The sequence below is a fragment of the Neisseria sp. HMSC061H08 genome (assembly GCF_001836795.1).
Classification (GTDB): domain Bacteria; phylum Pseudomonadota; class Gammaproteobacteria; order Burkholderiales; family Neisseriaceae; genus Neisseria; species Neisseria subflava_A.
In genome coordinates this window covers 336,740-449,563 of record NZ_KV830556.1, presented here as the reverse complement: position 1 = coordinate 449,563, position 112,824 = coordinate 336,740, and the positions used below count along the sequence as shown (strand labels likewise).

Genomic DNA, 112,824 nt, shown 5'->3' with positions numbered 1-112,824 from the left:
CCCCGGCGGTTATTCCGCTGCATTTGCTGCTGCTGACGAAGGCTTGAAAGTTGCCATCGTCGAGCGTTACAAAACTTTGGGCGGCGTTTGCTTGAACGTCGGCTGTATCCCTTCCAAAGCCTTGTTGCACAACGCTGCCGTAATCGATGAAGTACGTCACTTGGCTGCCAACGGTATCAAATACCCTGAGCCTGAACTCGATATCGATATGCTGCGCGCTTACAAAGACGGCGTGGTTTCCCGCCTGACTACCGGCTTGGCAGGTATGGCCAAAGGCCGTAAAGTGGACATTATCCAAGGCGACGGTCAATTCTTGGATCCGCACCACTTGGAAGTGTCGCTGACCACCGGCGACGTGTACGAGCAAGCGACTCCTACCGGCGAGAAAAAAATCGTTGCCTTCAAAAACTGTATCATTGCAGCAGGCAGCCGCGTAACCAAACTGCCTTTCATTCCTGAAGATCCGCGCATCATCGATTCCAGCGGCGCTTTGGCTCTGAAAGAAGTACCGGGCAAACTGTTGATCATCGGTGGCGGTATTATCGGCCTTGAAATGGGTACGGTTTACAGCACGCTGGGTTCTCGCCTGGATGTTGTTGAAATGATGGACGGCCTGATGCAAGGCGCAGACCGCGACTTGGTTAAAGTATGGCAAAAACAAAACGAATACCGTTTTGACAACATCATGATCAACACCAAAACTGTTGCTGTCGAACCTAAAGAAGACGGCGTTTACGTTACCTTTGAAGGTGCAAATGCACCTAAAGAGCCACAACGTTACGATGCCGTATTGGTTGCCGCAGGTCGTGCGCCTAACGGCAAACTCATCAGCGCTGAAAAAGCAGGCGTTGCCGTAACTGACCGCGGCTTCATCGAAGTGGACAAACAAATGCGCACCAACGTGCCGCACATCTACGCTATCGGCGACATCGTTGGTCAACCGATGTTGGCGCATAAAGCCGTTCACGAAGGCCACGTTGCCGCTGAGAACTGCGCCGGACACAAAGCCTACTTCGACGCACGCGTTATTCCGGGCGTTGCTTACACTTCTCCTGAAGTGGCATGGGTGGGCGAAACCGAGTTGTCTGCCAAAGCTTCCGGCCGCAAAATCACCAAAGCCAACTTCCCATGGGCTGCTTCCGGCCGTGCGATTGCCAACGGTTGCGACAATGGTTTCACTAAGCTGATTTTTGATGCCGAAACCGGTCGCATCATCGGCGGCGGTATCGTTGGTCCTAACGGCGGCGATATGATCGGCGAAGTCTGCTTGGCCATCGAAATGGGCTGCGATGCAACCGACATCGGCAAAACCATCCACCCACACCCAACCTTGGGCGAATCCATCGGTATGGCTGCGGAAGTAGCATTGGGTGTATGTACCGACCTGCCGGCTCAGAAAAAGAAATAAGTTCACTCAAATAAAGTTTGAACGAACTTAATGGAACAAAGGCCGTCTGAATGTTTCAGACGGCCTTTTCTCAAATAAGGAGATTTAATATGAAAAAAATCGAAGCCATTATCAAACCCTTCAAACTCGACGATGTACGCGAAGTCTTGACCGAAATCGGCATTACCGGCATGACCGTCAGCGAAGTCAAAGGCTTCGGCCGCCAAAAAGGCCATACAGAAATTTATCGCGGCGCAGAATACGCAGTTGATTTCCTGCCCAAAGTGAAAATCGAATTGGTATTGGCTGACGACAAAGTCGATCAGGCTGTTGATGCCATTTTGGAAACCGCACATTCCGGCAAAATCGGTGACGGTAAAATCTTCATTTATCCAGTTGAAGAAGCTATCCGCATCCGAACCGGCGAACGTTCGGATGCCGCGCTTTAATAGAAATCACAAGATACAGAATACAAATGCCGTCTGAAAAAAGTCATGACTTGTTTTAATCAGGACTTATTTTTCAGACGGCATTATTTAAATAACCTCCCAATTTTCTAAAGTCTATCCAAGTAACCCTATTACCCACAAGCATGGATGAATTCAAGGCAATGCTTCACCTGAACTTCATGAACGACTTTACCGTATCAAATAACTCTTTTCAAAGTAATACTTACCCAATCAAAACCTCAACGCCCTCCTTTTAAAATCAAATCCCTCGTATTTTTTTCCTATTCTTATTATTGTCTAACTTTTCAGACGACCCCTTTATCCAAACTCCGTTATAATGACGGCTTTACAATTAATTTATCCAAAGACAGTCTTATCATGAAACACATCCACATTATCGGTATCGGCGGCACATTTATGGGCGGCGTAGCAGCTATTGCCAAAGAAGCAGGTTTTAAAGTCAGCGGTTGCGACGCCAAAATGTATCCACCGATGAGCACCCAGCTTGAAGCCTTGGGCATAGACGTACACGAAGGCTTTGATGCCGCTCAATTGAATAAATTTAAAGCCGATATTTACGTTATCGGTAATGTTGCCAAACGCGGCATGGATGTGATCGAAGCCATTTTGAACAAAGGCCTGCCTTATACTTCCGGCCCACAATGGCTGGCTGAAAACGTATTACACCAGCACTGGGTGCTCGGCGTAGCTGGAACACACGGCAAAACGACCACAGCCTCCATGCTGGCATGGGTCTTGGAATATGCCGGCCTTGCGCCAGGCTTCCTCATCGGCGGCATACCGGAAAACTTCAGTGTTTCTGCCCGCCTGCCGCAAACGCCGCGCCAAGACCCTAATTCAAAATCCCCATTCTTCGTTATCGAAGCCGACGAATACGATACCGCCTTTTTTGACAAACGCTCCAAATTCGTACATTACCGTCCGCGTACCGCCATTTTGAACAATCTGGAATTCGACCACGCCGACATTTTTGCTGATTTGGGCGCCATTCAAACCCAATTCCATCATTTGGTACGCACCGTGCCGTCTGAAGGCCTCATCGTCTGCAACGGACAGCAACAAAGCCTGCAAGACACTTTGGACAAAGGCTGCTGGACGCCTGTAGAAAAATTCGGCACCGAACAAGGCTGGCAAGTTGGCACTGTTCATGCCGACGGCTCGTTTGACGTATGCCATCATGGCGAAACGGTCGGACACGTCGCTTGGGAACTGATGGGCGAACACAACCGCATGAACGCCCTCGCCGTTATCGCTGCCGCGCGTCATGCCGGCGTCGATATTCAGACGGCCTGCGAAGCCTTGAGCGCGTTTAAAAACGTCAAACGTCGTATGGAAATCAAAGGCACGGTAAACGGCATCACCGTTTACGACGACTTCGCCCACCACCCGACCGCCATTGAAACCACCATCGAAGGCCTGCGCCAACGTGTCGGAAATGCTCGCATCCTCGCCGTCCTCGAGCCGCGTTCCAACACCATGAAACTTGGCACCATGAAAGCCGCCCTGCCCGCAAGCCTCAAAGGTGCCGACCAAGTGTTCTGCTACGCCGGTGGCGTGGACTGGAACGTCGCCGAAGCCCTCGCGCCTTTAGGCAGCAAGCTGCATGTCGGTAAAGACTTCGATGCCTTTGTTGCCGAAATCGTGAAAAATGCCGAAACAGGCGACCATATTTTGGTCATGAGCAACGGCGGTTTCGGCGGAATACATGGAAAGCTGCTGGAAGCGTTGAAATAAGGGTTTGTTGAAAGTTTTGAATGATTGAGGCCGTCTGAAAACCGGAATTTGGTTTTCAGACGGCCTTTTTGTTGTGAAGTAATGAGATGGGAAAAAAAAAAACGATATTTCCGGCGAATCAGGTTTGGCTATAAACCAAGTTGGGTTTGCCATTTGCCTTTATTTAGTTTTTTTAGGCGGTTTGGTATTTTGGCTTTCTATTGCCTTTCGGTACAGGTCAAACAGGAAGGCGACGCGTTCTGCCTCGTCGTCGGTGTTTTTACCTTTTTTGTAGCCGTAGGCTTTATCGACGGCTTTGTCGAGGGCGGCGTGTGCTTTGACGAGGTCGGGATAGCCTGCGTCGGGCGCATAAAGTTCGGCGAGCGTAGGGGGAGGCAGATCGTCAGCAAGCGCATCGGCGCGATATTTCTCGCGAATGTCGAAGATGGCTTGGGCGGCAGCTTCGATGGCAGAACGGAGGGGATTGTTTTCAGACGGCCTTGGCGTTTCGCCTTTTTTGCCCGAAGCTTCCTGACAGGCAGTTTCGTCATCATCAGGTTTACAGCAGCTTTCTGGGAAGGGAAAGTTGTTGTACACGACTGTATTAGAGTAGCGGTAACGACTTTCCAGGCGGCCTGCAACGGTACGCATAAAGGCATTGTGCATGGTTGAGCAGAGGATGCCGAAGTGGTAGAGGGTGGCGTTTGGAAGCATAAACGATGAATCGCTGATGATGATTTGATGCGACAGATAACCGATGGGGACGAAACGGCGGCTTTCAGAAGATACGCGTGGAATAATCAGAAAATTGCCGTCTGAAGGCTGGCGGATTTCGTCGAAGAGCCACGAGGTAGCCGCTTTTTTCTGCGTGGCGGCTTTTCTGCTGGCTTCGCGCATGGCTTTGACCGCCAGAATACGGGCTTGGACTTTGGGCATCTGTTTCAGGTCGTGATTGCGTTTGACGTCGGATACGCCGTGAAACCACAGGCACCAACGGGTTTTGCCGTTGATAAATTCCTCGGCGCCGATAAAGGGGCGGATGTATTGTTCCGCTAATGGTTCGGCGGCAATCAAAGCTTCTTTTTCATCAGTGGAAAGGATAAGGTTGCCACCGTCGGTCGGTTGATTGCCTTTGCACATTTCATTTTCCCTGCTGATTTGGGTTTTGCGCTTGGTAATAATCAAATCGGGCGCATCAATCAGATAAGGATTGATGTTGGCTACGGCGTGTTTTTGGGGTTCGCCTTTGATGTCGGGATAGTCGTAGAGGTATTTGGGCAGAGCGGAATTTTCTGAAGCGTTTGCGCCACAGTTTTCAGACAGCATTTGCGGCTTTTGGCGGAAGCCGACGATGATGCAATGGACGGCGGCTTTGCCTGCGGCTTGGCTCGTCCATTGGAAGGTACGGTGGGCAAAGTTGATTTCGATGCCTTGGTTCAAAAGGCTGCCCCAAAGGATTTCGACCTGCTGGCCTTGGCAGATGGAATTGGTGGAGACAAATGCCGTCTGAACTTGGGGATTCTGCGCCATGATGCCGGCGGCTTTGACATACCAGTTGCAGACGTAATCCAACAGGCCGTAGCCTTTGATATGGCCGCAGATGCTTTCGAGGTCGTTTTTCTGCTCTTTGGTTTGGTAGGTCGAGCCGATAAAGGGCGGATTGCCGAAGATGTAATCCGCCGCCTGCCAAGGTGTGCTGAGGCTGTTGGCGTGGATGATTTCGGCGGCGTCTTCGAGCGGCAGCGTATGGCAGGCAACTTCGCCGTCGAAGCGGATTTGCGTGCGGATGTTGCATTGGTGGTTTTTGAGCCACATGGCAGTACGGGCGATAAGAACGGCAAATTCGTCTATTTCGATGCCGTGGAATTGTTTCAGACGGCATTGGACGGACGGGCTGTCAAACAGGCCGCCTGCTTTGTCTTTGAGGGCTTCGGCGATGATGTCGTCTTCAAGGGCGCGGATGCGGTCGTAGGCAACGATAAGGAAATTGCCGCAGCCGCAGGCCGGGTCGAGGAATTGCAGGTTTTGGATTTTTTGGTAGAAGGCGGCGAGTTTTTTGGCTTTGTCGCGTTTGAGGGCTTTGACGGCTTCAAATTCGGCGCGCAGGTTTTCTAAAAAAAGGCCGTTGATGACTTTGTCGATGTTGGCGGCTTCGGTGTAGTGTGCGCCTGCTTCGCGCCGCTCTTGCGCGTCCATGACGGATTGGAAGAGCGTGCCGAAGATTTCTGGACTGATGTTGCGCCAGTCGAAATTGCCGCAGTCGATTAAGGCGCGGTGCTGCTTGGCAGTGAAGTCGAAAGTGCGCAGGCGTTCTTTGAAAAGGCCGCCGTTGACGTATTCGAAACCTTGAAATTTTTCGCTTTGGGTCTTGCTGCGCTTTTGGTCGGGTGTGTTGAGAAATTCAAAGAGTTGATTGAGCTTGTCGCCGAGCGTATCGGCCTCTTTGCAGCTTTCTAAAAAGTCTTGAAAGAGGTAGTTGCGCTGGAAAACGGCGCTGTCGTCGGCAAAAAAGAGGAAAAGCAGGCGCGTGATGAAGAGCCTGAGTTCGTGTTCTTCGTAAATGCCCTCTTCCTGCAAGGCATCGTGCAGTCTGCCAATGGCCGTCGCCGCTTGAATGTTGGCTTCTTCTTGAATTTGGCGGACTTTGGCTTCGATGCCGAACATAAAGTCAAAAACGCCGCGCGTAATGTATTCTGGCAATGCTTCCAACGGGAACTGCCATTGGTTTTCTACGCCTTCTTTAGGCTCGCGACGATAAAGGTGGAAATGGGCAAAATCGCTGACGGCGTAATATTCAGGTAAGGCAGACGGCTTGGTGCGCTCGATTTCCTGCAAATAACGCTCCGCCTGTTCTTTGGCTTTGGCTAGGTTTTTGTTGGCGGATTTGTGTTCTGCCAGGAAGATGCCTTCCCAAAAGACATCGACAAATTGGGTGTTGTTGCTCGGGTCTTTAACGGCATATTCGAAGTGGACGACGTTTTTGCGGTCAATGCCGAAAATCGCAAAAAATTCATTCCAAAAGGTGTCTTTTTCACGGCGTTCGTCGGTTTGGTTTTTATAGTGGTCGGCGAAATTTTGTGCGGCGCTTTGGAGTTGGAGCAAGGTTTTCATGACTTTATGGAATGAATGTATTGTGTAAATGGATGGGGCGTTATTATAACGGTTTGCGTTAAAAAGGTCGTCTGAAACCTCTTTTCAGACGACCTTTCTTCTTTCTGGTTATCAATATTTAACCGCAACCGCCACATTTACCGCAGCCACTGCTGCAGTCGCGTTTTTTCGGTTTGAACACGAATTTTCGCAAGAGGAAGAATACGCAGGCGAGCATAATCAAGCCGACGATAATATATTGAGTCATGACGATAGTATCCTTGAAGAAATTTGATAAACCACGAATGCGGCAAAATAAGCCATCAGGAACAAATAGCCTGTAATCATAAGCATATTTTTCGTGGATTTGGTTTCGCGTTTAATCACGGCCAAAGTCGCGGCACACATCGGAGCATACACATACCAAGCCAAGAAGGCAAAGGCAGTCGGCAGGCCCCAGTTGTTGTGTACGATGGGAATCAGTGCGTTTTGTACCGCATCTTCAGACGACGCGCTGACGGCATAAACGGTACCCAAAGCGGCAACGACCACTTCACGTGCGGCGATACCCGGAATCATGGCAATACACATTTCCCACGTAAAGCCCAAAGGTGCAAACAATGGCTGAATTGCGTGGCCAAGTGTACCCGCCAAACTATAATCGATGGCTGCCCCGGTTGCGCCTTCAGGCGGTTGCGGCCAGCTTACCAAGCCCCACAAGACCACGGCCAACGCAAAAATGATGGTACCCGCGCGTTTCAGGAAGGCTTTTACCCTATCCCACAAGCTGGTCATGATGTGTTTGAAGTTAGGCGTACGGAAAGTCGGCAATTCCATCAAAAGTGGGAATTGTTGCACATTGCCTTTCATCCGCGCCAAGCGTTTCATGATATACGCTGCCAATGCGGCCGACAGAATGCCTACGATATAAAGAATAAACAATGTCAGGCCTTGCAGGTTGAAAATCCCACCCACTGTACGGTCAGGAATAACAGCGGCGATAATCAGCGCGTACACGGGCAGCCGCGCGGAGCAGGTCAGCAGCGGGGCGACGGCGATGGTAACAAGGCGTTCGCGCGGGTCGTTAATGGTACGCGCCGACATCACGGCAGGAACGGCACAGGCAAAGCTGGACAAAAGGGGAATAAACGAACGGCCGGACAAACCGCTTTTTGCCATGATGTTATCCAGCAGGAAGGCTGCACGCGGCAGATAGCCCGAGTCTTCTAAAAGCAGGATGAAGGCGAACAAAATCGTAATCTGAGGCAGGAACACCAACACGCTGCCCAAACCGGCAATGACGCCGTTGACCAGCAAATCGTTGAGGATGCCCGGTTCCATGTTCGCGCCTATCCATTCTCCCAGTGCGGTAAAACCACCTTCAATGGCGTCCATAATCGGTGCCGCCCAAGTGTATACCGCTTGGAACACCATAAACAGGATCACCAGCAGCATAATCATGCCCCAGACGGGGTGCAGCACGATGTCGTCGAGTTTTTTGTGCCATGCGGGCAGCGTCATCTGGGTGCGTACCACTTGTGCCAAAATCGATTCGACTTCTTGATAAAGTTTGTCGCTATCCAGCGCATCGAGCGTGCGTTCGGCAGAGGCGGGGTTTGCGGGAAAAGAGCGTTTGCGCGGCAGCTTCGCCACGGCTTCGCGTACAGCCTGTACGCCCGACGCGCTCACTGCAACTGTTTCCAAAACAGGTGCATCCAACAACTCGCTCAGTTTGGCCGCGTCGATATTCAAGCCCCTTTTGCGGGCCACGTCGCTCAAATTCAGCGACACCACCATAGGCAGTCCCAGCGTTTTCAGTTCCAAAATCATGCGCAGGGTCATACGCAGGTTGGTCGCGTCGGCAACGGCAATAATGGCATCGGGCGGAATGCCCATCTTGCCTACCATTACATCTTTCGCCACCGCTTCGTCGGGGCTGGTCGTGCGTAGGCTGTATGTGCCCGGCAGGTCGATAATGCGGACGGCCTCGTCGTCGAGGAAGGCGCCCTCGCGCTTATCGACAGTTACGCCCGGATAATTGGCAACCTTGGCATGTGAGCCGGTCAAACCGTTGAACAAAACGGTTTTGCCGCAGTTTGGCGCGCCAATCAAGGCAAAATAGCTTAGTTCCATCATTTTTCCTTATTCTTTCAGACGGCCTTAAACGGCCTCAACGATACGACACATAATCTTCCCGGCCTCTTCCAACCGCAGGGAAAATTGGGATTGATTGCCCAAGCGTACTGCAAACGGGCCTCTCCCAAAACCACCCACTGCAATCACTTGCAACGGCATTCCGCTGGAAAAACCCAAATCCGAAAGACGACGGGTTACCAAGGTATCCAAATCACCAAAAACAGGGTTGGGAGCAATGGAATCAATATGTACGACTGCGCCTTTTTTAAGGCTTGATAAAGGAATGGTAGACATAAGCCTCTCTTTTCATTTGTTTTAAAATCAGATTATTGAAAAAATGTGAGAAGTATGACGAGTGCGTGGCACATTTGAAAGGTTGGTTATGAGTGGCTATTTGCCCCTTCTTTCGATAAGTGCGGTTTGTTTTGAGTATTGTTATTTTCTTTGCTAATGATAAATCTTATTAATGTAAAAATCAAATGTAACAAGATAAACTAAAAAGGCTGAAATCCTTTTATCATTAGGATTTCAGCCTTTTTATACACTCAACAAACCAAAGGCCGTCTGAAAACTTTCAGACGGCCTTCAAAATAAAAAACCGAATCAAATCGGTTTTTTATTCCCATTCAGGGAAAGACTCTAAATTACAGAGCGTCTTTCAATGCTTTACCGGCACGGAATTTAGGAGTTTTAGCAGCAGCAATAGTCAAAGGCTCGCCAGTTTTTGGGTTGCGGCCTTGACGTTCAGCGCGTTCGCCGACGTAGAAAGTACCGAAACCGACCAGAGTAACAGTGTCGCCGTTTTTCAACGCGTTGGTCACGGCATTAGTAGTAGCATCCAAAGCTTTTTGCGCAGCAGATTTGGAAATGCCGGCTTCTTGAGCAATTGCTTCGATCAATTCAGACTTGTTCACAATTAGTCCCTTCCTATCGTAAAAAATGATGAAATGCCCGAATACTCGGGGCTTAAGCACTTTTAAAGCACATACGCACTTTATAGCAATTCTGAAATTATCATGTCAAGTAAAAGATGTGGAATTGCCCTATTTTTGTGGCATTCAGGGCAAAACCACATTTTTTGCAACATCAGACGGCCAACTTAATGCTTGGTTGCTTTTGTTCTTGACTTCGTCTTAGAAGTTTGCGGAGTTTCGTCAACCGCCAATTCAGCCGCCCATTGCTCAGGCTGAGCTTCCAAACCCAAAGCCAACACTTCATCAATCCATTTGACCGGATGAATGGTCAGACCGGTTTTAACATTTTCAGGGATTTCTTCCAAATCTTTGACGTTGTCTTTTGGAATCAATACATGCTTGATCCCGCCACGCAAAGCAGCCAGCAGTTTTTCCTTCAAACCGCCAATCGGCAAGACTTCGCCACGCAAAGTGATTTCGCCGGTCATCGCCACGTCTGCACGCACCGGAATTTTGGTAAAGGCAGAAACCATCGCCAAAGTCATGGCGATACCTGCACTCGGACCGTCTTTCGGCGTCGCACCTTCAGGTACATGGACGTGAATGTCTTTCTTCTCGTAAAAATCAGGAGCCAGACCCACTGATTCAGCACGTGAACGGACAACCGACCATGCGGCCGATACCGATTCTTTCATGACATCGCCCAGTTGGCCGGTACATTGAATCGTACCTTTGCCCGGCAAGGCAACCGCCTCAACGGTCAACAACTCGCCACCGACTTCGGTCCAAGCCAGACCGGTTACCTGACCGATGCGATTTTCGCTTTCGGCCACACCATAGTCGAAACGGCGCACGCCCAGATAGTCATGCAGATTTTTCTCAGTAACTTTAATCGCTTTAGGCTTGGCCTTGCTTACTGTTTTGGATTTGGACGCTTTTTTCTTGTCCTCATTCAAAGTAACCTGCATCACTACTTTGCGGCAGATTTTGGCAATTTCGCGATCCAACGAGCGGACACCGGCCTCGCGGGTGTAGTAACGGATAATATCGCGCACTGCACTCTCATCAACCACCAACTCGCCCTCTTTCACACCATTGCGCTTCATTTGTTTCGGCACAAGGTATTGCATGGCGATATTGATTTTTTCGTCTTCCGTATAACCGGACAGACGGATGATTTCCATACGGTCAAGCAGCGGAGTCGGGATATTTAAGCTGTTTGAAGTGGCAATAAACATCACATCGCTCAAATCATAATCGACTTCGGCATAGTGGTCGGCGAACTTGTTGTTTTGCTCAGGATCCAGCACTTCAAGCAATGCACTGGCCGGATCACCGCGGAAATCGCTGCCCATCTTGTCGATTTCATCCAGCAGGAACAATGGATTTTTCACACCCGCTTTCGCCATGTTTTGCAGGATTTTGCCCGGCATAGAGCCGATATAGGTACGGCGGTGGCCTCGGATTTCGCTTTCATCACGCACGCCGCCCAAGGCCATACGCACATATTGGCGACCTGTGGCTTTGGCAATCGACTCACCCAAGGAAGTTTTACCCACCCCCGGAGGACCAACCAGACACAAAATCGGGCCTTTGAGCTTGTCCATACGTTTTTGAACAGCCAAATATTCCAAAATGCGCTCTTTGACTTTTTCCAAACCATAGTGGTCGGCATTCAAAATCAAATCAGCCTTGGCAATATCTTTGCTGACACGGGATTTTTTCTTCCACGGCAGCTCAAGCAAAGTATCGATATAGTTGCGCACGACAGTAGATTCCGCAGACATCGGCGGCATCATTTTCAGTTTTTTCAATTCAGACAGACATTTTTCTTCAGCCTCTTTGCTCATGCCTGCTTCTTTGATTTTGTTTTCCAGCGCATCCAGCTCGTCGCGCTCGTCCTCTTCGCCCAACTCTTTCTGAATCGCTTTCACTTGCTCATTCAAGTAATACTCGCGTTGGGATTTTTCCATTTGACGTTTCACGCGACCACGGATGCGTTTCTCAACCTGCATGATGTCGAGTTCGGCTTCCAACTGCGCCAGTAGAAATTCCAAACGGTCAACAATACCGGCAGTCTCCAGCACATATTGACGCTGCTCCAATTTCAGCTGCAAATGCGCGGCAATAGTATCGGCAAGACGGCTGTTGTCATCGATACTGCTGATGGTGCTGATAACTTCGGCAGGAATTTTTTTGTTCAACTTCGCATATTGCTCAAATTGAGTCAGCAGAGTACGGCGCAAGGCCTCAATTTCAGGATTGTCTTTGTCGCTATTCTCATCAATCGCCTCAACATGAGACAAAAACAATCCGCCTGTTTCATCAACCGTCAACGCACGCGCACGACGAATACCTTCTACCAATACTTTAACGGTACCGTCAGGCAGCTTCAAAACCTGCAAAACTTGGGCGACTGTACCGGTCTGGTGCAAATCTTCAGCTTTAGGGTCTTCTGTATTAGGGTCAAGCTGGGCCAACAGGAAAACCGGATCATCATTGGCCATTGCCGCCTCAAGGGCCGCAATCGATTTAGGACGACCGACGAACAGCGGCAATACCATATGCGGATACACCACGACATCGCGTAAAGGCAAGGTAGCCAGCGCACTGTATTCCTCAAAATATTTGTCTTTTATCGGCATAGTTAGAAATCTCAATCATTGTTAAATCAGAATGTAGCTCAAAATTGGGCTGAAGCGCTGCATTTCAAGACTTGAAAAACAGCTTATCCGCACCTATTTTCGAAAACATCATTTTTAATAGCCCGATATGGACGTTTACGATAAAATATATCGGATTTCGGGCCGTCTGAAAACTTTTCAGACGGCCCGAGCAAACCAAACAAGGCAGTAAACCATGACAGACTCAACTGAAAAAAAATCACTGATTGAATTCCCCTGCACTTTCCCCTTGAAAGTTATGGGCGCAGTTCATCCCGAATTTGAATCCGCCATTTTGGAAACCGTGCGCAAACACGCTCCCGATACCGAGCCGCACCACATTACTACGCGCCCAAGCAGCAAAGGCAACTACACCAGCGCAACCGTCAAAGTAAATGTCGATAACCAAGAGCAGCTCGACAATATCTACCGCGACCTGACTTCACACGAATTGGTAAAAGTGGTGCTGTAATGAAAATCGTGCACAAAGGCTTGGTCGATTACCTGCCGACTTTCGAAGCCATGAAGGCATTTAATGCCTCGCGTGACGAAAACACCGAAGACGAATTATGGGTGGTCGAGCATCCGCCCGTATTTACCCAAGGCTTGGCCGGAAAACCCGAACACCTCCTCATTCGCGACGATATTCCCGTTGTCCAAATTGACAGAGGCGGTCAAATTACCTATCACGGCCCCGGTCAACTGGTTGTCTATACGATGATCAATTTCAAACGCCGTAAAACCAGCGTCCGCCATATCGTTTCCGCACTTGAAAACAGCATCATCGCCACCTTGGCAGAATACGGCATCGAAGCAGCCGCAGATCCCAAACGTCCCGGCGTTTACGTCGGCGAGCGTAAAATCGCTTCCCTGGGCCTGCGTATCAAAGACGGCTCCGTTTACCACGGCTTGGCGCTTAATGTGAACATGGATTTAAGTCCGTTTACCCATATCAACCCCTGCGGTTATGCCGGTATGGAAATGACCCAAATTGCCGACTATGTCTCTCCGGCACCCAGTTTGGCAGAAGTTGCAGACAAACTGACCAAGCATTTACAAAAAGAGCTGGCATAAGGCCGTCTGAAAATATTCAGCCCCAACGCCATCTTTTAACTGCCCCTCTGAACCCACAAGCCCTTAGGTCATAAAGACTACGATAAGCTTTTCAGACGGCCTTTATAACGACAGAAAGAACACATCACCATGAGTGAAGAAGTAAAAAACGACCCCAAACGCGGCATCAAACTAAAAGGCGCAGACAAAACTGCACGCATTCCGATTAAAGTTGTTCCATTGGAACAAAAATTGAAAAAGCCCGAATGGATCCGCGCCAAATTACCGGGCAAGAAATTCTTTGAAATCAAAAATATTCTTCGCGAACAAAAAATGCATACCGTGTGCGAAGAAGCATCTTGTCCAAATATCAGCGAATGCTTTACCAAGGGTACGGCCACATTCATGATCATGGGCGATATTTGTACCCGCCGCTGCCCGTTCTGCGATGTTGGCCATGGCCGCCCCAATATGTTGGATCCTGACGAGCCTAAACACTTGGCCGAATCCGTCAAGTCCATGAACCTGCGCTATGTCGTGATTACTTCCGTCGACCGTGATGACCTGCGTGATGGCGGTGCCCAACATTTCGCCGACTGCATTAAAGCCATCCGCGAAACCAGCCCAAATACCAAAATTGAAATCCTTGTTCCCGATTTCCGCGGCCGTCTGGACATCGCACTGGAAATCTTGGCAGAAACACCACCCGACGTGATGAACCACAACTTGGAAACCCATCCAAGCCTGTATAAAAAAGCCCGTCCGGGTGCCAACTACCAACACTCCCTCGAGCTTCTGCGCCGCTACAAAGAAATGATGCCCCATATTCCGACCAAGTCTGGCATCATGGTTGGCTTGGGCGAAACAGACGAGGACGTACGCGAAATCATGCGCGATATGCGTGCCAACAATATCGAGATGATTACCATCGGCCAATATCTGCAACCTTCAGACGGCCACTTGCCCGTCTTGCGCTATGTAACGCCCGACCAATTCAAAGTTTTTGAAAAAGAAGCATACGAATTGGGCTTTACCAATGCCGCCATCGGCGCAATGGTTCGTTCCAGCTACCACGCTGACGAACAAGCAGCCGAAGCTTTGCGTGAAACCCACGGCGGTTGTAGCCATCACTAAGGTTTAAATTATATAAGGCCGTCTGAAAAAACAGTTCCCTAATTTTTCAGACGGCCTTTATTTGGTCAAAATAACTATACAAGATTTTTTAGATTTAAAAAAATAAACCTTAGTCGGGCTCTATTGAGTCAATTTTAAGTAATACAAAAAAGCGGCAAAACAGGATAAACACTGTTTGCCGCTTTTTGATTTATTTCTTTATTTTACTTCTTCAACAATTTTGCCGCTTCAATCGCATAGTAAGTCAAAATGCCATCGGCGCCAGCGCGTTTGAATGCCAACAGGCTTTCCAAAATAGTTTTTTCGCCATCCAGCCAACCGTTTTGAATGGCAGCCTGAAGCATGGCATATTCGCCGGAAACTTGGTAAGCGTAAGTCGGTACGCCAAACTCGTCTTTGACTCGACGGACGACATCCAGATACGGCAGACCCGGTTTTACCATGACCATATCTGCGCCCTCTTGAATATCCAATGCGACTTCGTGCAAGGCTTCATCAGTGTTTGCAGGATCCATTTGGTAGGTTTTCTTGTCTGCCTTACCCAAATTACCGGAGCTGCCGACGGCATCGCGGAACGGGCCGTAGAACGCTGAAGCATATTTTGCCGAATACGCCATAATGCGTGTATGGATATGTCCGGCATCTTCTAAGGCTTCGCGGATGGCAAGAATACGTCCGTCCATCATGTCTGATGGGGCAATGACTTGTGCGCCTGCATCGGCATGGCACAAAGCCTGTTTTACCAAAACTTCAATGGTTTCATCGTTGAGGACATAGCCATTTTCATCGGTTAAACCGTCTTGGCCGTGAATGGTATAGGGGTCCAAGGCAACGTCGGTCATAATCCCCAGCTCTGGGAATTTCTCGCGCAGGGTTCGCACTACTGTCGGTACCAAGCCTTCCGGGTTATAAGCCTCCTCCGCAAATTCGGTTTTGTTTTGCGTTACCACGGGAAACAAAGCCAGCATAGGAATACCGAGATTCAGTGCTTCTTCAGCGGTAAACAACAATTTATCCAAACTTTGGCGTTTGATGCCGGGCATAGACGGCACTGCCTCTTCCTGGTTCTGACCTTCCAATACAAAAACCGGATAGATTAAATCATCTGCCGTCAAAGTATGCTCGCGCATCAGACGGCGTGAAAAATCGTCTTTACGCATACGGCGCATACGGGTGTTTGAGACATAACGCGGAGGGAAATTCATAACAATTGCCTTTCAATAATGAAGTCTTAAAATCAGTCTTCGACTTGACGTATGGCTTTGACCGAACGTTTGATTTCGCTGAGCGTACCGGTTTTATAACTATTACGTTCCTGCTCGGTCATACCGTTTTGATCCAATTTGGCGATATTTTTCAATGCTTCGGCATATTGGCCGTCTGAAAGTTTTTCCTGTTTGATGTGCCAACGGTTTTTCACTTCGGAAGCCGTCCACAAGCCTACTTTGTTGTAGTAGAACAAAATGCTTGCCGCCAGCGTCTTCATATCACTGTCGGGTTTGGCACTGCCGATACTGCGGCCGATACGGTTGTTACGTTGATCGACTGCCTGGTCGGCAAGGTAACGGCTGAAGTAGTCGTCTTTACCTTCTCGCAACTCCATATCCGTCAGACGCGCATTACCTGCTTTTTCTGCAATAATACTGTCGAATTTGGAAGCAATCGCCGCCTGCCATAATGCTTGGCGTACGGCATTGACCTGCGTTCCCCTACTGTCGCCGTTTGCTTTGTCATCCAAACCTGTACGCTCGGCAAAGCGCGTGGCATTACTGGTCATATTGATTAAGCCTTCGTCCTCCATCCCGATGACTTGGGCGGCCACGGGATGATTAAGCGCAAATTGTGCCATTTTACTGCGGCGGCTTTGATCTTCCTGATACGATTGGCAACCGGACAATACCAGCATGCCGAGAACGGCGCATTGAATGTGTTTCTTAATATGTTTCATGATGTAACTATCGATATTATTGTGTGAGTTCAACTTATTGTTTAACATAGAAACGCCCGTAAGCGCAAAATAATTCCCATACGGCCAAATCGGCGCATGAATGGCTATTTTATAATAAAAATAAGGCCGTCTGAAAGTTTTCAGACGGCCTGAGTATTTTTAACCTACCAAGCTGCGAATCTGCGGCCAATAAAACAGGCAGGCTATCGAACAAATAGCAATGCTGATACCGGCTGCATTAATGCTGCTGATTTTTTCCTTAAATATTGCCGCACCAATCAGCGTACCCAAAACAATCACGCCAATATTCATACCGGCAAAAACCAAAGTCGGATTATCCTTCATGATTTGGTGTGCCGAGATGTAGGTAACAATATTCAAAAAGTTCAGGCAGCCTAAAATCATACCGCCCACTATGCCCTCTTTGGTCCATTTGCTTCCTTTGGCAAACAGGTAGCCAAACATCAAGATACCGGCTAAACAAAATGCCACCAGCAAATTGCCGGCAAACGCAGTACCGCTTTTCGCCACTTGCTTGAACAAAATATCAATGACGCCATAGCCGCACCAAACGCCCAAAAGCAGCATCACTTGCGTGCTGAGGCCGCCGGATTTCTTACTGCCATCGCTTTTCCAAAGCAAGAAAAACAATGCTGTAAATGCCAATACCAAACCAATCAGACGGCCTTCGGTCAGTTGTTCATGAAAAAGCGTGAATGAAGCGATAATGGGCAAAAACAGCGATAAGCGTTGTGCCGCGTCTGATTTGACGATACCTGCCGCATCGACGGATTTGCCCATAATGACAAACACGCTTGGCAACAAGATACCCAAAGCTGCAAAGAGCCACCAAGTCGGTAAAAACACCTGCGGATTGCTTAAATCGGGCTTTAACACCAGCATGGTCAAAGTAACGGCAACGATATAGTTCACCGCCACCGCCTGCTCAATATTGATTTTTTGCTTGCGCGCCACTTTCAGCAATACGGAAACCAACACGCTGCAAACGATACTTGCCAATAAATATGCCATGCTTTAAAACCATCCTTGAGTAGGAACAGGCTTATCTTCATTCAGTTTAATCAGTCCGATGACTACACGGTAAATAAACCAAATGGCAGTCACCAACAGAATCAGCCAACCAATTAAGATAAGTGTAGTAAAAGTTCCCAAAACCGTACCCACCAAAGACACCCAAAATGTCTTAATCAAATAATCGATATGGCTGGCGTAAATGGTACCTTGAGCCTCATCGCGTTTAACATACGCCATAATTACACCGACAACGGGGGTAAACAAAATCAACAAGCCCACAGCGTATGTAACATAAGCTATAAAAACATAGTTTTTCACGTCAGAGCTGGGCGTGTTGACCACATTTGTCGCCATATCAGTGAAGTTGTTGGTATTGGTTTCCTGACGCTCGTACTGCATAGCCGCATCATAAGCCAAACGTTTTTCCGGATGAGACAATACTTCAAACGCCTGCCCGATGGCTTTAAACCGCTCCGCATCTTTCTGAATATCCGGATTGGCCACCAATTTTCCATAAGCCTCGCGGATAACGTTGATATCAGCATCCTGAGACACACCCAAGATTTCGTATAAATTTAATTGTTCCATCTTTATTCCTATCCTTTATGCATCCACTGCAACATGAACATCTTGCGGGTTGAGCGTACGCAGGTTTTCAGGTTTCATACCCACGATAAACCCGCGTTTGCCGCCATTGATAAAAATCTCGTCCAAAGCCCAAATGCTTTCTTCCACGTAAACCGGTAACGCGGTTTTCATACCGAATGGCGATGTCCCACCGACCAAATATCCTGTCCATTTCGCCGCCTGATCCGCCGTTGCCGGCTCGATGTGTTTCAAGCCCAGTTCACGCGCCAGATTGCGGGTGGAAATATGTTTGTCGCCATGCATTAAAACAACCAAGCCTTTTTTATGCTCATCCTGCAAAACAATCGTTTTGATGACCTGATGCCCGGGCTTGCCCGTGCACTCGGCAAAACGCGCCGTACCGCCATGTTCTTCATACGCATAAACATAAGGGACAAAATCGATTTTCTTACTGCGTAAAAAGCGCACTGCCTGCGTAACCGGATATTCTGCTTTACTCATGGTTGTTTTGCGCCACTCTTTTCAGACGGCCCCTCTTAAATGTGGAACGTAAACAACTGCAATGTTACCATACCTTCTTTTTGAAATCAGGAGACAACATGGACATCCGCTATCTTGGCACAAGCAAACGCTATTCGGAAGCCGTCGTGGCCAACGGCTTGGTTTTCCTCTCCGGCATGGTTCCCGAAAATCCTGAAGCCGATGCCAAAGCGCAAACTGAAAATGTTTTGGCACAAATCGATTCATGGCTCGCCCAATGCCAATCCGACAAGGCCCACATTTTAGAAGCCACCATCTATCTGCCCGATATGAACGACTACGCCGCCATGAACGAAGCCTGGGACGCATGGACAGCCCTCGAGCGCGCTCCGGCCCGCGCCTGCGTGGAAGCAAAACTGGCCTCACCCGACTGGAAGGTTGAAATCAAAATTACCGCCCTTCAAATCAAATAAAGCGCAAATATCAGGCCGTCTGAAAATGCCGCATTGACCAAACCAACTCAGTTTTTCAGACGGCCTTTATTCTTTTGCGGTACAATACCGCCCTTAAATTTTTCTATTATTTCAAAGCACAAACAGCCATGTCCAAAAAAACCAAGCAAGAATTAGAAAACAACAAACTCAGCAAACGCCTGCGCCACGCCGTCGGCGACGCCATTAACGATTTCAACATGATCGAGCCAGGCGACAAAATCATGGTCTGCCTCTCCGGCGGCAAAGACAGCTACGCCCTCTTAGACATTCTGCGCCAGCTTCAAGCCAGCGCACCGATTGATTTCGAACTGGTCGCCGTCAATCTCGACCAAAAGCAGCCGGGTTTCCCCGAAGAAGTATTGCCGACCTATCTCGAAAGCATCGGCGTTCCCTACAAAATCGTTGAAGAAGACACCTACTCCACCGTCAAACGCGTATTGGACGAAGGCAAAACGACTTGTTCGCTGTGCAGCCGCCTGCGCCGCGGCATCCTCTACCGCACCGCAAAAGAATTGGGCTGCACCAAAATCGCCTTGGGACACCACCGCGACGACATTCTTGCCACCATGTTCCTGAATATGTTTTACGGCGGCAAACTCAAAGCCATGCCGCCCAAACTGGTCAGCGACAACGGCGAACACATCGTCATCCGTCCTCTCGCATATGTCAAAGAGAAGGACTTGATCAAATATGCCGAGCTGAAACAATTCCCAATTATTCCATGCAACCTCTGCGGCTCGCAGCCCAACCTGCAACGCCAAGTCATCGGCGACATGCTGCGCGATTGGGACAAACGCTTCCCCGGCCGTATCGAGTCCATGTTCTCCGCCCTGCAAAACGTCGTTCCTTCGCATTTGGCCGATACCGAACTCTTCGACTTTGTCGGCTTGGAACGCGGTCAAAACCTGAAACATGGTGGCGACTTAGCGTTTGACAGTGAAAAAATGCCGGAACGTTTCTCCGACGGCAGCGAAGAAGACGAAAGCGAAATCAAAATCGAGCCGCAAAAAGCCGAACGCAAAGTCATCAATATTCTGGCAAACAAACCTAAAACCTGCGGTTTATAATTCCATTTAATTTTCAGACGGCCTTTCGGTAACTATTTACCGAAAGGCCGTCTGAATATTCAAATTTGAAATTTTTTCTATTCTTTTTTATCTATTCTTTCCCTGACAAACCGTGCAGCAGCAATCCCAATACGTCTTGCGGCAACTTTTGCGGTGCGGCGGCATAAAGCGCAGCCAGTTGCGGATGGCGCATCAATATATCCGCCTGACGGATGAACAGGTCGATGAGTTCCACCGGCAAATCGGGCTGAATCAGGCGGCGTTGTTGCAGGGTGTGGAAGAATCCGCGCATAAAGGCGTATTTTTCTTCATTCAATTCGTGGAAAAACCGCTCCAGCTCCAAATCGGTGTTCTCTTCAATGTCGCGCAGGAAGGCGGCGGAATAAAGTTCTTCAAACGATTGTTTTTGCAGGGCAAACACAGCCTCAGCGGCTTCGCGCAGACTGCATTGCCGTTCAAGCAGATTTTCAAATTCGGCACGGACGCGATTTTTCTGCTCGGTAACAATTTCCTGCAAGAGTGCGTTTTTACCGCTGTAATATTTGTAAAAAGTGACGCGGCTGACGCTGGCCTCGGCGCAGATACTGCCTACGGATACAGCAGAAAAGCCATGTTCGCGGAATAAGCGGCGGGCGGTGTCGGCGATGGTTTGTTGTTTGCTGGCAGTCATGACGGTAGGAAGGTTTTGATTTTGTTCATAAAGGAGGTTCATTAAAGTTATCCGCAAGTCGGATGCTTATCATATTTCCCCACGGCTGCAATGGCAATATAGCGGCGTTTCAGACGGCCTCTTTCCTTATTCCTTCACTGCCCTACGGATGAGGACTGTCGGATGCTTGGCAGGCTAAATTCATGAAGATTACAGAATCTCCCTCCTCCAACCTTCTCCCCAAAATAGGAGAGGGATTTTTTTAGACGATTCACAAGATAAGAGGGGAAGTAAAGTGAATGATAAACACTTGCATTCCTGTTTCTTATTTCTTATACTTTACATTAATAGTTTGTTTTATGTAAATATGTAAACACAAATATTTGCATACTGACGGAGAAATTGATTGCCTGATATTCAATCCGCCCCGACGTATGCCGTCTGAAAGGATAAGAAATGCAGAAACACACCCTCCGTCGCCTGCCTCTATTGATTGCCGCCGCCTTTGCCTCCGAATGGATTTATGCCGCCGATGCGGCGCAAGACGCGGAACAAGTGCAGTTGGAAGAAGTCGTCGTCACCGGCGAACGTGCTAACCGCAGCGGCTTTGAAACCGCCACGTCCAACCGCGTTTTCACCACGCCAAACATCGACCGCAGCGGCCACAACCTTTCCGCAACCGACCTGCTCAAACAGACTGTGAACACGGTGGATTTAGGCAACGGCAACGATTTGCCGACCGTGCGCGGCGTGGACGGCTCGGGACCCGCCGTCGGTGCGGTGGCGTTTTTTGCGGGCACGCGGCCGCGCCTGAACCTGTCCATAGACGGCCGCTCCGCCACTTACAACGAATACGCCTTCGGCACACAGTCGCTGTGGGACATGCAGCAGGTGGAAGTCTTGCGCGGGCCGCAAAGCCATGTGCGCGGGCAGAACGCGGTGGCTGGCGCGGTGGTGATGCGTTCCAAAGACCCGACCGACGAATGGGAAGGCGCGCTGCGCTTGGGTTTGGGCAACCAGAAAACGCGCAACATCGCCGGCGTAGTGTCCGGCCCGATTGTGAAAAATAACCTTGCCTTCCGCCTGAGCGCGGAGCGGCAGCAGCGCGAAAGCTACGAGCCGTTCGTGTCCTACGAGCCGACTGGCAACCCGCGCCGTGTGGAAAACACCAACGTGCGCTTCAAACTCCTGCTCACGCCCGAAAACCATCCCGATTTTTACAGCCGCCTGACGCTGAACCATATCCGTTCGCGCGCGCCGCAAAACGAAATCATGGGCAACACCGCCAGCCGCCGTTTTTTAAAAGAAAAGCCCGTGTTCGTAACCGGCTCAACATCGAGCATCTGGGACGCATCGTGGCAGCTTAACGACTATCTGAAACTGGAAAACAAACTGGTTTACGGCCGCTACCACAACGAGCGGCTGCATCTGCCGATGACCGTCAGCCCGCAAGGCGTGCCCGCCGAACTCAAAGGCCGCGAACTGCAATGGGAACCGGTATTGCATTTTTCAAACAAAGGCCGTCTGAAAGGCCTTGCCGGACTACACTACTTCCGCAGCAAACAAGACGAATGGGTGGACATCCGCAGCGTTGGCGGCCGCAACACCTTTGACGACCGCAACAGCGTGCGCGCCCTGTTTGCCGAAACCACATACAGCCCCCGCGAAAAATGGGACATCACAGCCGCCGCCCGCATTGAAAAAGAAACGCACAAACGAAGCGGTGGCAGCGGCGCACTGCACCTCGATTTGGACAAAGGCCAGACCGTGTTCCTGCCCAAAATCGACATCGCCTTCAAACCCACCGACCAATGGGTCAGCGGCATCAAAGCCGCGCGCGGCTACAACCCCGGCGGCGCGGGCATCACCTTCGGCCGCCCTGTCGTAACCTACACTTATGAACCCGAATATGTGAACAACTACGAGTGGTACACCCGCTGGCGCAGTGCAGACCGCCGCCTGCAACTCTCCGGCAACCTGTTCCTGAACCACTACCGCGACATGCAGCTCCCCTTCTATCTCGGCACCAACTCCGTCGTCATCCGCAACGCCAAAAAAGTCCACACCTACGGCGCGGAACTCGCCGCCGACTGGCAGGCGACCGACAGCCTGAAACTCACCACCGGACTGGGGCTGCTCAACACCAAAATCAAAAGCTATCCCGACAGCGGCATCGAAGGCAACAAACTCGGCCGCGCGCCCAAATACACCGCCAACATCGGCGTGAAATACCTGAACGACAAAGGCTGGGAAGCCGGCGGCGACGTGCGCTTCTACGGCGGCTACTACTCCGCCGCCGACAATGCCGAATCAGGCAAAATCGGCGCATACAACCAAGTCAACCTCTACACCGCCTACAACTTCAAACAAGGCCGCGTCTCGCTCTACGCCGACAACGTGTTCAACCGCCGCCGCCCCATATTCATTTCCAGCGCCGATCGCCAAGACGCGCTCTACCAACGCCCCAGAAGCGTGGGCGTGAGCGCGGAATGGAAGTTTTAAATGAAGCTGAAATGATGGAGGCCGTCTGAAAAAACATAGGTCGGACATTTATGCCCGACCTACCGTTTATTCCTCCAAAACACCCAAAGGAACCCCATGCACTACTTTACCCCCGCCAGAACCCTGCCCGAAGGCACCATCTACCTGACCGACCTGACCCACGTCGCCGACTTCGCCGACTGGCTGACCGAATTCGAAACCCTGTTAAACCAAAACCCCCGCTTTGCCACCGTCTGCACCCCGATGCGGCGGCAGGTGAGCGACGAACAGCGCATTGCCGATCGCAAAACCTACATCGAATGGATAAAGGCACACCGGCCGCAACTGTCCGAACGCTGCGCCGCCATGCTCCTCATCGAACCCGATGTGGCGCAACTGGCGTTCTCCCGCGAACAATCTTCCAAACTCGGCCCCGCGCTGGGCGTGAACTACATCGTCGAAGCAGATGAAACAACCGCCATGCTTCGCGCAGAAGAAGCGTTGAAGGCCGTCTGAAAAGATACTAAACCTATTTAAATACAAATCAAGTATTGCCACCCAATATGTTCAGACGGCCTTGCCCCTTTATTTGCCTCATCTTCAAAAGAATCATGTGATGTCCGACAATCAGACTTCCCCAAACTCACGCGACTGGCTGCTGCTTATCGGCGGCAGCACCTACAAATTCACGCTGACCGGTTTCTATTTGGTCGCGCTGGTCGCTATTTTGAAAAATCACGGTTACAGCCTGAACCAACTGAGCTGGATTCATTTAATCGGCAGTATCGAAGCGGCGAAAGTGTTGTTTGCCGCGCTGATGGAGCGGCGGCCGGCGGGGCGGTTCGGACGGTTTCGCGGCTGGCTGCTGACGGCGACGCTGGGGCTTTCGGCGGTGTTCGGGCTGATGGCCTGTACCGACATCACGCAGAACTTCCCGCTGCTTCTGGCCTGCTGCGTTTTGCTCTCGGCCATGTCGGCAGTGTACGGCTGCGCAATGTTGGGGTTGTCGTGCATCGTCCTGCCACACCGCGAACGCGGCTTCGGCGGCGTGATTCAAACGATGGCGGCACGCGGCGGCAAGATGATCGGCGGCGCGCTGGTGTTGTGGCTGTATCAGGAATACGGACAGACGGCGGCGGCCGGCTTTATGCTGGCGTTCAGCCTGCTGATGCTGCTGCAACTCTTATACTACCGCGAGCCGGAAAGCCCGACGGCACAAGGCAGTTGGACGGCATTGATGGCACGGCTGGTTTCTTTTTGGCGGCAGCCTGAAACGGGCTGGCGGTGGCTGGTTTTGCTGTTTGCCGTTGCCGTGCCATATGCGTTTATGGCGGCAACTTTTGTACCCAAGCTGGCGGATTTGGGCTTCACTCCGAAACAGACGGGAGGAATTTTGGCGGTAGGTATTCCTGTTGCCTGCCTGATTGTGACGCCGCTGTCGGGCTGGTTTTCGCGCAATTATCCGCACCGCAAACTCGTGTTCCTGCTCTACGCGCTGCAACTGCCGCTTTTGGCGTCCATGACCGCCATCGATGCGCTCGCCCGCATCCATCCTTGGCTGCCACCCGCGCAAATCATCGCCCTGAGCCTGAGCTACACGCTGCTGCTGCCGGTGATACTGGCGTTGGTGATGGACAAATCCGACCGTGCCACCGCTGCACTCGACAGCAGCCTGCAATTTTCCGTTGTCCTGCTTGGCAGTTACGCGGCCGGTTTCGCCGCCCTACGGCTGGCAAAGGCTATTGGTTATACAGATGCGTATTGGGTTGCAGTGTACTTAGCCGTATTGGTAGGCCTGCTTTTATATTTGAATAGAAATTTATTCAATCATTCAGAGCATGATTCACAATAATTCGCTTAGATATTTATCCATCGATTTTAATTGAGCGCGCCTCCGGATAATTTTTCATTTTATTGCACAATCTCTCATGAAAATATAACAAAACGTGCCCATAATACTGCCGTTATTACACTCTTAAATTTAAAAGGAACCTCATGACTGCTGTTCTCATCGTTCTCGGCTTGATTGCCATTGTTGTCGGCATCTTAGGCACTATTTATCCCGCCCTGCCCGGATTGGGTTTGATGTTTGGTGGCGCATGGCTGTTGGGTTATGCCGGCGATTATCAAGTGTTTGGCTCGGGTACGCTGACCTTTTTGGCCATCGTTGCCGTATTTGGTACTGCGATGGACTATGTGGCGGGCGCATTGGGTGCAAAATATACCGGCGCAAGCAAAACCGCGGTTTGGGGCGCGTTTATCGGCGGCATTGTCGGCGCATTCTTCTCTATTCCGGGCCTGTTGCTCGGCCCGTTGGCAGGCGCGGCCATCGGCGAATTTATCGCACGCAAAGACACATGGCAGGCAGGCAAAGTCGGTATCGGTACGTTTATCGGCTTTATCATTGGCACAGTAGCCAAAATCGGCTGCGCATTAACCATTGCGTTAACCATCCTGTTTGTTTGGTTAGCCTCATTCTTCTAAACAAAAAACATTAAAGGCCGTCTGAATTTCAAACATTCAGACGGCCTTTTCATTTCATTGTTTATTTGCCGCAGCAGGCTTTGTACTTTTTACCGCTGCCACACGGGCAAGGATCGTTGCGGCCCACTTTTTCGCCTTCGCGGCGTACGGTTTGCGGTTTATTGATGATGGCCTGCCAATACCAGTAAATATCCAGCAGGACATGCGGCAAATCAGATTCCAACTGGGTCAGCTCTTTTTCATTCAGATGCAAGATGACTTCGCCGTTTTCCTCGTCGTCATAAATACCGCCCAAAGCCATAATCGGATAGAACAAATCTTCAAACTCTTCCTGATCGACTGCTTCAAACCAATCGGTAGGCACAATATCCAGTGCGTAAAGATAGGCGTTACACCAAGTGTAGAAATCCGGATTGCCGGCTTCATCTTCATAAAACCACAAATCAGGCAGAATTTTCTCGTTGAGCTTCATGCGCATATCGGCGGCCATTGCCATCACCAAACGCTCGATTTCAGTGCGCTCTTTGGCATCAAACAAAGATTCTTCACCCAAAATCTCAGGCAGCCAGTTGGTCGGATTCAAAGCATCCGGACCGCTCAATAAAGCCATCATAAAACCCTGCACTTCATCACAACGCATGGTGTTGTGGGCTTCGGATTTGGCATCCAGCAATTCCATCAATCGGCTACGTGCCGCTTCATCAAAAGTCAGTATTTGCATTTTTGTTCCTTAACATAAAATCATATTATGGTTTTCAGACGGCCTGGGCATGGATACGCTGCCGCATTTGTTCAAACAGACAAACCGTTGCCGCCATCGCGACATTCAGGGATTCGGTTTGCCCCAACATGGGAATTTTGACACAGGCATCGGCCTTCTCTTTTACCCTTTCACTCACGCCGCTGCCTTCGTTGCCAAACACCCAAGCACAAGGTTGACTGAGGTCCATTTCATACAAACCAATATTGTGCCCACCCAAGGCGGTTGCCCAAATTTGATGCTGATACGTTTCCATCCAAGCGGATAATTCCACTCGACTGAAAATAGACAGTAGAAAATGCGCGCCCATCCCCGCTCGCAACACTTTAGGCGACCAGATATCCACGGAATCATTGCTGCACACAATTTGCCTGACCCCTGCCGCCGCCGCGCTGCGCAAAATTGTGCCTGCATTGCCGGGGTCTTGTACCCGCTCCAATACCACGCAATCGCCGTTTGAAGGCAAGCCTGCCTGCTGCGGAATATCAATCCAAGTCATCACATCATCGGCATCGGTCAGACTGGTGATTTTAGACAGCGCTTCGTTACCGACCCAAGTAATCAACCCCTCGTCCAACTGCGCTGTAATTTCTTGAATTTCAGGATGCTGCTGTTTCTTTTCAGGCAGATAAACCTGTTTGGGCGTACCGCCGCTTTGCAAATAAGTTTGCAGCAGATGTACGCCTTCCAATACGGTTTCGCCGCTTTCACGCCTTGCTTTGGCCTGCGTCAGCAGACGGAATAAATGTTTGAGCTGTTCGTTTTGAGCAGAGGTAATCAGTTTCATGGAGCGCATTATAACTGTTTTGACTTCATTGAAGCTATGCTTTCAGACGGCCTGACGGTTTCACTTCAAAAATAAAAAACCCTTGCAATGAAGCAAGGGTTTTACATGATTTCATTTTTTACTGCACAACAGTCTGCTGCTCATTTTTTTGCTCGGTGCGGACAGTCGGATGATTTTCAATTTTTCCGTCTTTTGCCGCATTCGGCACAACAGTCTCGCCAGGCTCGGAAGCCGCTTTATCACTAGGCGTACCGCTCACTGGAATGATATTTTGGGCAGGCTGAGTATTAGACTTCTCCGCAACCGGCATAGCGTCACGAGAAGATTGCGGTGTAAATTGCCATACTGCAACAGCAATCGCACACACGCTGGCAGCGGCCGCAAAGAATTTGAAGAAGCCGCTATTAGCCGCTTCACGCTGAGCATATTTTTCCTGTTTGCCTTCAGCTTCGGCTTGAGGCACTGTAAATGCTTTGCTTTGCATGGTTTCACCGGCAACACTCGCCGCCGCACCCTGACGGATACAGTCGCCGATAATGTGGTACTCATGCCAAGCGCGCATAGCTTCCTCGTCTGCCAATACGGCATCCAGCATCTCATCAGTCAATGCTTCACCGTCCATCAATGCAGACACATACTCCAATGCTTTATTTGTTTTGTCGTTCATTTTTATTACCACCTTTGATCTTCAGAAGTATCCAACAGCGGCCGCAAATCTTTTGCAATCAGTTCACGCGCTCTGAAAATACGCGAACGTACAGTACCTATCGGACAATCCACTACCCGAGCTATTTCTTCGTAAGACAAGCCATCCATTTCCCTAAGCGTAATGGCTTGACGCATATCGTCTGGCAGTTGCGCAATGCTTGCTTCGACGGTCTGCAAGATTTCCCGATTCATCATTTCAGCTTCCGGCGTATGGTAATCCGCAATCTGATCGGTTAAATCAAGAACATCTCCCTCCTCATTGGCTGCTTCCGAGCTGACAAAAAACTGACGACCCGAAGTGGTCAGGAAATTCTTTGCCGTATTGATACCGATACGGTACAGCCATGTATAAAATGCACTTTCTCCACGAAAATTTGCCAATGCACGATAAGCCCTAATCATTGCCTCTTGGGTTACATCGTGTACTTCGTGCTCGTCCTGAATAAAACGGGAAATCAGTCTGTTTAGCCGACGCTGATACTTGGACATCAGCATCTCGAATGCCTTATGGTCACCTTTCTGTGCGCGCTCCACCAAAACTTGATCTATTTGGCGATCGTTCATATTCAACCTTTAATCGTTTTACTGCTTTAAACCAAAAATAGTAAAGCGTGCTGTGCACAGTAAAGACAGCAACGCTTTGAAATAGTTCCACGAGATTACACTCAATTGCTAAAGTTTATTCGTACAGATACTCTAACATTGACTATATTTCTTGATATACATGGACTTAATAAAAGTAGTTTAATTACTAATAGTTACTAAACTTAGAGTCAACCCCTTTATTTTTTGCTATATATTTGGCTAACTTTTCATGAACAGGTAAATAACCTTGTTCCATTCGAACATCGCTTCCCACCCGAAGATTAACAACAGCAAGGCAATTGTTGCCCATACTTAGGATAATCGGCCAATATTTACGGACAAATGGCACAATATGACACTCTTGCAATAGTTTTTCGACTGATTTTTCCCTCTGTCCCGAATGAATCACATCACCTTTGACCACACTTCGAAGTACCGCCGGCCTCTCCAACTCCTCTTCTGACAAACCTCCCTTAAACGGTAATAAAACGAAACCATTTTCCAACAAAATATCTTTCAGACGGCCTCGAACTTCCCTGCCATTACACCAAGGAAGGTTTTGAAACTCACTTTCCTGACAAACAAACAGCTTGTCCCGATATGCGACCAGTTCCCCGTCTGACAAATTCAACTGCGCCTGATCTGCGGTTTCCAACACTCGGGCAAAATCGACAATACTGTGATAAGAAGGCAATGATTCCGTTTGCTTTCGCAAAAAATACCAAAGCAAACGACGACGCAAAAGCGGCGTACATTGCCGCCACAGACTGATGGTGAATATGCCGTTTGGACTGATGCGCTGGTATTCAGACTCAATCAATTCATCTAAAAGCTGCAAATCTTCCTGCAATAATCGAACATTGGCACAAATTTGCTGTTCAAAATTCGGAATACGCTGCTGCCATTGCGGCAAAGCCTGATTTCTCATCCAATTGCGTAAATAGCCGGAGTCTTCATTACTTTCGTCTTCAACAAAAGATAATCCCCATTGTTGCGCATACTCAGCCAGTTCCTGACGGGAAAATGCCAAAAGCGGTCGCCAAATTTGAACCTCTTCATTTAAATCACGCCATACCGGCATGGCCGCCATACCGCGCAATCCACCCCCACGTACAGCCGACAGCATAAATGTTTCGATTTGATCATTGCGGTGGTGGGCCAAAACAATAATTTTCCTCAGGCCGTCTGAAAATGCCTGATATCGTGCAGCCCTAGCCGCCGCTTCCAAACCTTTTCCTTGTTTTTCCACATTGACACGACACACTCGCAAAACAACATTCAAACCCCGACAATAATCCTGACAAAATTTAGCCCAAGTGTCAGCATTGGTGCTTAAACCATGATTAACATGGACGGTACGCAAATCAAAATGGCGAAATTCGCGCATCCGATGCAAAAGATGCAGCAGGACGACAGAATCCAATCCGCCACTCAAGCCAACTTCAACAACAGTATGGCTCGGCAAATTAGGAAAAGCTGCTTGAAAACTTTTAAATAGGAAATCAGGGAATACTTGCGACATTTCAGACGGCCTGAAATTGTGAGTTACTCAAAAATAGAACACAAAAAAAGCAAGCAGTGGCGCCATCTGCTTGCTTTTTCAACAATCAAACTTATTTATCGGTAAATTTACCGTAAGCCATGATGCGGTCGAAACGGCGAGAAAGCAAGTCAGGCATGGTCATGCTTTGCGCTTCGCTTAATTGCTGTTCCAAAACGGTTTTGACGTTTTTCATCGTGGTTTCAAAATCACGGTGTGCGCCACCCAAAGGTTCATCAATTACTTTATCGATGACATCCAACTCTTGCAGACGTTTGGCGGTAATACCCAAAGCTTGTGCAGCATCTGCTGCTTTTTCAGCAGTTTTCCAAAGAATAGAGGCGCAACCTTCGGGAGAAATCACCGAATAAGTCGAGTATTGCAGCATATTGACGTAGTCACCGACAGCCACTGCCAACGCACCACCTGAACCACCTTCGCCAATGATGGTGCACAATACCGGCACATGCAAGCGGGTCAGTTCGTACAAATTACGGCCGATGGCTTCAGACTGGCCGCGTTCTTCTGCTCCAATGCCCGGATACGCGCCCGGGGTATCGACAAAGGTCATGACCGGAATATTGAATTTTTCGGCAGTCTGCATCAAGCGCAGTGCTTTACGGTAACCCTCAGGACGCGGCATACCGAAATTGCGGCGGATTTTTTCTTTGGTATCGCGGCCTTTTTGATGACCGATAACCATCACGCTTTGGCCGTTGAAACGCGCCAAACCGCCGACAATGGCATGATCGTCAGAATAATGGCGGTCGCCGTGCAGCTCTTCAAAATCGGTAAAAATACCGTTGATATAGTCCAAAGTATAAGGACGTTGCGGATGGCGGGACACTTGTGAAATTTGAGCCGGAGTCAGCTTGCTGAAAATTGACTTGGTCAACTCGCTGCTTTTCTTTTTCAGTCTGGCAATCTCGTCGGAAATATCAACGGCAGATTCGTCTTGTACGAATCGCAACTCGTCAATTTTATTGGTTAATTCGGCGATGGGTTGTTCGAAGTCCAAAAAAACGGGTTTCATAAAACAAAGCTCTCGGTAACGGTTGCTGACATGATACGCTAATCAGACGTATTTGACAGCATTTCTCAAAGGGAAACTGCCATCTTTTGCAATAAAAAACTTTCAGACGGCCTTTAACAAAGAAATAGTATATCTGCACTAAATGTATGGCGTGCCGTATCTTATGATAAACTTCAATTCAGTTCAATCATTTCAAACAGGCTATGAAAAACGATCATGACAATTCGTCCATGCGCTTGGACAAATGGCTGTGGGCCGCGCGCTTTTTCAAGACCCGCGCGCTGGCACAAAAACACATTGAGCTGGGCAGGGTTTTGGTAAACGGTTCGAAGGTAAAAAACAGCAAAAATATTTCCGCCGGCGACACCATCGACATGACTTTGAACTCCCTACCCTACAAATTCAAAGTCGCCGCGCTCAATCATCAACGCCGCCCGGCACCGGAAGCGCGTTTACTGTACGAAGAAGACATGAAAACGGCTGCCGAACGCGAAGCTCAAAAACAGCTCGACCAAGCCAGCCGCATCAGTGCCGCTTATCCAGACGGACGCCCAACCAAACGCGACCGCCGCCAGCTTGACCGTATGAAGCGCGATAGCTGGTAAAACGTTTCATCCATTGTTTCAGACGGCCCCATATCTATGCCGTCTGAAAACCAAAAACAGGCAGGACATCCTGCCTGTTTTTTATTTGTGATGATTAAAATTTATATTCTAACTGACCACGAATAACGTTTACGTCCTGCTTATCCGTGCCGACAGTAGGCGTCACCTGTTTGCCGGCCAAATAGAAGCCTTTGAGTTTCCAGTTTTTCCAAGGAATATAGGTCGCACCGATTTGCACGCCTTGGACGTTTTTGCTGTAATCCTCAACAGAAGAGACACCGGACAATGAACCGACACGGCGGTAGTTCAAGAATACGTCGTAAGAATTGCGGACGTTCCAGTCGGCTGATTTATAGCGTACTTCAGTGAACACGCCATCATTTTTGATTTTTTGTCCGGCATCATTATAGGCTTTGATATTGGACTTGCTGACTGCAGCCATCCAATGCCAATCGTCATTAAATTTGATGTCCGTACCGATTTCTCCAAAGACCGCATTTTTCTTCGCACCGCGTACATCGATGTCTTTCATGTAGCTGACGGTTGCGCCGACGTTAATATTCTCATTCACAGGCAACATGCTTTGCACCGCGGCAAAATGTCTGCGGCGGCCGCCAATACCCCATGCGTTGTCGTTCAAATTGCCAGTGCGGCGGCCTGCATAGATTTTGGTAGGCAGGGTTTTATTGTCGAAGAAGATTTCGCCGCCGGTGACTTCGGTATCCCATACGCGGCCGTATGAAGAAAACGCACCAAATTTACCGACACGCGCTTTAATGTTGTTGTACAAAGTGCCTTCGGCATACAGTTTATTCACCGGCACATCATGATCGCCATTAAATTTACCGGTTTCCAAATCGATATTCGGCTCGATTTGCGCAACCAATTTCCAGTCTTTGTACAGTTTCGCGCGCAACCAAAACTCCGCATTAAAGTTGGCATTGGTATCTTCAGGCGTCGGATTAATGCCGCTGTTATTGGCATTGATGTCTTTGGTATCCGCACGTACGCGCAAGCCACCATTTACAGTCAACAAGTCATTGAAAATACTGATTTTATCGTCGTCTTTTCGAATAATACTGCCGGAATTGACATAATCGTTGGTGGTGGCCAAAGCCGCCGCATCACGTCCGCCATCAGCATTCTCTGCCAAAGAATAAGACGATGAAGCCAATAAAATACAGGTTACAATCAGTTTGGTTTGAAATTTCATGCCGACTCTCCAAAAGAAGGTATTGAAAGTGAAGTATTCGATAAAGCGTACAAAATTATGAATTTCGTATAAATTATTCATTTTATTTACTAATTATTTTTATCGTATGTAAATTAGTGTAATCAGTCAAGCAGATTTAAACGCTTTATCCTCTTTCAGACGGCCTCTTGATTCAAGTCAAACAGAATCCTGCTCATCAAGCTGTTCAAACTGCCATTCCAAGGCATCGGCCAATGCCGTCCTGCGTTTTTGATGGCATCCCACAGCCTGACACAATTCCTCCGCATTTCCCCAAAACACAAAACGTTCACGCGCACGGGTAATGGCTGTGTAAAGCAGATCCTTATCCAAACCTCGGGCTTCCTCTTCACTTTCCGTCGTTGCAGGCACTGACGGGGGCAATAGCCATACTTCCCGATATTCCGAACCTTGGCTCTTATGCACCGTCATGGCAAAAGCCGATTCAAAATCGGGCAAACGGCTGATAGCAATTTTTTTGAATCCATCTTTCTCAGGAAAATAGGCAGACAAGCCATTCAACGATTCTTCATCTTTCATAATTAGCCCGATGTCGCCGTTAAACACTTCCAGCATGTAATCATTGTGGGTAATCATGATGATTTGTCCAGCAAACCAAGGCGTTTCGCCCGAAACCTTGCCTTGTCGTTGCAAGTATTCTTGATAAGCCTGATTCAAATCATCCGCATCCTGCCGCCAAGCCGCCAATACCACCACATCGGCCGCATGACCATAGGCAAGTGCAACATTATTCTCTTCCACAGCCTGCCAATAATCCTGTTGCTTTTGATACAGCAAGGCAACCTGCTCTTTCAGACGGCCTGATTTCATTTCCAATTCTTTGGGGAACTTGTCAAACTGTTCGACCGCAGTTTGCTTTTTCCCGGACACCACTGCCCTTGCCAAACAGCCGATACCGCTGTCTGCACCAAAACGGTGGCTGAACGTCAATTTGGCATTGTTTTGCGATAAAGCCTGTGGCTGCCCTTTTATCTCAAAGCCATGATCAGGCAGGTACACTTCCAACTTCTCAGCGGTTTCTTTATCCAAAGTCGTCGGACGCGACAATGCCGCCAATACGGCTCCCAAGCCAACCGACGGCAACTGGTTTTCATCGCCAAGCAACACCAGACGACAGCCAGTCGGCACGGCACGCAATAAATCCAACACCAGCGGCAAATCCAACATCGAAGCCTCATCCACCACCAAAACATCCAAAGCAAGCGGATATTCATGATTAAACGCAGGACGCATTTGCGGCGGCCTCAATTTCAATAATCGATGGACGGTCTGCCCTTCCAAGTTTTCCAAATGCGCTTTAATACTTGAGGACAAATCAAAACCGTCCAAAGCACGCTGTAAGGCCCGTGCCATATGCGCAGCCGCTTTGCCTGTCGGCGCCGCCAAAGCGATACGGGGCAGCTTCGTACTGTTATTGCAAATCAGACCCAAAAGCTTTGCTACGGTCGTCGTCTTACCCGTACCCGGCCCGCCGGTAATCAGCATAAAGTTTTGCAGCAAAGCCAAAGCCGCAGCATCCCGTTGCTCTTTACTGTCTTTAGTATCAAACCAATCGCTCAGGCTTTTTGAAGCCGCCATGAAATTCACTTCTTCCGCCTCGGCACTGGCCAGCCGTTTTATTTCAACAGCCAAATCATGCTCCAACTGCCACATCCGCCCCAAAAACAATTTCCGGCCTTGTAGAATAAGCGGTTTATCCGCATTACCGACCAAGTTCGGTAAGTTGCTTAAGACATCAACATCCGCTTTATCCAAGTAAATAAATGAATGCCCGTTTTGCAAGGCTGCAAACAGTCGAACCACATAAGGCTCAATAACGGATGCACCCTGTACTTCGTGGCGGCGGAAAAACGCTATGGCCGCATCTGCGGCAGAGGAAAGGATAGAGTCGGTCGGATTCATGGCTCAGAATTGATTGATACGGAAAAAAGAAAGGCCGTCTGAAAAACAGCGTTTCCATAAATGAAAACCTATTTTTCAGACGGCCTCTATTATACCTTTCAAAGCATAAAATATTTGCCTGAAATAATAACCTTATTGCAGCACTTGCAGGCTGCCGTCTTTCATGGTCATTACCCGGTCGAAACGCTCAGCCAGCTCGTCATCATGGGTCACCACAATCAGGCTGGTGTTTAATTCGCGTTTCAAATCCAGCATCATGTCCAACACATTTTGCGCATTTTTACGGTCAAGGTTCCCCGTCGGCTCATCTGCCAACAGGCATTTCGGCTCATTAACCAAAGCACGGGCAATCGCCGCACGCTGACGCTCACCGCCGGAAAGTTCGCTCGGACGGTGCAACATACGTTTGTCCAAGCCAACCTTTTTCAGCATCTTGACAGCCTTCTCCTCAGCCATCGCCTTAGGCATTTTGCCGATTAAAAGCGGCATCATGACATTTTCCAACGCAGAAAACTCAGGCAATAGATGGTGAAACTGATACACAAAGCCCAAATAACGGTTGCGCAATTCGCCCAACTGTTTTTGGCTCAAACCGCCCAAATCCTGATCCATCAGTATTACCTTGCCTTCAGACGGCATATCCAAGCCACCAAGAAGGTGCAGCAACGTAGATTTACCGCTGCCTGACGAACCAATAATACTCACGCTTTCCGCTTCAGCAACTTCAAAATCCAAATGATTCAACACTTGTACATTCAATGCGCCATCATTATAGCTTTTGCCAACGCCGGTACATTTCAAAATTGTCTTACTCATAACGCAAAGCCTCCGCAGGTTGGGTTTTTGCAGCACGCCAGCTCGGATACAGTGTGGCGATAAATGCCAAGCCAAGCGAAATGCAGGCAATAACGACGACATCCTTCAAGTTCACATCGCTAGGCAGGTAATCAATGAAATAAACTTGAGAGTTAATCAAATGCACGCCAAACAGGTCTTCAAAAAACGCGACAATCTTGCCGACATTCCAACCCAGCAATACACCGCATACCACGCCCACAAGCGTACCAAAGAAACCTGCAAATGCACCTTGCACCAAGAAAATTTTCATGACGCCACCTGGAGACAAACCCAAAGTGCGCAAAATCGCAATATCGGCTTGTTTTTCCGTTACCGCCATTACCAAAGACGAGACAAGGTTAAACGCAGCAACCGCGATAATCAGTGTCAAAATAATGAACATCATGCGTTTTTCCAACTCAACGGCTTCAAAATAGCTGCGGTTGTTAAACGTCCAGTCGCGCACCCATACTTCATCTTTTTTAGCATCGGGAATCAACTTGGCAATGAAAGACGGCGCATTCTGCGGATCAGCCAATCGTAAACGCAGCCCACCGACATTTTCTCCCAGTCGATATAAGACTTGCGCATCCTTGATATGCGTCATGGCCAATGTGTTATCGACTTCATAGACACCGGTTTTTACCACACCGACCACATTAAACTGCTTCAAGCGCGGCACTACGCCGGCAGGAGTAACATTACCCTCCGGCGTAATCACAGTAACTTTACCGCCAAGCTCCGTACCCAATGCCTCAGCCAGCCCTTGACCTAAAATAATATCAAATTCGCCCGGCTTCAAATCGTCAAAACTGCCGGCCGGCATATCCTTGCCGTAATCAACGACATTTTTTTCTTCAGACGGCAAGATACCGCGTATCTGTACACCGCGTACTTCGCCGGCATTGGCAAGCAAAGCCTGATCGGAAACATAAGGCGCGCTGGCCAATACTTCCTTTTTGCCTTTTACAAATTCGCGCAAATTCTGCCAACCCGGCGCACTGCCGACATCGTAATAGCCGATTTCCGCATGAGGTGCGACGTTCAACAATTGACCGCGTATCTCTTTCTGAAATCCGTTCATTACCGATAACACCACAATCAGCGCCGTTACGCCCAAGGCGATGCCGGCGATTGAAATCATGGTAATAAATGACATAAAGCCGTTGCGTTTTTTCGCACGCAAATAGCGCAGGCCTATCCAAGTTTCTAAAGAAGCCATTCAAGAATGCCTCATTCGTTTGTCAAAAAAGGCTTATTGTACCGTAAAACCGACAGGTCGTCCGATTGCCCGACTGATGTGGCATTCAGGAATAAAGTGTATGTAAAACCATGTATCTTCCCGTAAATTCTGCCGAAAAACTTGCACAATCACCCAATCGCCCTTATTCTGAAGCTGTGACTCGTTTTGTCACCATCAAAAAGGAAATACACTAATGAACAGCAAAAAATTCTTGGCCCTCGTATCCGTAGCTGTAGGTTTGTCATTCAGCTTCAATGCATATGCCGCCAAAGAAATCAAAATCAGTTCAAACAATACCGCTTACTCCGACGCCGATGTTCAAAAACTGGCAGCCACTGCTGTCGGCATGGGCGTAAAAGAACCTGTCAGCCTCAACAGCGGAAACGGTGTTGTTACCGTATCCGGCAGCAGCGCAACCAAATGCGCATTCAAAGTCGGCAACGGTGATACGCCTCAAATTCAAGGCGTGAGCTGCAAATAATCTGATTTCATCAATGAAAAGGCCGTCTGAAAAACATTCAGACGGCCTTTTCATATTGGCATTTAAGATTGGATGTTTCTTCTATCGTAAACGGCTTGAGCCAAAGTACCGGCATCCACATATTCCATCTCGCCGCCCAAAGGGATTCCCCTTGCCAACCGGCTGACTTTATAGGGAAGATTCTTAAACAATTCCGCCAATACATACGCTGTCGCATCGCCTTCGGCTGTGAAGTTGGTCGCAATGATAATTTCCTCAATATCACTCGCCTGCAAACGGGCCACCAGCTTATCTAACGCTACTGCCGAAATATCCATGCCCTGCGCCGGGCTGACTTGCCCCATCAAAACAAAATACAGGCCATCATGGCAATTGGCCGCCTCCATGCTGGAGACATCCGCCGGCATATGCACAATCATCAAACGGCTTTTATCGCGTTTTTCGTCTGCGCAAATTTCACACAAATCGCCTTCGCAAAATGTGTTGCACATCCGACAATGCTGCACCTGCCTCAAAGCAAACTGCAAAGCGTCCACCAATTCCTGCGCTTCTTCGCGTTTGTACTGCAAAAGCTGGTAAGCCATACGTTGTGCAGATTTCGGTCCGACATTGGGCAATATCTTTAATGCATTAATCAAGCGGACAAAGGCATCAGGATTTTTACTCATGATTTCAGACGGCCTTTAAAAAGATAGCTAAAAATAAGAAAACAGCCGGAATTTATCCGGCTGCCCTACTCAAATACTCTGCTTATTCGGCAGCATTATTAACTTGCTGTGCACCTTGCGTACGATCGATTTTCTTACCCAAATACTGAAGTAAATTATCGAACACATTGGCAGAAAGCTGCTGAACCAAAGCCTGTTTGGCAGCCGGAATCTGTGAATCGGCATTTTCAGGAGCAGAAACGCTCTGAACTTCCATAATCACCGGTGCAGGCATACCTTCCAACAATGCGTACGCAGGTTTACCGCCGACAGGGCGCGCTTTCAGCAAAGCCGCATAAGCTTCAGGAGACATGGTTCTACGCGCATCTTGCGCGCTCAATTGCGAAACAGGCGACCATTGAACGTCGGCAGCTTTACCGGCTTTCAACGCAGCCAAAGTTTCTTGGGCTTTCTTCTCTGCCAGTTTGGCGGCTTCAGAGCGCAGATATGCTGCACGAACAGTGTCTTTGACTTCTGCAAATGGTGCAATTTTCTCTTCGCGCACTTCTTTCGCACGAATAACCCAAACGGTTTCGTTGTTGATGGCAATTACTTCAGAATTATGTTTTTTCTTCAGTACATCATCGCTAAACGCAGCATTAATCAATGCTTCAGGCAAACCGGCTTCTTTCGCACCCGCTTTGGTTACCCATTCATCCAGGTTTTCCACTTTCAAGCCTGAATTGGCGGCTGCTTTTGCCAAAGAAGATGGATCATTGAAGGCATCTTCACCCAATTTTTCTTTGGCCGCGTTAAAGGCAGAAGCTGCTTTTTTCAGTTTCAAAGCCGTTTCGATACGCGCTTTGGCTTGTTCCAAAGTCGGCTCAGCTTCGACATTCAAAACTTTGATAACGTGATAACCCAAAGACGATTTAACGGTATCGCTGACTTCGCCTTTGCCCAATGCAAATGCCGCTTTATCGAATTCAGGTCCAAAGCCGCTACCGCCGCTTTTGCTCAGGTAGCCCAAATTGCCGCCTTTATTGCTACTGGACAAATCTTTGGAGTACTTGGCCGCCAGCTCGGCAAAAGCATCTGGGTGCGCTTTGAGCTCTGCAGCCATTTTGTCCACTTCGGCTTTAATTTCCGCATTGCTTGCTTCATCTCCGTTAGGCATAACCGGAATGAAAATATGCGCAATTTCGGCTCTTGGCGACAAATCTACGCTTTTACTGTCGTAAGCTTTTTGTACTTCTTCCGCACTGACGGTTTGCTTGTCAGCCAAATCTTTGATGTTCAAAGCCACATATTCCAGCTTAACGGCTTGAGGAATCAAGTAATCTTTCTTATGCGCTTCATAATACTTTTGCAAAGCCGCATCATCTACTTTTACTTGTGCTGTAAATGCTTCAGGGCTGAATGTAAATGAACGGATAGTACGGGTGGCCTGAGTCAGGTTAATCAACTGACGCGCTTGCGCATCGCTGACCAACGCACCGTTTTGCACCAAATTCAACAGATTTTGCAACTGGAACTGTTCGCGGATATCTTCAACAAACTGATCCTCGGTCATTTTGCGCTGATCCAAATACTTCTTGAGCAAATCCTGACTGAATTTGCCGGAAGCATCATGGAAATTCGGATCATCCACGATAACTTGCTTGATTTGTTCCTGAGACACAGCAATGCCCATCAGCTTGGCACCCTGCTTCAGGTAAGCTCTTTGCAATAAAGATTGGAATATCGCATCACGCGAAGGCGCATTATTGCCGGCAGCCTGCTCATTTTGTATCGCAATCTGTAAAGCATGCTCGCTGACCTTCTCATCCCCGACTTTGACAATGTAATCAGAACCCGGCGAAGACAAATTATTGGCACCGAATCCGATAAAGGTCAGACCGATAATACCTAAAACAATCTGGGCGGGTGTTTTATATTTTTCAACAATATGGAACATATTTATCCGAAAGAAAAGTTTGGCGCGGCAGCCGGAAAATGCTGCCGCAAAAATCTTAAAATCCTGAAAACAGGCTCAAAGCGCGTATTGTAACGTATTTTTTCGAGGATTGCTTTTTCAGACGGCCTAAAAACCTAAAAATGCCTTATCCGAAAATTTCCTGATACGCTTCTACTGAAAATCCGACATGAACCTGTCCTTCTTTGACCAATACAGGCCGCTTGATGATGCTGGGATTTTCTACCATCAAAGCAATCGCCCCTTCTTTTGTGGCGGCAGATTCTTGCGCATCTTTATCCAACTTGCGCCAAGTCGTGCCTCTTTTATTGAGCAAAATTTCCAAAGCTGCCTGCTCCAGCCAGCCATCAATCAATTCGGCAGTCGGGGCGTTTTTCTTAAAATCTACAAATTCAAACTCGATACCGTTTTCTGCCAACCAACTGCGCGCTTTTTTAACCGTATCGCAATTGGGAATACCGTATAGTTTTATCATCTTATTTATCCTTGGTTTTATTCATAAAATCACAAATTCAGGCCGTCTGAAATCTTTCAGACGGCCTGAATTGAATGCCGCTTATTTCTTAGCAGCTTTCTTCACTTTAATCTTCACGCTTTTGCCTTGAGCATTATTTTTACCTCCGGCTTTGACGGAAGCTGTTTTCGCCTGCGCTTTTTTATTGCTTGCGGCTTTAGGTTTGCTTGGCTTGGCCGGCTTGGAGGCAGGTTTACTTTTCACCTTGCTCTTCTTTGCCTTCACGGGAGCGGCCAACGCTTCATCAATTTCTTTCGCCGAAAGTTTACGCTTACGTTTCTCAACAGGTTTGTCAGCAGCTATTGGCTTGCTTACAGGTTTTGCTTTTCTACTGCCATGTTTCTTACCGACTGAACCGCCGCTGATTAAGGTCAAATCAATCTTGCTGGTATCCAAATCGGCACGTGCGACTTTCACAGTAACCGTATCGCCCATGTTAAAACGGACACCGCTGCGTTCGCCCTCAATCGCCATAATTTCAGGACGGAAGTTGAAATAATCCTCTCCCAAATCGCTGATATGTACCAAGCCGTCGATATGAATATCGTCCAACGTTACAAAAATACCGAAGCTGGTCATGCCTGAAATCTTGCCGCTGAAGACTTCGCCGACTTTGTCACGCATATAATAAGTTTTCAGCCAGTTTTCCACATCGCGGCTGGCATCATCGGCTCGGCGTTCGCAGAAAGAGGTATGCACGCCCAAAGCCTCCCAGGTTTTATTGGGTTGGTAAGTTTGTCCGTTCAACACAGCCTTAATGGCACGATGTACCGTCAAATCGGGATAACGACGGATAGGCGAAGTAAAGTGTGCATATGCGCTATAAGCCAGACCAAAGTGACCGTCGCAATGCGGCTCATAAACCGCCTGCTGCATAGAACGCAACATCATCACTTGCAACAACTCCGCGTCCGGACGGTTTTTAAATTGCTCTGCAAGCGCAGCATAGTCTTTCGGCGTCGGATTATCGCCGCCACCCAAACTTAGCCCCAGCAAACCAAGCTGCTCGCGTAAAGTGGCCAATTTTTCGGGAGTCGGGCCCAAGTGATTGCGGAACAAAGCCGTATGTTTGTTCTTCAGCAAAAATTCTGCCGCGCAAACATTCGCCGCCAACATACATTCTTCAATCAGCTTGTGCGCATCATTGCGGACAACAGGAACGATCTTGTCGATCTTGCCATTGTCGTCAAAAATCATCTGTGTCTCAACGCTCTCAAACTCAACCGCGCCACGCTCGAAACGTTTTTTCTGCAAGATTTTAAATAAATTATACAGAGTATCGATTTGCTGCTTAAACGGATGATCCTGGCCGTCTGAAATCCAATCCCAAACTTGATTGTAAGTCAGTCGCGCATGCGAACGCATTACTGCCGGATAGAAACGGTATTCCTTGATATTGCCGGCATAAGTAATCACCATATCGCACACCATACACAGGCGTTCGACATCAGGATTGAGCGAGCAGATACCGTTGGACAACTTCTCCGGCAGCATGGGAATCACACGGCGTGGGAAATACACACTGGTACTGCGTTCCTGAGCATCTACATCAATTCCGTCATCAGGACGGACATAATGGCTGACATCGGCAATTGCCACCACCAAGCGGTAATTGCGGCCGATTTTTTCGGCAAAAACCGCATCGTCAAAGTCCCGCGCAGTTTCGCCGTCAATGGTTACCAAAGGCAAATCGCGTAGGTCCACGCGCCCTTTCAAGTCGGTTTTACGCACATGATCGGGAATTTTCTTCACAGCTTTGACACACGCTTCGCTGAATTGATGAGGCAAATGGTGCTTGCGCACAGCGATTTCGATTTCCATACCGCTGTCGGCATAATCGCCCAACACTTCAATGATTTTCGCTACGGCAGGGCGGTTTTGCTCGGGGTAAGTCTCAATTTCACCGACAATGACTTGACCAGATTGCGGTTTAAAGTGCGCTACGCTTTCAGGTTCCAAAACAATGCTTTGATTCAAGCGTTTGTCTTCCGCCTCCAAAATCGCCACGCCGCGATCCATATAAAAACGGCCGACCACTTTAGACTGTGCACGCTCCACCACATCCAAAACCGTACCTTCACGACGGCCTCTGCGGTCGATACCGGCAGGACGAACGGTAACAATATCCCCGTGCATCACGCCGCGCATCTGACGCTCATACAAAACAAAATCACCCTCGCCTGTCGGCGTTAGCGGCACGGCAAAACCAAAGCCGTCTTTATGCGCTTCGACACGGCATTTAACCAATGCCAATTTTTCTGCCGCACACACCGCTCCACGTCGGTTGATCAACACCTGACCATCGCGCGCCATCGCTTTCAGACGGCGCTCAAAGAATTCATATTCATCTTCTGTAATCGACAATTCATGTGCCAAAGCTTCGATTTTTGTCGGCACGCCTTTTTGTTCCAATAATTCAATAACCCATTCACGGCTGGGCAGCGGATGAGCGTAACGTTGTTTCTCCCGCTCCAAATACGGGTCTTTTTCTCGTAAATTTAAAGATTTAGTATTTTTGTTCATTTTGATAGTTGACATTCTTTTTTTAAAATATATAATAGCTGCTTCTTCGCAGTTCAGGTAGTCAACTCTACCTTAAATTGAAGAATAAAGCAAAGCCCAGGTGGCGGAATTGGTAGACGCGCTAGCTTCAGGTGCTAGTGTCCTCACGGGCGTGGAAGTTCGAGTCTTCTCCTGGGCACCAAATATTTTGGTGCTTCTTTGCTTAAGAAAATTTAAATTGCCCAGGTGGCGGAATTGGTAGACGCGCTAGCTTCAGGTGCTAGTATCCTCACGGGTGTGGAAGTTCGAGTCTTCTCCTGGGCACCACTAATAAATAATTAGTCAAGTTTTCACATTATTCTGAATAACAACTCAGGATAATAGTCCACAGAGAGGTGGATGAGTGGTTTAAGTCGCACGCCTGGAAAGCGTGTATACGTGAATAGCGTATCGAGGGTTCGAATCCCTTCCTCTCTGCCATTTTCATTTTTATAAGTTTTTCATTACTTCTAAAACCGCATATTAAAGGCTAGGTTATCAATAACTTAGCCTTTTTTGTTATTCATCTGCTTTAAATTCATTTCGGGTATATTTCAATTCTTTTATCTTTTTTGTGGTATTTTATGTGTTATTACCCAAGGAGTAACACTTCATGCCAAAAATTGTGACGCCATTAAGCCTGTCTCAAATTAAAACAGCAAAACCTAAAGAGAAGGTTTACAAATTACCAGATGGGGGTGGGCTTGCCCTATGGATTTTGCCTTCAGGTTCTAAGTCTTGGAGGCTACAATACCACCGCCCTGATGGGAAAATGAACACATTGACGCTGGGTTTATTTCCACGTTTCGGACTAGCAGATGCGCGGGCATGGCGAAAGGAGATGTTAGAAAAAATCAGAAATGGAACTGATCCGAAGGCAATTTCTGCGGACGTAGGAGCAGAGTTTCGTTTTGAAAATTGCTTGGTACTTTGGTTTGAAAAATGGAAGAAATCAGGTGGCAAACAAGGGATGGGTAAAAATCCGCGTTATGCAGCGCAAGTACTGTCGGCTTTAGAATTGAATGTACTACCTTTTTTTAAGGGAAAGGATATTCGTTCGATCAAGACGGCAGATATAGTAGCTGTTTTAAGGAAAATGGAAGAACGCGGGGCGCTTGAATATTTGAGGCGGGTCAAAGGTGCATTGGGATTGATGTTTGATTATTTTGTAGCAGATGGCTCTATCACTATAAATCCAGTCAGTGTTATTGGGAAACAAGTATTCGATAGGCCGCCTGAACGTCATTTCGATACACTGCGCTTTGATGAGCTACCACTCTTAGTGGAGAAGTTAGAAACATCTAAGGGAATTGGGGAACGAGCGCGGCTATTAATTTATTGGCAACTTTTGAGTATGACGCGGCCGTCGGAAGCAGCAGGAACTCGTCTGGATGAAATTAACTTAAAGGCAGGGACCTGGGAAATTCCAATTGAACGGATGAAAACAAGGCCGCATGTTGTCCCATTAAGTTCCGCTTTGACACGAATCTATTTTGAGGCATTAAGATTAAATGTGAATGGAGTATTCTTATTTGAAGGTTCAGGGTTTACCAAGCCATTGTCGTCCGAGACAGTCAGACTAAAGCTTCGTACTAAAATGGGGCTGGATACAACGGCACACGGTTTGCGGAGTCTAGCACGAACTTATTTAAGGGAGGTTTATAAGGTTCGCAGAGATGTGGGGGAATTACTGCTTTCGCATGGCATTACGGATAAGACAGAACGCGCTTATGACCGATCAGAGCTTTTAGAGGAGCGACGAGAAATGCTGGAAAACCTTGGTCGAGATGTGATGGCATTACGGGAAAAGTATCGGATAAAATAGTTTTGAGGTCGTCTGAAAAGTTTTCAGACGACCTTTTTCTATATCCAAAACTTAAAAAACCCACCTAAAACCCCATCTGCTTGCCCACATATTCACTCTTTGCCAAAATCAAATCGTCATCTGAAGTGATATGTTCCTTGTGATTGTTGAGTAATGACAGCCGGAAAGACGGCATCCCAAAAAGCCGCCGTTGCCACTCCACAACGGCGGCTTTCCAAAAACAGCAAAACCAAAACCAAGACCATGTTCAAAGAACCCTGCCAAGTCATAGCAATCCACAGCCGCCCCTTATTTTTTTGCGGCTTATGGTTCATTACCGTCAGACTAAAAAATGAATACGGCTGGAAATTCGACCGCAAAGCCATGTTTGAAAGCAAAAAAGCAGCTGAAAGCCTAAAAATCGGAGACTACATCATCCCATGACCAGTCGCAACATTGAAAACCTCATAAAAATCGGCACAGTTTCCCAAACCGACCCTGTTGCCAACAGAATCCGCGCACAACACGGCGGTCTCATTACAGACTGGTTGCCATACTTTGTTCCTGCAGCGGGTGGCGTATCAATTTGGCGTTTACCTTCCATCGGCGAAGGTTGCATCATACTTTCTCCCAGCGGAGAACCCGAAAACGGAATTATTATTTGCGGCTTCTCAACCTCCCAACATCCTGCCCCATCCCAAAACCCAGACGAAACCATCATCCTCATGCCTGACGGAGCAGAGTTTAAATACAACCACGCAAAAAGCCATCTGCAAATCAAAGGCATCAAAACTGCCGATATTACCGTCAAAGAAAAAGCCACCGTACACACCAAACACCTGACTATCGACAGTCCCGAGACAGACATCAAAGGCAAACTAAACGTTGTCGGACTGCTTACATATCAGGGCGGCATGGCAGGAAGTGGTGGCGAAGGTGGAGCGGCAGCAGTTATCAAAGGCACAATACGCCAAGAAGAAGGCAGCATCATCAGTAACGGGGTCAACCTAACCACCCACACCCACCAGGGCGACAGCGGCGGCACAACAGGACAGCCTAGATGACCAACGACCAAACAGGACGCAACATCGGCTTAAAAGAACACATTGCCCAATCCATAAAGAACATACTCTTCACTCGCATCGGTAGCCGCCTCATGCGAGAAGACTACGGTAGCCTTCTGCCAGAGCTGATAGACATGCCGATGACCCAGACCGTTATAGCACTCTGCCATCAGGCTGCCGTCACTGCCATAGCGGCATGGGAACCGCGCATTACCGTCCGCAGCATACACTTTGACCCTACCGCCGCCGCCAACGGACAACTAGCCATTACCATAGTCACAACCCTGACCGACGGCACAGAACAAACATTCCAAATACAATAACGCAGAAACATGGCAGAAATTGACCTAACCCGCCTACCAGCCCCCAAAGTCATCGAAGAACTCGACTTTGAGACCATATTTGAGCGCAAAAAAGCGAACCTCATCGCCCTCGTCCCGGCTGGCATACGTCCAACCATTGCAGCCACCTTGAAACTCGAATCAGAGCCACTGACCATCGACCTTCAACAACAGGCATATCAAGAAATCATCCTGCGTCAACGCATAAACCAAGCAGCTGCAGCAACACTTTTAGCCTTCGCGCAAGGAAGTGATCTTGACCACCTTGCCGCAGCCAAAGGCATAGAGCGGAAAACCATCATCTCTGCCGATCCAACCACCAATCCCCCTACAGAAGCCGTTTACGAAACCGACGATGACCTCCGCCGGCGCGTCCAGTTATATCCAGAGAAACTCGCAGCGGCAGGGCCTCGTGCAGCATACGAAGCCCATGCCCTTGATGCCGCCCCCGATATTACCGATGCCCGCGCCGTCAGAGTGTCTCCAGGAACAGTCGCTGTTTATATCCAAACATCCAGCAACCAAGGCATACCTAGTGGCCGTACCCTTGAAACCGTCAATGCCTATCTTAGCGACGAAAGCCGCCGCCCACTCTGCGATACCGTAACCGTCCACGCCGGCACCCCGAAAGAAATACGCATATCCGCCCGTATTACCTATGAAGACGGCCCAGACAAAGAAATCGTCAAAGCCCGCCAGCTTCAAGACCTCAATCAAATGCTAGAGCAGCATAAAAGACTCGGCGCACAAATTGCCTTGTCAAAAATCATTGGCGCACTTGATACAGATGGCGTCAAAAAAGTAGAGCTGACAGAGCCAAGACAAGACATCCTGTGTACAGACGGCGAATTTATAAAAATTACAGAAACCATTCTGACAGAAGCCTAAGCCATGCCGACAGTCATCCCAACCAACAACACCGACCTCCTGCAAGCCCTTGCACGCCTGACATCGCAAGAACTGGCAACTGTCTTCGACCTCGCAGTCATTACCAAAAGCCGCATTCCCGACAGTTGCCCTCCAGAATTCATACCATGGCTTGCATGGGAACGCTCCATAGGCAGTGATGAAGGCTGGAATATTACCGACACCGAAATCGCACGCCGAAAACTGATAGAAAACTATATTCAAAAGCATCAGCACAAAGGGACCCCATCCGTTATCCGGCGCCTTTTCCGTGACCTAGGATACGGAGAAATACAAATCATCGAAAATACCGCCAATCTTTACTGGAACGGAAACGCCGTCTTTGACGGCACACACCTATTCGGAGGCAGCAACGGAGAATGGGCGAAATACAGCATTAAATTAAGCCGCCCGGTTACCAATAATGAAGCCCAAAAACTTCGAGAATGGTTGGAACGAATTGTCCCTCTCCGTTGCGAACTGCACAGCCTCGACTACCGGGACCACCCTATCTATTGGAACGGAGAAATCACATTCGACGGTAGTTACAACTTCGGCATAGCCTGACCCTAAAGGATAAAAAATGGCCAACGCAAAAGAACTCAACCAATACACCCAAAACGTCCGCCTCATCGAACCAGGCGACCGCGTTATAGGCGGCACTGATGCCCCAATCAATCAACCCCTGCAAGCACTAGCTAACCGCACCTTATACCTTAAAACCCAAGTCGAATCCAAGATTGGCAATAAAGGTACGCAAGTTATAGAAGGTCAGCTCAACATTCAAACCAACGCATGGGAAAAAATCCGTTTTACCAATGGCGACGGCAGCTACTGGCGTTTTGAGACCGCCCCCGTATCTGAAGGAGAAAACGGCGCACGCTTCAATTATGTTTTTACATCGGGAAGTCGAGAAATCGGGCGCGTACACTTCCCGCGCGTATCCGGATCGGAAAGCGTCGCCTATCAAAGTTGGGTCGAAGCCAATGCCGCCCGACTTGCTACTGACAAAATGAATGTCGCCACCACCAACTACTATGCAGACCAGTCCGGAGGCTATACCAAAAGCGGATTTTACCGATCCAATGGCCGTCAGCTTGACGGAAATGCCCTGCCAACAATGGAAATCCACATTGCCCATCCGGAAGTAGTGAACGGCGCACACGCCCGCGGTATCGGTTTCTCATACGGCTCGGCGTCCAATCCGTTTCATCTCGTTACCTCTGCTTGGGATGCCAACGGTCGTTATATCGGCATGAGGACCGTCTTGACCGAAGAAAACGGCGTCATGCTATCAAGTGACCAAACCGTCGGCGGTATCAAAACCTTTACATCAAAAGCCGTATTTAATGCGGGATTGTCCGTATCCGGCAATGGAAAATCTGCCGATATCCATACCGGTCCCAAAGATATTTATTTGCGTAATTCCAAGAGCAGCAAATATCTGCAACTTAAAGACGACGGCACATTGACATACAGTGATGTCAAAATCGCCCTTATGTCCGACAAATCAGATGCCGTAAATCTGGACAGTACCGACAATCTTGCCACATCCAAAGCCGTCAAAACCGCCTACGACAACAGTATCCGACGCGGAGGCGCAGTAGGTTTGGGCGGGCAGAATCATCAAATTGCCATCGGTTGGGACACGCCCGGACTGATTGCGCGTGTCGATAACAACGTGATGAATGTAGGCGTCCCCGTTGGTGCCGTCGCCTACTTTGCCCAAGATGTCCCACCATTTGGATGGTTAAAAGCAAACGGCGCGGCAGTATCCCGTACCATCTATGCCAACCTGTTCGCCGCCATCGGCGAACGTTACGGCCGTGGTGACGGACGCACCACTTTCAACTTGCCCGACTTGCGCGGCGAATTTATCCGATCATGGGATGACGGCAGAGCAATTGATAGAAATCGTGTCTTAGGCTCATGGCAGGCGGATGAGTTCCGCAGCCACAGCCACGGCATCGGCGTCAACCGCATGTCCGATACCGACAGGGGTAGCAATCCGTCAACCGTATCGGTTGACACTGTCGGCCAAACCGACCCGGCTGGCGGCATTGAAACCCGTCCTAGAAATATCGCCCTGCTGGCATGCATCAAGGCATAAACCGTTTAGAAAGGTAAAAAAATGACCCAAAACATCCAATGGACAAAACCCGTTTGCCAACTTGACGCCGACCATCTCTACATCGGCCAAACCACAGCCGATCTGGACATCATGGCACGCGACGGCAGCTATTTGATTCCCGCCGGTTGCATCGACACCGACCCGCCTCAAATCAGCGCAGGCAAAGCCGCCCGCTGGAACGGCGAAGGCTGGGACTTCATCGAAGACCATCGCGGCAAAACTGCCTACCGAAAAACTGATCGCGAAGCCGTTATCATCGACCAAATCGGCAGCCTTTCAGACGACCTGACATTTTTAAAACCTTCCTCACGGTTTGACGAATGGGATGGAGAAAAATGGATGGAAAACCAAGACAAAAAAGCACAAATTGAAGTTGAATTTCTAAACGCGTCCAAGGCTGCTTTAATCCGCGCCATCAACCGTCAAGCCCAAAACATTGTTGCCCAAAAATCAGGCATGGACGACCTCCCTGCCTTTGAAGTGCAGAGCTGGCCTATCCAGGCCGCTGAAGCCCGCGCATGGTCGGTAGATAAAAGCGCGGCCACGCCCGTTTTAGATCAAATTGCCCAATCGCGCGGAATAGATGCAGACAAACTCAAAGCCGCCGCCCTGCGCAAAACCGTTGCCTATGAGTCCCTCTGCGCTACCGTTGCAGGCAAACGCCAAGCCATCGAGAAACAAATCGAAGCCGCCCAAAACTTAGACGAACTCAACGTCATCAACACCGAAATCAATATCTGATTTACAAGGCCGCCTGAAAATGAAATCAAACATCAAAGCCTACTTCAAGAATCTTGCCATTGCTGCCGACCAAACAATTAATGCCGTATTTGGCGGCTACCCGGACGAGACCCTGTCCAGCCGCCTCTACCGCAAAGATGTCGAAGCAAACAAAAGTCACTGGACAGCCATCCGAAAAGCAGTTGACGCACTATTTTTCTGGCAGAAGAGCCACTGTCGAGCCGCCTATCTTCGCGAAAAACAAAAAGCCCACTTCCCTGAAAGTCTCAAATGACCATCCAGACAAAAAACCTGACCTTATACAAAGGCGATACCCGTATTTTCAGAATCGGCTTTGACGGTGGAGGCCTGCCATTCGAGCCTAAATCCGCGCAATGGGCAATGACTGTCCGCGGGCAGACAGGCGAAGAGCTGCGCCCCCAAATCAGTGTCAGCGGGCAAGAAATTATTATTACTTTCCCCGCCCACTTGACTCAAAACACCGCATGGACATTAGGCCAATACGACCTACGCGCCGTTTTCGGGGGAATCGTCTGTACCGTCCTGCGCGGAGAAATCTACATTGCTCCCTCCATTACCAACGTCAGCGGCATTATCGGCGAGAGTACCGAACCCGTCCGCGTCAGCATCATGGAGCAGGGGCTAGTCGTCGTATCCCCTGCCGAAAGCACACCAACCGCCGGCGTATCTCCTGAAAAAATACGGGAAATCGTAAAAGAGGTCATTAAAGAAACACAAAACGGCAACGGCACGGAACACATACCGTCAACTAGACCTGAACAACCGGTTGCCCCTACTCCGAATCCAGCTGCATCCACTGACCTGACCGACGAAACACTGGCAGAAGTGTATAAAAAATTAGGAAATAAACAATGACATCAAAATTAGATCAAGCCGTACTGGCAATTACCGATGCAGTAGTGGCGGCAAAAGAAGAATCCGCAAAAGCCAAAAAACTTGCAGAAAATCCAAACGTGACCGCCTCTCTTGACGAAGAAGGCCGTCTGAAACTAAACGACAATACGTCCGACATCCACCTCATTACACCTGCCAAGGTATCAGAAGCGGTAGGCAATGCCTTTGCCGATGTCAAAACACCATCGCTGATTATTACCGAGCAGGCCAAGTTCGAGGGCAAACAAATCGAGGCTGCCGCCAAGATTGCCATTGAAAAAGGCAAGTTCTACATCGAAGATGCCTTGACGCCCGAACTGCGCAAAAAAGTTTACGACGGTTGGTACAAAAACAATCCTTCCAAAAAAGACGCATTGAATATCGTCCGTCTGATTCAGGCATGGTACGACCGTCTGCCGTCTAACGTCTTTATTTCTTCGCGCGGTGGCTTTTTCCCAGTAACGAAGAACACAGGTTACAAGCCGGAATACTACGGCGCGGACGGACGGCAAATTTCCGTCGGCGGCATGATGCTGACAGTCAACGGCCAACAACCCTGTATTACCTTTCATCATTCCGTTTTTAATGTGTACGACTTCTCGTTGGCAGAATTTTGCGTGGAAGAAATGGGGCAGGACGTGTTTCACTTGTGTGACAAATCCGAGGGCAACACCATTTTGCACGGCGGTAAAAGTATTACACGCGCCTATAAGGACTATGGCTACATATCAGGCATGGCCGACCCTGACAAACGCTGGATTCCGCATATCGACGGCTGGACGCGCGAAAAACCGCACATCGGCACGGGTATGGCGCTGAAAGGTACGGCGGAGGCAGGTTTCAATACCACCACACTGTCCCACGATGTTGCCCGTTACATGAACAATTCGGCTGATACATCAGGCGTACAACAACCTGAAGGATATACACGCGAGAAAATCCGCCAACTGCACATTGACGAATCGAGCCAACGCTACCGCAGCGTTGGCGGCTACTGGAATTCAGACGGCCTGTCGCAATTCCCGCAAGATGACGGTACTGTTGCGCCCACATTTGGCCTCTGGCGCGGTGGTCAGGTATGGAGTCGCGGTTACGGTTGGCGACTGTTCGACTGCAGAGGCACAGAAATCCGCTACTTCGACGTACGGGGATTCACTGGCGGCGCAGTAATTGCAGGTTTACATGGTTCTCCGTCTGGAGAGGATGTAGGCGCCGGCGAAGTCGCCAAGGCCTACGAAAAAGGCATGGTTGCCGTCAACACCCGCATCACGGGCGGATACTTTAACCACAACTATACCTGCGGTGTGGAAGCAGTCCGCGTATCAGGCTACGAACTTTGCGGCATCTTCGCACCTGATTCTGTAGTCGGACACCCCGATGCGCATCTAGAACATGTGCGTGGCTGGAATAATTCCATCGTCAGCCTCGATCCGGGTTATCAGCAATGCACATCCCGATACCTGCCAATGGATAACCTATTCATCCACGACAACGTGTTCGGTTTTGGCAAGCGCAAGGTAATGGATATTCATACCGGCAACAACGTCAAAATCGTAAACAACAGTGGCCGTGCCATGTACTACGGCATTTCTACCGTGATCGAAGAAGTATTTGCCGCGACGGATGGACGCGCCTCAAAGATTGCAGACCCGTACAGTTTCTATTACCAAGACAGCAATATCGAAATTACGGGAAATACCATTGTCAGCGGCAATATCGGCATTCATCCGATTAATGGTGCATTGGGAGTGCTTTCCCGCCGCAATCAGAAGAAATGGTGGCTGCGTTGCCGTCAACTGATTAACGACAATACGGTCTATGCCCCGCGCGGTTTGCAATGCAACTACGGGCACAACCACTTTCTGATTGAACGCAACCAGTTTACGTTTGCCCTGCCGTTCGGCGATTTTTACGGCATGCGCTACGTTTCAGGATTTGCCGTTACCAATGGCGGCAGCGGCTACACCACCGCCCCCAAAGTCATCATCACAGGAGGCGGTGCGGAAGCCTTCGGTGCAGAAGGCGAAGCAGTAGTGAAAGACGGAAAAGTTACCGAAATCAAGCTGCGCCGCATCGGCAGCCGCTACGACACACCGCCAACCGTAACCCTCGAAGGAGGCGGTGGTACGGGTGCAACGGCTACCGCAACCGTCAACACATCGACATACGGCATGAGCGTGGGCGCAGAAGCGCGTTACGGCACAATGTTGGCTGCACAAATCCGAGGGAACTATATTCAAAACTCCCCCGACGGCAACTTCATGCGCCAGATGATAATCGGCAAGTTGCGCGGCTCGTCCATTGTCGGCAATCACTGCGATATTACCCCGTACAAGAACGCCGAGCAGGGAAAAACCGAAGTGGGACAACCCTATACAGTTGACACAGTTAAATACCGAAACGGCCTACTAAGTGCAGGTTTCTACCCTATCGGCGAATTAGACAACTGTACCGTTGCCGAAAATTACATGCACAACCAACTGACCGATACAGTAGAAGTATGGACAGGTGCGCGTAACCACAAAAATACACAGACTACTGACTATGCCGCCACCATGATGCAGGCGAAGCTGACAGATTTAGAGGCCGAAATCACTAAACTCAAAGCATCGACAGCAGGCAAAGCGTCAGAGACAGTCACACAGCCGACACCAGAAACGGTAGTACCAAAAGCTGATTCAACAACGCATAAAGCAGAACCTGAACAACCGACCTCCACTGCTAACGAACAGCCTACACCTGCCGCCACAGAAACATCCATTAAATTCACATTTAACGGCCTTGAATCCAGCGCCACCGAAGCCGTTGGCAGCAATAGTGAGGCTCGTCTGACGAGCGTCATCAATGCACTCCGTGCAGGAGAGCCGGAAGGATGGACAGGCGCATTCGGAGAAGAGGGCAACATCCGTTACATGAAGGCACAGGCAGGCGAAAACGGTAGAGGCCACCGCTATATCGAAAGTAGCGGAGTCAGTGCCGCAACCGGTACTCCGACCACAGTTATTATGCCGTTCAAACTTGAAAAAGGAGGCACACCAGGGGCAGCGTTTATCCTGCTGCCGATGACGGGCGAAAGCCCCGCCGTTGGCGGCGTAACCGCCACTCATGGCGAAAACGGTTTTACCCTACGCATGCCGGAAAATGCCACAGTGGATGGCAAAGTCAACCGAGTAGGCAATACCTATGCCTACGGTGAATGGCATATAGCCGTTGTACCTTGGAATACCGCTTTCGACAAAATCCGTATTGGTACCAGCCACGTTGCCAATACAGGCCGTACAGTTCGAATCGGTGCAGGTTTTGAAATCGTACAAGGGGATGTGTCCAAAGCCGCCAATAAAGGCGCGGCATTGATGACAGGATTTGGCATCGCCGCCGCTTAAGACAAACAAAGGCCGTCTGAAAACTTCAGACGGCCTGAAAATCCCACTCAAAACCTCCACCGCTTGCCACCGATAAAAAGCAAAGCAACAATCAGACCATCCCCAAAGAAACGGACAGCCACATGACCGCAAAACGCATGCACGGCGTAACAGCCAACGAATTCACACACGGCGCGCGCCATATTTCCGACATCGCCACCAACATTATCGGTATCGTTGCCACCGCAGACGACGCTGATGACACAGTCTTTCCCGCTACCAAACCCATATTTTCAACATCCGTCTCTGCCCTGATTGATAAAGCAGGCAGCAAAGGAACCTTGGCAAAATCCCTAGACGCAATTGCAGATCAGGCAGATGCCCAAATCGTTGTAGTCCGCGTTCCCGGCTCAACCAAAGCACCGGAGCAGAAAGCAAACGTTATCGCAGGTATCAAAGCCCTGGCGAAAGCTCCCGCACATACCGGTTACAAACCAAAAATCATCGGTGCGCCCGAACTTGACGACGCTGACGTAACCGCCGAGCTGGTTGTAACCGCTAACGCTCTTGAAGGCTTCGTATATGCATCCGCCGGCGGCGCAGAAAATATTACCGCCCTGACCCAATATAAGAACGGATTTGGGCAAAAAAACCTCATGCTGATTGACAACGAATTCATGACCTTCGGCGCTTCCAAAACCCAAGAAACTGCCGCTACCGTTGCCCGTATCCTCGGCGCACGCGCCATGCTTGACCAAAAAATCGGTCCGCACAAATCCATTTCAAATACCGAAATTCAAGGCGTATCCGCCCTTAAATACCCACGCAGCTTCGGACTTCTGGACATCAACAGCGACGCCAATACCATCAACAACCTCAACATTACCACCCTCATCCGTGAAAACGGCTTCCGCGTTTGGGGCAACCGCACATGTTCTGCAGATCCTGCCTGGGCATTCGAACCGATAGTCCGTGTCTCTTCCGTAATTAAAGAGACCATCGCCGAAAGCTTTCTCTGGGCAATGGACAAACCAATGCACCCGAGCCTTATGATTGACATCATCAACAGCATCAATGCCAAGCTCGCCGAAAAAGTCTATCAAGGCTGGTTATTGGGCGCGCAAGTCTTCATCGACACCAAAAAAATCGAAAAAGAACGCGTAGCCGGCGGTATCTTTGCCTTCGACTACGAATTTACCGTAGCCCCGCCTTTAGAGAATATCGAACTCAACCAACATGTATCAGACCGCTTTATCGTCAACCTGACCGACCGAGTTATCGAATTCGCATCTAACCTCAAACCTACCACCGTCTAAACTACCTTGCCTCCTAATAATTCCCCTCTCCCAACAGAGAGGGGTTAGGGATAGGTACCCCAAACACAAGTAATAAAGGACACCCAAATGCAGCTGCCACGCATCTTGAAAAGTTTTAACGTCTTTACCGACGGACTCAACAAAGACGGCGTCCTCATGACCGTCAAACGCCCGGACATCAAATTCAAAACCGAAGACTACACCCCGGGCGGCGGTATGGGCGAATTTACCGTCATTCATGGCATCGAAAAATTAGAGCTGGAGCTGACCAGCAAAGGTTTTGATCTTGAGCTGTTCAAATCCATCAGCCACAAAATCAATGGCAACCTCTTACGCTATCAAGGCGCATTGCACAAAGAAGACGAAGAAACCTACCAAACACTGGTCGGCGAAGCGCGTGGCCGAATTATCGAAACCACACGCAGCGAAGACAAAGCAGCCGAAGGTGGAGAGCAGACATTCAAATATGCCCTAACCTACTGGAAAGAAACCGTCGATGGAGAAGTCGTTTTTGAAGCAGACCTCATGGCGAACAAACTCATCATCGGCGGCAAAGACGTTCGTGCCGGCATTCGCGCCGCATTAGGCCTCTAAACACATACAACAGGAACAAGTAAATGCAAGAACCAAAAATCAAAATCAACCCAGACGATACCCTGACCGTAACCCTGACCGACGGCAAAGCCTACACTCTGCGCGAACCGCTGGCCAAAGACATGGCAGGCATGGGACAAGACCTCATCAAAATCAAACACACCGAAACTGTTCAAAAGCTCCTCTCAAAAATCAGCACCCCAAAAATCGGCATGGCACAATATGGCGTATTAGGTATGGCAGATGTACAAGCCCTCAATGCCGCTATTGATTTTTTTTCAGCCGCACCTTCGGCGAAAGCAGAGATTCAGGAAGCCTTTGCCGATTTGGGCTATACCCATGCTTCCGATACCGAGCCGGCCAGTTCGCCGACCTTATAAAAGCAGCGCCAGACATCTGGCAGGCTGAAGAAGATGAAGACGTTACTGCGTTTTACCCAATAGACGACGCCCTTGCCCTCTGCACCATTACTTTCAAAGGAGGTATCGGCTGGTTCGCAGGACTAAATCTTTTTACCCTTAACCGCTGGGCAGCCAAAGCCGCCGAAATCCAACGCGCACGCCAAGGAGACGGACAATAAAAAAGGTCGTCTGAAATCAATTCAGACGACCTTTTCAATCGACAAAATAATCAAGGAAGCATCCATACCATAAGGGCAATGACGGCAATAAAAAGCCAAAATAATGCGCCATACCACCAAATGACAGAATCGACTGCATTCAAAACCGAATCCGCCAAGATTTGATTTTTCATTTTACGTTTCATCTTAAAGCTCGAGCCATGACAGACAAGACAATTAATATTATCCTCAAAGCCGCCGACAAAGCAAGCAAAACGTTTGACAGAATTAAAAAAAGTAGTAGCGGGCTGTCGGGCGAATTGGCGAAAAACAAAAAAGAAATGCGCGATCTCGAGCGCGCCCAAACCGCACTGGTAAAAATCGGCAAGGCAGAACAATATTTCAACCGTCTGAATGAGCAAATCATCCGTAATTCTGCCGCCACAAGCCGTCTTACTTCCGAAATCGACAAAACGGGCGTTGCCACAAAAAAACAGGCAGCAGAACTCAAAAAGCTGACCCGTGAAGGCGAAAGGCTGAATAACGAATACGAAAAACAATCCGCGCAGCTAAAACGCTACAAAGACCACATGGAAAAAGTTGGCGTATCCGGACAAAACCTTGAAAAAGAGCAGGCAGAGATTGCCGCCCGAATGCAGAAGACTACTGCCCAAATCGAAAAGCAGTCCACCGCCTTAGAAAAGTTGGAAAAACGACAACAGAGTCGAATCAAGGCCGCCGCCATCGCAGGTATTGCATCGGGTGTCTCATCATGGACAAGTAGCAAGGCTGCCACCATGAGGCAAGGTGCAGGGCATGCCATCAATACAGCCATGTCCGAAGAAGATGCAATGCAGGGACTGATCCGCCAAGTCGGCATCCTCAAAAATACAGACGGCAGTCTAAACCACGCCGAAATCGCTAAAATCCGCGCCGAAGTCCAAAAACTAAGCGGTGAATTGCCCATGGCAACGGTTGAGATCATGAATATGATGACTGCCGGCGCGAAGATGAATATCCCACGCCAAGAGCTTGCAGCCTACGTTACCGAAGCCGTCAAAGCTGCAAATGCCTTTGAAGCAGCAGACCCGGGTGCGCTTGCAGAAGAGCTGGGGCGCATTCGCCAAAACTTCAAATTATCCAAAGAAGCCGCTTCTGAACTAGTCAACGTCATGAACTACCTTGATGACAACGCACTGGTTGCAGGCGACCAGCTCATCAGCTACATGAACGAAGTATCAGGCAGCATGGGTTTGGCGAAAATGAACGAGAAGCATGTAGCGGCTCTAGGCTCCGCCCTTATGTCCGCAGGTGTAGATGCTTCCACCTCTGCCAAAGCGGTCGGCAGCCTCATGACAAGGCTGGGTACCGCACCTGATATGAAACCCGTACGGGAAGCCCTGAAAAGCATAGGTATAGACGCAAAATCCGTTCAAAAAGGCATGGTCGAAGACGCGCAAGGTACGCTTGAAAAAATCATTGCCGCCGTCCAACAAATGCCGAAAGAGCAACAAGCAGGCATTCTCAAAGGCTTAGCAGGCGGCGAATATAACCGCGTATTTGCCCAACTTATCGCTAATACAGAGCTTTGGCGCGAGCAAATCCGCCTTGCCACCTCTCCGGACGCATTAGGCAGCCTCGACAAAGAGTTCGAAATTCGTGTCAACGCCATGTCGTCCAAATGGCAGATGTTCAAAAATAAGCTCTTCAATACCGAATCAGGCTTTGGGCGCAGTATGTTTTCAGGCTTAGAATACGGCATGAATGTCATTTCAGGCTTATTGGATAAGTTCAACGAATGGTCGGCAAAAAATCCAGAGGCCGCCGCCAAACTTGGAAAAATCGCATTTTATGCAACCGCAGCAATGACCGCCTTAGCAGGGCTGGCCGCAGTTATTGCCGCAGTTGCCGTCCCCTTTGCCGCCGCCCGCATTGCCTTTGGCGGATTCGGCATGAGTATTCTTAAAGTATTAGGCATTGCCCTACGTTTCATGACATTAAATCCCATAGGCCTTGCGCTGACTGCCATAATCGGCATCATCTATCTCGTTTACACCAATTGGGATACATTGACTGCCGCCTTCATCAGAGGCTGGGAATGGATTAAAAAAACATTCGCCCAAAACCCCATCCTATACGCACTGACCGGACCGATTGGCGCAATCGTTGCACTGGCCACACACTGGGACCGCATCAAAAACGCCCTCATCACAGGCTGGGGATGGATAAAAAAAACATTCAGCGGCAACAACCCCATATCCTACGCCCTCTCCGCCGCACTAGGCCCAATCGGTATCCTCATCAAAAACTTCCAAATCCTCAAAACCGTCGCTACTAGCGCATGGGAATGGATGAAAAAAGCCTTTTCCACCAAACCGACCGCGCCGGGAGGCAGCGCAGCCGGTTATGGCGTAGGCGCATACATTCCCAACAAAGGATATTCTACAGGTGGTTACACAGGGGCGGGCGGTGTCAACCAAGCGGCCGGTATCGTGCATAAAGGCGAGGTTGTCTTCAATCAACAAGATGTAGCCCGCTTCGGAGGATGGCGTGTTCTGGAAAAAATCCGCAAAGCAGGCTTGGGCGCATTGCAGAGCATTATCCCCGCCGCAGCTGAAGAACCGCGCCCTTCCCTTGTCGGAGCAGTTCCCGTATCGGCAGGGTTCAATCACACAAACGCAGGTGGTATGACCGTCAACATTACCATCAACGGCGGCAGCCAAAGCCCTGCCGACATCGCCCGCGAAGTTGCCCGTCAGATTAAGCAGATTGCAGACCAAGCCGCACGTCGTGCCCGTAGCGCATTTTCAGATGACTGACACCAAAAAAGGACACTACCATGCTTGCCACATTAGGATTCTTCCCCTTTCTCATCCGCACCATCCCCTTTCAAACCATCAACCGCCAGAGCGGCTGGAAGCACCCAAATCAATCCACCGTCGGCGGCGGTATTAATCCCACCCAATACCTAGGGCCGGAAACTGACACCCTGACCCTGTCAGCCGAAATGAGGCCGGAAATCACAGGGGGAGACACCTCCCTGGCCATGCTCCACCTCATGGCAGAGCGTGGAAAACCATACAATCTCATCCTCGGCACAGGTCAAATAATGGGCGCATACGTCATCACATCCATCAAAGAAGACAGAAGCCAACTCATGCACGATGGCAAAGCCCGTTCCATCAGCTTCAGCATAGAATTAAAAAAAGTATCCGACAGCCCGCTGGGACTAAAAGGCAAAGCCCTTCAGCTTGGCGTATCCATCGCCCGCAGCATTGCAGGAATCTGACATGACCGCACTTACCCAAATCAAAGACCAAGCCGTCAAAATCTTCAACGCCATTACCGACACCGGCGGCAACCATCTAACCCCAGTCGCCAAGCTGTCCATAAACGGTAAGCCGTTCAATACCGACGCCCTCTCCCGCATCATCTCCATCAGCCTGACCGACAAAAGCGGCTTCGAGGCGGACGAGCTGACCGTCAGCCTGTCCGACCACGACGGCAAGCTCGCCCTGCCCCCGAAGTCTGCCGAGATAACCATCGCCCTGGGCTACATCGAAACAGGCATTGTCGATAAAGGCAGCTACAAAATAACCGAAGTAAGCTGGAGCGGCGCACCCGACACCCTGCACATCACCGCCCAATCCGCCGACACATCCGACCGATTTTCCGAAGCAAAAGAAAAAAGCTGGCACAAAACCAGCCTGAAAGAAATCATCGAATCCATTGCCGCCGCCAACGGCTACACACCAATCATCGGCAAAGCCTACCAAGACGAAAAAATCGACCACATTGACCAAAGCAACGAATCCGACGCTGCCTTCTTATCACGCCTTGCCGAGCGCTACGACGCCATCGCAACAGTCAAACACGGCCGCCTCCTGTTTGTTTCATCAGGCGAAGCCACAACCGCCGGCGGGCAGCCGTTGCCCACAATCAGGATTACCCGCAACAGTGGCGACCAATATGCATTCAGATACAGCAATACCGAAAGCTACAACGCCGTCCGCGCCTACTACATCGACAAACAGACAGGTAAAAAGCACGAAGTCGTCATTACCGAAGACAACTACGACCCCGTCAAAAAAACCGTCACCACCACCAAAAAATACAAGACCAAGCGCAAAGACGGCAAAACCCACAAAATTACCACCAAAGAAGTAACCGAAATCAAACAGGTGGATACTGCCGGCAAAAAAATCAAAACCCTGCGCCATACCTACCAAAGCCCCAAAACCGCCGCCACCGGCGCGCGCGCCGCGTACAAAAAACTAAAACGCTGCGCAATGGAATTCGATATTTCCCTAGCCATCGGCCGCCCCGACGTCGCCCCTGAAAGCCCCGTAACCCTGCAAGGATTCAAGCCCGAAATCGACGCAGAGAAATGGGTCGGTAAAGAAACCGTCCACACCCTTGACAGCAACGGACTGACGACAGCCGTCAAACTCCAAAGTCTGATAGACGTACCGATTGTCCTCTACGAAGGCGAAGTCAGCCCAAACTTTGCCGCAGCATTTTCAAAATCCTGACCAAAACAAAAGGCCGTCTGAAAAAATTCAGACGGCCTTTGTTAATCATCATGACATCCTTCAAGCTCATCCCTAAGCTTAAATACAACATCACGGATCTGAATAAACTTAACATGGTCAGGCTTCAGTAACATCCGTTTTTTGGACTCGAAATCGCCACCAGTCGTTACCGTCCGCAATTCCGTAACCTTCAAATTGCCATTAATCCGCGCACACAATTTCGCCAGCCACTTTAAATTATGCTTAATGGCACTTGCCAATGCATTATCTGCATCATCAACAGTATAATAACGCAGAGCATCAGCTTCAATTTTTTCCAACAAAGTCAAAGCCGCATCAATACGCCTGTCTTTTCTCTCAAGGCGGCGTTTACTTTTTTCGCGCCGAACAACAAAAAACCAACCGGCTATGGTAAGCACGGTCGGCATTAAAGGCATGATATAGAAATAAAACCAATGTGGCTGGTTATTCATTTGCCGCATCCCTCATATAGCCGCGAATTTCATCGACCAAATCAGGTTCCTCGTCTGATACAAACTCAATTTTATTCAGCAGCACAGACAGCGGCCACTGCTTTAGACGCACCAAGCCCCCGAAAGCTTCCTCTAGAAAAGAGGAGCCGTAGCCCATTGTTCCATCCAAATCAATTTTAACTTTCCCACCTTTTTGTAGCGCAGGAATCAAATTATTTTCCAAGAAGCCCTGTCCCGAATAAGGGCCGTCAGTAGTATACCGTCCGGCAGGAAAACGGGAAAAATCAGAAGCAATACGGATAGTCATTGTAGAATCTTTCATTATTCAGCCTCACGTTTCGGCAACGGAACAGACCAATTGATTAACGTGCCACGTATAGCAGTTTTTCTATTGTCTGATAAAGGAAAAGCATTTTCAACCACTTTCTTATTTCTTGCACGGTGCCTGTACATACCGTTGCCGCTGATAATTTCAACCGACGCGTCACCGTCGCCGATTTGGTCAAGTGTTGAAACCATCTGTTTCAAGCCCTTGCCTCGATGTTGCAGTTTCGTTCGTGTCCGTCCAATTTCGATGGCTGCCCTGATTTTCAGAGCATCATCATCTGCCTTGCCGCCCTCGACATGACGGTCAATCCAATTGCGTAACCTATCCAACCAGCCGTCAGATACCTGATCGGATTCGCGGAATAACGAATTGGGAATACCGATACCCAAGTCACAAAAAACAACCTGTAATCGCCCACTTGTCGCATCTTCGCGCGAAAACATCCACCACTTACGGCAAGCATCAGGCAGATTCTCTCCCTCATAAGCATGATGCATACAATTTGTCATAGCTTCAGACACGCCGGCATAAATCGACCGACTAAGTTCAGGTGTTAATCTGCCCTGAAAGGAATCAAAAATATTTTCCGCATTCTCAAGATTGACATCATAGCCGTGTGCCACATGCCAATGGCGCACAGAATGATGAAAAGCGGAAGAGTCAAAGCTTTTCATTCTTCCCAAAAGTTTAGCAATACCAACCTGATAAAGCACCTGCTCCACTCTCGTTTCAGATGGTGTTACCATAGAGAAGTGGCAATTTGGGAAACGTTCTACTAAGTCATTTAGACAGGCTGTCAGATAGAGCGTGCCGTCAGAATACATCTTTTCCGTTTTTGAGAAATCAAGACGAATACGTGAGCATCCATTTTCAACCTTTTCATACAAACGCTCAACAAAACTAGTCAGTAATTTGACATATTTTGGGTGTAATCCAACTTGTTCAGGAACAGGCAGGCTAAACCAGTCGATAAACCGTTTCTGTTTTTTGACAATATTCCGCCGCTTCTTAAGCTGATAGCGCGAACAGCGCATCAGGTATAGTCGCCTTTTCTCATTTAGCCTTTTCATCCCTCACTATATCCCTTTAAAAACGAAATCCTTCAAGTTTTAAATTCCAAACAACCTTTCCAGCTTTTCCAACTGGTTCGTTTCTTCATCCGTAACCTTCCTGTCTGCTTTAGCGACATTACGGGCATATTCCAAGATTGAATCACGCCATTCAGGGAAACGCTGATTAATAGCACGGACGGCAAAAGAAAAATCCATAGAATCCGGCACAGGCCAAGACTTCATAACGCCAAGCGCATAAGCAAGAAAATCATTGCCCATTTCCGATTTGTCCGTCAGCCATTGTGCAATATACCGCTGTTCAGACGGCGCATATCTCCCATCGCAGTAGGCGATATAGACCAACACATCCACAATCGGCTTCATCTCCCGAACAAAAAAATCCATCTGACGCTCCGGTGCGCGGTCGTAACGCGCCTTGAGATGTCGGAGGAAATGTTCGGGCTTGACTACTTCGCCCGTCTCCAAGTCCACCAGTCCGATGATGCCGCTGTATTTGAATGTCCTGACCATTTTCCGTGCATGGCAGAACGCGCGGATATAGCCGTCGCTGTCGAGCGCGAAGGCGCGCACGTCGATGATGCGGCGGCTGGATATGCCGTCTGTGTTGATATAGTCCATCTCGAAGCTGCCGCCCACGGGCAGAATGGCGAAGTCTGATTTTTTAGTCATTTAAAAACGCCTTCCGTCGGATAAAGTAACCCAGCCGCCCCAGACATCTTTCATTTTTCCGATGGCGGAGCGGGCGGGGAATATATCGCCAATCGTGGCAATGGCAACGCTGCCCGAGACGGCAAGTGCTTCTTCCAGTAGGTTGGGTGATTGGGCTTTGGCTTGATGCAGCAGTGCTTCAAATTCTGCCAGTGTGGTTGCTGCGGGCAGTCTGTTAAGGATGTCCTTTAATGCAGGGTAGTGTTTTTTTATCTGCTGTTCGCGGTCGGCGAGCAGCTTTTCAGCCTGTTTGACCGATTCAGGTTTTTCCGGTGCGGGATTTTGGGCGGTTTCGGATTTTTTGACGGCGGCGACAAATGCGGCGACGGTATCTTCCGCACTCCTGGCTTCGATTTGGGCGGATAGCGTGTCTATATTCAGGCAGCGCAGCATCCAGTCTTCGACTTCGCGCCGTTCGCGCCAGTCCAGTTTGCCCGTTTTTGACCATCCGATGTAGAGGATGGCAGATAAAAGCGCACGATGTCGGGCGGCAAATTCGGCGGCTTGGTTTTTAAAGTTGTTTGTCATGATTATCCCTTTTTCAAATATCCCGGAAATCCAACGGCAACACCTTCCAAAATTTGCCGTGAATAAACAAATCGTCAAATTCTTCAGGCTCAATAACGAAGTCGGATTTACTGTAAATCGGGTTATCGCTTGTAACGTGTATCACGCCTGCTTTTCCACGAGCCAGGCGTTTGATGTAGGTATAGCCTTGAAAAGTAAACAGGTACACGCCGCTGGATTCAAATTCTGCGACGTCAGTTTTGATTAAAGTGATCGACTTCGGCGGTATCGTCGGCTCCATACTATCTCCATCTGGCGACATCAGCTTAACGCCATGCAGGTTGTCCGTGCCGAGCAGTTCTTTAAGTGCGGCCTTCGGTATTTCCAACGAGTGCAGCAATTCGGGATAGTCGACGTTGAGATGACCGCTGCCGCAAGATGCGGACACGTCATATAAATCTAAACGTGCCGTTTCAAGGTCGTCTGAAAGGTTTTCAGACGACCTATACATTCCTAAATCCTTCCTATACTTATCACCTAAACCATCTGCCAGCCATCGAGTAGAAAAGTTTGTCTTCTTCTCAAATGCCAATAACGGCTTTTTTCCTAAGCCAGTCTGCCCATTGAACCACTGCCCAACAAGACCTTTTGAGACACCTGCGAAGTCTGCCAAGTCCTGTTGGGTAATTAGACCGTAGTCATTCATCAATTCTTGAAGTCTGCCTTTCAAGTCCATCGCAAAAAATCCCAGCTAAAAAATTCTTAGTAAAAACAATGATTATTTAGAATTCTAAACTATTATTTGTTTAGTATGCTTGACTAGACAAGTTTAGGATTGTATAGTTCACTAAACTTTAAAAAGGAAAGAAAAAATGAAAACAGACCAACAAGTCAAGTTCATTAAAGAATTGGGAGGCGTGTCAGCGGTTGCAGAGATCTGCGGAATAACTCGAGGCGCAGTTTCTCAATGGCAGAAAAACGGTATTCCGAAAGCCCAAATGAATTTTTTAAAAGAAAAGTTTCCAGTGCAGTACAAACAAATTTCAGACGGCATCAACCCCAATCAAGGAGCAGAAAAATGACTCTCATCGTTTCCATCGAAGCAGCAGAAGCCCGCGCCCAACGCGCCTATATCCGCACTAAAAAAGACCGCAAATACGGTTGCCTGTTCAATGGCGACCTGCAAGAGCTGAAAGACCTTGCCGCTGAATTGGCAAGAATGCCTGACCGCCCCGTCGAAGAAATCGCCGTCCGCGTCCAGGCATTGGAAATGCAGTTGCGCTATATCAACCGCCTCAAATACGGCAAAAACCTGCGCTTAATCAAGCGTGATGAAGCAATCAGGGCGGGTTATGCCGTAGCGTCAAAAACACTTAATCGCTAAGAAACTTCAAATTTCCCTTTTGGCTGCTGTGCTTTAAGTTTGCGTTTAATGGCTTCGGCAATGTGGAACATACGTTCAACATATTCATAATCACTTGAATAACGGTCGGCATAAGGAGCGGCTAAGGTAGCTGCAAGTTGTAAAACTTCAAATTCGGAAAGTCTCATTTTAATTACTCCGTTTACGGTTACTGGAAATGACATTGTAACGTGAGTGATGACAAAGCGGAAAGACGCTTGACCCGCCGGACAGTCGGCATCAACCCAAAAAGGAAACGTCATGTGTCAAAACTGTATTCACAAAATCGAAGGCAGACTGTCTCTCAAACAACACGTCCACGCCGAACCCTGCCCCAAAACAAGCGCGCCGGAAGAACTAGCCACTGCCGCCGTCGAGGTCAAATTTTTCGGCGAAGAGCTTGACCTGATGGAATCAGCGGCCTGCGCGGCGAATAAGTCATTGAGCGAATTTGCCGCCGAAGCTGCCTTGGAATATGCGGAAATGTATCTGCGTGCCTTTGAAGACGCATCGGCAGACCTGAAACGGAGAAATGAAAATGGCGCAGCGCAACATCAGTAAGGCGGAACACGGAAATATGCGGGTACAGATTACCTGCCCTTGCTGCGGCAGCCGCTGCAAGGTAACGGCGAGTCGGAAGATGACAGACCGCCTCCGTTATAGCTCGATTCAATGCCTGAATGCTTCGTGCGGCTGGTCGGGCGTGGCATCGACGGAAGTCATCAAAACCATTTCCCCGCCCAGCCCGCTGCATCAAAACCCCGCCTTGGTGCCACCGCAGATGACGGCAGACGAAATCATCGAACAACACGGCGGCAGCAGTCAGAGAAATTTGTTGTAAAGGGAAAGAAAAATGAACGGCGAAATCGTCCCGACGTGGAAGTCGGCACCGCAGCGGGTTCGCTTTTTTAGAACCAAAGCCCAAGCCCGCGCCATGTGGAATATCGGCAAAAAGCTGGCAAGCAGTAAAACTGAAAACGCAAAAATCATGAACGGCTTGGAGCGCGACGCGCTCTTGGAACGAAATACAGGCCGTCAGCCGTTGGCGGCTTACAACGATGCCGAAGTCGTCAGAAGTTGGCTGGTTACACCGGAGCAAAGCAAGGCTCTGGAAGATAGCCAGCGGTTGATAAAGGAAATCGCCCGACTGGGCAATATGTTGAATCAGCAAAACGTAGTGTACAGCTTGGGCTTGCCGGTTCTCCAGCTTTCCGAAGCCGCCAGACAGCTTGAAGGCATAGACGAAAAAATAGCCCGCGCGGTATATGCCGGCAGAAAAATGAAAGTAAACCCAGTTTCAGACGACCTTAAGGCTGCCTGAACCCGACCAAACAAGGAAACATCATGAAAATCAAAATCCGCTACATCATCCTCGCCCTGATGCTCGCCGCATCTTATTTTATGCTTGGTTCGACCCACGGAAACATTGCGGAACAGCCGCAAACGCTGCCCGCAACTGACCCAGTCTGCGTTTACGAATCGCCGACATTCGACCATATGGGCGGAGACGCTGAAATCCCGCATGAGGTGGGGCAATGAGTATCTTCGCAGTCATCGGCATTGTTTTTATCGCCGCGCTCGGCGTTTGGCTCTATGTGGACTACAAAATCGAGCAGAAAAAGCTGGACGCGGAAATCGAAGAAAGAATTCAGGATTATTTTAAGCATTGAGATGAAACCATGCAGATATATGAAACCGACCAGTACATATGGTGCGATACCGGTAATCGACTGATGGTATCCGAACCTGAATGTTCAGACCGAATGATCGAAGAATTTGATATTGAGTTGGGCGAAGTCGGAAGTATCCGATTTCGCCACCTGGCAACAATTAGAGGCCGCCGGATATATCAAGCAGTTTCACTAAATCCGCGCCCTTGTCCAAAGCGAACTCAATCAATCGGGACGATAACCGCTTTAAACCCTCCTCCGGCAGAGAGCGAATAATTTTAAGCAGTGTTTCTTTTTGACCGGTCGGAATGTCGGCCTTGTCTATTTTCAGGGCGACCAGTTCCCGCAGGGTTTCCGCATCCAGTCTGACCGTAACTACCCCTAAAACCGCAGAAAGACCGCCGTCTTCGGCAAGGAAATCAAAAGCCTTTTCAGTCGGTTTCAAATAATCGATGGAATACGACCCGCCTAAGAAGCGGGTGAATTTGAAGTTGACCAGTCCGTGCATTTCCAAATACATCAGATTGCCGTCTGTTTCATCCTCGCCGTATTCGGCGCGTAAGGTATGAAGGAAATTCGGTGGAGGGTCTTTGGGGAAGCATTCTGTCAGGACAGACAATATTTTTCTTTGAAGTTCGCGATTGAGCTTCATTTCAAGTCTCCGGGAATGTTGTTTAGGAGCTTCCATTCTAACGGAGCAATGACAAAGCGGACAGACGCTTGACTACTCGGACAGACGGGTATTTCAGACGACCTTTTCACATAGGACAAATCATGGGCATATCAATTCACACGGCAAATGCAAAGGTGGCGCAGCAAGACTACGCCGCCAAAGCCTTTTTGCTGCTTCCGCCCGTGTTGCGCGAAGGATTTGAAAGCCTGAAACCTGCAGAGGCATCAAAAGCGCGTTCGTTCTTTACTGATTTGGTCGTCCGTCAGTTGGACGGCGGCATTCAGCCCGCCGCTGCGCGTGTTCGCGCCGAAGACAGTCTGAAAACCCTGCTCGACAATCTGACCATTCTACCGCCTGCCGTCCGTTCGGTAGGTTTGGATGCTTCGGACGACGACATCCGCGGTCTTGCTGATAGCGCAGCCAAGGACATCTATTTTAAACAACGTATCGGCTGGAGTCTCGCCGGTCTGATCCACTATGCCGCTTCCGAATACGGCATCGATACCCAAAAAGTATTCAAGGACAAAATCCCCGAAGCCATCGAAGCCCGCCTGAAAGCTCCTAAATTCTGGCGTCGCCAGCTTCGTCGCATTTTCGCACGCGCCGCCGAACGCTACCGTCGAGAGGCTGGCTTTGTATCCCGAAAAACGGGGCTTTATGCCTCTGATGAAGCAGTTTTCCGCCGCTTGTCTCAAAAGCGTCGCAATCTTGCCATGTTGCAAACCATGATTGCGGTCAATGAGCTGGGGCAAGAATTTACGCTTGAGGCTTTGTCCGAAGTCACTGTCTCAAACCCTGCCCTGCGTCGCGCCGAATTGATGGTGCGTATTCGCGGCTTTGAGGAAATCGCCCGCCTGAAAAACCACGTCGGCGAATTTTTTACGATTACCTGCCCTTCCCGCATGCACCGTATGCACCACTTTGGCAAGCCGAACGAGAAATTCAGCGGCGAAACGCCGACGCAGGCGCAGGCATACTTAAATAAAGTATGGGGTCGTATCTGTGCGGAATTAGGTCGTCTGAAAATCAAAATCTACGGTTTCCGCGTTGCCGAGCCGCATCATGACGGTACGCCGCACTGGCACGGCCTTGTCTTCATGGAAGAGCAACACCGCCTTACCTTCCGCCGCGTCGTGGCAAAACACGCCTGCCGCGAAAACCGTGAAGAGCTGGGTTTGAAATATTTCGACACCCTAGAAGAAGCGGACGCGGAAGCCCGCCGAATCCAAGCAAAAATCCGTGAAAAACAAGGAAGCGCGCCTACGCTCGCCGCCATTCACGCCGGACTGAAAACCGAGAAAAAATTCTGGGCATCCAAATATTTTAAATTTTGGAAGGAAACCCCTGCCTCTGCCCGCGTTGACTTTGAAGCCATCAACTGGGCGCGTGGTTCGGCTGCCGGTTATATCGCCAAATATATCGCCAAAAACATCGACGGCAAAAGTCAAAGCGGCGAAGGCTTGGGCGTTGACTATGAGTCTGACGCGCTGTTGAGCATGGCAGAAACCGCCGTCCGCGTGGACGCATGGGCAAGTCATCACGGTATCCGCCAGTTCCAGCAAATCGGCGGCTGCCCCGTTACCATTTGGCGCGAGCTGCGCCGAATCAACCCAGACGCTTCAGACGACCTTTTAATGCTTGCCCAACAGGCTGCCGACATGGGCGACTGGATGCGTTTTACCGTCCTTTTGGGTGGCGAGTCCGTATCGCGCAAAAACGTCCGTCTCGGACTGTACCGCGAAGAGGCGAAAGAGCCGAACTGCTACGGTGAAATCCCTGCCGACCGCATCATGGGCGTTTACGAAAAAGCCACCGGGCGCGTCGAAATTTCGCGCATCCATTCGTGGGTTTTGAAAAAAAACGGCGGCACTGCCGCCGCTTGGACTTGTGTCAATAACTCTACGAAAATGAAATTCGACCCCGAATCTGTGCAAAATTTAATCAATCGCCCAGCAGCGGCAACCCTGGCCGACCTAGAAAAAACCGAGCCTGTAGAATGGCTTATTTGGAAACACGGATTTTCAGTGCAAACCGCCGTTGATTTAGTTCAGACAGGTTTAAGTCCTGAATTGGCGAAAGAATATAAAAAAGACATGCTCGATTTAGACAATATCGAAGAGCTAAGATACATGAGCCGTGAAACCCGCGAAAAAATCGAAAAAGCGGCGAAAGATAATGCCTTCCATAGCGAATCAGCCCGCAAAAAACAAAGAAACTACCGCGAATACATCCGCAGTATTGAAAAACTACGTCGTCCGCTCGTCAGCGGACTGACTCCGCAAGAACCTATTTTTGACTTCGCCGCCATCAAGGCCGCAAACGAAGCCAATATCCGCGCCAAAACCGTCCGCTACACCAAGCCGCAGTACGACACCGTTGAAAGCGCCATCGAATCTGCCCGCGCCGCCATTAAAGCGTCGCAGGCGATGAATGACAAACTGATTAACCGAGACTGACCAACAAGAAAGGAACAAAAATGGGTGAATACATCACGTTGGATGAAGTGAAGAAACTATGGACAATACCGGGCAAAAAGCCGCCGTCCACGACAACCATTTGGGCGCGCCGCCGGGCGGGGCTGATACCGCAGCCGAAGTTGGTGGGACGGGACAACCTCTACAAGCGGGAGGAAGTCATCAGAATGCGGGACGAGTATTTATACAAGGATTAATAAATGGTTTTGAGGTACGGCAGCGTTTGCAGCGGAATTGAAGCGGTATCCGTAGCGTGGCAGGGGATGGGATTTGAACCGGCATGGTTCTCGGAAATAGAGCCATTCCCATGCGCCGTCTTGGCACACCACTACCCAAGCGTCCCGAACTATGGCGACATGACGACGTTACCGGAGCGGATTTTGTCGGGGGAAATTGAAGCACCTGATATTTTGGTCGGCGGGACGCCTTGCCAGGCTTTTTCGGTTGCCGGCTTAAGAAACAGCCTAAATGACGAACGCGGAAACCTGACGCTTGTTTTTGTAAGGATTTTAAATGCAATTAACACTATTCGAAGACGCTACGGACTGCCCGACGCAGTTGTACTGTGGGAAAACGTCCCCGGCGTCTTATCAACACGAGACAACGCCTTCGGATGTTTTTTGGCAGCTTTGCTTGGCGAGTCCAAAGAGCTTGTCCCAACAAGGGGCAGATGGACGGGTGCAGGTGTTGTGCGTTCGGACGAATGCGAAATCGCATGGCGAATCTTGGATGCCCAATATTTCGGAGTCCCCCAACGTCGCCGAAGAGTGTTCCTTATCGCAGGTAATCGAGACAGACGTGCCGCCCAAATACTATTTGAGCAGCCGAGCAAAAGTAGGAATCCTGAGACGGGCGGAAAAAAGGGGAAAGAATCTGCCACATTTATTGAGGGAAGCTTTGGAACATTCCAGGCATCCAACACCGCCGGCACGTTAAAAAGGAAAGGAGGGGCTTTATCCGGAGGGAGCGAAACACTTATTGTCAATATTGGAGCAACGTTAAGCACTGGGTTTGGCGGTAGAGGCGTAGATTCAGACCAAATCTGCAATGGTAATTGCGTTATCACTTTCCCGGAAGTCCGCAAACTAACCCCAGTTGAATGCGAAAGGCTGCAAGGATTCCCAGACAACTACACTCGGATTACATGGCGAAACAAGCCAGCCGAGCAATGTCCGGACACGCCGCGATACATGGCAATAGGAAACAGTATGGCAGTTCCGGTCATGCGATGGATTGGGAGTAGAATAAAATAAAAAGGCCGTCTGAAACTTTTCAGACGGCCTTATCCTATTTATCCACCTTGGACGTTGCCAAAGTGTACGGCTTAAATTTAAAAACCTCCGCGCTGAATGCGTCGTTTGCTTCGAGAAACGCCGCCTGTATCGGCTCGATTTCATTCGCGGCGAATACTTCCGCCGCCGTCCGGGCATCGCCCAAGCCGCCCGCCGCCGTCGGGACGACCCCCATCAATGAAGGAGGCACGCGGTGTATTGTCAGCATATCTTGGGAGGTTACTCCTTTAATATTTAAAAATTCATCCTTGGCGGCAACCTCTGAAATCGGAATCAGTTTGATACCTTCAGGTTTACCGTCAGGCGAGCGCAAAAAGACATTGCGGAAATTGCCTTCGCGTTGCGCTTTTTTAAATTGGTCCTTGAGATTATTCCAGTCATCATTATTCATATTGTTGTCGGTTGCATACACGATAAAGCCTGCATGGCTACCGTTGTCGTAGTAGCGCCGTCTGAATGTCGTGGCCGAGTGGTTAAGCTCTGCCGAACTTAAACCCGCTAAATAATCGGGGACCCCGTAAATCTCCTGCACCAAATCGGGCTGCATCAAATGAATAATATCCGATTTCGGGATAAAGTCCGCAGTCTCGAAAACATGGTCGCGCAGGTAGAAATAGCCGTCTTTGTCGTAATTTTTCGAAGAGCGGCGCATATAGACGGACAGTCGGTTTTTAAATCCCAATACCTTGCCGAATCGGTTGCGCTCCGCCGCCAGATAGCCGTTGCCGGTGACTAGGAAATTAAATGCCAGCTTTTTAAATTCGGCGCGGCTCAAAAGCTTGGTTGGTTTGAATGTGGAAGTTAGGACGTTCAGTTTACAATGCAGCGCAGACGAATGATGTACGCCTACTCGTAGTAAACCGATCAAGTCCTTTTGATTGACAGGCAGTTCGTAGTAATGACCGTTATCGGTGCATTCCCATGCCGCGCCGAGCCAAGACAAACGCTCGTCGTAGCCCCAACTGAAAATCTCTAAATCTGTACGTGGTTCATTGCCTGTCGAATTTAAATCAGACATAAAAATCCTTTAACTATCAATCTCAAATCGTCCGCTGACAACATTGTCCAACGGCTCTTGATAAAACAACATCATCGCTGCCCAAGCCAAGTCGCCATGACTGGCAGCTTGGCTGCGCGTCGATTCGTAAGTGATGTTCCGTCCGCTGGCAGTAATTGCGCGTCGGACGGACATAAACGCCATCTGCAAATCAATTTTGCCCGCGTCCCACTCGATACGTTTGTTTTTGAGCAGGTTCTGCGTTTTTAAAACCATCATCCCTTTAATGTCGGGCGTGTAGGTCATGCCGATGGCGGGCGGGTAGAATTTTTTAACAAGGTCGTACACCGCCGCGCCGATACCGTTTGCGTCGATGACGATTTTGGTAACGTTGAATTTCTCCGTCATGCCGCGAATGATTTGGGCCTGTGATTCGAAATCCGCCCCGTTAATCATGTGTGTTTCTAAAATTCGGAATGGTTCGCCGTTGCGTTGCGGCGGGACGGCGACCACCAAGCCGGACGCGTCGCCGGTATAGCTCGGGTCGTAGCCTATCCATACGGGGATATTCCCCGCCGGACGCATCATGTCAGGTTTGTACCAAGTCCAATCCCACGATTCGACACCGCAGGCTTGCAGGTCGGCAAAGTGAAACACGCCCTCGCCGTCCGGGACGAATTGACACTCAAAGAGCTGTGCGAACTTGTCGGGCGAGTTGCGCTGGCGCAGATAATCAATATCGAAGAGGTTGCAGCCCGACTCCTGCGCATCATGAATCGTAACGATTTGCCGCCATTGCGCGTCGGCATCCTGACGACCGTTTTTTAAAGCGGCATGACTCAAATCGAGCTTGATATGCTCGCTTCGAGGGCGGCCTTCGTTAAACATCGCGCCCGACCAAAAACCATAAGCGGGGTGGCCTTCGGATGACGGCGTGGAGAAATAGGTCGTCTTTAGGTGCTTTTGACTCGCCATCGGCTCGGCCAGTGTTTGCAACCGCTCGAAATCGGGAATCCAGAAGTATTCGTCGACGTACAAGTTACCGTTGCGACCTTGTGCCGTCCGTGAATTGGTGCCTAAAAAATGCAGTTCCGCGCCATTGTGCAAAGAAATCACATCCCCGCCTTTAAGCTCGACATCGACCATCTTGCAGAGGTTGAGGATGTATTGCTTGAACTGATAGGCCTGTGCGCGGGACGCAGACAGGAAAATGGAGTTGATGCCCGTTTTTAGGCTGGTTAGGAAGGCTTCGCGGGCAAAATAGAAAGTCGCGCCGATTTGGCGGCTTTTTAAGATATTTCGAAAACGGTGCGTCCGATAAATCTCGCCCCAATACCGCTGATAATCGAAACACTGCTCTTCAAAAATCTCAACCATGCGCTGCTGCTGCTCGGGTGCGATATAGTTTTTCGGCGGTTTTTCGACGGAGCGGGTGCGGCTGCGTTCGGTGCGCTCGGTACGTTCACGCGGTGGGCGATCTATGGTCGGCACGCTGTCAAAAGGCGGCTTGTCTGCGCCGTCAAATCGGTTGTTTTTCGGCGTTTCCGATTTTTCAGACGGCCTTTTGCCTTCGCCGCCCATTAATGCGGAAAGTTGGCGCATTTCTTTGTAAACGCCGTCTGATTTGTTCGGCAGGTTGACGAGTTGGATCAGGCGCGCTTCAATAGATGAGGCAACACGCTGCATCGGTGTTCCGCCATCCCAGTTTTCCCGTTGCTTCCAAGAATGTACCGTGGCGGGCTTCAGTCCCAAATGCCGCCCGATGGCGGTAATTTTCCATCCCTGCCAGTAAAGAGACCGCGCAACAAGGCGCGGGTCGATATTTTGGGCAATTTCAATATTCTGACGTTTTTCCATGTCTTCAAAAAATAGCGGCAATACCCGATTTTCGGGCAAAAATGCCAATCCTGCCCGTGCCGCATGACTTGAAAAACCCACCTAAAACCCCTGTCGCTTGCCGTCTTTTCCGTAAATGCCAAAATAAAACGGACAAACACCCGAGCGCATACGCATGAATAAATCCGCCAAAAATTCCACCGAAAAATTCAGCGACCGATGGTTCTGCATCGGCAAATCCGGTGCAACTGCCGACGGTCGAACGATCGAATCAGCCGACCTCATCGCCGCCGCAGAAGCTTACGACCCACAAATCTACGGCGCACGCATCAACCTTGAGCATTACCGCCCATATTCTCCCAAAAACGACTATTCAGGCCTGGGGGACGTCCTCGAGCTGAAAGCAGAGACTTCAGACGGTATTACCCGCCTTTACGCTCGCATCGACCCTACTGAAAAAATGTTGGGCTACATCAAAGAGCGCGAAAAAGTCTATACATCCATGGAAATCATGAAGCCATTCGCCGACACCGGCAAAGCTTATCTGGTCGGCCTTGCGATGACGGACAGCCCTGCATCTCTTGGTACGACTATGCTCAAGTTCCGTCAGCTCAATCCGGAAGACACCAACTACACCGCCGCCTACACCGAAATGGAAAGCCTGCCAATGACCCAACCTGCCAACCAACCCCAACACGAGAAAAAAGGCTTTTTTGCCGCCCTCCACGACAAAATGTTCAATAAGAAATCAGATCCCGCCCCTGTCGAAACAGAAAAAAACGACTACACCCAAGCCTTTGCCGACCTGAACAAAGAATTGGAGCAGTCTGCCCAAATTACCCAAAAACTCGCCGATGACTACACTGCCCTGCGCAAAGAATTCGATGCCTTTAAGGCCGCTATTGAATCCGCTCCGATCAATCAGGCAGAGCCGCATACCGGCGCGAATACAACCCCTGCTTCCGAATTTTAAGAAAAGGTAAGCCATGCACCCGTATATCCAGCAATATATCAACGCCGTCGCCAAAGCCAACGGTACAACTGCCGAAGGCGTATCCCGCCATTTCAGTGTAACGCCCGCCGTTTCTCAAAAAATGCGCGAAGCCGTCCGCCTGGAGTCAACATTCCTGCAAAAAATCAACATCATCAGCAAAACCGAAATTGCCGGCTCAATCATTGGTTTATCAACAGGTCTGAATGCCTCGCGAACTGATACTAAAAACGGCGACGGTACTGTACGCCGTCAGCCCAAGCCATATCACAACCTGACTGACCGCCAATATTTGTGTAAAAAAGTAAATTTTGACACTCAAGTCAGCTACGACGATATGGACTCTTGGAGCAGTCAACCTGAATACGTCAAGTTGATCAATAACCAGCTCATCAAATCCAAAGCTTTGAGCCTGATTGCCATCGGTTTCAACGGTACGTCTGCCGCCGCTACATCCGACTTTGCGGCAAATCCTCTCTTGCAGGACGTACAAACCGGCTGGTTGCAGCATATGCGTACCAATGCAGCATCCAACGTCATGGGCAGCGCAACCAATGCCGTCGAAATCGGCGAAGGTAAATCCTATACCTCTCTCGACCATTTGGTTACGGACGTTGCCGAAAGCTTGATTGACGAAGAGTTCCACGACATGCCGGGCATGACCGTTATCTGCAATCAATCTTTGCTGTCTGAAAAATACTTTGCCGTTATCAAAGAAGCAGGCAACAAGGCAAGTGAGCTGCGTCCTGCCGACATCATCATGTCTGAAAAACGCTTGGGCGGTCTGCCGGTCGTAACTGCACCGTATTTCCCCAAAAATACGATTTTGGTTACTCCGCTGAAAAACCTGTCCATCTACTTCCACAAAGGCGGCCATCGCCGCAAGCTGGCGGACGAACCTGAATTCGACCGCATCGCCGACTACCAGTCAGAAAATATCTGCTATGTCGTCGAAGAGTACGGCGCAGCAGCTTTGGTCGAAAACATCAAAATCGTGAAGTAGAAAAAAAGGCCGTCTGAAATTTCAGACGGCCTGATGAAAGGGATCCAATGACTCCAGCCCAGGCACACAAACAACAGGTTTTAGCAGAGAAGGCAGCAAAAAACGGCGAAAACATCCATGTCGCCGAACCCTACCGCCGACTGTTGGCAAGCCTTAACACCGATCGCGCCTTCCTACACCAAATTAAATCCGTATCCGACAAAATCCAAGCCAAAAAAGGAATGGTAGAAAAATATCTTCCATGGCTGGAAGACGTCTATCTCTCCGGTTCGGCCGCTGAAACCGATCCAGTCTTCACTACCGCCCTGCTTTGGTTGATTGACATTGGCGAGCTTGACCAAGCCGTGCCATACATCCTATTTGCCATCGAGCATGACATGAAAGTCAAAGATGACTACCGTCGTGATCTGCCCGACCTCTTAATTGAAGAGCTGGCTGAACAGTATGGATACGGTGCTGACTTGAGTAAAGCCAACCATACTGATCTGCTCACACTCATCAGCACCGTCAACCCAGACACGGGTATGCATACCTTAAATCTGACAGACATCATCCGCGCCAAGTTCTACAAAGCCTCTGGAGAACGTGCGGAAGAAGCCGAAGACCTCGAAAGTGCGGCGAGTTACTACGAAAACGCACTGAAGTATTCTGAAAAAATCGGTGTCAAATCCCGCCTTGCAGCCATCAAAAAACAGCTTAAAGGCTGACCTAGCTCCCCTCGCCGGGCGCAAGCCTGCGGCAAGTCCTCCAGAAATATCATGGACGGCCTTAGCATGCAAAGCCTCTGCGCCTCCTTTCCAAAGCCCGCCTAAATATCGGGCAGGCTTCTTCCGTAAGGAAATGAATCATGACTATTGTTTTCGCCGACACCCCAGATCAAGGGCGGCAAGCATTAGACCAATCCGAAGTTCGCAGTATTCCTTTTTTCCCAATCATCGACCTTGCCAACTTTCGCGAAGTAATGAGGATTGAAGCGAACATTTCAAGCAGCCGTGTTTACCATGCCGTCCTCGAAGCCGTCGCACACGTCAACGGCCAGCTTAAGAAATACCGCATTGCCGCCGTACAGGTTGGCAGAGGCACTCTTGCCGAAACAGGCGATTCAGACGACGTCATTAATGGCGAATCGGTTAAAGCCATCCATTACCGCCGCGCCGTCTATTGCTATGCCAAATCACTTCTGCTGGAAAAATACGCAGATACAGAACCATCGGGAAAAGCGGGCGAGCGTGCCGAAATGAAACAACATCAAGCCGAAGACTTCCGCCGTGAAGCACACTATGCCACCGCGGCAGTCATGGGCGAGCGCCGCTGCGATTCGGAATTAATTTGATGGAATACACGACCCGTGAAGGCGATACCGTCGCCAATATCGCTTGGAACCATTACGGGACGTCCGCAGGCTACACCGAACAAATCCTGACCGCCCCTGAAAATTACGGCTTATCGAAATATCCTGCCCTCCTACCTGCCGGTTTGACTATCCGACTGCCTCAAGCCAACCACGAAGAAGCACAACAAAAATCCACCCTGAATCTATGGGACTGAAAACGTCATGACCCAAGACAAAACTACCACTGCTGTCAACGCCGCCGTAATTATCATCGGCAGCTACCACGTCCACGCCTCCGTAGCCTTCGGTGCACTCATAGGCGCATCGCTGTTCGTATTAAGCCAAAAGGCAGAGCGACCGATTAATAAGGCATGGCTTTTTGCTGTGTCTTTCATCGGCGGCATTTTCGGTTACGACGGCGCAGAAGGCCTAATCAACTGGCTGCTGCCGGGTGAAACACTGACCATCAATAGCTTTACCGCCGCTGCCATTTTTTCTGCCGGACTGGTTTTAGGTTTACAGCGTGTCATGCGCCTGATTGAAAAAGGCCGTCTGAAAACCCTGGAAGAGGAAAAAGAATCATGAATACAGTCCAATCTGCTGCCGTCATTGCCCTGTCCCTGACCGCGGCCATTCGTATCATCCTTTTTGACACCCGCGGGAAAACACATAAGCCGTTAAGTGCGGCAATCGCCTATTTATCTATCGTATGGTTTTGCAGTCTCGCCCTGGCCGCTGCCTTTTCCATTAAATCACTGACTATATGGTTGCTTATCTTCGGACTGGCCCTGCACACGGGCGCAGTGCTATGGAGTGGCGGCAATATCAGCAAAATCCACCCGAAGAAAACACGCCCAAGCACAGAAAATCAAGGTTTTTTGAACCGCGCGTCAAAAAAAATACCGCAAGAAAATATTTAAACACACGAATAAAAAAGGAAGAAAGCATGACTGAATTGCCCTGGATGGCAGAAGCCCGCCGACACGTCGGATTGAAAGAAATCGTCGGCGCGAAACATAACCCGATTATCCAATCTTGGCTCAAAGAAATGGGAAACTTTCCCAATGCGGCAAAAGCATGGTATGCGGACGATGAGACACCATGGTGCGGCCTGTTTGTCGGTTACTGCCTCGGTAAAAGCGGCCGCGGCGTTATCAAAGATTGGTATCGCGCCAAGGCATGGGCGGAGGCTGGTCTGACTAAGCTGGCTAAACCCGCCTATGGCTGTATCGCCGTGAAATCCCGCAAAGGTGGTGGCCATGTGTTTTTCGTCGGTGGCAAAAACGCTAAAGGGCAAATTATGGGATGGGGCGGTAATCAGGGTAATGCAGTATCTGTTGTGCTGTTTAACGGTGCAGACATTGATGGTTACTACTGGCCGTCTAAATTGGTTGATGGTAAGCCGGTTAAATCGGAACCATCCGCAGAGCGTTATAACCTACCCATCGTTACCGGCACTGCGGCAGCAGGCGTAAGCGAAGCCTGAAACGGAGGAATCATATGAAAACAGCTATTGTTGTTGCCGTATCTTATATCCTGACCGTCGCCGTCCTCGGATATAGCTTGATGCACATGCGTAAAAGCAATAAGGCACTGACACAAACAGTCGCCGCGCAGGAAGACGCCATCAAATCAAAAGACGCAACAATCAAGATTTATAAAGCCCGCGCCCAAAGCTTGCAGGCGCAGGTAGACCAAATGATGAAGGTGCAGGCTGAAAAAAACAGCCAAGTCGAAGCAGCACTGACTAAGCATCATGAATGGTCGTCTGAAAAACTGCCCGAAGATGTAGCCCAAACCATCAATAAAAAATAACAGCGGGGCGCATGATCGCGCCCTTTTAAACATCAAACTATGAAAGAAAAAAATGAAACGTCTCTCCGTTCTCATTGCCGCCGTTGCCCTTACTGCTTGCGCCCATAATCCGCCGGTATCCGTACAGGCTGCCGAGTCATGCCCGCCGGTGCCGAAATGTGAAGCCTACCCGCCTGAAGAGATTGCAACCAATGCGGACATGGTTCGCGCATTGATTGCCTATCGCTCGGCTTTTGAGCAGTGCCGCCTCTATCGGGACGCTTTGTCAGCCTGCCTAAAAGGAGACGAAGAAGGGAAAACAACACCATGACTGACATTATCGACCAAGCCTGCGACTTAGAGCAAAAAATGCGCGAATACTGGTTATTACGCCACAAAGAACAAGAATCCTCCGCGCCATCCGCCCAAGAGTGTGAAGAGTGCGGCGACATCATCCCCGAAGCCCGCCGAGAAGCCGTGCCGGGGTGCCGTTTATGTATAGACTGCCAGCGCGAAGAAGAGCAACGGTGGAAATTCAAAAGATAAGAGGCCGTCTAAATAAAATGGAAAAGCCCAAAAGCCTGCGTCTTGCTATCCAGGAAACACTGCTGGAATTTAAAGCTGCACCTGACCGTCTTCGTATGACGGTTTTGTCTGGACAGATTATTCCGAAACGCAATACATTGAGTTACGAAGCGAGGTACACGCTTAATATTTTTGTTCAGGAGTTCCATCGAGATCCAGCGTATCTCTTTTTGATCGTGAATAAGTGGCTGCAAGAAAATCAGCCGGATATTTTGTGCCCGGGCACAGACGCATCATCAAGAGCCTTTGTTTTCGAGGCAGAGCCGATAGAGTCGGATGTCTGGGATGTAATGATCGAATTAAAATTGACAGAAACAGTCATTGCCGGTTTGGATGAAAACGGCTTAGTCTCCTACAAAACAAAATCCGAGCCGCCGCGCCCCGTTTTTTAAACAGATAAAGGACGCATAATGCGTCCTTTACTTCAAGTGCAGGAGGAAATATGGAAGAACTGGAAGCACTCGTTGCACAAATTGAACATTTAGCGCTAAAGATTCAGCCGTCTGCCCGTGCCAAACTTATGCGTAATATCGCGACGGAGCTACGCCGCCGCAACCGAAACCGCATTAAAGCCAATATCGAGCCTGACGGAAATCCGATGGCAAAACGTCAAGGCGACCGTTTTGCTTTCCGACGCCTACGGGATGGAGAGGAACTACACCGCCGCCCGTTTCGTTTTTTTGGAGAGAAATACGGAGATAGCTACACCGGCCGTATTGCATATAGTCGCACAGAAAACGGGAATGAATTAGTACGGTTCGAGGGCGAACGCAGGCTTTTGGGATTTCGGCGCGAATATTTGTACCTGAAAACGCCGACAATATCCCGTATGGTAATGTTCCGCCATATCGGTACCGCCCGCTGGCTGCGTCAAAAAGCAGATGAAAACCATGCAAAAATCGGATGGTTCGGCGGTAAAGCCGCGCAAATTGCAACAGAACACGAAGACGGTAGCACGGCAAAAAACCTGCCATCCCGCCTGCTATTGGGCTTACCGAAAGAAGACTTGGAGTACATTACAGACCAAATACTAAACGCCATAAAAATGGAGTAAAAAAGGCCGTCTGATTTATTTCGGACGGCTTTATTATTATATTTTACAAGTAGCGCATAAATCAGCATAAAAATGTCAAATCTTGCATAAAAACGCATAAAAAACCAGTGTTCGAAAATCGCCGAAAACCCTATGAAATATAAGGATTGCAGTAGGAGCCGCCGCTGCATAAAAAAACGCACCCCCACAGAGTCCCCGCGGAGGGAGGGGGAGCGCGCGCTACCTGCTGTCAGTGTAGAACAGAGAGACCTTCCTAAATTCAGTAAGGCTGGTTTAATCCTTATCGTGGGAAATAAGATTTTATGTGTTACCTTATGTGTTACTTATACTTTTCAAAAAAATAATCATCAATAAATCATATATGTATGATTAAATTTTAATCCCTTCCTCTCTGCCATAGATACTAAAGACACCAGCTAACGGTGTCTTTTTTTATATCTGCCTTTTTGAATATGGTTGATCCCATCTATCCGAACAGGGTGTAATGTCTTATCAAGTATCTTACCCTAGCAACATTTTGATGAAAATTCGTGACTTATCCTAAAATCCCGATACTATTTTCCCCTGATATGAAATCTGCCCCATACGTTTATTTCATCATAATGAAAGGCCGTCTGAAAGTTTTCAGACGGCCTCTTTCTTAAAACCTACCAAATCCCAAACCATTGTTTATCAGACTGCTTTTTATCACCGTTCTGCTGCTCGTGATTTTGACGGCGAAATTGCCAAGGTGCTTGCGGATTGTCTTTTTTCCATAAACCTTTACGTTTTTCCTTGGCTTGTTTTTGTGCGGCCGAATAGTCAGTGTAAGCGGTTTTACTTTGTTGTTTTTTGGCATAACTTTCATAATGCCATGCGGCACCATCCCGTATCTGCATCAAATTCAGGTCAATCGTGCCGACTGATACTTGGGCGACTTCGCGCTGATAGCGGTCGCTTTCAAACACGCGCACTTTGGCTTTTTTATTCAATGCAGCATCAATCAGATTGTCTCGTGATTGCGTACCATAAGCCTGATTGATTTCCGGCGCATCGATATAGGCCATACGGATTTTGTGTTTCCGGCCGTCGCTATCGATGATGTGCATGGTATCGCCATCATGGATTTTGATGATTTTTCCGTTGTATGTGTAGGATTGTCGCGATGACTTTTGTTTCTGTTCCAGTTTGGGTTTAGCTTCGGCTTTGGTGTCAGATGTGGCTTTGACGACATTTTCACCCAGCCATTCATTGACCTTTTCCAAACCGATATTGTCGCCTTGTGCCAATGTTGCGGCAACGCTTACCCCTGTACGAATCAACTCGGTATCGCGTGAGCTATAACCTAGTGCACCTAAAACGGATAAAACAACGGGCAACCATTTTATAATTTTACTGATTTGCATATTTTGCCAAATTGAAGGCCGTCTGAAAGACCTGATGTACTTTCAGACGGCCTTTAAGATTGATTAATCTTCATTAATCCTGACAAGGCAGGATGACTTTTGCGCCTTCTGCCGTACCCAAAACCAATACATCGGCAGCATCGCGGGCAAAAATACCGTTTTCGAGTACGCCAGTGATTTTATTGATTTCGTCTTCCATTTTCAGGGCTTGGTCGATATTGAGGCCATGAACATCAACGATTTGATTTCCATAGAAAGTAGTATAACCAACACGCAACTCAGGCTGTCCGCCCATGGCAAGCAGTTTGCGCGACACCAGCGAACGGGCATTTTCAACCACTTCCACCGGCAATGGGAATTTACCCAAACGGGAAACATATTTGCTTTCATCGGCGATACAAACAAATTTATCGGATGCGCTGGCCACGATTTTTTCATTCAAATGCGCACCGCCGCCACCCTTAATCATTTGCAGCGCGTGGTTGACTTCGTCTGCGCCGTCAACATAAACCGCCAAACCCATCACTTCATTCAGTGAAACTTCTGGAATCTCATATTTCGCCAAAAGCTCGCTGGATTTTTTAGAAGTAGACACGGCACCCTTGATTTTCTTACCGCTTTTACCCAAAGCTTCAATAAAAAAGTTGATGGTAGAGCCGGTACCGATACCGATGTATTCGTTTTCAGGAACAAATTCCACCGCTTTTTCGGCGGCAATACGTTTGAGTTCGTCTTGAGTTGCCATGTTGTCAGTCTTTCAGTTTGAATAATAAAGTAATTTTAAGCTCTTAGGCTTTAATCAGCAATACTGCCGCTTGCGCTTCAATGGCTTCCATCCGTCCCAGATAGCCAAGTTTTTCGTTGGTTTTACCCTTGATGTTCACGCAGTTTGCAGGCAAACCCAAATCTGCGGCAATATTGGCGCGCATTGCCGGAATATGCGGCGCAAGTTTTGGCTTTTGCGCAATCACGGTCGTATCGACATTAACTACCTTCCAACCCAACTCCTGCACGCTTTGATAAGCCTCGCGCAACAGCACACGGCTGTCTGCATCTTTGAATTCGGCGGCAGTATCAGGAAAATGACTGCCGATATCGCCCAAACCGGCCGCACCCAACAGAGCATCGGTAATCGCATGCAACAGCGCATCGGCATCTGAATGACCCAGCAAGCCTTTTTCAAACGGAATGTTGACGCCGCCGAGTATCAAATCTCGTCCTTCGACCAACTGATGGACATCGTAGCCCTGTCCGACACGGATATTCATGTTTGCTTCCTTAAATAATGGGTTTTGATTGTTCAGACGGCCTTGAGCAACAATCTGACAATGTATTCGTCTTGCGGCAGCGTCAATTTCAAATTGCGCGTATCGCCCTGCACCAAGCGCGGCCGGATACCCAGTTTTTCAATCGCTGACGCTTCATCCGTAATTTCACTTAAATCATCAACCGATAAGGCGCGATTTAATAAGGCCGTCTGAAAAAGCTGCGGCGTTTGCGCCTGCCATAATCCTGCGCGCGCAACGGTTTCATCAATATGATGACTGCCGTCTGAGCGCTTGAGCGTATCAGCCACCGGTATGGCCAAAATACCGCCTTCATCATTCTCACCCGCCTCATCAAGCAAACGTGTTAACGCTTCAACAGGCAGGCAACAGCGCGCGGCATCATGAACCAAAATGTTATCTTGCGCCTCGGCCAAACCTTGCTCCAATAAAACGGACACACCATTGCGTACCGTTTCGGCACGACTTGCGCCGCCTACTCGAAAGACGCGTACTTTCTCAGACAGGGCCGTCTGAAAAACCGAATCTTCCGGCGAAAGAATAACAGCAATTAAATCTATGCGGGGGTGTTGCTCAAAGATTTCTATGGTATGTTGCAATACAGTTTTACCATTGATTTCAACATATTGTTTAGGTTTGCCTGCGCCAAATCGCGCTCCCACACCGGCAGCAGGAATCAAAGCGATATTGCGCCGCATCATGCTGACGCTCCGGCATTGGCCTCATCTGGTGTTTCGGCCTTGCGCCATACACACGCTTCGCCTAAATCGTCCAAATATTTTTCATGTGCGGCCAACTCGTCCGCATTGGCTTTGATGACTTTCAACTGCGACGTACGTTTGGTTTCCGCAATAACGGTTTGTTTAACTTCGCCCTCTTCTTCCGCCTCGCCGCCCATCAGGTCGAACTGCTGACGCGTCATGGCAAGATAGACTTCACCCAAAAGCTCGCAGTCGATTAACGCGCCGTGCAAAACACGTTTGCTGCGGTCAACGGAAAAGCGGTTACACAACGCATCCAAACTCGCCTTTTGCCCCGGGAACATTTCACGCGCCATAGCCAGCGTATCGGTGACTTTGCAACCAAGTTCCTCAACAGAAGGCAAACCCATGCGACGGAATTCCATATTCAGAAAGCCGACGTCAAACTTGGCATTATGGATAATTAGCTCTGCGCCACGGATAAAGTCGGCAATCTGTTCACCAACTTGGGCAAACGGCGGCGCATTCTTTGCTTCCAATGCTTCAATCGTCAAACCATGCACCTTCGCCGCTTCCTCCGGCATATCGCGTTCCGGGTGGACATATAAATGAAGGTTGGAGTCGGTCATTTGGCGGTTGATCATTTCCAAGCCGGCAAATTCGACCAGACGGTCGCCGTTTTCAGGATAAAGACCCGTAGTTTCCGTATCGAGGATAATCTGACGTTGGCTCATGGTTGGTGGTTTCTGCAATTATCAAAACGCCTTGAATCATACTGAAGGCCGTCTGAAATGTATAGTCAGCAAAACTTTAGCTGCTTTTGAAATACCCTTTTATAGCTGGATTTTTTTCAGACGGCCTTTATTCTTTTTTCATCCAATAGCCATCTATTACTCCAATTTTGAGTAGAAAATCCAATTTCTACAAAATTTTTTAAATTTAATTTCTTTAATAATTAATATCTTACTTATAAATTAAATAATAGGAACAATTATCATTTGCAAATTTAAAAAATCGCCGTATAATACAACCCATCGATACAAAACAACCGCACAACAGAATGAAAGGAGAAGAAAATGCCCGAAAGTATTTTTAAGCAAGTCTCCCTTGATATTCTGAGACTGCACCAACAAGCCATCCGCTCTTTGATCGCCACCAAGTGTTGCGACGAATGCGAAGTACACGACGCAGTATTCATTACTTTAGATGGTCGCTATTATGTTTGGCTTCCTTGCATGGGCAAATCGCCCCAATCAGAAACCGGCATCCTGCTGATTGAAGATGAAGATGGCAATACGCGTTTGAGCTGGGTTGCCGATACACGCGAAGTCAAGCAAAAAGACAGTCTGTACAACCGCGTTGTTTCCGCACTGCAAAGAAAAATGCAGCGCACGAAAAACAAGTTTATCCAGTCGGCAAACGCCCGATTGCTTGAGCTGACGCCGCAGCAAGGTCGTCTGACGACAAACAGCAAAGATTTCTCTCTTTCACCACATGACTTGATGAAAGCACTTTATCCGGCAACACATCAAATAGGAGAATTTGCCCTGTAACAGTTTTTGGTAGTGGTTTGTGTTCCTTTTGCGCCCCTTAACATTTTAAAGGGGCGATTTTTTTGCCCCTACTTTTCAGACGGCCTCAAAACCGGTTTTCCAGTACAATAAAGGCCGTCTGAACATTTCCTACTTTTCAACCATGCAACTGCTCAAATACATCCAATCGCAAGGCCTCGGCAGCCGCAAGCAATGCCAATGGCTGATAGACAATGACTGCATCGCCATCAACGGCGAAATCCATAATCATGCCAAAGACGATATCGATCCGTCTCAAGTGCACACCCTGTCTGCTGACGGCGAAGAAATTGCCGCCGTTCCCATGCCCTATTTTTATATCCTGCTTCATAAGCCTGCAGATTACGAGACTTCGCACAAACCCCAGCAATATCCAAGCATCTTCAGCCTGTTTCCCAACCACATGCGCAATATCGATATGCAGGCAGTCGGTCGCTTGGATGCAGACACAACCGGCATTATTCTTATTACCAACGACGGGCAATTTAACCACCGCGTTACCTCGCCCAAACACAAAGTTCCGAAGCTCTACCGCGTCACTTTGAAACATCCTGCCAACGATACCCTTTGTACCACACTCAAAAACGGCGTCCTCCTGCATGACGATAATGAAACCGTCGCCGCGGCCGAAGCAGTATTGGCCGACCCAACCACATTGATGATGACCATTACCGAGGGTAAATACCATCAGGTCAAACGCATGGTTGCAGCCGCAGGCAACCGTGTCGAGCAGCTCCACCGTGAGAAATTCGGCGACTGGAATGTCGATGATTTAGCCGCCGGAGACTGGAAATTTATCCAGATTTAAAAAAATTCCAAATTTTTTTGATAAATTTTTAAACAATATGGATTTTTTATTTATTTAAAATCAAATATCTAAACCTTGTTATTTTTATTTAACGAAATTTAACACTGTGAAGACTGAACTATTGTATAATTCGCCTGTCTGAGTAACACTTGCTTCGAAAGAAGTGAGTAAGTGAGTAAGACGTTTTCCCCGTAATGTGTTTGGCCATCTATACTTTCCCCTTAGTATAGATGGTTTTTTTTATCTAAAATTTGGCAACCAAACGAATGCACTTTCAGACAGCCTTTCTCATCTAAAGAAGCTATCATTTCTAAACCCCATCTCCACTCATTAACTTGCCATTATCCCTTTTCTCTTTCTCGTCTCTTCCGCATCAATCTGTGCCGTTCCAATTTCAGGCAAATCATTTTATAGAAAGAAAACCGATCGGCGACTATCCAAGCTAAGGTTACAGGATGTTATTAGACAGCCTTAGATAAATACCATCTTTAATTTTGAAAGCACACCTTAGTGCTATCCAATATCCTTACAACACCCCTTTCCCATATCCCACTTTTCAGACGGCCTTTATCGTTACGGCCCTTTCAATCATTCATATCGCTTCAGACAAATTCTCTGTTTGCAGGTTTCAATACCAAACAAACTAGAGAAAACCACTAAAAATTCTTCATTACATAGTTTTTTTAACTAATTTCCTTTTCCGACTTTAGTCAAGATTCGTTAAATCTTTGCGGTAAAATGTTGTCTTTATTTTTATGCATCTGAGTATTTATGTCTTCCAATCAACCCCGTCAAACCTGGTCCAACCGTTTGACTTACATCCTTACCGTTGCCGGCGCGACTGTCGGCTTTGGCGCAACATGGCGTTTCCCGTATTTGGTTGGTGAAAACGGCGGCGGCGCGTATGTGTTTCTGTTCTGTATCGCCATGCTGGTCATCGGTATTCCGATGATTTTGGTGGAAAACGTCATCGGCCGCCGTAAAGGCGTGAACGCGCTGGATGCGTTTGGCGGCACAATGAATGGCAAACCCGTTGCCAAAGTTTGGAAATTGGTCGGTTGGATGGGCTTGCTCGGCGCATTCGGCATCATGGCCTATTACATGGTACTCGGCGGCTGGGTTATCAGCTACATCGTCAATATCATCGGCGGTAATTTAGACATTTCCAGTCCTGTTTCCGGCGAAGTCACCAAAAGCTTCTTTACCGAACACATCGAAAACAGCCCTTGGGAAATTGCCTTTTACACCTTCCTATTTGTGGTTGTGAACCAATGGATCTTGGTCAAAGGCGTGATCGGCGGTATTGAAAAAGCGGCAAAATACCTGATGCCTTTGCTGTTTTTATTCCTGATTGCGATGGTTGTGCGCAATGTTACCCTGCCGGGCGCAATGGAAGGCATTACCTTCTATCTGAAACCTGACTTCAGCAAAATTACTGCTAAACTGTTCGTCTTCGTTTTGGGACAAGTATTCTTCGCCTTGAGCTTGGGTTTCGGCGTGATGATTACGTTATCCAGCTATCTGGATAAAAATGAAGATCTGGTTCAGACGGCCGTAATTACCGCGATTACCAACACATTGATTGCCGTGTTGGCCGGCTTTATGATTTTCCCTTCCCTCTTCAGCTTTGGCGTTGCCCCTAACTCCGGCCCGACGCTGGTATTCCAAAGCCTGCCGATCGTGTTCTCCAATATGTGGGCAGGCCCAGTGTTTGCAGTGATTTTCTTCTCACTGCTTCTGATTGCCGCGCTGACCACTTCTCTGACCATTTATGAAGTGTTGATTACGACCATTCAGGAGAAAACCAAAATCCGCCGCGCAGCCGCGATTACCATCGTACTGGCAGGTATTTTTATCTTCGGCAATATCCCGTCCATCTTGAGCTACGGCCCTTGGAAAGATATTTCCGTGTTTGGTAAAAACATTTTCGATGCCTTTGACTACATCAGCGGCAACATCCTGTTTATGCTGACCGCGCTTGGCTCTGCCTTGTTTGTCGGCTTCGTGATGAAAGATGAAGCGAAGGACGAATTGCTCTACAAAGGCAACCAGACCACCGTCAATATCTGGTTTGCCTATGTGAAATACCTTGTACCATTGGTGATTCTGCTGATTTTCATTAGCAACCTGTTCTGATAAGCAAACATATAAAAAGGCCGTCTGAAAAATTCAGACGGCCTTTATTTTGACTATGTTTTATTCAGCCCAGTTTTTCTTCTTACTGGTTTTACCGATACCGGGGTTGAAGCTGTTGGTCGGGTCGAGTTTTTTATAGAACTGTTTCAGCTCGGGCTTGGCTTCATACAGATGACCGACATTATGCTCGGCAGGATATTGCGCACCGCGTTGGTCAAGCAGATGGAGCATTTCATGTTCCAAAGCCATGCAGTCGTTGCCTTTTTTAATGATGTAGTCCTGATGGAACACATGGCACATAAAATGTCCGTAATACAATTTATGGATGATTTTATTGTCGATTTCGGGCGGCAGGGTTTCAAACCAATCACGATCATCACGACGCAAGGCGATATCGAGTGCAACCAAATCCTCTACTTCATCATCATGTACAGAACGGTAACGGATCGCGGCAGAAGCCACAGCAAAGCGATGCAGCATGGCCGCCTGTGTTTCTTCGGCATTACATTCGAAGAATGCGCCGCCATGGGTTGCAAAATATTCTTTTAAGAAAGCACGCGCTTCTTCTACGCCCTCGCCACCCATTTTCAAGATCAAATGGTGTTCGTATTTGTCGCGATAATTGCGCATAGACTTCGGCAAGTGATCAGGCAAAATCTTGCTGATCAGTTGCATGAATTTATCAGAGAAGTGTTTTGGTAAGAAACTTATCTTTTTGCTGAATCTATCCACACGGGCTTTCAGATCAAACAGTTTCGGAAGTTGGTGGGTACCGAACGTCTTGATGATATAAAAAGTGTCTTTGCCATAAACGGCAGCAATATCAAAAGCATGACGATGGATATACTCACCGGAAATAGGCAGGTTTTTAAACTCACTCAAAGCGGCGCGACGAATATCGGTCAGCTCATTAATATCATTGGTGCCAATATAGAAGACGGCAGTCTGTTTTTCTTGTGGGAAAGTATCCAAGCGTACGGCAAACACCATCAGCTTGCCCGCGCAACCTGATGCTTCGTAGTGACGCGCAGGGTCGGCATTAAAACGGGCGGCAGTCGGTTCATTCACTTGGCGGACATGATCGCAGTATGCATGGTCATGCCCTTTGCCTGCATTTTGAACAATGTCTTTTTTTTGATAATGAAAACCTTGCAGATTGGTCAGAACTTCTTCAGGGGTTTCGCCCAAATCAATGCCCAAATGGTTGACCAGCTCCAGTTTGCCCTCTTCGTTGATTTGCGCAAACAGGGCCATTTCCGTATAAGCCGGGCCACGCTGTACCAATGCACCGCCCGAGTTATTGCATACGCCACCCAATACAGATGCGCCGATACAGGACGAACCGATTACAGAGTGCGGCTCACGGCCTAAAGGTTTCAGCAACAGTTCCAATTGATTCAGGGTAGAGCCAGGCAGGCAGACAACTTGTTCGTTATTATTAATAGGCTGAATGATGTTCAGGCGCATGGTATTTACAATCACGATATCGCGGTCGTAATCATTGCCGTCAGGAGTCGAGCCACCGGTCAGGCCGGTATTGGCGGCCTGCGTAATCACGATAACATCAGCCTCAACACATGCCTGCAAGATTTGCCACATTTCCAACACCGTACCCGGACGGACAACTGCCAGCGCCTTGCCTTCGCCAAAACGGTAGCCTTGACGGTATTGTTCGGTTTTTGCCGGGTCTGTGATGATATATTTTTCACCAACGGTTTGCGTCAGCTGGCTGATTAATTGTGTAGCATTCATTGCATACTCCTTAAGAGATTAATATATTTGTTAGATTGCAAGCATTGTAGTAATCCGTTCAATCAAAGTAAAGGCAAAACCCGTTTTTTAAACTTATCTTTTAAATAAACAAAAGGCCGTCTGAAATTTTCAGACGGCCTTTTGTTTCAAGCTTGAATAATCAGATTATTCGGCTGCTTTCTCTTCGCGAGCAGGCGCTTCCAGCAAAGCTTTGATAGACAGGCGTACGCGACCGCGGTCGTCTACTTCCAATGCTTTCACGTTCACAACCTGACCTACTTGCAGATAGTCGCTGACATTGCGTACGCGCTCGTGGGCGATTTGGCTGATGTGTACCAAACCGTCTTTGCCCGGCATCACGCTGACAATCGCGCCAACGTTGTTGTCGAGAATTTTAACCACAGTACCTTCGTACACTTTGCCCACTTCCACTTCAGCAGTGATTTCTTCGATGCGTTTTTTCGCTGCATCGCCTGCTTCTTGAGTAGTCGCAGCGATTGTGATGGTACCGTCTTCAGCAATATTGATTTCAGTACCGGTTTCAGCGGTAATCGAACGAATGGTTTCACCGCCTTTACCAATAACATCACGGATTTTATCTTGGTTGATTTTCATGGTGAACAAGCGTGGCGCGTGTGCAGACAGTTCTTGCGGGCCTGCAACAGCAGCTTTCATCTGATCCAAGATGTGCAAACGTGCTTCTTTGGCTTGAGCCAAAGCGATTTGCATGATTTCTTTGGTAATACCTTGGATTTTGATGTCCATTTGCAGCGCGGTCACACCTTCGGTTGTACCGGCTACTTTAAAGTCCATATCGCCCAAGTGGTCTTCGTCGCCCAAGATGTCGGTCAGAACGGCAAATTTGTTGTTGTCCAAAATCAGACCCATGGCGATACCGGCAACGTGTGCTTTCAAAGGCACACCGGCAGACAACAGGCTCAAGCAGCCGCCGCAGACGGAAGCCATAGAGGAAGAGCCGTTGGATTCGGTAATTTCAGAAACCACGCGCATGGTGTAGCTGAAATCTTCAGGTTCTGGCAATACGGCCAACAATGCACGTTTAGCCAAACGGCCGTGACCGATTTCACGACGTTTGGGCGCACCTACGCGACCCACTTCGCCGGTAGAGTATGGTGGGAAGTTGTAGTGCAACATGAAGCGGTCGGTGTATTCGCCGGACAGGGCATCAATGATTTGCTCGTCGCGTGAAGTACCCAAAGTTGCAACCGCCAAAGCTTGGGTTTCGCCACGGGTAAACAATGCGGAACCGTGCGTGCGCGGCAATACACCGGTTTGAATGTTCAACGGACGGACGGTGCGGGTGTCGCGACCGTCGATGCGCGGTTGACCGTCCAAAATTTGGCTGCGGACAACATCGGCTTCCAAGTGTTTGAAAATACCTTTGATTTCGTTGGCAGCCAAAGTGTCGGTTTCTTCGGTAATCAACGCTTCTTTTACGGCATTCCAAGCTTCGTCCAATTTGGCAGAACGAGCTTGTTTTTGACGAATTTTGAACGCTTCTTTAATGGTCTCGCCGGCAATTTCGCGTACTTTGGCAACCAATTCTTCATTGGTTTCAGGTGCTTTCCAATCCCAAACTTCTGGATTGACTTCGTCGGCAAACTCATTGATGGCATTAATGGCCACTTGCATTTGATCGTGACCGTAAACAACCGCACCCAGCATTACTTCTTCAGACAAGATGTCGGCTTCGGATTCCACCATCAGCACGGCTTTAGAAGTACCGGCAACCACCAAGTCCAATTGTGATTTGGCCAATTCGGCTTTAGTCGGGTTCAAAACGTACACGCCGTTTACATAACCCACGCGTGCCGCACCAATCGGACCGGCAAACGGTACGCCGCTCAACACCAGCGCAGCAGACGCGCCCAGCATTGCAGGAATGTCAGAATCGATTTCAGGGTCAACAGACACGACCATCGCTACGATTTGGATGTCGTGGTAGAAACCTTCAGGGAACAGAGGACGAATCGGACGGTCGATCAGACGGCTGGTCAGGATTTCTTTTTCGCTTTGTTTGCCTTCGCGTTTGAAGAAACCGCCGGGGATTTTACCTGCTGCGTAAGTACGCTCGAGGTAATCGACAGTCAGAGGGAAGAAGTCTTGGCCTTCTTTCACTTCTTTGTTGGTAGTCACGGCAACCAAAACAACGGTGTCGCCCATGGATACTTTAACGGCAGCGGCGGCTTGGCGGGCAATTTCGCCGGTTTCCAAAGTAACGGTTTGATTACCGTATTGGAAGGTCTTAACGTGTTTATTGAACATCATTGTTCCTTTCAAAATACCGCACTGCTAAAACACTAATAATGCACACTAAAATCCGAATGTGCATAGTTAGGGTTTCAGACCGTGCGGCAGGTTATAAACAAGCTTTCAGACGGCCTTTAAGGCGCTGAAAACAACTCTCGATTATAAAGGCAACCATCCTTAAAATCCAGTATTTGTACAATAAAAAGGCCGTCTGAAACATATCCTTTTCAGACGGCCTTCAAACTTAAAAATCAATCCTGAGTCAGCAAAGCCAATGCTTCCTGATATTTTTCGACTGTTTTTTGAATTACATCGGCAGGTACTTTAGGCGCAGGCGCTTTTTTGTTCCAACCGCTTTGCTCCAGCCAGTCGCGGACAAATTGTTTGTCAAAAGACGGCGGATTGATGCCGACTTTGTATTGATCGGCAGGCCAAAAACGACTGGAGTCAGGCGTCAACACCTCATCCATCAAAGTCAGCGTACCCTCTTCGTCTAAACCAAATTCAAACTTGGTATCGCAAATAATAATACCGCGAGATTTTGCATATTCGGCCGCTTCCGTATAAAGCTGAATCGCCTTGGCGCGTACTTCCGCCGCCAGCTCTTTGCCGATGATGCGTTCGCATTCTTCAAAGCTGATGTTTTCATCATGATCGCCAACTGCGGCTTTGGTCGACGGCGTAAAAATTACTTCGGGCAACTGCTGCGCTTCCTGCATACCTTCAGGCAGTTGAATACCGCAGACAGAACCGGTTTTTTGATAATCTTTCCAACCGCTACCTGCCAGATAACCGCGCACAATGGCCTCCACTTTCACCGGAGTGAGTTTTTTAGCCACAACGGCGCGTTTCTCCAAAGCTTTGGCTTCGTTTTCAGGCAAAACATCGTAAACCGTTTGGCCGGTAAAATGGTTAGGCATGATATGAGCCAGTTTTTTAAACCAAAAATTGGAAATCTGCGTCAGAATCTCCCCTTTACCCGGAATCGGATCATCCAAAATCACATCGAATGCAGACAGACGGTCGGAAGCAACCATCAACATACGTTTATCGTCAATTTCGTACAAATCGCGTACTTTGCCGGAGTAGATTTTTTTCAAGCTGATTTCAGACATTTCGGGTATCTCTTTGGTAGACAGAAGAATGCAGTATTTTAGCCCAATTTGGAATTTTTCGTCAGATTGTTTACAAAATAAAGGCCGTCTGAAACCTTTTATTTTGGTTTCAGACGGCCTTATCCGTTGATTTCAGGGAAGAACCCTGAAAATCACCATCCTATCAGATTACAGAAGCTTGAGTCTGATCTTGGATTTGGTTCACAGCAGACAGAGAGTAGTAGTCGCCATGGCCGGTTACTTGGTAAGTGCTACCGTCAGCAAACTTGAAGTTTTCAACTTTGTGATTGTTACCGGTGAACCAGTCGTCGATGGTGATGCTGTCGTTAGTACCGACAGAAACAGTCAGGTTGGCACCTGATTTGCTCAGCAATACATCGGAAGCTGCAACGCCTTTACCGAACAACAGGGTGTCATTACCGCTTTCCTCACGGATAGTGTCGTGACCGTAACCTTTGTCGAAGAAGTAAGTGTCGTTACCGGTACCGCCGATCAGGATGTCGTTGCCGACACCGCCGTCGAGGTAGTCGTTACCGTCTTTACCAACCAGGCAGTCGTCGCCGGCCAAACCGTACAGATGGTTGTTGCCGCCGTTACCTTCGATGTTGTTGTTCAAAGAGTTACCGGTACCGTTCAGGTTTTGCATACCTTGCAAAATCAGGTTTTCAACGTGATCGGTCAGAGTGTAGTCGATAACGGTACGAACAGTATCGATACCGGCTTGTGCATTGCCGTACTCGATAACTTGGTCGTTGGCATTGTCAACGAAGTAAACGTCGTTACCGTCGCCACCGCGCATGATGTCAGCACCGGAACCACCGTTCAGGTAGTCGTTACCGGCACCACCTTGCAGGTAGTCTTTACCTTCTTCACCGTACAGAGAGTCACCATCGGCATCACCGTAAATGGTGTCGTTACCAGCACCGGCGTAGATTACGTCTGTGCCGTTGCCACCGTAGATGATGTCTTCGCAAGCAGTACCATAAATGGTATCTTTGGCATCAGTACCGCGGATAACGTTGCCGTCTTTGCAGTCTTCAGCTCGGATAACATTACCTGGGTCTTTATCTTCCTGACCGTATGAGTTGTTTTGGTTATGGTCATCAACACAGTCTTTGCAGTCTGGCTCAGGTTTCGGTTCTGGTTTAGGCTCAGGTTTTGGCTCTGGCTTAGGCTCAGGTTTTGGTTCTGGCTTAGGCTCAGGTTTTGGTTGAGGTTTTGGTTCCGGTTGCGGTTCTGGTTGTGGCTCAGGTTTAGGCTCAGGTTTAGGCTCAGGTTTTGGTTGAGGCTTAGGCTGAGGTTTAGGTTGTGGTTTTGGACATGGGATCGGTTTGATTGGATCGCAGTTGTAAGGTGGGCAAACCGGAACACATTTGTAGTTAGGTGTTTTTGCCGGTGGGCAGAAAGCCGCAATAGCAGAAACCAAACCGGTTACCGCGTTAACTACTGACACGCCGACGCTAGCAATGCTAGCGATGCTGCCGATAGAAATAGAAGATTTTGCTGCAGGAGCGCAGTAGTAAGAAGAGTAGGAAGCCTTAGGCGCAGGAGCGCAGTAAGAACTAACCAGGGGTCTAGCATAATACCCCCCGTAACAGTATGCCATAATAATTACTCCCAAAATAGTTAATAAAGATATTGAGCTGGCGGAACGAGCAAATTCCACCCTTGCTCAATTATTATTTTAGTAATATTTTTCAAAATATTTACTCAAAAATATCAAACGGTAGAATTTGCCGATAAAAGGATGGAGTTTCGCCTTTTTTTAAATTCCATTATCCTAGAAATAATAAAAACATTAACATTGATTCACAATCTCTCAAACGACATAGATCCTTTATCTATCTTGTTAAAAGATGAATTTTAACTCTAGTTATAGTAAACAAACATAATACCAATAAGCAGTTATTATTATGAATAGATAATATCGACAATTTACCCAAATACAGCCTCCTCTACATTTTGTTCTACGCCAATAATGTGAATTTGTCGTATTTACACTATAATGACACGAACACCTATTTAACAGCTATCAGAGGAGATACTCAACCATGCGTACTTTATTGACCGGAGCCAAAGGTCAGCTTGCCCGTTGTCTGCGCGACCGCCTGCCCGAAGATTGGGAACTGATTGCTACCGACTCTACTTCGCTGGACATTACCGATACCGAAGCCGTGCATCACATGATCAAAAACTTCCAACCCGATGCCATCGTTAATGCCGCAGCTTACACTGCCGTCGATAAAGCAGAAGAAAACGCAGAAGTCGCTTTTGCCGTCAACGCAACCGCTGTTCACAACCTGGCAGCAGCTGCTCGCGCCGCACACGCCCGCTTTATTCATATTTCCACTGATTATGTATTCGACGGCGAAGGCAAACGCCCTTACCGCGAAACCGACTATACCAATCCGCGCAGCACTTACGGTCAATCCAAAGTAGCAGGCGAGCTTTTGGCTTTAGCCGCACATCCGGAAAGTACAATCGTCCGTACTTCATGGCTGTTTAGCGAATACGGCAGCAATTTCGTCAAAACCATGTTACGCCTTGCTAAAGAACGCGACTCCCTCTCCATCGTTCATGACCAAACCGGTTGCCCTACTTATGCAGGCGACTTGGCTCATGCCATCATCAGTTTATTGCAACAGCCTACTTCCCCACGCGGTATCTTCCATTACTGTGGCAATAAATCGGCAACATGGTACGAATTTACCAAAGCCATCTTTCAGACGGCCCACCAATTAGACGACAGCTTCCGCATTCCTGAACTGAACGCAATCACCACCGAACAATACCCCCTGCCCGCTCCGCGTCCGGCATACAGCATCATGGATTGCTCACGCCTCGAAACCGAATTTGGTATCAAACCGTCCGACTGGCAAAAAGCCCTGCGCGAAATTCTCCGCAAAATCGACTGATAAGCTGATCCATCTATATCAAGGCCGTCTGAAAACATATTTTCAGACGGCCTCTTTGTTTCTTTTATATCAAATGCTTTATCTATCCAGTCTGTCATTTGAAAAGTGCTACAATAGCTGTTTATTTTATTTTTCAGACGGCCTGACACCATGTGCAACCATCATCCCAAACATTCACACGATAATGACACCATCCGCATCCGCGGCGCGCGTACACATAATTTGAAAAATGTCGATTTGGACATTCCGCGCCACAAGCTCGTGGTGGTAACAGGATTGTCAGGCAGCGGCAAATCATCGCTGGCATTTGATACTTTATATGCCGAAGGCCAACGCCGTTATGTCGAGAGCCTTTCTGCCTATGCCCGTCAGTTTTTGCAGATGATGGACAAGCCCGATGTCGACTTAATTGAAGGCTTATCGCCCGCGATTTCCATCGAGCAGAAATCCACCAGCCACAACCCGCGCTCCACTGTCGGTACAGTAACAGAAATCCACGATTACCTGCGTCTTTTGTACGCACGTGTCGGTACCCCGTATTGCCCCGAACACAAGCTGCCGTTATCCAGCCAAACCGTATCTCAGATGGTTGATGCCGTCTTGAAGCTACCGGAAGACACGCGCGTGATGATTCTGGCGCCGGCGGTGCGCGAGCGTAAGGGTGAGTTTGTCGATTTCTTTGCCGACTTGCAGGCGCAGGGTTTTGCGCGGGTGCGCGTGGACGGCGAAGTCTATCAGCTTGACGAAGTGCCGAAGCTGGAAAAAAACATCAAACACAACATCGACGTCGTCATCGACCGCGTGAAAGTAAAAGCCGACATCAAGCAACGGCTGGCGGAAAGTTTTGAAACCGCGTTGCGCCACGGCAACGAGCGCGCACTGGCGATGGAAATGGACAGCGGCGAAGAGCATTGGTTCTCCGCGCGTTTCGCCTGCCCCGTATGTTCATACAGCCTGCCCGAGTTAGAGCCGCGCCTCTTTTCGTTCAACAACCCGATGGGCTCCTGTCCGACTTGCGACGGCTTGGGCAATACTAACTTCTTCGATCCCGAAAAAGTGGTCGCCCATCCGGAATTATCCTTAGCTGCAGGCGCGATTGACGGCTGGGACAAACGCAACCAATTCTATTTCCAAATGATTCAATCTCTTGCGCATCATTATAAATTTGATGTCAACACCGCTTGGGAAACTTTGCCTGAAAAAATCAGAAAAGTCGTCTTGCACGGCTCAGGCAAAGAAGTCATCGACTTCACCTACCTGTCCGAACGCGGCACCACCTTCAACCGCAGCCATGCCTTTGAAGGCATCATCCCCAATCTCGAACGCCGCTATCGTGAAACCGACAGCGAAACCGTGCGCGAAAAACTGCGCGAATACCAAAACCACCGCGCCTGCCCTAGCTGCGGCGGTGCACGTTTGCGCAAAGAAGCGCGCTACGTTTACGTCAGTGGCGAGCCGTTGCACGAAGTTTCCGCCTGGCCACTGACCAAAACCCACCAATTCTTTGAAATGCTGGATTTGGACGGCAATAAAAAACAAATCGCCGAAAAAATCCTCAAAGAAATCACCGAGCGGCTCGGCTTCCTGATTAACGTCGGACTGGATTACCTGAATTTAAGCCGCTCCGCCGAAACCCTCTCAGGCGGCGAAGCCCAACGCATCCGCCTTGCCAGCCAAATCGGCAGCGGCCTGACCGGCGTGATGTACGTTTTGGACGAACCCTCCATCGGCCTGCACCAGCGCGACAACGACCGCCTGCTCGCCACCCTCAAACGCCTGCGCGATTTAGGCAACAGCGTGATTGTGGTCGAACATGACGAAGACGCCATCCGCGAAGCCGATTTCGTCGTCGATATGGGCCCCGGCGCGGGCGAACACGGCGGCAACGTACTGATTGCCGACACGCCCGAAAACGTCGCCAAATGCGAAAAATCCGTTACCGGACAATACCTCAGCGGCAAAAAATCCATTGCCGTGCCGTCTGAACGCACCCCCGTCAATCCCGAGCGGATGCTTGTCCTCAAAGGCGCGCGCGGCAACAACCTTAAAAACGTTACCCTCGAACTGCCGCTCGGTTTGATTACCTGCATCACCGGCGTATCCGGCAGCGGCAAATCCACCCTAATTAACGACACCCTCGCCAAAATCACCGCCCGCGAACTCAACCGCGCCCAAGAAGAACCCGCACCATACGACGACATCCACGGCCTCGAATACCTCGACAAAGTCATCAACGTCGACCAATCCCCCATCGGCCGCACCCCGCGCTCCAACCCCGCCACCTACACCGGCCTGTTCACCCCCATCCGCGAACTCTTCGCCGGCGTACCCCTCTCGCGCGAACGCGGCTACAACGTCGGCAGATTCTCCTTCAACGTCAAAGGCGGCCGCTGCGAAGCCTGCCAAGGCGACGGCGTGATTAAGGTCGAAATGCACTTCCTGCCCGACGTGTACGTCCCCTGCGAAGTCTGCCACGGCAAACGCTACAACCGCGAAACCCTCGAAATCCAATACAAAGGCAAAAACATCAGCCAAGTCCTCGACATGACCGTCGAAGAAGCCCGCGAATTTTTCGACGCCGTCCCCACCGTATCGCGCAAACTGCAAACCCTGATGGACGTAGGCCTGGGCTACATCCGCCTCGGCCAGTCCGCCACCACCCTCTCCGGCGGCGAAGCCCAACGCGTCAAACTCGCCTTGGAACTCTCCAAACGCGACACCGGCAGAACGCTCTACATCCTTGACGAACCCACCACCGGCCTGCACTTCGCCGACATCGCCCTGCTGCTGGAAGTCATAGGCCGTCTGAAAGGCAAAGGCAACTCGATTGTGATTATTGAGCATAATCTTGACGTGATTAAAACTGCGGATTGGATTGTGGACTTAGGGCCGGAAGGCGGCGATGGAGGGGGGAGGATTATTGCGGAAGGTAGTCCGGAGCAGGTGGCGAAGGTTAAGGGGAGTTATACTGGGAAGTATTTGAAGGCAGTTTTGTAAGAAATTCTGTTTTAAATTCGGATAGGAGTAAATAATGAAACCTCATGAAAAACGAAAAAAATATTTTGAAATTTTCTGTATGTTCCTGCTTCCTTTATCAATCATCATATTTTTTTGTGGTTGGTTTCAAGATTGGTTCCAAAGTTTAGATGTTAAATCTTGGATAAGTAGAATAATATCAGGGTATTTTATTGGAGGTGTTCTAATTGCAGCTGAAGAGTTGATTGATGAATTTATTTTTTCGGATCGCAGCAATTTAGGAGTTTTTGAATATGTAATGGGTCTTATTTTCTTAATATTTGCTGTGCTTGCTTATTATGCTGGAGCATGTGGTACAAATACTGGACCATATTTTGTGATTGGATTATCAATTGTCGGGCTAACATATAAACACGCAAAAGATGGCTACCAAAAGACTTTCTGTTTAAGGAGACAGTAACCTGTATCTTTACTCCCCCATGTACTTGAATTCACGACATACCTTTTTGATAACATAGAGCTTTACAGCCAATATATAGCAAACTGCAGCCTGCATACCTAACTTACCGCGCGAGTAGCTATGCCACACACCTCACTTGACTTTAAGGTTTATTTATCTATAAATTATTTTGTCATCTTGACACATTAAAAAAATAAAATACAATCAAATTTTTACTGTTATCTCAAATTTAGGAGTAACCATTATCATGAGTATTAAAGACTTTCTCTCCACTATACTAAAACAAAAACAAGAAAAAGATGAAACAAAAATCCAAGTAAAACAAATTGTTGTAGAGCTAGAACAGGAAAATTTGGCATTCACTCAAGATAACCAAGAATTAGATCCGGAATCAGACGAAGACAATTCCGATATTCCTCAACCCGTACAAGAACTCAGCACTGCCATTAAAAGTATTCCCGGTATCAAACTTGCTGCGGTAAATCGCCATATGCTATTCGAAATCACATCGGATGATTTTACGCTTCCCATGTTTGGTGACTATCCGTTAGGTGCATTGAAACGGACTGATGGCGGTTTATCGGACGAAATCTTGATTTCGATCGACTTCATGATTACACGTGATGAAACTGGATTGAAAGCATTAGAGTTTTTGTCATGGTGGGTACGCGACCATGCACGAGGTGGAGATAGTATCCAGCTGCGCGCTCTGGCTCTTCCCCCAATCCCTGAGCAGTTTGGTAAAACTCTAACGTTTACCATCGACTATTTCTATGCTGATCCTGAACAAGATATTGATAAACTACTGAACAGTATCCAAAAACTAGCCGATAGTTTAAATGATGCAAAAATACAGTATTTAGACCAATAAGCTCTAACTGTTCACTTTAGCAAACCGTAGTCTGTATACTCAACCTATCGCGTGCGTGGTTACGCCACACACCTACTGTAACTTCAAAACCTACGTGTAGCAAGCCGTAGCCTGCATATCCAACCGACCGCGTGCGTGGCTGCGCCACACATCCTACCTGCGAATCAGACAGAACTTCAAAATATTAAAGTATCAAGCATTGTTGTTTAATTTAATTAAAATCATATAGCTGAAAGAGTCAGTCTATCTAAAAACATACTAAAGGCCGTCTGAAGTTTCAGACGGCCTTAGCTTTTTTAAGTAATCCTTTTTTCAATGATTACGCCGCTTTACGGTGATAATGTCTGAGCGCGTGCTCTTTGCGTCGACCGCTACTAAATGCGGATACGCGCTTCAGGTAGCCGATGACACGGGTGCCGTAGTCGATGTCGTGGCTGCCGCAAGCAGAACAGGCGTGTAAGGTGCGTTTGTCAATGTGGCCGCATTCGTTGCAAATGGTAATGCGCACGTTCACGCAGAAGTAGTTGCAGCCGGTTTGCGCGGCGATATCCAAGAGCGAGCGGTAGCCGGATTCGGGCAGGGCTTCATCGAGGTTCAGGTGCAGCGCGGAACCGCCGTCGAGCCAGTCCACCAGTTCTTTGCCGTGCAGCAGGAATTTGTCGAGCGCGTTGATTTCTTCGTCTTCGACAACGTAGAAATAGGAGTTGTAGCATTCGCGGCTGACTTTGTAACCGTCAGCTTTGTCCCATTTGGCGTTTTTCACGCCGAGGTTTTCGGCAGGGACAAACTCGGTGTTGAACTTCACGCCGTAGTGTTTGCTGGCGGCTTGGTTGGCTTCGAATATGGTTTTCAGACGACCTTGGACGAAGTTGATATAGTCGTCGTTGTAACCGACTTTAATGCCTTGCGATTCAGCGGCTTCCGCCATGCCGTTGATGCCGATGGTGAGGAACTGTTTGTCCAGCGTGATGAAGCCTGCATCGTAAACGGGCAGCATTCCGGCGGCTTGGTATTCTTCCATCAGTTTGCGGTAGGCGTATTGGTATTTGTGGATTTTGGCCACTTCGGCGGCAAGGTCGCGTCCGTCTTGTTCCAGCCGGTTCATGTTGATGGTGATGACGTTGATGGAACCGGTCGCTACGCCGCCCGCGCCGAGTGTGTAGCTGAAAGTGCGGTCTTCAATGGCATTACGCAGACGGCAGCAGGAAGCCAAGGAGTCGGGATTGTCGGAAAGATAGACGAAGAAGGAATTGCCTTCCGCCAACTCTTTCGCCATTTCGTCGGCGAACACGGTGTCTTTGCATTTGCCGCCGTCGGTCAGCATCGCAGCGGTTACAACAGGGAAGGTCAAAATGGCTTTGGTGCGCTCTTGGTTAAACCATTTAAGGAAGAAGTTTTGCAGCTTCGCCACGCTTTGCCACACCGGTTTGCTGAAATCGGGAAAGACGAAATCGCCGAACATCGCGTCGAAATAGTATTGATCGTAAACGGAAATATTCCAAAACACGCTCTGATAGCCGCGCGCGGCGGCGGGCTGGTTGATGCTGTACACCACCTGCTGCATATGGTTGGCGATTTCTTTGGCATGGGTTTCCAAATAATCATCGCCGTAGTCTTTGCGGGCGAAGTAGTCGAAATAAGTCAGAAATTCCACTGTGGCCACCGCGCCGGCAAACTGCGCGCTGATGGCAAACACAAGGTTGATAAACGAGCCGCAAAACGAAGCAAGATGTTGCGGTGCTTTGGATTCGCCGCCGAGTTTGCTTAAGCCGTCGAGCAGGAAGGGATACAGCGTAACCGACACGCAATAAGGCTTGAGGCTGGTTTCGTCGTGCACATAAATCTCGTGTGCCTCAATCTGGCGGATGTATTCGTCGGCAACGGATTGGTCGAAAATTTCGGCGATTTTGCGCGACACTTGGGCGCGGTTAATCTGCACGAAAAAGTCTTTCATGATTTCCGCTTCCATCGTGGCAATGTTTTTTTGCGTTACGTTGGCATTGGCGTCCATTTTCGAGCCGTCCGCCGCGTTTTGCGCGCTGATGTAGTCACGCATGAATTGTAGTTTTCCGTTTAACTGTTCGGGATGCAGCCGAATCATGTTAATTCCTCCTGTGTGAGTTGGATAAAAAAGCCTCAGGCCGTCTGAAAAGCGACCACCTGCGGCTGAGTTGTAATCGGGATGATTTTGGGCACGGGTTTGTCTTTGATAAACAAGCGATTCAACACCTCGCCCGTGCGCAAATCGATAAACTTTTGGTTGGTCGTCGGGCTGTCCAAGCCGCCCAGCTCCATCTGCCAGCGGCCGGTTTTCAGATACGTCAGATAAGGCAGGATGCCGTCTGAAACCGCCTCCAGCTCCTCACGCTCCAGGCCGGTGTACAAACAGGCTTTCAAACCCGCCTGCGTCACGATAGCCAGCATTTTCTGCAAGGCTTCCGGCTGCCATTCCCCGCCCATAAACAACACGCATGTAATCAATCCGCGATAGCGTTTCAGACGGCATTTTAAGTAATCCCCGGTCAATTCCGTGCCAATACCCTCTTTCCATGTATCGGCACTATGGCAACCTTTGCAACGCAGCGGACAACCGGAAAACAGAAACGCCAGCGACACTTCGCCCGGCACTTCCTGCCAAACAATTTGCTCGATTGTAAATTTCAAACCGCTCATTGCAACGCCATAAAACACAAGATATGGTGTGCATTAAAACACAATACTACTAGATATGGTATTTTATTTAACAATCCATCTTTATTTTGTAATAGGTTTTTATAATTTGATAGATTGTAAATTTCAATAATTACATCTACACGGCTCCCTTGATAAAGGTCGTCTGAAAACAATTTCAGAGCATCAATATAAAAAAAGAAAAGCAAACTCCGTTATAACAAAGACGGTTTTAACAAATCAAAAAAGGCCGTCTGAAATCATCTTTCAGACGGCCTTAATTTCATGTTTTACCCCCGATTCGAACCTTTCACCATATCCATCAAAAACAATCGGCAATCCAAATTACCGTTAAACAAAGGAATTTTCCGCTTCGGAGAAAGGCGCATAAATTTCGGCATATCGCGATCGCCGGTAAACATCCCAGCTAGCCAGCCTGCGTAATATTGTTTCAACCATGTACCGAGTTGCGGATATAAAGCCTGCAAAGCTTGAACCTCCGCAAGGCGCACGCCATAAGGCGGATTGGAAATCATAATGCCGTGTTCGCCGTTTGGGCGCGCGGCCTGCGCATCTTGCACGTCAAAGCGGATGAAATTATCCACTTCGGCGGCTTGTGCATTGGCCAATGCGGCGCGGATCATATAACGGTCGTTGTCGCTGCCGGAAATGGGCGCGGCGGCCGGTTTGATTTGTTTTTCAGCCTCATGGCGCAACGCTTGCCATTTTTCTTTGTCGAAGTTTTGCAGTTTTTCAAAACCGAAACGGCGCATCAAGCCCGGCGCACGGTGTGTCGCAATCCATGCAGCCTCAATGGCAATCGTACCGCTACCGCAAAACGGGTCTTGGAAAGGCTGCGTACCGTCATAGCCTGCCAAAAGCAGCAAACCGGCCGCCAAGTTTTCTCTCAATGGCGCTTCGCCGGTATCCTGACGATAGCCGCGTTTGAAGAGTGCTTCGCCGGAAGTATCGATAAAGATTTCCACATTGCGCTCATCGATAAAGGCATGAATGCGGATATCGGGATTGATTTTGCCCACGCTCGGACGCGCATCATAAATATCGCGGAAGGCATCACAGACGGCATCTTTGATTTTCAAACCGACAAAATCCAAGCTTTTCACATTGGCGCGCTTGCCTTCGACTTTGACTTTGAAGGTCTGCTCCAGCTTAAACCAACCTGTCCAATGCAGATTTCGTGCCAGTTTGTAGATATCGTGTTCGTTACGATAATTGCCTTTGGTCAAACGCAGCAAAACGCGGCTGGCAACGCGCGAATGCAGGTTGATGCGATACACCTGCTCCATCGTGCCTTTACATGCCACGCCGCCGTCAACAGCGCGGATATCCTGACATGCCATGTTTTCGAGTTCTTGCGTCAAAGGCGCTTCCAAACCGCGAGGACAAGTGATAAAAAGTGAATAAACCGTCATATAAAACCTTTCCGGGTAGAGCTATCCGAACTACTCGGATAATAAATAAAAACAATATTATAGCCGAAAAACCAAAGGCCGTCTGAAACTTCAGACGGCCTTTGAATAAAGCTTGTTTAGTGATCCAAACTGTCGGTTTCAACCTTAATCGCTTTATCGGTTTTGTCTTCCGGCAACACCAAGTTCAACAATACCGCCATAATACCGCCGGCAGAAATTGAATTTTGGAACAATACCGGCAGGTTTTTGAACACTTCCGGTTCAAACGCCACGCCCAAACCCAAACCGACAGAAGTAGCCGCGATGACTGCTTCACGACGGCGAATACCGTGGCTGACCAAAATCCGCACACCGGCAATCGCAATCAGGCCGAACATCAACACCATCGCGCCACCCAAAACCGGACTCGGAATCGTGGTAAACGCGCGGCCGATAATAGGGAACAAGCCCAACAATACCAAAATCGCCGCAATATATTTGCCCACATGGCGCGAAGCCACGCCGGTCATTTGAATCACACCGTTATTTTGCGCAAAAGTAGTCAAAGGCAAAGAGCCCAACGCAGTCGCAATCACAGACACCAAACCATCTGCCAATACGCCGCCGCGCAGACGTTTGGTATATTCCTCACCCTCAATCGGCTGCTCGGAGACCATCGCAGTCGCCGTTAAATCGCCTACCGCTTCAAATACGCTCAACAAGAAAATCGCACCGGCAACGATAAACGCGTGCCAATCAAATGCAAAACCATATTTAAACGGAACAGGCAGGGTAATCAGCGGCAGATTTTGCAGGGCGGAAAAATCTACTTTGCCCAAAAACAGCGCAACAATATACCCGACGATCAAACCCACCGCAATGCCGCTCATGCGCAGCAACGGATTTTTCAAGCAGTTGAAAACCAACACAATCAGCAACACCAGCGATGCCAGACCTAAGTTTTCCATCGAGCCGAATGTACCGTCTGCTTTCGCACCGAAGCCGCCTCCAAAGTCAGTAATGCCGACATGCACCAAGCTCAAGCCGATCAACATCACGACCACGCCGCTTACAGTCGGCGTAATCACTTTTTTCAGATAAGGCAAAAGCCAAGCGGAGAAGCACACCAAAAACGCGCCGACAAAGGACACGCCCAAAAGCGTTGAAATCATCGCATCTTCAGTCAAGCCGCCCTCTTTCATGCCGGTACCGAGTGCAATCATCACGGTAACAAAAGAGAAGTTGACCGACTGAATCGACAACATACCCGAACCGACCGGCCCGAAACGGTTGACCTGCAAATAAGTACCGACACCGGAAGCCACCATCGCCATCGACACCAAATAAGCCGTCATTTCAACCGGTAGCTCCAACGCCCCGCCGACAATCAGCGCCGGCGTAATCATCGGGACAAAAATAGCCAAAAGGTGCGTGACCGCACTCAACAACGCATTCCCAAACGGCGGCTTATCTTCCAAACCGTAAACCAAATCAGGCGAACCGGCCTGTTTATCTGTCATTTCGGCCATAATGACCCTTTCTTAAGAATCGTTAAAAAATATTAAGATGCGCATTTTAACTAATTTAAAATGTATCAGCAAATTCAAAATTATCAGACCGTCTGAAAGTTTTGCCCGATCATTTTCAGACGGCCTCAAACAGCCTTAACACATTTTAATCCTTGACAGTATTTTTCCATCTTAAAACAAACAAACTAATGATTTAAAAATGTATTATTCATTAAGATAATGACAAATCACGATTAAACGGCCCGGCCTCATAGCGGATATGTTTCACACAAACAACAAAGTAAGCTACAATCCGATGAATAATCCACCCACATTATAAAATTAAAGGTTTCCGTATGTTAAAAGGCAGTCTGGTTGCCCTGATTACTCCGATGAATCAAGACGGCAGCATCAACTACGAACAACTTCGCGACTTAATCGACTGGCACATTGAAAACGGCACCGACGGCATCGTCGCAGTCGGCACCACCGGCGAGTCAGCCACCCTGCCTGTCGAAGAACATTTGGCCGTTATTGAAGCCACCGTCAAACACGTCAACAAGCGCATTCCCGTTATCGCCGGCACAGGCGCCAACAATACTGTCGAAGCCATCGCCCTTTCCCAAGCCGCCGAGCAAGCCGGTGCGGACTACACCTTATCCGTCGTTCCCTATTACAACAAACCTTCCCAAGAAGGCATTTACCAACATTTCAAAGCCATCGCTGAAGCCACTTCGATTCCGATGATTATTTATAATGTTCCCGGCCGCACCGTCGTCAGCATGAGCAACGACACTATTTTGCGCTTGGCTGAAATTCCCAATATCGTGGGTGTCAAAGAAGCCAGCGGCAAAATCGGCAGCAACATCGAATTGATCAACAGCGTTCCTGAAGGTTTTGCCGTATTCTCCGGCGACGATCCTACCGGCCTGCCCTTCATGCTGTGTGGCGGTCATGGTGTGGTAACCGTTGCAGCCAACGTTGCACCGAAACTCTTCGCCGACATGTGCCGAGCCGCCCTTGAGGGCGATATTGCGACCGCCCGTCGTCTAAACGAGCAACTTATCCCAATTTATAACACCATGTTCTGCGAGCCCAGCCCGGCCGCGCCCAAATGGGGCCTGAGCTTATTGGGCAAATGCGAACCCCATGTTCGTCTGCCTTTGGTTGCACTGACCGAAGACGGTCAAGCCAAAGTCCGAGCCGCTCTGGAAAAATCAGGACAAATCTGATCCGGAAATAAGGCCGTCTGAAATCAAAACAGCCTTTTCAGACGGCCTCCCTGTTAAGAACTTCATCCACAGGAAAACAAGATGACCTATATCAAACCCATCGTAGTAGCCCTCGCCCTGATTAGCATGACTGCCTGTTCCGGCAGCAAAAAAGAACAACCCAAACTCGACTATCAAAGTCAATCACACCGCTTGGTCAAACTGGAAGTACCACCTGATTTGAACAACCCGGACCAAGGCAACCTCTATCAATTACCGGCAGGCAGCGGTGCCGTCCGCGCCAGCGATTTCAACAAACGCCGCACTCAAGCCGTACAACAACCTGCCAATGCAGAAGTTTTGAAATCCGTTAAAGGCGTACGCCTTGAGCGTGACGGCAACCAACGCTGGTTGGTTGTCGATGGCAAATCGCCTCGCGAAATTTGGCCGTTGCTGAAAGTATTCTGGCAAGAAAACGGTTTCGACATCAAATCCGAAGAACCGGCCATCGGCCAAATGGAAACCGAGTGGGCGGAAAATCGAGCCAAAATCCCTCAAGACAGCCTGCGCCGCCTGTTGGATAAAGTCGGCTTGGGCGGCATCTACTCCACCAGCGAACGCGACAAGTTCATCATCCGCATCGAACAAGGCAAAAACGGTTCGACCGACATCTTCTTCGCCCATAAAGGCATGAAAGAAGTTTATGCCGACCGTAAAAAAGATACCACAATGTGGCAGCCAGGTGAAAACGACCCTAACCTCGAAGCCGCATTCCTCGCCCGCTTTATGCAATACTTGGGCGTTGACGGTCAGCAAGCCGAACAAGCCCTGACCCAAAGCATTGCTGCCCGCAGCAATGCTTCTGAATTGGCGCGTGTGGACAACGGCACTCTGTTGCTGGCAGGCGATTACGGCCGCAACTGGCGCCGTACCGCCCTTGCGCTTGACCGCATCGGCCTGACCGTTATCGGTCAAAATGCCGAACGCCGCGCTTTCTTGGTTCAACAAGCGCCAACCGAAGGCGAAGCAGTTGCCAATAAAAAACCAGGCCTGTTCAAACGCGTATTTGGCAAAGGCAAAGCAGAAGCACCAAAAACGTATCCTGAAATCATTGTTTATGTTGAGCCTATCAACAATGGCGCACGCCTCCATCTGTTGAACAAAGACGGCAGCCCATACAAAGGCAGCGATGCCTCCACATTGTTGAGCCGCCTGCACACAGAATTGCGTTAATCCGTTATTCGACTTAAGGCCGTCTGAAATATTCAGACGGCCTTTTTAACGAATGCGGCATGGTTTCAAATTCCCAATCTGACGTTATAATCAGAACATTTTTCCCCCTTACCCAAGCTGCCATGACCCGACAAAAAGCCTATCTGCTCCTGACCGCCCTGTTTACCCTGATGTTTATCGTCCTGATTCTGTTGGGCGCTTATCTTCTAAGCATTCACAGCAAACAATTTGCCGTTGCCGCCTTTCTATTTGCCTTTGCCGCCGTTTTTGCCCAAATCGGCAGCCTTGCCCTTTACATCCGCCACAAAGCACGCGCACAAATGGCTCCTATGCAGCAAACCGAAAACCATTAAGGAAAAACCATGTTTGAAAAAATCGTCCTTGCCAGTGGCAACGCAGGCAAACTCAAAGAATTTGCCCGCCTCTTTGCCGACTTAAACATCGAAGTCCTGCCGCAATCACAGTTCAATACGCCCGAATGTCCCGAGCCGTACCATACCTTTGTTGAAAATGCCCTGGCTAAAGCACGCCATGCCGCCAAATACAGCGGCTTACCGGCACTTGCCGACGACTCCGGCATCTGCACCAACGCCTTAAACGGCGCACCCGGCATTTTCTCCGTACGTTATGCAGGCGAAAACCCCAAATCCGATGCCGCAAACAACGCCAAACTGTCTGCCGATCTTGCCGATAAAGACGACAAAAGCTGCTACTACGTCTGCGTACTCGTACTCGTCCGCCACGAAAACGACCCGCAACCCATCATCGCCGAAGGCATCTGGCGCGGCCAATGGCAGGCCGAAGCAGCTGGTACAAACGGCTTCGGCTACGACCCTCATTTCTATCTGGCCGAACATGGTTGCACCGCCGCCAAGCTTGACCCTGAAATCAAAAATGCCGAAAGCCACCGCGCCCAAGCATTGCGTGAACTATTAAGAAAAATCGAATCCTTATAAACCAAAGGCCGTCTGAAAACCTGAAACGTTTTTTAGATGTTCTAAATCCAACAAATAATGGAAGAAATCCATGTCCCCTAAGCAAATCTTGATTGTCGCCATCCGCTTGGTCGTTTTAATCGGTATCGTACAAACGCTTGGCAGCATCGCGACCATATTCGTACAGACAGAGAGCATGTATGACAGCAAACAAATCTCATCCGTACTGATGCTCTACGGCTTGTATTTAATTGCATGGCTGCTGCTATGGTGTTTCCCTGCCGCCATTGCCAACCGCCTGTTGCCCGAACATCTGCAAATCGTACAGGAAGCCCCCAAACACCCTGCACCATGGCTGACGACCGGTATTGTATTAATAGGCATATATACTGTTTTCCAAGCTATCCCCGACCTAATTTACCAGTTCTCTCTCTATCTTTTTGTACAGTCTATTGCTATCGACACACACACATCCGTTTGGGCGGATCTCGGCGCACAAAACCAAGCCGGTATACTTGCTAACATCGCGCAGCTTTTTATCGGCATTTTCCTGCTATTCGGTGCACCCAAACTCTCATCTTGGATGCGCAAAAGACTTTAACTACATAAAAACAACAGGCCGTCTGAAACCTTCAGACGGCCTACCTCACATTCATTCCCATGCCCACACCTGAAGAATTGGCAGCCTTTGCAAAACACGTTGCTGCCTTCATCCCAACCACACCTGACGAACTTCTGCAACTCATTGACGGTCAAGAAACTGCTATCGTCTTTTTAGGCAAACCAAGCTGTTCATACTGTCGCCGTTTTGTTGCAAAACTGTCTACCGTTTCCTTAAACAAACAACTTACCATCCGCTTTACCGACAGCAGCAACAAAATAGCTTTAAAAACTTTTCGTGAACAACACGGCATCAAAACTGTTCCCGCATTACTCAACATCTCACAAGGCAAAATAAAATTTGTCTGCAATTCCAAATTATCAGAAGAAGAAATTGAAGCTTTTTTGAGCGCTTAGACTTCGCAAATTTCCTACTGATTACTTTCCCGGCCGACATTTCAGTTAAAATAAGGCCCTAAAAATTTCAGACGGCCTCGAGCCTCAACACATATCATGACCCAAATCACCTTCCAACGCCCCGGCCAGCTAACCGCCCTACCTCCTTTATCACTCTATATCCATATTCCTTGGTGCATCAAAAAATGCCCGTATTGCGACTTCAATTCCCACAGCCTGAAAAACGGCCTGCCGGAAGAAGCCTATATCGATGCCCTATTAACCGACCTGCAGCTTGAATTGCCCAATATTTGGGGCAGACCGGTGGAAACCATATTTTTCGGCGGCGGTACACCCAGCCTGTTTCAAGCGGAATCGATTGACCGCTTGTTAAGCAGCGTGCGTTCGCTGTTGCGCTTGCAACCCGAAGCGGAAATTACTTTGGAAGCCAATCCGGGCACATTTGAAATTGAGAAGTTTCAAGGATTTAAAGACGCAGGCATTACACGTCTGTCTATCGGCGTACAAAGTTTTAACGACGATATGCTTGCTCGATTGGGACGCGTTCACAATGGCAAAGAAGCCCTGACAGCCATTGATACTGCCTTGAAATTATTTGAAAAAGTCAATATCGATTTGATGTATGCCCTGCCAAACCAAACGGTTCAGACAGCCTTAAACGATGTGCAAACCGCTATTGCAACAGGCGTATCGCATATCAGCGCATATCATCTGACCATGGAGCCGAACACGCCTTTCGGTCATACGCCGCCAAAAGGTTTGCCGCAAGATGAAGCAGCATTGGATATTGAAGATGCCGTACACGGCGAATTGGAAGGCGCAGGCTTTATCCACTACGAAACATCGGCTTTTGCAAAACCTGCCATGCAGTGCCGCCATAATTTGAACTATTGGCAGTTCGGCGATTACTTAGGGATAGGCGCGGGTGCGCACGGCAAAATCTCCTATCCCGACCATA

At 48.9% G+C, this 112,824-nt stretch carries 118 protein-coding genes and 3 tRNA genes (2 of these 121 only partly in view); 71 read left to right on the top strand and 50 right to left on the bottom strand.

The window, feature by feature from the left end; genetic code table 11:
- The 3 genes from lpdA to mpl form a co-directional block, all read left to right on the top strand.
- Window positions 1–1,408 carry the 3' portion of a dihydrolipoyl dehydrogenase gene (lpdA, locus tag HMPREF2675_RS03165; RefSeq protein WP_070814041.1) on the top strand. It extends 377 nt beyond the left edge of the window, so only the last 1,408 of its 1,785 coding nucleotides appear in the window; the start codon falls outside the window, past its left edge; it ends in the stop codon at window positions 1,406–1,408.
- An 89-nt stretch (window positions 1,409–1,497) separates the two neighbouring features.
- Window positions 1,498–1,836 carry a P-II family nitrogen regulator gene (locus tag HMPREF2675_RS03160; protein ID WP_003746874.1) on the top strand — a complete coding sequence of 113 codons (339 nt, stop codon included), beginning with the start codon at window positions 1,498–1,500 and terminating at the stop codon, window positions 1,834–1,836.
- Window positions 1,837–2,214: 378 nt separating this feature from the next.
- Window positions 2,215–3,591, top strand: a complete 1,377-nt coding sequence (gene mpl, locus HMPREF2675_RS03155; RefSeq protein ID WP_070814040.1) for a UDP-N-acetylmuramate:L-alanyl-gamma-D-glutamyl-meso-diaminopimelate ligase — start codon at window positions 2,215–2,217, stop codon at window positions 3,589–3,591.
- Window positions 3,592–3,750: 159 nt separating this feature from the next.
- Here the strand turns inward: mpl and HMPREF2675_RS03150 are convergent, their stop codons facing one another.
- The 6 genes from HMPREF2675_RS03150 to lon form a co-directional block, all read right to left on the bottom strand.
- Window positions 3,751–6,681 carry a class I SAM-dependent DNA methyltransferase gene (locus tag HMPREF2675_RS03150; RefSeq protein ID WP_070814039.1) on the bottom strand — a complete coding sequence of 977 codons (2,931 nt, stop codon included), beginning with the start codon at window positions 6,679–6,681 and terminating at the stop codon, window positions 3,751–3,753.
- Between the two features lie 118 nt (window positions 6,682–6,799).
- Entirely contained in the window at window positions 6,800–6,928 is a 129-nt protein-coding gene (locus tag HMPREF2675_RS10840; RefSeq protein ID WP_003683546.1) for a FeoB-associated Cys-rich membrane protein, read from the bottom strand.
- Window positions 6,925–8,793 (bottom strand): ferrous iron transporter B, encoded by a 1,869-nt coding sequence (locus HMPREF2675_RS03145; protein ID WP_070814038.1) that lies wholly within the window; start codon window positions 8,791–8,793, stop codon window positions 6,925–6,927. Before HMPREF2675_RS03145 ends, HMPREF2675_RS10840 begins: the two co-directional genes overlap by 4 nt.
- 27 nt (window positions 8,794–8,820) lie before the next feature.
- A complete protein-coding gene (locus tag HMPREF2675_RS03140) occupies window positions 8,821–9,090 on the bottom strand; it encodes a FeoA family protein (RefSeq protein ID WP_049349822.1) in 270 nt (89 codons plus the stop codon).
- A gap of 350 nt (window positions 9,091–9,440) precedes the next feature.
- Window positions 9,441–9,710, bottom strand: a complete 270-nt coding sequence (locus HMPREF2675_RS03135) for an HU family DNA-binding protein (protein ID WP_003683413.1) — start codon at window positions 9,708–9,710, stop codon at window positions 9,441–9,443.
- Window positions 9,711–9,895: 185 nt separating this feature from the next.
- On the bottom strand, window positions 9,896–12,355 hold the full coding sequence (gene lon, locus HMPREF2675_RS03130) for an endopeptidase La (protein WP_070814037.1): 2,460 nt from the start codon (window positions 12,353–12,355) through the stop codon (window positions 9,896–9,898).
- 214 nt (window positions 12,356–12,569) lie between these two features.
- Here lon and HMPREF2675_RS03125 point away from each other — a divergent pair, with 214 nt between their 5' ends.
- The 3 genes from HMPREF2675_RS03125 (at window position 12,570) to lipA (ending at window position 14,560) form a co-directional block, all read left to right on the top strand.
- Window positions 12,570–12,845, top strand: coding sequence for an HP0495 family protein (locus tag HMPREF2675_RS03125; RefSeq protein WP_049344800.1), 276 nt, complete (start codon window positions 12,570–12,572; stop codon window positions 12,843–12,845).
- Window positions 12,845–13,447, top strand: coding sequence for a lipoyl(octanoyl) transferase LipB (gene lipB / locus HMPREF2675_RS03120; protein WP_049344799.1), 603 nt, complete (start codon window positions 12,845–12,847; stop codon window positions 13,445–13,447). The genes HMPREF2675_RS03125 and lipB overlap by 1 nt, the downstream gene beginning before the upstream one ends.
- 129 nt (window positions 13,448–13,576) lie before the next feature.
- Window positions 13,577–14,560: a lipoyl synthase gene (gene lipA / locus HMPREF2675_RS03115; protein WP_003683323.1), complete on the top strand. Its 984-nt coding sequence runs from the start codon at window positions 13,577–13,579 to the stop codon at window positions 14,558–14,560.
- 203 nt (window positions 14,561–14,763) lie between these two features.
- On the opposite strand, the gene hemB is transcribed toward lipA, so the two are convergent.
- The 5 genes from hemB to HMPREF2675_RS03090 all read right to left on the bottom strand — a co-directional run bounded on the left by hemB (window position 14,764) and on the right by HMPREF2675_RS03090 (window position 18,632).
- Entirely contained in the window at window positions 14,764–15,765 is a 1,002-nt protein-coding gene (gene hemB / locus HMPREF2675_RS03110) for a porphobilinogen synthase (RefSeq protein WP_070814036.1), read from the bottom strand.
- A gap of 32 nt (window positions 15,766–15,797) precedes the next feature.
- Window positions 15,798–16,508: a DUF6973 domain-containing protein gene (locus tag HMPREF2675_RS03105; RefSeq protein ID WP_036491232.1), complete on the bottom strand. Its 711-nt coding sequence runs from the start codon at window positions 16,506–16,508 to the stop codon at window positions 15,798–15,800.
- A 159-nt stretch (window positions 16,509–16,667) separates the two neighbouring features.
- The gene (locus HMPREF2675_RS03100) at window positions 16,668–17,540 is read right to left on the bottom strand and encodes a DMT family transporter (protein WP_070814035.1); all 873 of its coding nucleotides are present in this window, start codon (window positions 17,538–17,540) and stop codon (window positions 16,668–16,670) included.
- 3 nt (window positions 17,541–17,543) lie between these two features.
- Entirely contained in the window at window positions 17,544–18,131 is a 588-nt protein-coding gene (locus HMPREF2675_RS03095; RefSeq protein ID WP_070814034.1) for a DnaJ domain-containing protein, read from the bottom strand.
- Window positions 18,132–18,146: 15 nt separating this feature from the next.
- Window positions 18,147–18,632 carry an aminoacyl-tRNA deacylase gene (locus HMPREF2675_RS03090; RefSeq protein ID WP_070814033.1) on the bottom strand — a complete coding sequence of 162 codons (486 nt, stop codon included), beginning with the start codon at window positions 18,630–18,632 and terminating at the stop codon, window positions 18,147–18,149.
- Between the two features lie 98 nt (window positions 18,633–18,730).
- On the opposite strand from HMPREF2675_RS03090, the gene HMPREF2675_RS03085 reads away from it, so the two are divergent.
- Complete coding sequence (locus tag HMPREF2675_RS03085; protein ID WP_070814032.1) at window positions 18,731–19,084, top strand: RidA family protein; 354 nt, start codon at window positions 18,731–18,733, stop codon at window positions 19,082–19,084.
- 128 nt (window positions 19,085–19,212) lie between these two features.
- Window positions 19,213–20,172 carry a tRNA 2-thiocytidine(32) synthetase TtcA gene (gene ttcA, locus HMPREF2675_RS03080; RefSeq protein WP_003746908.1) on the top strand — a complete coding sequence of 320 codons (960 nt, stop codon included), beginning with the start codon at window positions 19,213–19,215 and terminating at the stop codon, window positions 20,170–20,172.
- A 91-nt stretch (window positions 20,173–20,263) separates the two neighbouring features.
- Here the strand turns inward: ttcA and HMPREF2675_RS03075 are convergent, their stop codons facing one another.
- Window positions 20,264–20,884, bottom strand: coding sequence for a TetR/AcrR family transcriptional regulator (locus HMPREF2675_RS03075; RefSeq protein ID WP_070814031.1), 621 nt, complete (start codon window positions 20,882–20,884; stop codon window positions 20,264–20,266).
- Between the two features lie 393 nt (window positions 20,885–21,277).
- Here HMPREF2675_RS03075 and HMPREF2675_RS03070 point away from each other — a divergent pair, with 393 nt between their 5' ends.
- The 4 genes from HMPREF2675_RS03070 to HMPREF2675_RS03055 all read left to right on the top strand — a co-directional run bounded on the left by HMPREF2675_RS03070 (window position 21,278) and on the right by HMPREF2675_RS03055 (window position 25,786).
- Window positions 21,278–23,323 carry a TonB-dependent receptor gene (locus HMPREF2675_RS03070; protein WP_070814030.1) on the top strand — a complete coding sequence of 682 codons (2,046 nt, stop codon included), beginning with the start codon at window positions 21,278–21,280 and terminating at the stop codon, window positions 23,321–23,323.
- 96 nt (window positions 23,324–23,419) lie between these two features.
- Window positions 23,420–23,818 carry an extensin gene (locus HMPREF2675_RS03065; protein ID WP_070814029.1) on the top strand — a complete coding sequence of 133 codons (399 nt, stop codon included), beginning with the start codon at window positions 23,420–23,422 and terminating at the stop codon, window positions 23,816–23,818.
- A 100-nt stretch (window positions 23,819–23,918) separates the two neighbouring features.
- Window positions 23,919–25,154, top strand: coding sequence for an MFS transporter (locus HMPREF2675_RS03060; protein WP_070814028.1), 1,236 nt, complete (start codon window positions 23,919–23,921; stop codon window positions 25,152–25,154).
- Window positions 25,155–25,297: 143 nt separating this feature from the next.
- On the top strand, window positions 25,298–25,786 hold the full coding sequence (locus HMPREF2675_RS03055; RefSeq protein ID WP_070814027.1) for a DUF456 domain-containing protein: 489 nt from the start codon (window positions 25,298–25,300) through the stop codon (window positions 25,784–25,786).
- A gap of 61 nt (window positions 25,787–25,847) precedes the next feature.
- On the opposite strand, the gene HMPREF2675_RS03050 is transcribed toward HMPREF2675_RS03055, so the two are convergent.
- From HMPREF2675_RS03050 to HMPREF2675_RS03025, 6 genes are all read right to left on the bottom strand, one after another.
- On the bottom strand, window positions 25,848–26,507 hold the full coding sequence (locus tag HMPREF2675_RS03050) for a YecA family protein (RefSeq protein WP_049348483.1): 660 nt from the start codon (window positions 26,505–26,507) through the stop codon (window positions 25,848–25,850).
- 34 nt (window positions 26,508–26,541) lie between these two features.
- Complete coding sequence (locus tag HMPREF2675_RS03045; protein ID WP_070814086.1) at window positions 26,542–27,333, bottom strand: TrmH family RNA methyltransferase; 792 nt, start codon at window positions 27,331–27,333, stop codon at window positions 26,542–26,544.
- A 118-nt stretch (window positions 27,334–27,451) separates the two neighbouring features.
- Window positions 27,452–28,000: a sigma-E factor negative regulatory protein gene (locus HMPREF2675_RS03040; protein ID WP_070814026.1), complete on the bottom strand. Its 549-nt coding sequence runs from the start codon at window positions 27,998–28,000 to the stop codon at window positions 27,452–27,454.
- Between the two features lie 5 nt (window positions 28,001–28,005).
- Window positions 28,006–28,605, bottom strand: a complete 600-nt coding sequence (gene rpoE / locus HMPREF2675_RS03035) for an RNA polymerase sigma factor RpoE (protein ID WP_036493687.1) — start codon at window positions 28,603–28,605, stop codon at window positions 28,006–28,008.
- 187 nt (window positions 28,606–28,792) lie between these two features.
- Window positions 28,793–30,148, bottom strand: a complete 1,356-nt coding sequence (gene tilS, locus HMPREF2675_RS03030) for a tRNA lysidine(34) synthetase TilS (protein ID WP_070814025.1) — start codon at window positions 30,146–30,148, stop codon at window positions 28,793–28,795.
- A 91-nt stretch (window positions 30,149–30,239) separates the two neighbouring features.
- Complete coding sequence (locus tag HMPREF2675_RS03025; RefSeq protein WP_070814024.1) at window positions 30,240–31,199, bottom strand: acetyl-CoA carboxylase carboxyltransferase subunit alpha; 960 nt, start codon at window positions 31,197–31,199, stop codon at window positions 30,240–30,242.
- A 203-nt stretch (window positions 31,200–31,402) separates the two neighbouring features.
- On the opposite strand from HMPREF2675_RS03025, the gene HMPREF2675_RS03020 reads away from it, so the two are divergent.
- Window positions 31,403–31,804, top strand: coding sequence for an RNA-binding S4 domain-containing protein (locus HMPREF2675_RS03020; RefSeq protein WP_003679090.1), 402 nt, complete (start codon window positions 31,403–31,405; stop codon window positions 31,802–31,804).
- Window positions 31,805–31,898: 94 nt separating this feature from the next.
- Here HMPREF2675_RS03020 and HMPREF2675_RS03015 read toward each other — a convergent pair whose 3' ends face one another.
- From HMPREF2675_RS03015 to HMPREF2675_RS03000, 4 genes are all read right to left on the bottom strand, one after another.
- Window positions 31,899–33,098, bottom strand: a complete 1,200-nt coding sequence (locus tag HMPREF2675_RS03015) for a hypothetical protein (RefSeq protein WP_070814023.1) — start codon at window positions 33,096–33,098, stop codon at window positions 31,899–31,901.
- Window positions 33,099–33,194: 96 nt separating this feature from the next.
- A complete protein-coding gene (gene recD, locus HMPREF2675_RS03010; RefSeq protein ID WP_070585420.1) occupies window positions 33,195–34,958 on the bottom strand; it encodes an exodeoxyribonuclease V subunit alpha in 1,764 nt (587 codons plus the stop codon).
- A gap of 132 nt (window positions 34,959–35,090) precedes the next feature.
- Complete coding sequence (gene lolD / locus HMPREF2675_RS03005; protein ID WP_003683651.1) at window positions 35,091–35,774, bottom strand: lipoprotein-releasing ABC transporter ATP-binding protein LolD; 684 nt, start codon at window positions 35,772–35,774, stop codon at window positions 35,091–35,093.
- A complete protein-coding gene (locus tag HMPREF2675_RS03000; RefSeq protein ID WP_070814022.1) occupies window positions 35,767–37,017 on the bottom strand; it encodes a lipoprotein-releasing ABC transporter permease subunit in 1,251 nt (416 codons plus the stop codon). The genes lolD and HMPREF2675_RS03000 overlap by 8 nt, the downstream gene beginning before the upstream one ends.
- 214 nt (window positions 37,018–37,231) lie before the next feature.
- Here HMPREF2675_RS03000 and HMPREF2675_RS02995 point away from each other — a divergent pair, with 214 nt between their 5' ends.
- On the top strand, window positions 37,232–37,519 hold the full coding sequence (locus HMPREF2675_RS02995) for a hypothetical protein (RefSeq protein ID WP_003683377.1): 288 nt from the start codon (window positions 37,232–37,234) through the stop codon (window positions 37,517–37,519).
- 62 nt (window positions 37,520–37,581) lie between these two features.
- On the opposite strand, the gene recR is transcribed toward HMPREF2675_RS02995, so the two are convergent.
- The 4 genes from recR to rnr form a co-directional block, all read right to left on the bottom strand.
- Complete coding sequence (recR, locus tag HMPREF2675_RS02990; protein WP_070814021.1) at window positions 37,582–38,187, bottom strand: recombination mediator RecR; 606 nt, start codon at window positions 38,185–38,187, stop codon at window positions 37,582–37,584.
- An 82-nt stretch (window positions 38,188–38,269) separates the two neighbouring features.
- Window positions 38,270–40,123 carry a SurA N-terminal domain-containing protein gene (locus HMPREF2675_RS02985; protein WP_070814020.1) on the bottom strand — a complete coding sequence of 618 codons (1,854 nt, stop codon included), beginning with the start codon at window positions 40,121–40,123 and terminating at the stop codon, window positions 38,270–38,272.
- 145 nt (window positions 40,124–40,268) lie between these two features.
- Window positions 40,269–40,616, bottom strand: a complete 348-nt coding sequence (locus HMPREF2675_RS02980; RefSeq protein WP_070585426.1) for an ArsC family reductase — start codon at window positions 40,614–40,616, stop codon at window positions 40,269–40,271.
- A gap of 81 nt (window positions 40,617–40,697) precedes the next feature.
- Complete coding sequence (gene rnr / locus HMPREF2675_RS02975) at window positions 40,698–43,178, bottom strand: ribonuclease R (RefSeq protein WP_141759942.1); 2,481 nt, start codon at window positions 43,176–43,178, stop codon at window positions 40,698–40,700.
- A 94-nt stretch (window positions 43,179–43,272) separates the two neighbouring features.
- On the opposite strand from rnr, the gene HMPREF2675_RS02970 reads away from it, so the two are divergent.
- From HMPREF2675_RS02970 to HMPREF2675_RS02890, 17 genes are all read left to right on the top strand, one after another.
- Window positions 43,273–43,359: transfer RNA gene (locus HMPREF2675_RS02970), tRNA-Leu, on the top strand.
- A gap of 38 nt (window positions 43,360–43,397) precedes the next feature.
- A tRNA-Leu gene (locus tag HMPREF2675_RS02965) sits at window positions 43,398–43,484 on the top strand.
- Between the two features lie 62 nt (window positions 43,485–43,546).
- A tRNA-Ser gene (locus HMPREF2675_RS02960) sits at window positions 43,547–43,637 on the top strand.
- Between the two features lie 172 nt (window positions 43,638–43,809).
- The gene (locus HMPREF2675_RS02955; RefSeq protein ID WP_070814018.1) at window positions 43,810–45,021 is read left to right on the top strand and encodes a tyrosine-type recombinase/integrase; all 1,212 of its coding nucleotides are present in this window, start codon (window positions 43,810–43,812) and stop codon (window positions 45,019–45,021) included.
- A gap of 153 nt (window positions 45,022–45,174) precedes the next feature.
- Window positions 45,175–45,444, top strand: a complete 270-nt coding sequence (locus HMPREF2675_RS02950; protein WP_070647037.1) for a hypothetical protein — start codon at window positions 45,175–45,177, stop codon at window positions 45,442–45,444.
- The gene (locus tag HMPREF2675_RS02945) at window positions 45,441–46,064 is read left to right on the top strand and encodes a phage baseplate assembly protein V (RefSeq protein ID WP_063075577.1); all 624 of its coding nucleotides are present in this window, start codon (window positions 45,441–45,443) and stop codon (window positions 46,062–46,064) included. Before HMPREF2675_RS02950 ends, HMPREF2675_RS02945 begins: the two co-directional genes overlap by 4 nt.
- Window positions 46,061–46,387: a GPW/gp25 family protein gene (locus HMPREF2675_RS02940; protein WP_063075576.1), complete on the top strand. Its 327-nt coding sequence runs from the start codon at window positions 46,061–46,063 to the stop codon at window positions 46,385–46,387. Before HMPREF2675_RS02945 ends, HMPREF2675_RS02940 begins: the two co-directional genes overlap by 4 nt.
- A gap of 9 nt (window positions 46,388–46,396) precedes the next feature.
- Window positions 46,397–47,293 (top strand): baseplate assembly protein, encoded by an 897-nt coding sequence (locus tag HMPREF2675_RS02935; RefSeq protein ID WP_070814017.1) that lies wholly within the window; start codon window positions 46,397–46,399, stop codon window positions 47,291–47,293.
- Window positions 47,294–47,296: 3 nt separating this feature from the next.
- The gene (locus tag HMPREF2675_RS02930) at window positions 47,297–47,878 is read left to right on the top strand and encodes a phage tail protein I (RefSeq protein WP_070814016.1); all 582 of its coding nucleotides are present in this window, start codon (window positions 47,297–47,299) and stop codon (window positions 47,876–47,878) included.
- A 16-nt stretch (window positions 47,879–47,894) separates the two neighbouring features.
- Window positions 47,895–49,421: a tail fiber protein gene (locus HMPREF2675_RS11510; RefSeq protein WP_070814015.1), complete on the top strand. Its 1,527-nt coding sequence runs from the start codon at window positions 47,895–47,897 to the stop codon at window positions 49,419–49,421.
- Window positions 49,422–49,442: 21 nt separating this feature from the next.
- Window positions 49,443–50,183 (top strand): tail fiber assembly protein, encoded by a 741-nt coding sequence (locus HMPREF2675_RS02920; RefSeq protein ID WP_070814014.1) that lies wholly within the window; start codon window positions 49,443–49,445, stop codon window positions 50,181–50,183.
- Between the two features lie 19 nt (window positions 50,184–50,202).
- Window positions 50,203–50,457, top strand: coding sequence for a hypothetical protein (locus tag HMPREF2675_RS02915; protein ID WP_070647023.1), 255 nt, complete (start codon window positions 50,203–50,205; stop codon window positions 50,455–50,457).
- Window positions 50,454–51,059, top strand: coding sequence for a hypothetical protein (locus HMPREF2675_RS02910; protein WP_070647021.1), 606 nt, complete (start codon window positions 50,454–50,456; stop codon window positions 51,057–51,059). The genes HMPREF2675_RS02915 and HMPREF2675_RS02910 overlap by 4 nt, the downstream gene beginning before the upstream one ends.
- Window positions 51,056–54,460, top strand: a complete 3,405-nt coding sequence (locus HMPREF2675_RS02905; RefSeq protein ID WP_070814013.1) for a hypothetical protein — start codon at window positions 51,056–51,058, stop codon at window positions 54,458–54,460. Before HMPREF2675_RS02910 ends, HMPREF2675_RS02905 begins: the two co-directional genes overlap by 4 nt.
- Window positions 54,461–54,582: 122 nt before the next feature.
- Complete coding sequence (locus HMPREF2675_RS02900) at window positions 54,583–55,755, top strand: phage tail sheath subtilisin-like domain-containing protein (protein ID WP_070814012.1); 1,173 nt, start codon at window positions 54,583–54,585, stop codon at window positions 55,753–55,755.
- A gap of 87 nt (window positions 55,756–55,842) precedes the next feature.
- Entirely contained in the window at window positions 55,843–56,349 is a 507-nt protein-coding gene (locus HMPREF2675_RS02895) for a phage major tail tube protein (RefSeq protein ID WP_063075566.1), read from the top strand.
- Window positions 56,350–56,372: 23 nt separating this feature from the next.
- The gene (locus HMPREF2675_RS02890) at window positions 56,373–56,729 is read left to right on the top strand and encodes a hypothetical protein (RefSeq protein WP_070647002.1); all 357 of its coding nucleotides are present in this window, start codon (window positions 56,373–56,375) and stop codon (window positions 56,727–56,729) included.
- 250 nt (window positions 56,730–56,979) lie between these two features.
- Here the strand turns inward: HMPREF2675_RS02890 and HMPREF2675_RS11505 are convergent, their stop codons facing one another.
- Entirely contained in the window at window positions 56,980–57,102 is a 123-nt protein-coding gene (locus HMPREF2675_RS11505) for a hypothetical protein (RefSeq protein WP_283127785.1), read from the bottom strand.
- Window positions 57,103–57,129: 27 nt separating this feature from the next.
- On the opposite strand from HMPREF2675_RS11505, the gene HMPREF2675_RS02885 reads away from it, so the two are divergent.
- From HMPREF2675_RS02885 to HMPREF2675_RS02875, 3 genes are read left to right on the top strand one after another with little or no spacing between them, the layout of a single operon-like run.
- The gene (locus tag HMPREF2675_RS02885) at window positions 57,130–59,727 is read left to right on the top strand and encodes a phage tail tape measure protein (RefSeq protein ID WP_070814011.1); all 2,598 of its coding nucleotides are present in this window, start codon (window positions 57,130–57,132) and stop codon (window positions 59,725–59,727) included.
- A gap of 20 nt (window positions 59,728–59,747) precedes the next feature.
- A complete protein-coding gene (locus tag HMPREF2675_RS02880; RefSeq protein WP_063075563.1) occupies window positions 59,748–60,197 on the top strand; it encodes a phage tail protein in 450 nt (149 codons plus the stop codon).
- A 1-nt stretch (window position 60,198) separates the two neighbouring features.
- Entirely contained in the window at window positions 60,199–61,440 is a 1,242-nt protein-coding gene (locus HMPREF2675_RS02875; protein ID WP_070814010.1) for a contractile injection system protein, VgrG/Pvc8 family, read from the top strand.
- Between the two features lie 41 nt (window positions 61,441–61,481).
- Here the strand turns inward: HMPREF2675_RS02875 and HMPREF2675_RS02870 are convergent, their stop codons facing one another.
- The 6 genes from HMPREF2675_RS02870 to HMPREF2675_RS02845 form a co-directional block, all read right to left on the bottom strand.
- Complete coding sequence (locus HMPREF2675_RS02870; protein WP_070814009.1) at window positions 61,482–61,913, bottom strand: hypothetical protein; 432 nt, start codon at window positions 61,911–61,913, stop codon at window positions 61,482–61,484.
- Window positions 61,906–62,220 (bottom strand): STAS-like domain-containing protein, encoded by a 315-nt coding sequence (locus HMPREF2675_RS02865; RefSeq protein WP_283127784.1) that lies wholly within the window; start codon window positions 62,218–62,220, stop codon window positions 61,906–61,908. The genes HMPREF2675_RS02870 and HMPREF2675_RS02865 overlap by 8 nt, the downstream gene beginning before the upstream one ends.
- Before the next feature lie 14 nt (window positions 62,221–62,234).
- Window positions 62,235–63,275, bottom strand: coding sequence for a hypothetical protein (locus HMPREF2675_RS02860; protein WP_283127783.1), 1,041 nt, complete (start codon window positions 63,273–63,275; stop codon window positions 62,235–62,237).
- Window positions 63,276–63,350: 75 nt separating this feature from the next.
- The gene (locus HMPREF2675_RS02855; RefSeq protein ID WP_070814006.1) at window positions 63,351–63,983 is read right to left on the bottom strand and encodes a tellurite resistance TerB family protein; all 633 of its coding nucleotides are present in this window, start codon (window positions 63,981–63,983) and stop codon (window positions 63,351–63,353) included.
- Entirely contained in the window at window positions 63,984–64,550 is a 567-nt protein-coding gene (locus HMPREF2675_RS02850; protein ID WP_070814005.1) for a hypothetical protein, read from the bottom strand. It lies immediately after the preceding gene.
- Window positions 64,551–64,563: 13 nt separating this feature from the next.
- Window positions 64,564–65,265, bottom strand: coding sequence for a LexA family transcriptional regulator (locus HMPREF2675_RS02845; protein ID WP_083323862.1), 702 nt, complete (start codon window positions 65,263–65,265; stop codon window positions 64,564–64,566).
- Between the two features lie 136 nt (window positions 65,266–65,401).
- Between HMPREF2675_RS02845 and HMPREF2675_RS02840 the strand changes: the two genes are divergently transcribed.
- Window positions 65,402–65,611, top strand: coding sequence for a Cro/CI family transcriptional regulator (locus HMPREF2675_RS02840; protein ID WP_070814003.1), 210 nt, complete (start codon window positions 65,402–65,404; stop codon window positions 65,609–65,611).
- Window positions 65,608–65,913 (top strand): hypothetical protein, encoded by a 306-nt coding sequence (locus HMPREF2675_RS02835; RefSeq protein WP_070814002.1) that lies wholly within the window; start codon window positions 65,608–65,610, stop codon window positions 65,911–65,913. Before HMPREF2675_RS02840 ends, HMPREF2675_RS02835 begins: the two co-directional genes overlap by 4 nt.
- On the opposite strand, the gene HMPREF2675_RS11345 is transcribed toward HMPREF2675_RS02835, so the two are convergent.
- Window positions 65,910–66,194, bottom strand: coding sequence for a hypothetical protein (locus HMPREF2675_RS11345; RefSeq protein WP_168167152.1), 285 nt, complete (start codon window positions 66,192–66,194; stop codon window positions 65,910–65,912). The genes HMPREF2675_RS02835 and HMPREF2675_RS11345 overlap by 4 nt on opposite strands.
- Here HMPREF2675_RS11345 and HMPREF2675_RS02830 point away from each other — a divergent pair.
- From HMPREF2675_RS02830 to HMPREF2675_RS11500, 5 genes are read left to right on the top strand one after another with little or no spacing between them, the layout of a single operon-like run.
- Window positions 66,193–66,492 carry a hypothetical protein gene (locus HMPREF2675_RS02830; protein WP_063075555.1) on the top strand — a complete coding sequence of 100 codons (300 nt, stop codon included), beginning with the start codon at window positions 66,193–66,195 and terminating at the stop codon, window positions 66,490–66,492. The genes HMPREF2675_RS11345 and HMPREF2675_RS02830 overlap by 2 nt on opposite strands.
- Window positions 66,470–66,772: an ogr/Delta-like zinc finger family protein gene (locus tag HMPREF2675_RS02825; protein ID WP_159068341.1), complete on the top strand. Its 303-nt coding sequence runs from the start codon at window positions 66,470–66,472 to the stop codon at window positions 66,770–66,772. The genes HMPREF2675_RS02830 and HMPREF2675_RS02825 overlap by 23 nt, the downstream gene beginning before the upstream one ends.
- Before the next feature lie 12 nt (window positions 66,773–66,784).
- Window positions 66,785–67,252, top strand: coding sequence for a hypothetical protein (locus tag HMPREF2675_RS02820; RefSeq protein ID WP_063075553.1), 468 nt, complete (start codon window positions 66,785–66,787; stop codon window positions 67,250–67,252).
- A 23-nt stretch (window positions 67,253–67,275) separates the two neighbouring features.
- Window positions 67,276–67,470: a hypothetical protein gene (locus tag HMPREF2675_RS02815; protein ID WP_063075552.1), complete on the top strand. Its 195-nt coding sequence runs from the start codon at window positions 67,276–67,278 to the stop codon at window positions 67,468–67,470.
- Window positions 67,467–67,601 carry a hypothetical protein gene (locus HMPREF2675_RS11500; RefSeq protein ID WP_283127782.1) on the top strand — a complete coding sequence of 45 codons (135 nt, stop codon included), beginning with the start codon at window positions 67,467–67,469 and terminating at the stop codon, window positions 67,599–67,601. Before HMPREF2675_RS02815 ends, HMPREF2675_RS11500 begins: the two co-directional genes overlap by 4 nt.
- Before the next feature lie 160 nt (window positions 67,602–67,761).
- On the opposite strand, the gene HMPREF2675_RS02810 is transcribed toward HMPREF2675_RS11500, so the two are convergent.
- Entirely contained in the window at window positions 67,762–68,289 is a 528-nt protein-coding gene (locus tag HMPREF2675_RS02810; RefSeq protein ID WP_141759941.1) for a hypothetical protein, read from the bottom strand.
- Window positions 68,290–68,375: 86 nt separating this feature from the next.
- Here HMPREF2675_RS02810 and HMPREF2675_RS02805 point away from each other — a divergent pair, with 86 nt between their 5' ends.
- From HMPREF2675_RS02805 to HMPREF2675_RS02795, 3 genes are read left to right on the top strand one after another with little or no spacing between them, the layout of a single operon-like run.
- Window positions 68,376–70,730 (top strand): replication endonuclease, encoded by a 2,355-nt coding sequence (locus HMPREF2675_RS02805; RefSeq protein WP_070814000.1) that lies wholly within the window; start codon window positions 68,376–68,378, stop codon window positions 70,728–70,730.
- Between the two features lie 20 nt (window positions 70,731–70,750).
- Window positions 70,751–70,945 carry a hypothetical protein gene (locus HMPREF2675_RS02800; protein WP_045074460.1) on the top strand — a complete coding sequence of 65 codons (195 nt, stop codon included), beginning with the start codon at window positions 70,751–70,753 and terminating at the stop codon, window positions 70,943–70,945.
- 3 nt (window positions 70,946–70,948) lie between these two features.
- On the top strand, window positions 70,949–72,001 hold the full coding sequence (locus HMPREF2675_RS02795) for a DNA cytosine methyltransferase (RefSeq protein ID WP_070813999.1): 1,053 nt from the start codon (window positions 70,949–70,951) through the stop codon (window positions 71,999–72,001).
- 34 nt (window positions 72,002–72,035) lie between these two features.
- Here HMPREF2675_RS02795 and HMPREF2675_RS02790 read toward each other — a convergent pair whose 3' ends face one another.
- Complete coding sequence (locus tag HMPREF2675_RS02790; protein WP_070813998.1) at window positions 72,036–73,058, bottom strand: phage portal protein; 1,023 nt, start codon at window positions 73,056–73,058, stop codon at window positions 72,036–72,038.
- A gap of 9 nt (window positions 73,059–73,067) precedes the next feature.
- A complete protein-coding gene (locus HMPREF2675_RS02785) occupies window positions 73,068–74,933 on the bottom strand; it encodes a terminase large subunit domain-containing protein (protein WP_283127781.1) in 1,866 nt (621 codons plus the stop codon).
- A gap of 115 nt (window positions 74,934–75,048) precedes the next feature.
- Here HMPREF2675_RS02785 and HMPREF2675_RS02780 point away from each other — a divergent pair, with 115 nt between their 5' ends.
- The 13 genes from HMPREF2675_RS02780 (at window position 75,049) to HMPREF2675_RS02720 (ending at window position 81,633) form a co-directional block, all read left to right on the top strand.
- The gene (locus HMPREF2675_RS02780; RefSeq protein WP_063075548.1) at window positions 75,049–75,846 is read left to right on the top strand and encodes a GPO family capsid scaffolding protein; all 798 of its coding nucleotides are present in this window, start codon (window positions 75,049–75,051) and stop codon (window positions 75,844–75,846) included.
- Window positions 75,847–75,859: 13 nt separating this feature from the next.
- Window positions 75,860–76,867, top strand: coding sequence for a phage major capsid protein, P2 family (locus HMPREF2675_RS02775; protein WP_063075547.1), 1,008 nt, complete (start codon window positions 75,860–75,862; stop codon window positions 76,865–76,867).
- Between the two features lie 47 nt (window positions 76,868–76,914).
- Entirely contained in the window at window positions 76,915–77,574 is a 660-nt protein-coding gene (gpM, locus tag HMPREF2675_RS02770) for a phage terminase small subunit (protein WP_063075546.1), read from the top strand.
- Window positions 77,575–77,714: 140 nt separating this feature from the next.
- Window positions 77,715–78,200, top strand: a complete 486-nt coding sequence (locus HMPREF2675_RS02765) for a head completion/stabilization protein (protein ID WP_063075545.1) — start codon at window positions 77,715–77,717, stop codon at window positions 78,198–78,200.
- Window positions 78,200–78,415, top strand: a complete 216-nt coding sequence (locus HMPREF2675_RS02760) for a tail protein X (RefSeq protein ID WP_063075544.1) — start codon at window positions 78,200–78,202, stop codon at window positions 78,413–78,415. Before HMPREF2675_RS02765 ends, HMPREF2675_RS02760 begins: the two co-directional genes overlap by 1 nt.
- 7 nt (window positions 78,416–78,422) lie before the next feature.
- Window positions 78,423–78,785 carry a putative holin gene (locus HMPREF2675_RS02755; RefSeq protein ID WP_063075543.1) on the top strand — a complete coding sequence of 121 codons (363 nt, stop codon included), beginning with the start codon at window positions 78,423–78,425 and terminating at the stop codon, window positions 78,783–78,785.
- Window positions 78,782–79,120, top strand: a complete 339-nt coding sequence (locus tag HMPREF2675_RS02750) for a phage holin family protein (RefSeq protein ID WP_141759940.1) — start codon at window positions 78,782–78,784, stop codon at window positions 79,118–79,120. Before HMPREF2675_RS02755 ends, HMPREF2675_RS02750 begins: the two co-directional genes overlap by 4 nt.
- Window positions 79,121–79,146: 26 nt before the next feature.
- Entirely contained in the window at window positions 79,147–79,686 is a 540-nt protein-coding gene (locus HMPREF2675_RS02745; RefSeq protein ID WP_070813997.1) for a TIGR02594 family protein, read from the top strand.
- A gap of 14 nt (window positions 79,687–79,700) precedes the next feature.
- Window positions 79,701–80,015 (top strand): hypothetical protein, encoded by a 315-nt coding sequence (locus HMPREF2675_RS02740; RefSeq protein ID WP_070813996.1) that lies wholly within the window; start codon window positions 79,701–79,703, stop codon window positions 80,013–80,015.
- Window positions 80,016–80,067: 52 nt separating this feature from the next.
- Window positions 80,068–80,325 (top strand): Rz1-like lysis system protein LysC, encoded by a 258-nt coding sequence (gene lysC, locus HMPREF2675_RS02735; RefSeq protein ID WP_070813995.1) that lies wholly within the window; start codon window positions 80,068–80,070, stop codon window positions 80,323–80,325.
- Window positions 80,322–80,540 (top strand): TraR/DksA C4-type zinc finger protein, encoded by a 219-nt coding sequence (locus HMPREF2675_RS02730; protein ID WP_070813994.1) that lies wholly within the window; start codon window positions 80,322–80,324, stop codon window positions 80,538–80,540. Before lysC ends, HMPREF2675_RS02730 begins: the two co-directional genes overlap by 4 nt.
- A 17-nt stretch (window positions 80,541–80,557) precedes the next feature.
- Entirely contained in the window at window positions 80,558–80,971 is a 414-nt protein-coding gene (locus tag HMPREF2675_RS02725; protein WP_070813993.1) for a phage tail protein, read from the top strand.
- A 50-nt stretch (window positions 80,972–81,021) separates the two neighbouring features.
- The gene (locus HMPREF2675_RS02720) at window positions 81,022–81,633 is read left to right on the top strand and encodes a phage virion morphogenesis family protein (protein WP_070813992.1); all 612 of its coding nucleotides are present in this window, start codon (window positions 81,022–81,024) and stop codon (window positions 81,631–81,633) included.
- 647 nt (window positions 81,634–82,280) lie between these two features.
- Here HMPREF2675_RS02720 and HMPREF2675_RS02715 read toward each other — a convergent pair.
- From HMPREF2675_RS02715 to dnaQ, 5 genes are all read right to left on the bottom strand, one after another.
- Entirely contained in the window at window positions 82,281–83,018 is a 738-nt protein-coding gene (locus HMPREF2675_RS02715) for a thermonuclease family protein (RefSeq protein WP_070813991.1), read from the bottom strand.
- 73 nt (window positions 83,019–83,091) lie between these two features.
- Complete coding sequence (rpiA, locus tag HMPREF2675_RS02710) at window positions 83,092–83,763, bottom strand: ribose-5-phosphate isomerase RpiA (RefSeq protein WP_003679072.1); 672 nt, start codon at window positions 83,761–83,763, stop codon at window positions 83,092–83,094.
- A gap of 43 nt (window positions 83,764–83,806) precedes the next feature.
- Window positions 83,807–84,286 (bottom strand): 2-C-methyl-D-erythritol 2,4-cyclodiphosphate synthase, encoded by a 480-nt coding sequence (gene ispF / locus HMPREF2675_RS02705; protein WP_070813990.1) that lies wholly within the window; start codon window positions 84,284–84,286, stop codon window positions 83,807–83,809.
- Window positions 84,287–84,318: 32 nt separating this feature from the next.
- On the bottom strand, window positions 84,319–85,005 hold the full coding sequence (gene ispD, locus HMPREF2675_RS02700) for a 2-C-methyl-D-erythritol 4-phosphate cytidylyltransferase (protein ID WP_070813989.1): 687 nt from the start codon (window positions 85,003–85,005) through the stop codon (window positions 84,319–84,321).
- Window positions 85,002–85,739, bottom strand: a complete 738-nt coding sequence (gene dnaQ / locus HMPREF2675_RS02695; RefSeq protein WP_070813988.1) for a DNA polymerase III subunit epsilon — start codon at window positions 85,737–85,739, stop codon at window positions 85,002–85,004. Before dnaQ ends, ispD begins: the two co-directional genes overlap by 4 nt.
- 342 nt (window positions 85,740–86,081) lie before the next feature.
- On the opposite strand from dnaQ, the gene HMPREF2675_RS02690 reads away from it, so the two are divergent.
- From HMPREF2675_RS02690 to HMPREF2675_RS02680, 3 genes are all read left to right on the top strand, one after another.
- Complete coding sequence (locus HMPREF2675_RS02690) at window positions 86,082–86,558, top strand: NGO0322 family iron-responsive protein (RefSeq protein ID WP_049348077.1); 477 nt, start codon at window positions 86,082–86,084, stop codon at window positions 86,556–86,558.
- A gap of 142 nt (window positions 86,559–86,700) precedes the next feature.
- Entirely contained in the window at window positions 86,701–87,384 is a 684-nt protein-coding gene (locus HMPREF2675_RS02685) for a 16S rRNA pseudouridine(516) synthase (RefSeq protein WP_070813987.1), read from the top strand.
- 771 nt (window positions 87,385–88,155) lie between these two features.
- Window positions 88,156–89,520 carry a sodium-dependent transporter gene (locus HMPREF2675_RS02680; protein ID WP_063075531.1) on the top strand — a complete coding sequence of 455 codons (1,365 nt, stop codon included), beginning with the start codon at window positions 88,156–88,158 and terminating at the stop codon, window positions 89,518–89,520.
- Window positions 89,521–89,580: 60 nt separating this feature from the next.
- Here the strand turns inward: HMPREF2675_RS02680 and dld are convergent, their stop codons facing one another.
- From dld to HMPREF2675_RS02660, 4 genes are all read right to left on the bottom strand, one after another.
- Complete coding sequence (dld, locus tag HMPREF2675_RS02675; RefSeq protein ID WP_070813986.1) at window positions 89,581–91,272, bottom strand: D-lactate dehydrogenase; 1,692 nt, start codon at window positions 91,270–91,272, stop codon at window positions 89,581–89,583.
- 165 nt (window positions 91,273–91,437) lie between these two features.
- Window positions 91,438–93,561, bottom strand: coding sequence for a polyribonucleotide nucleotidyltransferase (gene pnp / locus HMPREF2675_RS02670; protein ID WP_107697060.1), 2,124 nt, complete (start codon window positions 93,559–93,561; stop codon window positions 91,438–91,440).
- 233 nt (window positions 93,562–93,794) lie between these two features.
- On the bottom strand, window positions 93,795–94,658 hold the full coding sequence (locus tag HMPREF2675_RS02665; protein WP_070813985.1) for a phosphoribosylaminoimidazolesuccinocarboxamide synthase: 864 nt from the start codon (window positions 94,656–94,658) through the stop codon (window positions 93,795–93,797).
- A 163-nt stretch (window positions 94,659–94,821) separates the two neighbouring features.
- Window positions 94,822–96,111, bottom strand: coding sequence for a calcium-binding protein (locus HMPREF2675_RS02660; RefSeq protein ID WP_210399843.1), 1,290 nt, complete (start codon window positions 96,109–96,111; stop codon window positions 94,822–94,824).
- A gap of 598 nt (window positions 96,112–96,709) precedes the next feature.
- Here HMPREF2675_RS02660 and rfbD point away from each other — a divergent pair.
- The 4 genes from rfbD (at window position 96,710) to HMPREF2675_RS11445 (ending at window position 101,880) form a co-directional block, all read left to right on the top strand.
- A complete protein-coding gene (gene rfbD / locus HMPREF2675_RS02655) occupies window positions 96,710–97,573 on the top strand; it encodes a dTDP-4-dehydrorhamnose reductase (RefSeq protein WP_070813984.1) in 864 nt (287 codons plus the stop codon).
- A 150-nt stretch (window positions 97,574–97,723) separates the two neighbouring features.
- Entirely contained in the window at window positions 97,724–100,570 is a 2,847-nt protein-coding gene (gene uvrA / locus HMPREF2675_RS02650; RefSeq protein ID WP_070813983.1) for an excinuclease ABC subunit UvrA, read from the top strand.
- Between the two features lie 34 nt (window positions 100,571–100,604).
- A complete protein-coding gene (locus HMPREF2675_RS02645) occupies window positions 100,605–101,009 on the top strand; it encodes a hypothetical protein (RefSeq protein ID WP_070813982.1) in 405 nt (134 codons plus the stop codon).
- 247 nt (window positions 101,010–101,256) lie between these two features.
- Window positions 101,257–101,880: a hypothetical protein gene (locus HMPREF2675_RS11445; RefSeq protein WP_210399841.1), complete on the top strand. Its 624-nt coding sequence runs from the start codon at window positions 101,257–101,259 to the stop codon at window positions 101,878–101,880.
- 319 nt (window positions 101,881–102,199) lie between these two features.
- Here HMPREF2675_RS11445 and nrdD read toward each other — a convergent pair whose 3' ends face one another.
- The 4 genes from nrdD to HMPREF2675_RS02620 form a co-directional block, all read right to left on the bottom strand.
- Window positions 102,200–103,981 (bottom strand): anaerobic ribonucleoside-triphosphate reductase, encoded by a 1,782-nt coding sequence (nrdD, locus tag HMPREF2675_RS02635; protein ID WP_070813981.1) that lies wholly within the window; start codon window positions 103,979–103,981, stop codon window positions 102,200–102,202.
- 35 nt (window positions 103,982–104,016) lie between these two features.
- The gene (gene nrdG / locus HMPREF2675_RS02630) at window positions 104,017–104,553 is read right to left on the bottom strand and encodes an anaerobic ribonucleoside-triphosphate reductase activating protein (protein ID WP_070813980.1); all 537 of its coding nucleotides are present in this window, start codon (window positions 104,551–104,553) and stop codon (window positions 104,017–104,019) included.
- A gap of 287 nt (window positions 104,554–104,840) precedes the next feature.
- Window positions 104,841–105,983, bottom strand: coding sequence for a THUMP domain-containing class I SAM-dependent RNA methyltransferase (locus tag HMPREF2675_RS02625; RefSeq protein ID WP_070813979.1), 1,143 nt, complete (start codon window positions 105,981–105,983; stop codon window positions 104,841–104,843).
- Between the two features lie 116 nt (window positions 105,984–106,099).
- Complete coding sequence (locus tag HMPREF2675_RS02620) at window positions 106,100–107,491, bottom strand: nucleobase:cation symporter-2 family protein (RefSeq protein WP_070813978.1); 1,392 nt, start codon at window positions 107,489–107,491, stop codon at window positions 106,100–106,102.
- 335 nt (window positions 107,492–107,826) lie between these two features.
- Between HMPREF2675_RS02620 and dapA the strand changes: the two genes are divergently transcribed.
- The 7 genes from dapA to hemW all read left to right on the top strand — a co-directional run.
- Window positions 107,827–108,702 (top strand): 4-hydroxy-tetrahydrodipicolinate synthase, encoded by an 876-nt coding sequence (dapA, locus tag HMPREF2675_RS02615; protein ID WP_070813977.1) that lies wholly within the window; start codon window positions 107,827–107,829, stop codon window positions 108,700–108,702.
- 81 nt (window positions 108,703–108,783) lie between these two features.
- Window positions 108,784–109,914, top strand: a complete 1,131-nt coding sequence (gene bamC / locus HMPREF2675_RS02610) for an outer membrane protein assembly factor BamC (protein ID WP_070813976.1) — start codon at window positions 108,784–108,786, stop codon at window positions 109,912–109,914.
- 122 nt (window positions 109,915–110,036) lie between these two features.
- Window positions 110,037–110,267, top strand: coding sequence for an NGO_0222 family membrane protein (locus HMPREF2675_RS02605; protein ID WP_070814083.1), 231 nt, complete (start codon window positions 110,037–110,039; stop codon window positions 110,265–110,267).
- 9 nt (window positions 110,268–110,276) lie between these two features.
- Window positions 110,277–110,870 (top strand): RdgB/HAM1 family non-canonical purine NTP pyrophosphatase, encoded by a 594-nt coding sequence (rdgB, locus tag HMPREF2675_RS02600; protein WP_070813975.1) that lies wholly within the window; start codon window positions 110,277–110,279, stop codon window positions 110,868–110,870.
- A 70-nt stretch (window positions 110,871–110,940) separates the two neighbouring features.
- Window positions 110,941–111,450 carry a hypothetical protein gene (locus tag HMPREF2675_RS02595; protein WP_070813974.1) on the top strand — a complete coding sequence of 170 codons (510 nt, stop codon included), beginning with the start codon at window positions 110,941–110,943 and terminating at the stop codon, window positions 111,448–111,450.
- Window positions 111,451–111,527: 77 nt separating this feature from the next.
- On the top strand, window positions 111,528–111,866 hold the full coding sequence (locus tag HMPREF2675_RS02590) for a thioredoxin family protein (RefSeq protein WP_283127780.1): 339 nt from the start codon (window positions 111,528–111,530) through the stop codon (window positions 111,864–111,866).
- 96 nt (window positions 111,867–111,962) lie between these two features.
- A protein-coding gene (hemW, locus tag HMPREF2675_RS02585; protein WP_070813972.1) for a radical SAM family heme chaperone HemW crosses the window boundary here: on the top strand, window positions 111,963–112,824 show its 5' portion. The gene runs 314 nt beyond the window's last position; 862 of the gene's 1,176 nt are visible here — the first part of the coding sequence; the start codon lies at window positions 111,963–111,965; its stop codon lies off the right edge, out of view.

Coding starts and splice junctions, on each gene's coding strand:
- HMPREF2675_RS03160 (WP_003746874.1), top strand. CDS start 1,498: ATGAAAAAAATCGAAGCCATTATCAAACCCTTCAAACTCGACGATGTA.
- mpl (WP_070814040.1), top strand. CDS start 2,215: ATGAAACACATCCACATTATCGGTATCGGCGGCACATTTATGGGCGGC.
- HMPREF2675_RS03150 (WP_070814039.1), bottom strand. CDS start 6,681: ATGAAAACCTTGCTCCAACTCCAAAGCGCCGCACAAAATTTCGCCGAC.
- HMPREF2675_RS10840 (WP_003683546.1), bottom strand. CDS start 6,928: ATGACTCAATATATTATCGTCGGCTTGATTATGCTCGCCTGCGTATTC.
- HMPREF2675_RS03145 (WP_070814038.1), bottom strand. CDS start 8,793: ATGGAACTAAGCTATTTTGCCTTGATTGGCGCGCCAAACTGCGGCAAA.
- HMPREF2675_RS03140 (WP_049349822.1), bottom strand. CDS start 9,090: ATGTCTACCATTCCTTTATCAAGCCTTAAAAAAGGCGCAGTCGTACAT.
- lon (WP_070814037.1), bottom strand. CDS start 12,355: ATGCCGATAAAAGACAAATATTTTGAGGAATACAGTGCGCTGGCTACC.
- HMPREF2675_RS03125 (WP_049344800.1), top strand. CDS start 12,570: ATGACAGACTCAACTGAAAAAAAATCACTGATTGAATTCCCCTGCACT.
- lipB (WP_049344799.1), top strand. CDS start 12,845: ATGAAAATCGTGCACAAAGGCTTGGTCGATTACCTGCCGACTTTCGAA.
- lipA (WP_003683323.1), top strand. CDS start 13,577: ATGAGTGAAGAAGTAAAAAACGACCCCAAACGCGGCATCAAACTAAAA.
- hemB (WP_070814036.1), bottom strand. CDS start 15,765: ATGAATTTCCCTCCGCGTTATGTCTCAAACACCCGTATGCGCCGTATG.
- HMPREF2675_RS03105 (WP_036491232.1), bottom strand. CDS start 16,508: ATGAAACATATTAAGAAACACATTCAATGCGCCGTTCTCGGCATGCTG.
- HMPREF2675_RS03100 (WP_070814035.1), bottom strand. CDS start 17,540: ATGGCATATTTATTGGCAAGTATCGTTTGCAGCGTGTTGGTTTCCGTA.
- HMPREF2675_RS03095 (WP_070814034.1), bottom strand. CDS start 18,131: ATGGAACAATTAAATTTATACGAAATCTTGGGTGTGTCTCAGGATGCT.
- HMPREF2675_RS03090 (WP_070814033.1), bottom strand. CDS start 18,632: ATGAGTAAAGCAGAATATCCGGTTACGCAGGCAGTGCGCTTTTTACGC.
- HMPREF2675_RS03085 (WP_070814032.1), top strand. CDS start 18,731: ATGGACATCCGCTATCTTGGCACAAGCAAACGCTATTCGGAAGCCGTC.
- ttcA (WP_003746908.1), top strand. CDS start 19,213: ATGTCCAAAAAAACCAAGCAAGAATTAGAAAACAACAAACTCAGCAAA.
- HMPREF2675_RS03075 (WP_070814031.1), bottom strand. CDS start 20,884: ATGAACCTCCTTTATGAACAAAATCAAAACCTTCCTACCGTCATGACT.
- HMPREF2675_RS03070 (WP_070814030.1), top strand. CDS start 21,278: ATGCAGAAACACACCCTCCGTCGCCTGCCTCTATTGATTGCCGCCGCC.
- HMPREF2675_RS03065 (WP_070814029.1), top strand. CDS start 23,420: ATGCACTACTTTACCCCCGCCAGAACCCTGCCCGAAGGCACCATCTAC.
- HMPREF2675_RS03060 (WP_070814028.1), top strand. CDS start 23,919: ATGTCCGACAATCAGACTTCCCCAAACTCACGCGACTGGCTGCTGCTT.
- HMPREF2675_RS03055 (WP_070814027.1), top strand. CDS start 25,298: ATGACTGCTGTTCTCATCGTTCTCGGCTTGATTGCCATTGTTGTCGGC.
- HMPREF2675_RS03050 (WP_049348483.1), bottom strand. CDS start 26,507: ATGCAAATACTGACTTTTGATGAAGCGGCACGTAGCCGATTGATGGAA.
- HMPREF2675_RS03045 (WP_070814086.1), bottom strand. CDS start 27,333: ATGAAACTGATTACCTCTGCTCAAAACGAACAGCTCAAACATTTATTC.
- HMPREF2675_RS03040 (WP_070814026.1), bottom strand. CDS start 28,000: ATGAACGACAAAACAAATAAAGCATTGGAGTATGTGTCTGCATTGATG.
- rpoE (WP_036493687.1), bottom strand. CDS start 28,605: ATGAACGATCGCCAAATAGATCAAGTTTTGGTGGAGCGCGCACAGAAA.
- tilS (WP_070814025.1), bottom strand. CDS start 30,148: ATGTCGCAAGTATTCCCTGATTTCCTATTTAAAAGTTTTCAAGCAGCT.
- HMPREF2675_RS03025 (WP_070814024.1), bottom strand. CDS start 31,199: ATGAAACCCGTTTTTTTGGACTTCGAACAACCCATCGCCGAATTAACC.
- HMPREF2675_RS03020 (WP_003679090.1), top strand. CDS start 31,403: ATGAAAAACGATCATGACAATTCGTCCATGCGCTTGGACAAATGGCTG.
- HMPREF2675_RS03015 (WP_070814023.1), bottom strand. CDS start 33,098: ATGAATAATTTATACGAAATTCATAATTTTGTACGCTTTATCGAATAC.
- recD (WP_070585420.1), bottom strand. CDS start 34,958: ATGAATCCGACCGACTCTATCCTTTCCTCTGCCGCAGATGCGGCCATA.
- lolD (WP_003683651.1), bottom strand. CDS start 35,774: ATGAGTAAGACAATTTTGAAATGTACCGGCGTTGGCAAAAGCTATAAT.
- HMPREF2675_RS03000 (WP_070814022.1), bottom strand. CDS start 37,017: ATGGCTTCTTTAGAAACTTGGATAGGCCTGCGCTATTTGCGTGCGAAA.
- HMPREF2675_RS02995 (WP_003683377.1), top strand. CDS start 37,232: ATGAACAGCAAAAAATTCTTGGCCCTCGTATCCGTAGCTGTAGGTTTG.
- recR (WP_070814021.1), bottom strand. CDS start 38,187: ATGAGTAAAAATCCTGATGCCTTTGTCCGCTTGATTAATGCATTAAAG.
- HMPREF2675_RS02985 (WP_070814020.1), bottom strand. CDS start 40,123: ATGTTCCATATTGTTGAAAAATATAAAACACCCGCCCAGATTGTTTTA.
- HMPREF2675_RS02980 (WP_070585426.1), bottom strand. CDS start 40,616: ATGATAAAACTATACGGTATTCCCAATTGCGATACGGTTAAAAAAGCG.
- rnr (WP_141759942.1), bottom strand. CDS start 43,178: ATGAACAAAAATACTAAATCTTTAAATTTACGAGAAAAAGACCCGTAT.
- HMPREF2675_RS02955 (WP_070814018.1), top strand. CDS start 43,810: ATGCCAAAAATTGTGACGCCATTAAGCCTGTCTCAAATTAAAACAGCA.
- HMPREF2675_RS02950 (WP_070647037.1), top strand. CDS start 45,175: ATGACAGCCGGAAAGACGGCATCCCAAAAAGCCGCCGTTGCCACTCCA.
- HMPREF2675_RS02945 (WP_063075577.1), top strand. CDS start 45,441: ATGACCAGTCGCAACATTGAAAACCTCATAAAAATCGGCACAGTTTCC.
- HMPREF2675_RS02940 (WP_063075576.1), top strand. CDS start 46,061: ATGACCAACGACCAAACAGGACGCAACATCGGCTTAAAAGAACACATT.
- HMPREF2675_RS02935 (WP_070814017.1), top strand. CDS start 46,397: ATGGCAGAAATTGACCTAACCCGCCTACCAGCCCCCAAAGTCATCGAA.
- HMPREF2675_RS02930 (WP_070814016.1), top strand. CDS start 47,297: ATGCCGACAGTCATCCCAACCAACAACACCGACCTCCTGCAAGCCCTT.
- HMPREF2675_RS11510 (WP_070814015.1), top strand. CDS start 47,895: ATGGCCAACGCAAAAGAACTCAACCAATACACCCAAAACGTCCGCCTC.
- HMPREF2675_RS02920 (WP_070814014.1), top strand. CDS start 49,443: ATGACCCAAAACATCCAATGGACAAAACCCGTTTGCCAACTTGACGCC.
- HMPREF2675_RS02915 (WP_070647023.1), top strand. CDS start 50,203: ATGAAATCAAACATCAAAGCCTACTTCAAGAATCTTGCCATTGCTGCC.
- HMPREF2675_RS02910 (WP_070647021.1), top strand. CDS start 50,454: ATGACCATCCAGACAAAAAACCTGACCTTATACAAAGGCGATACCCGT.
- HMPREF2675_RS02905 (WP_070814013.1), top strand. CDS start 51,056: ATGACATCAAAATTAGATCAAGCCGTACTGGCAATTACCGATGCAGTA.
- HMPREF2675_RS02900 (WP_070814012.1), top strand. CDS start 54,583: ATGACCGCAAAACGCATGCACGGCGTAACAGCCAACGAATTCACACAC.
- HMPREF2675_RS02895 (WP_063075566.1), top strand. CDS start 55,843: ATGCAGCTGCCACGCATCTTGAAAAGTTTTAACGTCTTTACCGACGGA.
- HMPREF2675_RS02890 (WP_070647002.1), top strand. CDS start 56,373: ATGCAAGAACCAAAAATCAAAATCAACCCAGACGATACCCTGACCGTA.
- HMPREF2675_RS11505 (WP_283127785.1), bottom strand. CDS start 57,102: ATGAAAAATCAAATCTTGGCGGATTCGGTTTTGAATGCAGTCGATTCT.
- HMPREF2675_RS02885 (WP_070814011.1), top strand. CDS start 57,130: ATGACAGACAAGACAATTAATATTATCCTCAAAGCCGCCGACAAAGCA.
- HMPREF2675_RS02880 (WP_063075563.1), top strand. CDS start 59,748: ATGCTTGCCACATTAGGATTCTTCCCCTTTCTCATCCGCACCATCCCC.
- HMPREF2675_RS02875 (WP_070814010.1), top strand. CDS start 60,199: ATGACCGCACTTACCCAAATCAAAGACCAAGCCGTCAAAATCTTCAAC.
- HMPREF2675_RS02870 (WP_070814009.1), bottom strand. CDS start 61,913: ATGAATAACCAGCCACATTGGTTTTATTTCTATATCATGCCTTTAATG.
- HMPREF2675_RS02865 (WP_283127784.1), bottom strand. CDS start 62,220: ATGACTATCCGTATTGCTTCTGATTTTTCCCGTTTTCCTGCCGGACGG.
- HMPREF2675_RS02860 (WP_283127783.1), bottom strand. CDS start 63,275: ATGCGCTGTTCGCGCTATCAGCTTAAGAAGCGGCGGAATATTGTCAAA.
- HMPREF2675_RS02855 (WP_070814006.1), bottom strand. CDS start 63,983: ATGACTAAAAAATCAGACTTCGCCATTCTGCCCGTGGGCGGCAGCTTC.
- HMPREF2675_RS02850 (WP_070814005.1), bottom strand. CDS start 64,550: ATGACAAACAACTTTAAAAACCAAGCCGCCGAATTTGCCGCCCGACAT.
- HMPREF2675_RS02845 (WP_083323862.1), bottom strand. CDS start 65,265: ATGGACTTGAAAGGCAGACTTCAAGAATTGATGAATGACTACGGTCTA.
- HMPREF2675_RS02840 (WP_070814003.1), top strand. CDS start 65,402: ATGAAAACAGACCAACAAGTCAAGTTCATTAAAGAATTGGGAGGCGTG.
- HMPREF2675_RS02835 (WP_070814002.1), top strand. CDS start 65,608: ATGACTCTCATCGTTTCCATCGAAGCAGCAGAAGCCCGCGCCCAACGC.
- HMPREF2675_RS02830 (WP_063075555.1), top strand. CDS start 66,193: ATGTGTCAAAACTGTATTCACAAAATCGAAGGCAGACTGTCTCTCAAA.
- HMPREF2675_RS11345 (WP_168167152.1), bottom strand. CDS start 66,194: ATGACGTTTCCTTTTTGGGTTGATGCCGACTGTCCGGCGGGTCAAGCG.
- HMPREF2675_RS02825 (WP_159068341.1), top strand. CDS start 66,470: ATGGCGCAGCGCAACATCAGTAAGGCGGAACACGGAAATATGCGGGTA.
- HMPREF2675_RS02820 (WP_063075553.1), top strand. CDS start 66,785: ATGAACGGCGAAATCGTCCCGACGTGGAAGTCGGCACCGCAGCGGGTT.
- HMPREF2675_RS02815 (WP_063075552.1), top strand. CDS start 67,276: ATGAAAATCAAAATCCGCTACATCATCCTCGCCCTGATGCTCGCCGCA.
- HMPREF2675_RS11500 (WP_283127782.1), top strand. CDS start 67,467: ATGAGTATCTTCGCAGTCATCGGCATTGTTTTTATCGCCGCGCTCGGC.
- HMPREF2675_RS02810 (WP_141759941.1), bottom strand. CDS start 68,289: ATGGAAGCTCCTAAACAACATTCCCGGAGACTTGAAATGAAGCTCAAT.
- HMPREF2675_RS02805 (WP_070814000.1), top strand. CDS start 68,376: ATGGGCATATCAATTCACACGGCAAATGCAAAGGTGGCGCAGCAAGAC.
- HMPREF2675_RS02800 (WP_045074460.1), top strand. CDS start 70,751: ATGGGTGAATACATCACGTTGGATGAAGTGAAGAAACTATGGACAATA.
- HMPREF2675_RS02795 (WP_070813999.1), top strand. CDS start 70,949: ATGGTTTTGAGGTACGGCAGCGTTTGCAGCGGAATTGAAGCGGTATCC.
- HMPREF2675_RS02790 (WP_070813998.1), bottom strand. CDS start 73,058: ATGTCTGATTTAAATTCGACAGGCAATGAACCACGTACAGATTTAGAG.
- HMPREF2675_RS02780 (WP_063075548.1), top strand. CDS start 75,049: ATGAATAAATCCGCCAAAAATTCCACCGAAAAATTCAGCGACCGATGG.
- HMPREF2675_RS02775 (WP_063075547.1), top strand. CDS start 75,860: ATGCACCCGTATATCCAGCAATATATCAACGCCGTCGCCAAAGCCAAC.
- gpM (WP_063075546.1), top strand. CDS start 76,915: ATGACTCCAGCCCAGGCACACAAACAACAGGTTTTAGCAGAGAAGGCA.
- HMPREF2675_RS02765 (WP_063075545.1), top strand. CDS start 77,715: ATGACTATTGTTTTCGCCGACACCCCAGATCAAGGGCGGCAAGCATTA.
- HMPREF2675_RS02760 (WP_063075544.1), top strand. CDS start 78,200: ATGGAATACACGACCCGTGAAGGCGATACCGTCGCCAATATCGCTTGG.
- HMPREF2675_RS02755 (WP_063075543.1), top strand. CDS start 78,423: ATGACCCAAGACAAAACTACCACTGCTGTCAACGCCGCCGTAATTATC.
- HMPREF2675_RS02750 (WP_141759940.1), top strand. CDS start 78,782: ATGAATACAGTCCAATCTGCTGCCGTCATTGCCCTGTCCCTGACCGCG.
- HMPREF2675_RS02745 (WP_070813997.1), top strand. CDS start 79,147: ATGACTGAATTGCCCTGGATGGCAGAAGCCCGCCGACACGTCGGATTG.
- HMPREF2675_RS02740 (WP_070813996.1), top strand. CDS start 79,701: ATGAAAACAGCTATTGTTGTTGCCGTATCTTATATCCTGACCGTCGCC.
- lysC (WP_070813995.1), top strand. CDS start 80,068: ATGAAACGTCTCTCCGTTCTCATTGCCGCCGTTGCCCTTACTGCTTGC.
- HMPREF2675_RS02730 (WP_070813994.1), top strand. CDS start 80,322: ATGACTGACATTATCGACCAAGCCTGCGACTTAGAGCAAAAAATGCGC.
- HMPREF2675_RS02725 (WP_070813993.1), top strand. CDS start 80,558: ATGGAAAAGCCCAAAAGCCTGCGTCTTGCTATCCAGGAAACACTGCTG.
- HMPREF2675_RS02720 (WP_070813992.1), top strand. CDS start 81,022: ATGGAAGAACTGGAAGCACTCGTTGCACAAATTGAACATTTAGCGCTA.
- HMPREF2675_RS02715 (WP_070813991.1), bottom strand. CDS start 83,018: ATGCAAATCAGTAAAATTATAAAATGGTTGCCCGTTGTTTTATCCGTT.
- rpiA (WP_003679072.1), bottom strand. CDS start 83,763: ATGGCAACTCAAGACGAACTCAAACGTATTGCCGCCGAAAAAGCGGTG.
- ispF (WP_070813990.1), bottom strand. CDS start 84,286: ATGAATATCCGTGTCGGACAGGGCTACGATGTCCATCAGTTGGTCGAA.
- ispD (WP_070813989.1), bottom strand. CDS start 85,005: ATGATGCGGCGCAATATCGCTTTGATTCCTGCTGCCGGTGTGGGAGCG.
- dnaQ (WP_070813988.1), bottom strand. CDS start 85,739: ATGAGCCAACGTCAGATTATCCTCGATACGGAAACTACGGGTCTTTAT.
- HMPREF2675_RS02690 (WP_049348077.1), top strand. CDS start 86,082: ATGCCCGAAAGTATTTTTAAGCAAGTCTCCCTTGATATTCTGAGACTG.
- HMPREF2675_RS02685 (WP_070813987.1), top strand. CDS start 86,701: ATGCAACTGCTCAAATACATCCAATCGCAAGGCCTCGGCAGCCGCAAG.
- HMPREF2675_RS02680 (WP_063075531.1), top strand. CDS start 88,156: ATGTCTTCCAATCAACCCCGTCAAACCTGGTCCAACCGTTTGACTTAC.
- dld (WP_070813986.1), bottom strand. CDS start 91,272: ATGAATGCTACACAATTAATCAGCCAGCTGACGCAAACCGTTGGTGAA.
- pnp (WP_107697060.1), bottom strand. CDS start 93,561: ATGATGTTCAATAAACACGTTAAGACCTTCCAATACGGTAATCAAACC.
- HMPREF2675_RS02665 (WP_070813985.1), bottom strand. CDS start 94,658: ATGTCTGAAATCAGCTTGAAAAAAATCTACTCCGGCAAAGTACGCGAT.
- rfbD (WP_070813984.1), top strand. CDS start 96,710: ATGCGTACTTTATTGACCGGAGCCAAAGGTCAGCTTGCCCGTTGTCTG.
- uvrA (WP_070813983.1), top strand. CDS start 97,724: ATGTGCAACCATCATCCCAAACATTCACACGATAATGACACCATCCGC.
- HMPREF2675_RS02645 (WP_070813982.1), top strand. CDS start 100,605: ATGAAACCTCATGAAAAACGAAAAAAATATTTTGAAATTTTCTGTATG.
- HMPREF2675_RS11445 (WP_210399841.1), top strand. CDS start 101,257: ATGAGTATTAAAGACTTTCTCTCCACTATACTAAAACAAAAACAAGAA.
- nrdD (WP_070813981.1), bottom strand. CDS start 103,981: ATGATTCGGCTGCATCCCGAACAGTTAAACGGAAAACTACAATTCATG.
- nrdG (WP_070813980.1), bottom strand. CDS start 104,553: ATGAGCGGTTTGAAATTTACAATCGAGCAAATTGTTTGGCAGGAAGTG.
- HMPREF2675_RS02625 (WP_070813979.1), bottom strand. CDS start 105,983: ATGACGGTTTATTCACTTTTTATCACTTGTCCTCGCGGTTTGGAAGCG.
- HMPREF2675_RS02620 (WP_070813978.1), bottom strand. CDS start 107,491: ATGGCCGAAATGACAGATAAACAGGCCGGTTCGCCTGATTTGGTTTAC.
- dapA (WP_070813977.1), top strand. CDS start 107,827: ATGTTAAAAGGCAGTCTGGTTGCCCTGATTACTCCGATGAATCAAGAC.
- bamC (WP_070813976.1), top strand. CDS start 108,784: ATGACCTATATCAAACCCATCGTAGTAGCCCTCGCCCTGATTAGCATG.
- HMPREF2675_RS02605 (WP_070814083.1), top strand. CDS start 110,037: ATGACCCGACAAAAAGCCTATCTGCTCCTGACCGCCCTGTTTACCCTG.
- rdgB (WP_070813975.1), top strand. CDS start 110,277: ATGTTTGAAAAAATCGTCCTTGCCAGTGGCAACGCAGGCAAACTCAAA.
- HMPREF2675_RS02595 (WP_070813974.1), top strand. CDS start 110,941: ATGTCCCCTAAGCAAATCTTGATTGTCGCCATCCGCTTGGTCGTTTTA.